The organism is Streptomyces sp. NPDC051776, from assembly GCF_040681345.1.
GTDB lineage: Bacteria > Actinomycetota > Actinomycetes > Streptomycetales > Streptomycetaceae > Streptomyces.
This window is the reverse complement of the sequence record NZ_JBFAYQ010000024.1, coordinates 1-111,760: the sequence shown is the minus strand read 5'-3', so window position 1 is coordinate 111,760 and position 111,760 is coordinate 1. Positions and strand designations below refer to the sequence as shown.

Below are 111,760 nucleotides of genomic sequence, written 5' to 3'. Positions count from 1 at the left end.
CAGCTTTCTGCACAGCTACAACCATCACCGGTGCCACACCGCACTCGGAGGCCACCCACCGATCAGCCGCGCAAACAACGCTCCAGGTCAATACACCTAGGGCGGCTCATCGACCGCAAGCCTGGCTCAGCAGAACATCGCCCAGCGCAGCAGACAGAACAACACCTGCAACAACCCCAACGAGTCGTCCATCACGGTGGAAGGCGGCCGGGTGGAGAGCCAGTGCTCGGACCGGGATTTCACCTTCAGCAAGTACACCTTCATCAAAGGCAGCGGCGCCCGAGCCGAAGGCGGCTCCAGCACAGCGAGCACCGCGCAAGAGCAGAACATTGCGCAAGAGGGACGCCAGAACAACACCTGCACAAACCTCAACAGCGCGATTCTCAATGTGACCGGGGGCGGGCGGATGGAGGGCCGGTGCAAGAACCGGGACCACTCACTCAGCAAGCACACCCTCATCAAGGGCGGGGGCGCCCGCTCCGAAGGCGGCTCCAGCACAGGCATCATCGCGCGACAGCAGTACATTGCGCAGGTGGGACGGCAGAACAACGCCTGCAACAACTTCAACAGCTCGGGCGACATCGATGTGACCGGGGGGCGGACGGAGGCCGGGTGCCAGAATCGGGACCACTCATTCAGCAAACACACCTACCTCAAGGGCGGCGGCGCTCACGCTGAAGGCGGCTCCAGCACGGGCGGCAGTGTGGAGCAGCAGAACCTTGCGCAGGAAGGCCGGCAGAACAACGCCTGCAACAACCTCAACAACGCGGCCGTCACGGTGGAAGGAAGTCGGTCGGGGGTGGGCTGCAAGACGGCGGATCACTCCGCCAACCTGCACACCGCGGACATCGGCGGCGGAGCCGAGGTCGAGGGCGGCTCGAGCACGGTGAGCCTGTTCCAGCAGAACATCGCCCAGGAGGGCCGGCTGAACAACACCTGCGCCAACCCCAACAACCTCACCCTCACCGCCACCGGCGGCTCCCGCAGCGCCACCCAATGTTCTGCCGTCGACCGCTCCACCAACATCGGATCGGTCAACCAGTAACCACACAAGCAACGAGGGCCGGGCTTTCCAGGTGGACCACCTGGGGAACGGTCCCGGAGTGGCTGAACGAAGCGATGCCGTGACCGGTTGATGTCACGAAGTGATGTCACGGGCACAAGAGGGCCCCCTCCAATGATCTTCGGAGGGGCTTTGCTCTGGTGGCCGAGATGGCCGAGATGGCCGAGGTGGCTGGCCGAGGTGGCTGGCCGAGGTGGCTGGCCGAGGTGGCAGCGGTGGCCGAGGTGGCTGGGGCCAGGGCCGAACTGGCGACCCCCGCTCTCCAGGTGGTGATGGGCCTGTCCGGCCCGGGCGGCGCGGTACGCGGCCGGGCCGGGCCGGGGCGCGGTTGGGCAGGGCCGGGGGTGGCTACTACCGGTGGACGGAGGCGATGGTCTTCGACGTGTCGACGGTCTGGCAATGGGCCCGGCTGCGGGCGCCGAAGGCGCTGACAGTTGCGTTGTTGGGGTTGCCGCAGGCGTTGTTCTGCCGACCCTCCTGGGCGGTGCTCTGCTGGAACAGGCTCGCCGTGCTCGAGCCGCCCTCCACGTCGGCGCCATCGCTGACCTCGGCGCTGCCCACGCTGCGGGAGCGGTCGTGGTGGGTGCAGTGGCTCTCCACCCGGCCGCCGTCCACACCGATGACGGAGGAGTTGGGGTTGGCGCAGGCGTTGTTCTGCCGGCCTTCCTGAGAAGTGTTCTGCTGGAACAACTCGGCGCTCGCACTGCCGCCGGTGGTGTGGGCGCCGTTGCTTTTCGTCAGGGTGTGGTGGTTGCGGGAGCGGTCGGTGCCGGCGCAGTGGCTTTCCACCCGGCCGCCTTCCGCGTCGATGTTGGAGGAGTTGAGGTTGGCGCAGGCGTTGTTCTGCCGACCCTCTTGAGCGGTGTTCTGCTGAGTCACGAAGCCGGCCGCACCGCCGCCGGCGGTATGGGCGCCGCCGCTCCTGGTCAGGGTGCGATGATTGAGGGAACGGTCGTGGGTGGTGCAGCGGCTCTCCGCGCTGCTGCCGGACGCGTTGATGCCGTTGCCGTCGAGGTGGTCGCAGGTGTTGTTCTGCCCACCCTCTTGGGCGGCGTTCTGCTGGGCCGCAACGATGCCGGCCGCACTGCCGCCGCCGGTGGCGTGGGCCCCGCTTCCTTCGGTCAGGGTGTGGTGGTTCCCGGAGCTGTCGTAAGTGCCGCAGTGGCTCTCCACCCGGCTGCCTTCCACATCGAAGACGGAGCCGTTGGAGTGGGCGCAATCGTTGTTCTGCCGGCCTTCCTGGGCGGTGTTCTGCTGAAGCAGGTCGGCGCCCGAACTGCCGCCCGCGGTGTGGGCGCCGCCGCCCTTGGCCAGCACGCGCTTGTTGACGGAGCTGTCGTGGCTGGCGCAGCGGCTTTCCGACCGGCCGCCGGCCACGTCGATGGCCGTGGCGTCGAGGTTGGCGCAGGTGTTGTTCTGCTTGCTCTCCTGGGCGGTGTTCTGCTGGAAAAACCTGCCGGCTGGGCTGGTACCGCCGGAGGCGGTGGCGCCGTGGCCGTCGGCGAAGGCGACCCCAGGCCCTGCGGATGCCAGTCCCGCCACTGCAAGGGCAACCAGCGTGGCTCTTCCGATCCGCGGCACCTGCACCGTTCCTCCTGGGGCGCTTCGGGGACGTGTGACCTCCTCAACGACGTCCCGCGCGGCTCGACATGGCCCGATCGAACGTGTCCTCCCGACGGGCGTACGGGCCTACGGGGTCCGGACCTGCACGGACAGCCGGGATCAGGGGATTCGCCGCCTGGGAGACGGGAGTTCTCCCGGCACAGCGGGCCCACCGGGCGCCCTGGCCACGAACGCGGCCGGGCGCGTATGCGAGATGGACAAGACCACGAGACCATCCGGCCCCTCTCGCGCGCATCCGGCATCGCTCGGGGATGGGCTTTCCGATCCCGTTGGCGTACGGGTTGGCACAGACACAGAAAACGGCCCTGACACGATCATGTGTCGGGGCCGTTTGCCCTGGTGAGGGCGACGGTGGCTGGGGCCGGGGTCGAACCGGCGACCTTCCGCTTTTCAGGCGGACGCTCGTACCAACTGAGCTACCCAGCCGCAGCGGTCCTGACGGGATTTGAACCCGCGGCCTCCACCTTGACAGGGTGGCGAGCACTCCAAACTGCTCCACAGGACCAAGAGCTTGTGCGAGGACCAGTCTCGCACAGGAGCTTGCGTGCCCCCAACGGGATTCGAACCCGAAATCGTTACCGTGCTGACCTGCGGAGATCCGCGAGAGCCGGGTAACGACGCCCGTTTGCGTCCCCCCTGAGTCCAGCTCGATCCTCCTCGATCCTGCCCCCGTGCTGACCTGTCAGCACGGGGCGGCATGCCGTTGTGATGGCAAATCTCAGGTCTCCGGGTGGCGCGACGCCCATGATCCCAGGATTCTGCGTCGATGTCGCGGTGTTCCGAAGCGTGATGGCGTGAAGTGATCGAGCGGCGGAGGGGAACCGGGGCGGCTGGCCTCGCCAGCAAGCAACTTGGATCTCACCATTGCCCGAGAGTGCGCCGAGCGCTGGGGCCTCAATCCGGCGACGTCCGGCAGGTGCCCCGCTCGATCCTGTCGACCGTGATCCCGTGACCGGCGCCATGCGCTACGACCGGGCGGCGGCCGACGCTTCCCGCGAGGAGCAATCCGGCCGGGGGCATCGCGCTGACCTGGCTGCGGCTATCGTTGCGCCCAGGCCTTCTTGCGCCTCACCAATGACCGCACGATTCCAGCCGAGCACCGCGCGCTGTGACACTGCTGTGGGAGGGGGCCTCCGAATCGGCAATGTTCTTGCTCTTGATGTACGCGATGTCGACCTTGACTGGCACGAAGTCAGCGTGGACTACCCCAAGTGTGACAGGGACGAGTGTCATGCTCCCGCAGAATTGAGCACGTTCTGCTCCCGCAGATTTGACCCCCTGAGGTTGGTTCAGTCGCGGTGTCTGCGGTTCTCCCTGGCGAGGAGTTCGCGGAGTTGACGGGTGCATCGGAGACGCTGGTTGGTGGGGACCTCGGCGTGGCGCACGAGGCGGTCGATCATGGCGGCTGCGACTACGTCGTCCCGTCTCACCGGTGAATCGGGCCCCGGGCGCTGCGGCCGACGGCGGACGAGAGACGGAGTAGCCGACCGCCACTGGGTACTGCTCTCGTGAAGCCTGCCGAACTGCCCGGTCCCCATGACAGACAGGCCGACGGCATGGGAGTACCGCGGGCTGATCAACCAGGAACGGGCGGCCCCTGGACAGTCGCCGGCACGTCCGGCTCGCGCCCGCCCATGTCCAGCCGGAACGGCGGGTACTCGTCGGTCATCAGGGCTGCGTAGGCGCTGACCCGCAGCACCCACCGGTCCAAGCCGACCACAAGGTCGAAGATCGACAGCGGGTAGCGACCGGTCACGGCGAGCACGATCACCGCGACCAGGGTGAGATAGCCGATGAGCCCGCCGTACCACCCCGACCAGTGGTATCCGCCGACGAAGAACCCGATGGCGATGTAGTGCGGGATGGCCAGCAGCCACCACTTCACCAGGACCAGGCCGCGGGAGAGCTGCTCCGGATAGACGATCTCCAGGTGGACCGGGTAGTCGGGCACGTCGGCAAGCGTGAAGGGCGGGTACTTGTCGGTTCCGAGCCCGGCGCGAGCGTAGTAGCTGACGCGCCAGTTCCACCGGAGGACGCCAACGTTGAAGTCGAAGACGGGTCGCGGATAGCGGCCGGTGAACAGGATGGCGAAGAACATGCCGATGGTCAGGATCACGAACGCAATCCAAAGGAAGACGAGCACGATGTAGTGCGGGACCGCGAGCAGCCACTTCACCAGCCAAAGCCATCGGGACAGCTGAGGGTCGAGCGCGGCTTCTACACGCACCGGGTAGGGGGCGGAAGTCACTTGGGATCATCTCCTTCGCCACCGCCCGGGCGAGGGGGAGACCGCCCGGGCCTGTGCCCGTTTGGATGCTGGCAAGGCAGCAATGTGGATGATGAGTCAGGACCCGGTCGGCTCCTGCGTTCGGGCGGCCGCATTTGTCCGGATGCGCCTGCGCAGATTCCGGGACTGCCGGGTCTGCATATTCCGGGACTGCCGGGTCTGCATGATGAGGTGGACCGGTTCCCAGAACACGAGGTCAACGGTCCGCATCAGAGGCTGCGGCCTGCTGCGGCCGCGCGTGCGGACTACCAGGCGGGTCGAGTCGGCTGTGGCCGGCTCGAGGTGGAATCCCCAGATCCCTTCGGAGTAGGCCCTCGCCGGGGGCCGGAGGAGCGGGTCGAACGGTCGGCCGGACGGCAGCTTCAGATCCGCCCGCAAGACCAGTGACCTTGGCGGATCCACCTTTGCCGCCGTGAACCAGGTCTCTCCGCTCGGCACGGTCTCGAGGTGCTGGCCCTCCTTCAGGTCCTGCCACTCCGGCACGATCTTCTTCGTACTCGGCCGACCGAAGTGGTCCAGCAGATCCCAGCTGTACCAGCCGGCCCGTTTGCAACCCATCTGCTGCAACCAGAGCCATACTTCCTCGGGCCGCGCAGGCAGGGTCGTGGCCATCGTCGACTGACCGTCGGCATACGGGATAAGATCGTCTCCCGGAAAGGTGCGGACCGCTTCGTCACGGGTCGCCCCCCAGCGAAGGGCCCGGGGCCGCACCACCGCGGCGTAGGCCGCTGTCGCGACTCCCAGGATCAGGGGGAGCCCTCTTCTCCAGAACGGTCCGTAGCCGCTCATAGTTCGAGCCTTCCACCAGCGAGCGCGGCCCGCCACTCATAGTTGCTCAGGGCGCGATGTCCAGCACATTCTGAACCGGGCGGCGTGGTGTACCGACCCCTTTGGGGACCGGAGTCGAGGCGTAGCACACCATCCGTAGCGTGCCGAAGATCGGGTCGCGCATTGGCGGGCGGTAGGCAAGGGATCTCTCAGTCGAGACAGATCTCGCAGCAGGTGGGGAAGCCTCCGGCTGAACCGGGGCGGCGACCGCGAGTTGAAACCGAGTGATGGACACGATCACCCTGATCAGGATGCGGCTGGACCCCTCCACGAAGACGTACGTCGCAGCCGCGTCAGCGAGGGCAAGACCCCCGTGACGCACAGGATGCCTCAAGCGCAACATCTGCCGCCAGATCTTCAAGATCCTCGAACGAAGGACCCAACCGGACCTGGAAGAGCTTCCTCACACTGTCAATTCGTCGGCGACCCCACCGCGGCCGGCTCCTCGAACTGGGTCCGGCGCAGCTCCGCGTAGCGCCCGTCCGCGGACAGGAGTTCCTCGTGTGTGCCGCGCTCCACGATGCGGCCGGACTCGACGACCAGGATGGCGTCCGCCGATCGGATCGTGCTCAGGCGGTGGGCGATGACGATGGCCGTCCGGCCCTCCAGGGCTTCGGTCAGGGCCTCCTGGACGGCCGCCTCCGACGTGTTGTCCAGGTGGGCGGTGGCTTCGTCGAGGATGACCACGCGCTGGCGGGCCAGCAGCAGTCGGGCGATGGTCATGCGCTGGCGTTCGCCTCCGGAGAGGCGGTAACCGCGTTCGCCGACCACCGTGTCCAGGCCGTCGGGGAGGGAGCGGACGACCTCGGCGAGGCGGGCCCGGGTCAGGGCGTCCCAGAGTTCGGATTCCGTCGCCCCGGGGCGGGCCAGGAGAAGGTTGGCCCGGACCGTGTCGTGGAAGAGGTGGCCGTCCTGCGTGACCATGCCCACCGTGGCGCGAACGGAGGCGGCGGTCAGGTCGCGGACGTCCGCCCCGGACAGACGGACGGCGCCCTCGTCCACGTCGTACAGGCGGGGCAGGAGAGCGGCGATCGTGGACTTCCCGGCGCCGGAGGAGCCGACGAGAGCGACCGTCTGGCCCGGTTCCACCCGGAACGAGACCCCGTGCAGGATCTCGGTGCTCTCGCGGGCGTCAAGGGTCGCCACCTCCTCCAGGGATGCCAGAGAGACCTTGTCCGCCGACGGGTAGGCGAAGCGGACGTTCTCGAACTCCACGGACACCGGGCCCTCGGGGACCGTGCGCGCCTCCGGTTCCGGCTTCTCCTCGATCAGCGGCTTCAGGTCAAGGACCTCGAACACTCGCTCAAAGCTCACCGTCGCGCTCATCACCTCCACCCGGGCTCCGGCGAGGGCCGTGAGCGGGGCGTACAGCCTGGTCAGGAGCAGGGCCAGGGAGACCACCGCGCCGGGCTCCAGGGAGCCGCGCAAGGCGAACCAGCCGCCCAGGCCGTAGACCAGGGCCAGGGCGAGGGAGGACACCAGGGCCAGGGCGGTCATGAATACCGTCTGGGAGGTGGCAGTCCGAATGCCGATGTCCCGGACCCGGGCGGCGCGGGCCGCGAACTCCGCCGACTCCTCCTCCGGGCGGCCGAACAGCTTGACCAGGGTGGCGCCGGGGGCCGAGAAGCGCTCGGTCATCCGGGTGCCCATCGCCGCGTTCAGCGCGGCCGCCTCGCGCTGCATCCGGGCCATCCGGCGGCCCATCCGCCGGGCCGGGACGACGAACACCGGAAGCAGCACCAGGGCGAGCAGGGTGATCTGCCAGGACAGGCTGAGCATGACGGCGAGCGTCAGCAGCAGTGTGACCACGTTGCTGACCACGCCCGAGAGCGTTCTGCTGAACGCCCGCTGCGCGCCGATCACGTCGTTGTTCAGGCGGCTCACCAGCGCCCCGGTGCGGGTGCGCGTGAAGAACGCCACCTGCATGCGCTGAACATGGTCGAAGACCGCTGTCCTCAGGTCGTGGATGAGCCCCTCCCCGAGCGTGGCCGACAGCCGTCGGCCGAAGATGCCGAGCCCCGCCTCGGCCACCGCGATCAGCGCGATCAGCAGGGCCAGGCGCAGCACCCTGCCCTGGTCGCCGTGCGTCACGATCGCGTCCACCACGCGGCCGGCCAGCACCGGCGTCGCGACGGCGAGGAGCGCGGTCACCACGCCGAGCAGGACGAACCAGACGATACGGCGGCGGTGCGGGCGGGCGAACGCCGCGATACGGCGCAGCGTCGCACGGGCGAAGGGACGGTGTTCCTGCTGCGCGGTCATCACGCTGTGCAGCTTCCAGGCGGTGGTCTCCATGCTCATGGAGAGCAACCTAATTCCCGCCAAAACATTCTCAATAAGATGAGGCCGGTGTTGAGCAAAGCGGCGAGCCGCTGACCCTACAGCAATGCAAAAGTGCGAAGCTTGAGATCAATCGAGGAGGTTCCATGAACAACCCTGTTATGACCATCCCCCTGGCTCTGTCCCGTCGGCGGGCAGCGGTAAGAGGATGCTTGCCCCTGCTTTGCTTGGCACCGCTTTTGGGTGTCGCTGGTGTGGGTCCCGCCTCTGCCGCACCTTTGCCACGTGCGGCGGTCACCATGCCGGTGGCAGACCTGGCCAGGCCTGCCACTCAGGTTGCTCCAGCAGGAAACCGCAAGGAGAAATGTTCAGTGGGGACCCTGCATGGCCTATACGCCGGCAACCTCTCCGGTAGCTCCGGCACCCGGGGGCCAAGCGCCGCTCAGGTACTGGTCGACTTTAATGGCGACGGCACCGGCAAGGTTGAGATGACCTACACGAATGAGGCTTCTGAGGAGGAGAGGTTCACTCACGATCTCGCCTACACCTTGGACGGTGACTGCACGGGCATGATCAGGCTACTGGAGAGCGTTGGAGAACAGCAGTGGCAGATCGCGGTCACGTCGAGTGGCGAAAAGGTGCATATCATCAGGACAAACCCCCCGGGACGAGTCTACGTCGGTCAAATCGAGAGTGTCTCACGGCCTACCGGCGGCTGCTCTGAGCAGGGGCGGGGACCAGGCCGCTGACGAGGGGCCCATAGTGCGGGTCCTTTTCCGTGCCCCCTTCAAGACCTCGACAGGCTCGGGCCAGGCAAACAAGTTTCTTGCCGCACGGGACAACGCAGCAGGGTCGACTCCCATCACCACAGTCGCCCAGCCAGTCTTTGAAGTCGGCGTGTTGTTTCTTCCGCGGGCCCTTACCGACTGCATCACCCGTTCGCCGAGATCGTCGCTCTCGACCGCATCGACAAAGCGGCCGTGCACGACCTCGATCTCGCCAGAAGGCTCATCGTGGATGCAGTCCATGGCCTCGTCGAACGGTACGTACGGGTACCTGCCGAGCATTGACGCCGCACGAGATGCGGCCCTCTGAAAGAAGGGGAATCACATTATGCCGGAAAGGCTTCTGTCTGATAGCCAGATCCGAATCGACCACGGCCGACTCCAGCGAACTGGTGTAGCCGAAGCCGTCTATGCCCCGGGGAAAACCCCCCAGCAGTGCGCGCTAGCCGTCGCCGATCTGTTCGCAGGATCCGATGAGGGCCCCGTCATCCTCTCCCGGGCGGATCCGGATCAGGCGCAGGCGGCCGCTTCTCACAACACCGGCGCAGCGGAACTGGTGCTCGACAGCGGCCCGGCAGGGCTCAGGACACTCGTATGGCGTCCGCGTCCGAGCCGGGCCGGCGCCGCCCTTGTCTTGACAGCGGGCACCGGGGACCTCGTGGTCGCCCGCGAATCGGCTGTTGTCCTGGAGGCATACGGGTACGCCCCGAACATCGTCGCGGACGTCGGCGTTGCGGGACTGCATCGTGTGCTGGCACAACAGGAAGTGATTGCTTCCGCAGACATTGTGATCGTCGTTGCAGGTATGGAAGGCGCGCTGGCCAGCGTCGTCACCGGTATGACAAGGGCTCCCGTCATCGCGGTCCCGACCAGTACGGGCTACGGCGTGAGTCTCGACGGAGTGACTGCACTGCTTGCCATGCTGGCGTCGTGCAGCCCAGGTATCACAGTCGTCGGCATTGACAACGGCTTCGGTGCCGGATGCGCAGCGGTTCGATTCCTCAGCGGAATGCGAGGACAACAATGACCTTGGAACCCGCTCTCCAGGCAAAACTTGATCGCCTTGAGATTGGACTGCAACAACTCGGCTCGGTTCTCGTCGCATTCTCCGGCGGCGCCGATTCGGCCCTGCTCCTCGCAGCCGCGGCACGGTCCCTGGGGCCTTCCCGCGTGACCGCAGCGACTGCGGTCAGTCCGTCCCTGCCGCAGACCGAACTGGCCGACGCACGCGACTTCGCCGCGTTTTTGAACGTCGCTCACCACGCTCCCCGGACGGCCGAGCTCCAGCGCATCGGCTACGTGGACAACGGCCGCGACCGGTGCTTTCACTGCAAGGCAGAGCTGCTGTCCGTCCTTGGACCACTCGCCGAAAAGCTGCAGCTGAAGCACGTCGCAACAGGCACCAATGCCGACGATCTGGCAGACAGGTTCCGGCCCGGCATCCAAGCGGCCCGCGTCGCGGGGGCCGTCACACCTCTTGCCGATGCGGGGCTGTCCAAGGCTGAGGTGCGTGCCATCTCCCGCGAGTGGAACCTGCCCACAGCAGACAAGCCCGCAGCCGCCTGTCTGTCCAGCCGCGTCGCCTACGGGATCCAAATTACGCGGCACACGCTGGAGCGGATCGAGCGTGCCGAGCACGGCCTGCGCCGCGTGATGCTCGATGCTGGACTCAACGTGAAGAACCTGCGGGTTCGCGACCTTGGCGGCCACGCCAAGGTGGAAGTCGACAGTCATCTCGTCGAAGCGCTGACTGCTCGCTCCGATCTCCTGGCCGCGGTCGCCGACTACGACACGGTCGAAGTCGATCCACGTGGCTTCCGCTCCGGCTCCATGAACGAGGTCCCGTGACTCGCGTCGGATGGCTCGACGCCAGCAGCGGGATCAGCGGCGACATGCTGCTAGGCGCGCTCATCGACGCAGGCGTGCCACTACATGTCATCCAGGACGCGATCAATTCGCTGCCGCTTCCCGAGCGCATCAGACTCTCCGTCGAGCAGGTCACGCGAAACGCACTCGCCGCGGCGCACGTGCACGTCAGAGTGCCGGAAACACACCACCACCGCAAACTACCCGACATCCTGACGCTCCTCGAAGGCGTCGACGACGACGTGCGGGACTCCGCCTCCGCGACCTTCATTCGCCTGGCTGAGGCCGAAGCGCGCGTCCACCGCAGCGTCCCGGAAGAAGTACACTTCCACGAGGTCGGGGCGCTCGACAGCATCGCTGACATCGTGGGTGCCGCAGCCGGGATACGGTGGCTCGCGCTCGACCAACTCGTCTGCTCGCCAATCGCAGTCGGCGGTGGCCGCGTTCAGGCCGCGCACGGCTCCATCCCGGTGCCAGTGCCAGCCGTCGCCGAGCTACTGGCCGTCGCGGGAGCGCCCGCTTTCGCAGGGCCAGCAAACCGCGAACTCGCCACTCCGACGGGAGTTGCCCTGGCTGTCACCTTTGCGGACAGCTTCGGTGCGATGCCGGCTCTGACATTGAAGCGGACCGGCACGGGTGCTGGCAGCTGGGATCCGTGCGGCCACGCGAACGTGCTCCGCCTCCTCATCGGCGAAGCGTCCAACGAACCTGCTAAAGACACCAGGGCCCCCACAGGGGCAATCGTCCTGGAAGTGAACCGTTCCGACTTTCCTGCCGGTGTTTTGCTGGCCGGTGATCAGTCGGCCGAGGGTTCTGTGTCAGCGTAGTGTTCTGTCTCGTACTCGGTGGGGCTGATCATGCCCAGACTGGAGTGCAGGCGGCGATTGTTGTACCACTCCTCCCAGGAGGCGTTGGCGTACTCGACGTCGGGACCGTTCTCCAGTGCCCGTCGTGGAAGACCTTGGTGCGTATGCACTCGCCTTCTAGAGGCCGTCGATCGTCTCCATCAGCGCGTTGTCGTCGCCGACGCTGCCGATCGACGGGTTGATGCCTTCGATGCGCAGGTGCTCGGTGAAGCGCACGCCGGTGTATTGCGATCCGGCGTCGCTGCGGTGGATGAACTGGTCGCGTGCGACGGGGTTGCTCCCGTGCGCGCGTCGACAGAGTGCCATCCGCAGCGGTACGTCGACCAGCTCCATGTCCCGCCTGATGGAGGCGTCCCAGCTGACGATCTTCTGGGAGAGCGCAGTCGACGATGAACGCGACGTAGGGGAAGGACTGGTGGGTGCGCACATAGGTGAAGTCGGTGATCCACTTCCGGTTCGGGGCCTCGCCGGTGAAGTCGCGGTCCAGCAGGTCCACGGCCCGCGTGTCGGCCGGGTTCGGGATCGCGCACCCGGGTCTTCGCCCGCGCACCACGCCGTTGGGGCCGAGCGAGCGCATCGCGCGGTCGACGGCCCCGAACCGGCGTCGGGCAGGAGGGTGCGGCGGATGAGAGCCAGCATTTTGCGCCGGCCGTAGAGCCCCTCGGGAGCAAGCACATGCTCGCCGGCCGCGGTAGTGGTGAAGTCCAGCCGGCGGACGGCGTCCTCGACGAGGGCGTTACTTGCGGTCTGGCCGCGGGCTGGTTGCCGGGAGGGGGGCGGGGCGCACCACGCCCCGAAGGTTCGTGCCGCGATCTTCAGTCCTGCCTGATTCAGGACGATGAGGAGCGACTCGACGGCATGCCCAGCGGCCCGCGTCTGATCGACGAAGGCGGCGATCAGGGGTTTCGGGGGTCGAGCTCCCCCACGAAGAAAATCGTCGCGGACATCAGCACCTCGTTGATCTCGCGAAGGCGCTTGTTCTCCTCCGGCAGCCTGCGCAGTTCTTCTCGCTCGTCCGTCCTCACACCCGCGACCTGGCCTGCGTCGATCTCGTGCTGCGTCCCCCAGCGCCGCACCGACTCCCGGGAGACACCGAGCGACTCCGCGACCTGGACGCGCAGTGCACGTTCCGAGCAGTACCCCGAACGGTGCTCTGTCTCCAGCCGCACGGCCTGGCTACGAAAGGCTGCGTCAATCCTCTTGGGCACGTGCCCCATCCTCTCTGCTGGCTCACAACGGAGCGGCAGAGAAGTTGGAATGGTTCACACCGGCCACCGACGGGCTCCGTTGGTTCCGTAACCTTCCATGCTCGACGTCCCGCATGAGCTGGTCGAGCGTGTCTCCTGGCTCACCTACGCCCGGAGGTGTGAATTGAACTCGCCGTGGCGGAAGCTGGGTTGCTTCGAGCAGGCTCTGCTCGTCCTGATCCACCTACGGAAGAACGAGACGCTCGCCCAGGTAGGAGCAGGATTCGGGGTGTCTCAAAAAGACGCCATGGCGGTACGTGGACGAGACCCTCGAGGTCCTGGCCACCCGGGCGCCGGGCCTCCACGAGGCCCTGATGGGTCTGGGCGAGGATGACTTCGTCATCGTCGACGGCACTTGGGCCGGTGCGAGACAGGGGCGACATCGCGGCCCCCCGCTTTCAGGCCCTCACCGAGATCCGCCCGCCGCGACAGCCTGCCCGACATTACTTGGCCGTCGACCGGAGTGTAAGAAAGAGAGTAGTCGGCTTACAAACGCGGCATAGTCATTCGGTCCGACGATGCTCCATCATCGCACTCCAGCCAAAGTTCACGCCAGATCAGGTTGCACAGCAGCCGAGGTCAGCGGCTCAATACTCAGCCCTGGAGATGTGACATGCAGAGGAAATACTCGCTCGCAAATGTAGTGGTCGCCGGCGCACTGGCGACAGTCGGGTCACTCGTTGCGCCAACATCAGCCCATGCCGCATACAACGACCTGACCCAGCTGGACAGGAACTACCTGTCGATGCCCGAATTCGCGCGCGCGAAAGAATTCTGCGAAAGGAACGGCTACAAAGGTGGCTACAATGCGTGCCACGTCTCGTCGTTCATAGAAGAAAGCCGCGAAGAGCTCCCGGTCGCGGAGCGGATGAAGCATGCAACCAAAGTCATGACGCCGGACAAGAACTGTAGCCGCGGAGGCGGAGATCAAACCTACGCCACATCCGAGGGGTATATGGTCAGCAAAACCCTCACCGAGGGTGGAAGCAGAAGCGTAACGGCGACCATCAACTACGGCATCGCGACCAAGGGTGGATTCACCGGCGGAGGATCCCTCGCCGTTTCCGTCGAGAAAAACTGGTCAACGTCGTATGGATACACATACACCAAGAACCAGACCCGCAGCATCACGGTTAAGCCTGGGTACGAGGGCTGGCTTCAGTGGGAGCCCAATGTTGCCAGGGTCCATGGAATTGTGTGGGTCACGATTGGCGTCAACCATGAAGCATTCAAGCCGGGGATGTACGCATTCCCGGTAGACTTCGAGGGAGATGTCCCATTCCTGAACAGCCCCGAAGGGAATACCGGAAACTTCGTCTACCGGGACAAGGTGGCGGATTGCGGACCGAACTTCGTCGTATGATTCAGAAGCCTGCCGCTATGTGGAAGGCCCTCGTGCAGCTGCCAGGGCGTGGGTTCAGGACCTGCTGTTCTGCCACGTCTACGGCCGAGGTCTCAGCGCCGACCAGTTCATCGCCGGCTGGCTCTACTCCTTCATCGCTGCCCTGGAGGCCGGGCGCACGCCGTGGACGGCCGTGTGGAACGCGATCCGGCTGGGCCCGGCCGACGATGCCACGGCGGTGACCGCCGCCCGGCTGCGCGATGTCGTCGTCCGACTCGTGCACGCCGGGCAGTGCGCCGGGTGATGCGGACATCCTCCTCGTGGCCGAATCGCCGTTCAAGCAGAACCTGGGCTGGATCGTCCCCAAGGTCCGCGTCCGGCGCACCGCCGACCTGTGGACCTGGCTAATCATCGCCACCCACACCCAACTCCGCCTCGCCCGCCCTTTGCGGAGGGCCTCCGCTGCTCCCGGGAGCGGCTGGCGGAAGCTCGTCGGCTCACCCCCCGCCCGGGGCCGCCGGGGGCTCCGCCACATCCGCGCGAAGGCCGATCGTCGACGCAAAGCCTTGATGGCCTCGCACACCGCCGTTCAGGTGAACTGAGGGACCTGAAGCGCCGGGCCGATCTCGCGTGGGAGAAACGCAGCTCCGCGCCGCCAGACGTGCACTGGCCAAGGCCTTTGGCTGCGCAAGTCACTGGCCGGCCGCCAGGTGGCTGCGGAGGTGCGCGGTACATGCCTCCTCATGAGTCGGCCGACGGGTGTGACTGTCGCTCCACCAGCAGTTACGGCCTGCGACAGGTGGCTTCGTAGCCTGCCCGGCGGGTGCACCCGGAGGCGGGGACGCGCGGCTCACCGCTGGGCCACCTGGTGGGTGCACACGGTGCCGTCAGCGTGGAGCGGAGTGCTGGAAGCACAGACCACAGCACTACGCCGGCGACCACCGCTTGGCCTACCCCGCACCGTGCAGACCGGGCTCTCGTGCCCCAGGCGAGCGCCCAAAGGTCTTGCCGACTCCTGGTCCCATTGCCTCTCGGGAGGGAAAGATCCTTTTGGGCACGCTGCTTGAGCTGCGGCGGGCGACATTGGGCGACCGGCGCCCCGCAGGAGGTGCAAGAGTGCGACTGAGGTGGCCTAATGAGCGTGAGGCGATGTTACGCAATGGCATGACCGCCCGGGCGTCTGCGAGGTGAAGAGGGTCCCCGCCAGCCCTACTGGCGCGGAGGGGCCTTCTGTCAGAGCACCTCTTTCACGAAGGGAATGAGTAGTGATGACGGTTACCGATGACTACCTGTCAAACAATCGGGAGTACGCTTCCTCGCACAGAGGTCCGTTGCCTTTGCCCCCATCCCGGCATGTGGCGGTGGTGGCCTGTATGGACGCCCGCTTGAATGTCTATGCCCTGCTCGGCCTCAAGGAAGGCGAGGCACATGTGATCCGCAATGCGGGGGGCGTAGTCACGGACGATGTGATTCGCTCACTGTCTATCAGCCAGCATCTGCTGGGAACAAATGAGATCGCCCTCGTGCACCATTCCGATTGCGGCATGCTCACTTTTAAGAACGACGCCTTCACGCAGCAGCTTGCCGACGAGAACGGCATGAAACCGCCATGGTCTCCGGAGGCGTTCGATGATCTCGAGCAAGATGTGCGGCAGTCCATCGGGCGTATCCGGTCAAGTCCGTTCGTTCCGCACACTGAATCGGTACGCGGTTTCGTTTTTGACGTCAGCACGGGCCTGCTCAACGAGGTCCGATAGCCGGGGGCGCATGTCAGCCATCCCTCCAAGCTGCTGCGTCGTCCGCCCAGCTCCATCGCCCTGATCTCCGGCACCCGAAGCCTGTCGCTGCAGTTCATGGACGCGGCTTGCCACATATTCTCGTGGACCCCGCGACTTGGTGGCCACAGCCTCGCCTGTCGGCAGCCCTCGGCAGCTGCTGGTATGGAAGCTCATGACGGCGTACGCCGTCGGCATCATCATGTTCACGCCCCGTGGGCAACACCGACGGCCCTGTGTCCTCCCCGTCAGCCGCGTTACCGATCAGCGGCAATGGGCACGGCGAAGATCGCAATCGCCACCTGCTCGCTCGTTTGGCGCGCCAGCCCATGAGGCCGCTCTGGCACCGCTGTACTCGTGGTGCCGTCTCGACGTGGGCACTGGATGACCATTTCCCTGCCCGACCGTTTGTCACAGGCGGTGCTTTGCCGGCATCGGACCGAAGGCCGGCTCACGTACCAAGGCCGGGTCCTGGAGGAACCAGGGCCGGCGGTTTGCTTCGTGGAATGGGCCGCTGTCAGGCCCCCCATCTTCCGCTTCCGAAGCCCGCCCCAAGCCCTCCTCGTATCCGCTGGTATTGCTCGGCGCAACCCGACTCGTCGTTACGCGGAAGCGGCTGGAAGCCAGGACGGTCACCGTTCAGAGGAGGGGCACGTCCGCCACATGGCGCCGCCCGTGCAGGGCGAGCCCCCGGTATGGGGATGTTGCCGCGGATCGATCGTTGCAAGTGCCGGGGAGGGCAGTAGGTCATGGAGGGGGCCCCTCCCCTGCGTCAGCTCCACGCTAAATAGACCGTTTTGGCATGCCTTCGTGTCCTGTCATCCACCCAGATCCGTAGCCGCTGCGGCCCACCCTCGAGTCTTTGCAATGTGGGCAACCAAGCTCCCACCTGCCTCCAGCGACTGCCGTGTGCATAAATGGATCATTTCACTGAATCTACGCCCGGTCCCACGCCACAGGGCATGGTTATGTCAGTCCTAGTGGCCAGGCGCGGCCCAGTGCGTTGCGGCAGCACCAATCGGCATTGTGGCTCACTCCGGCAGGCACCTACGTTGCTGACCGCCAGCAGCAAAACAATCATCGGACGGCCGTGCGGCTAGTGATCAAGGCTTGCCCCATCACTGACCGGATGCGAGATGCATTCGCCTGTTCGCACGTCCGGCCCCGTCCGCTTCAGGTCCTGAGGGGAGCGTGCCGAGGTGTCTGTCACCCTGCAAGACGTGCTCTTCCTCCCGGCTTTTCAGTCAGGGTCACCCGAAGTGGTGGCCGGTGCCGACCGGCTCGGGCAATTGGTGCAGTGGGTTCACTGCACTGATGCGGTCGACGCAGCGCAGGCACTGCGAGGCGGTGAGTTGCTGTTGACGACCGGTGCTGGGTTCCCTGAGAGGCTGACGGCGCTTTCGGAGTACATTCAAGGACTGGCGATTGCGGGGGCATGCGGGCTTGTGGTGCAGCTGGAGGACACTTCTTCCCCTGCCCTGCTGCAACAAATGGCACGTGCTGCACAACTGTGCCGCTTTCCGCTCATCACCCTCCACCAACGTGTGCGATGCACGGATATTGCAAAGGAAGTGAATGACCTGGTCGTGGAGGAAAGACTCGAGCTGCTGAATGCCAGCGATGCCGTGCACCGGACGTTCAATGAACTAGCGCTCGAAGGAGCTGATCCCTCGGAGGTCGTCCGGGAAATGGCCCGGATGTCACAGTCCCCCGTGGTGCTGGAGAACCTTGCCCATCAGATCCTTGCCTGCGACAGCGCCGGGGACAGCCCGCGTGAGCTCATCAGCAACTGGGAGGGCCGGTCGCGCCAGATAGAGTCGAATGCTCGTATCGCATACGACGAGCAGTCGGGTTGGGCGACGGCCGTGGTCGGCGCACGCGGCAGCGACTGGGGGCGGCTGCTGATGCTCCTGCCCGCTCAGCTCGAGGAGAACGCCGGGGGCTTCGTTGACGCCTGCCTGCTGATTCTGGAACGGGGGGCTTCCACCCTGGCGCTGAACAGGCTCACCATGCGCAACCTTGGGAGTTTGGAGCGGCAGATGCACAGCTCGATTCTGGCCGCCCTCTGTGCGCACTCGCGCACGCTTGAAGACATCTCGCTGCGGGCCGGCGCACTGGGCGTGCCCTTGGAAGGGAACGAACTTGTCGGCGTTGTCATCAGGCAGCCATGGCTCCAGCACAGAAGCGGCCCCTCACCCGCACTGACGGAGTACGTGGCAGCGGTCGTACGTGATCTCCATCTGACGGCACTCGTGGGAGACTTGGGAGACAGGACCGTCGGGCTCCTGATCGCCCTGGACCCCGGTGACTCCGATGAGCACATCCTCAACCTCCTGAGCGCAAAATTGCGCAGGCCTCCGGTGCCCAGCAGGACGTCGGCGTCAGAGGCGTTTCCGCACAAGGACAGCGAAGAACTTCTCGTAGCGGCGGGTCCGAAGGCCGACGGACTTCACGACGCCCGGCGCAGTCTTCTGGAAGCGGTCAAAGCTGCCGACACAGCTATGCATATGCAAAAGAGGGGCCGTGCCCAGCGCGTCGAGCCACCCCGGACGTATCACCGTTTGCCTGACGCTCATTTGAGAGGCCTTTTGTACCTGCTTCGGAACGACCCGCGGGTACAGGCGTATGTAGAGCACGAGATAGGACCACTGCTGGCCTACGATGCACGGCATCAGACACATTTGACTGAAGTTCTGGCCTCCTACCTGAACCACGGCTGCAACAAAACAGCCGCAGCTGAGGCATCCTGCATGTCCCGCCCCTCTTTCTACGAGCGGCTGAACAGGATCAAGCGCATTCTCGCTGCAGACCTCGGTGACCCGCAAACACGCCTGGCACTGCAGGTCGCGATCCAAGCACGCGAGACCATGGCGCGCTAACCGGTAACGCACGTACCCCACCGCAAGATCGTGCTTCACCGCGGTGTCGGGACCTCGCCCCGGCTTACGGCGCCCGCGAGGCGTTCAGCCTCGCCCGGACATGGAGAGGCTTGGCGCCCGTCCCGTACGTCAAGACAGGCCTGCATCGACGGTAACGCCCGGTCCACCTTGGAGAAGGTCCGGTCATGCGTCACCGGCTCTCGCATTCCAGCACGACGCGGTGATCCAACTTCCGTGCGCACCTTCCGTTGTCTTGCCGGTTCTGCGTCTTGTTGTGCCTGGCGAAGCAGTTGTCATCTCTGGTGTCAGGGGGTGAGACCACCTGGTGTGGGACCGTCTACTCTCGGCTGCCTGTGGAGAGGAGTGGACGGACGCAAGAGCGTGGTGCAATGGGGACAACCGCTGTTGTCCATGGGTTTTCGCAGTTCGTAGGCTTGGGCGGTATACCGAACATTCCACCCTGCCGTCCCGCCGCAGATGCCTCGCTCCCCAATGATCCACCGGCGTGCGGCGATTACGGGCTGCACATAGTGGCCACCCTGTGCCAGGACCTTCGTTGCTACCCTGACCAACTGGGCGGTAAAACGGTCCGTCCTGTCATTGCACCACAGTGCACGTAGGGAACACACATCGGATCCCTAATGACCTCTGCCTCTCGTCGCGCAGACGACGCGGCAAGCCGAAAGCACGCGTGGCGCTGCGTGGGGCGCTGCGCCTACAGCGGGTGCGGGGCCCTGGCGGAAGCGTGGACGCCACCGGGGAACGGCATGCAGCCGGTCGGTTCGGTGAAGCCGTTTTCTGGCCTATGTGAGGCGTTCGGCGGATCAACGAACGCGATCAAGGCGTACGCCGATGGCCTCAAGTAGGCCTGCCAGAAGCGGACGGCGATTACCTCCTACAAGCCTGTTTCCTTGCAGCACATACCGTCTCCGGCGAACCGGGACAGGACCGGGACGATCAAGCTCCAAGACCGGCCGCAGCGCCAGAGCGCCGCGGCGGTTCCTTGTGCTGGTGGCAGGGATTCGCGAGCTCTGCGAAATGCTGCCGGGAGAAGGTGGCAGAAGGGGGAAGCGTCATATCGAAGCTGTGATAGCCCTCGCCCAGCGCCGTGGCAGCGTCCTATGGGCCCTGCTGCGTAACGGACTGTATTACGACGTCATACAGTCCGACACTCGGGCCGCTTGACATCTAAATGGGAATCTCCAGCGGGACGTTTCCGCGACGGGACGCGGATACGGGGGTCTGGGGCGGCCCGCATACCAGCGCACAGGTCACGACGTTGGCGTGCACGTTAAAGTGGGAACCCACAGAGGGTGGTTGAGCGGGGCAGGTATCTCCCCGCGTTTTGGAAGAGACCGACGAATCGTTGTGGCCCTCCACGCGACATGGTCCATAGTGCGTCACCGCTGCCACCCGGTCCTCCAACATCCCGAGGAGTCCGCAATGTCTGCTCTTCCTCGCACCGTTTTGGTGACTGGATCAACGTCCGGCATAGGCGAGGCCATCGTCGAGGCGTTCGCCAGAGACGGCCACCGGGTTGCCGTGAATGGGCGTGACGAGGAACGGACCGGGGCGGCAACAGACCGCATCCGTGCGGCACTGGGGGTCGTTCCGGGGGAGGTCTTCCCCGCCCCGGGCGACGTGTCCACTGCTGAGGGGACAGACGCCGTGAAATCCGCTGTTCCGGATGTGGATGTTCTGGTTAACAACGTCGGCATCTACCTGGCGGCTCCCGCCTTCGAGATCAGCGATGACGAATGGCGGCGTCTCTTCGAAGTGAACCTGCTCAGCGGAGTACGACTTACCCGTTACTACACGCCGCGCATGGTTGAACACGGTTGGGGGCGGGTGGTATTCGTCAGCAGCGAGTCCTCCGTTTTCACTCCGCGGGAAATGATCCACTACGGCATGACCAAGGCTGCTCAGCTGGCCGTATCCCGTGGCTTCGCCATGGCAGTGGCCGGGACCGGTGTCACAGTCAACTGCGTGCTACCCGGCCCCACCCTCACTCCCGGGGCCAAGGAGTTCATCGCCAACACTTATGACGGGATGACCTTCGAGGAAGCCGAGCGGGAGTTCTTCGTCTCCTACCGGCCCACATCGCTCATTCAACGCTTCAGCCGGCCTGCCGAAGTGGCCAACCTGGTTCATTACGTAGGCTCCGACGCCTCCTCAGCCACTACGGGTGCTGCCCTCCGCGTGGATGGCGGGGCCATTCCCACGATCATTCCCTGAGCGCGGGAATGCGTCGCCGGCGCGTTGCGGTCGCAAGGGCCGGTCACCTGATCGCGGTCCGGGTGCGCCGTAGTGATGCGCACGGGGGCGCGGATCGAGCCGTTGCGGCCGGAACGGCCGGGAATTCCAGAGCGGATCGCAGGCGGGTCCTCGCAGGCGGTGCCAGGCGTGAGGTAAGGGGTGACGCCAGCTGGCCCTGCTCATCCACGGCAGAGACCGTTCATGCCGGGGGTGCTCAGTCCAGCGGTCAGGTCTGCACGGAGCGCGGCCCTCGAGGAGGGCACCTTCTCGTGGACCGGTCTCCTGCGGAACTCCTGGGTTGCTCGTTCCCTTTGCCCAAGGCTCAGTGCGGGTGAGAACTCTCCACGATCGGCAGGTCGGCTCCGCGGAAGGCGCCGTTCGTGTGGCACATCCGTGGGCTGACGCTCGATGCGATGTACAACACCACATAGCGTGCGCGGCCGCTCCACTCACCGAGATCGGGCACGTCCTCGGTAATGCGCAGGCATGTCATGCCGATTTCGTGCTCGGTGGGAAGGAGGTGATGCGGGCGTTGCTCCCACACGTACATGCCGTAGGTCACGGTGCCGAGAACTCCGTCCGACCGGGCGTCCGGCACCCGGACTGAACAGATCCGGGGCAGGCCGAGGCCGCTGAGGCCATAGACGCGGGGCCCGGTGTATGAAGCGGCAAAACTCTTGCCCTGGTAGCGCGACTCGGGATACAGGACGGCGTACAGCACAGGAACCCTCCTCGGGGAGGGGTGGCGCGGTGCCGCGGTGCGCTGGGTCGCTTCCGGCTCTGCGGCTGAGCGCCACAGGAATTCGTCGGCCGGCGGAGTGCTCGGCACCGCAAATCTTACGCCCCCCCCCCGCCGAGCCCTCAAGTTGTGTCGATGACAGTCAACGCTTCGGACAGGTTCCCCATGTCCTCGCGTCGCGCGAGGGCCATTCGACAGGCGTAGCGTGATGTTGAGTGTAGTGACTGAGGAGGAACGAGATGGATCTCGGTCATTGGAATATTCGCACGTCCCAGGACGTCGAGTTCGAGGTCGTGGAGACGACGGACCTCCTCGACCCTGATAACTCTCTGCTCCGGCAAATTCCGGGGGGAGGCGAGGCACACTCCGCACGGCTCGCCGTCCTGGACGAAGTCGTCGAAGATCTCTTCGGATCTCGGGTACGCGACTACTTCGCCGCGACTGATACCCCGATGAACTACATGACCATGGCTGCGGGCGATGAGCACAAGACCATCGAGAACGTGCTCCGCATCGACAGCCGCCTCAACGAGATCGGCACCGAACGAGCCGGGACGCCACCCATTGCCATGGGCGGCGGCGTCCTCCAGGACGTCGTCGGAATGGCAACCGCGCTTTACCGGAGAGGCATCCCCTATGTCCGCGTGCCCACCACACTTCTCGGCCAGATCGATGGCAGCGTCTCCGCCAAGAACGGGGTGAACTTCGAGGGCTACCGCAACCGGCTCGGCACCTTCCACCCCCCGCCGCTCACCCTCATCGACCGGGCCTTCATAGCTACCCTCCCCGAACGGCAGGTCCGCAGCGGCATGGGGGAAGTCCTGAAGATGGCGCTCGTCAAGGATCCACAACTGTTCCGACTGCTTGAGGAGTTCGGACCGGTACTGGTGCAAGAACGCTGCCAGGACACCGGTCCCCTCACCCGCGAGCGTGAACCCGGGCGTGAGGTCATGCACCGCGCCATCACGGGCATGGCGCAGGAGCTGCAGAAGAATCTCTGGGAGAAGGACCTTCGGCGTATCGTCGACTACGGTCATACCTTCTCCCCTGCTGTCGAGATGCGGTCCCTGCCGGCGCTCTTCCACGGTGAGGCCGTCGCCATGGGGTGCCTCTTCTGCGCTGCGCTCGCGGTGAATCGTGGATTGCTGGCGGAACGCGACTTTGACCGCATCGCCGGTTGCATTCGCGGCCTCGGGCTTCACTCGACCCACGAGATGTTCTTCGATGCCGGCCTGCTCGAATCGGCCTTTGCCGACACCATGCGTCACCGCGGCGGTGCCCAGCACCTGGCGCTCCTCACCGGCATCGGCAGCACCGTGTTCGTCGAGGATCTCACCGACCACGAGGTCGAAGAGGCCGCGCAGATGATGCGGAAACAGTGACGTGAACATAATCGTCGGTGCCGACGCCCGGCCCGTAGTCGCCCGAGAGCTGGCTTACCGATATCGGGCCGAGCGGACCTGGGCCGGTGGTCCCTGGGAGGAATTCTTCCTCCGCCCCAGCTCGTCGGGCAGGGACCACGGCCGAAGGGTCTCTGTGGGACCGATGACGTCCTAAGAGGACTCATCGACGCAGAAGGCGGGAGGTGATCCGCGTTGAGCGCTCCCCTTATCCACCATGTGGGGGTGCTGGTCGCAGACTTGGAGGATGCCATCGAACGATGGTCTGTGGGCACCGGTTACACCTTCAGCGAAGTGGCTCGGTACCGCACTGACTTCTACGTGGACCACTCCAGTCCCGAGCCGCACTTCCATGACGCTCGCATCTGCTTCTCGCGTGAAGGACCGCCGTTCATCGAGCTCATGGAGTTCTGCGGTGAGGGGACCCACTCGGCCGCCCAGGGCGAAGGAATCCATCACCTGGGGTTTATGGACTACCCCGACGTGGAGGGGCGCCTGCGGGAACTCGGTGAACAGGGAGTCGGCTGCGACGGGATGGCTCTGGATGGGCCGCAAGGCAAGATCCTGCTGTGGTTCACCGAGAAGCAGCACCTGCACGGCATCCGCCTGGAGTACGTCGCCGGCCTGCCCCAACCCATCGTCAAGGACGACGGCCGGCCGCCCTACCACGACGAGCGGGGCTTCCCGAGCCTCTGGCCCCCGGACGGAGCCTCCCCAGCACAGACCCGTACCCCCTGATAGGGGCCTTCCAAGGCATGGCGCACATGACGCACAGCGAGACCTCCGGTGCCGCGGTCTGGACCGGTCCGCACCGGCTCGAATGGCAACAACTCCCGCTGGAGGCACCACCGGCGGGGGGACTCCTCCTCGAGCTGGCCGCCAACGGCATATGCGGCAGCGATGTGCACTTCGTCGGCATGACACCTGCCCGCCCCCTCGTTCTGGGCCACGAGATCGTCGGCCGGATCACAGCCGGCGGCCCAGGGTTCGCAGGATGTGATGCCGCAGGAACCAAGGTGGGCGTGGGCGACACCGTCGCGCTTTTTCCCTGGGTGCCTTGCGGTCGCTGCTGGGGCTGCCGACGATTCGGCCCCGCAGCCACTACCTGCTCCCAGGCCTTCGTTTACGGCATACCACCCGAAGCGATCGGCGCTGCCCCCGGGGACACGGGCGGCCCCGCCGAAGTGAGACTGACCGGTGGTTTCGGCCACCACGTACTGGTCCGCGACGGCACGTGGTTCTGGCGTGTTCCGGACGCACTACCGCCGGCTGTCGCCTCTCTGCTGGACCCCCTCGCTGTCGCGGTGCGCTCCGTGGACGTGACGCGCACCCCGTCCGGCGCGTGGGATGAGGTCCTCACCGCGGACTCCACCGCATTCGTCCTGGGCCTGGGGACGGTCGGGCTCCTTACTGCCCTCGTCCTGCGCCGGAGCGGCGTCGGTACCGTCGTGGTGTCCGGTTCCCGGCCCCGGCGCTTGGCCGCGGGCGAGCGGGTGGGCGCCGATCTCGTGCTGGACAGGAATGAATTCGACCTGGACCAACGCCGCCGGAGGATCCTCGATCTCACCGGCGGACGAGGTGCTGACCTGGTTGTGGACGCCACGAACAGTCCCCTCTCACTGGCCGAGGCGATAGGCGCCGTGCGGCGGCTGGGCACCGTGGTGGAAGTCGGAAACGTCGTCTCCAGCGGCACCGTCATCCCTGTCGATCCTGCTCGCGATATATGCCAGGCCAGCATCAGGCTGCTCGGCGTCACCTACAACCCTCCCCGTTCTTACGCGGAGGCGATTGCCCTGCTCTCCGACCGGACCCTGCGGTTCGAAGAACTGATCACCGGCATCTACCCGATCCGGGAGGCCGGTGCCGCCCTCGACGCGTTGTCGGGCGACGTCGTCAAGCTGGTCCTTTCCGGGAAGTGAAGTCCGTGGCCAGCACACCCCCGCCGCCGAGGGCTGCTACCCCTGGGCGTCCGCCGGCAGGGACCGCTCCGGCCAGCCCCCGCGGGGACGTGGCGCCCCTTCCAACCCGTTCGGCACGCGCCGGGACATCGCCCATGAGGCCACCGTGACCGCGCCTCGACCGGTTGCCTCGCTCAGGGGGTGCCCCAGGCAGACGCCGGCGCCGCTGGACGTGCCAGACACCCGGGGATGTGGAACCGCTCGGCCTCCGGCTTCGCCAGCGACGCTACGTGCCACAACGCCTCGCCCGGCCCCGGTCATGGTCAGCCGAGCTATGGGACATGCCGGCGGGCTGCGGGGACGAGGAGGGGCACGGATCCCGCCACACTCTCTCGTGGTCCTCTCGAAGAAGTTCCCCGCGTTGCCGCACGGCGGCGGTGGCAGATCCGCAGCTGTCGTCGGCGCACGCTTCCGCGACCCTGTCGGCGAGACTCCCACGCCCGTTTGTCCTCAGGCCACGAGCCGGCCCGCAAGGTGGTGGGGGAAGGAGGTCCCGGGTCCCGCTGAGCCAGGTCCCGGACGGAGCAGCACGATGTCGGCCGACAACGCGCGAGGAGCAGAGAGGAACTCCGTGCCATGAGTGAGACCAGCCTGTCGAACTGGGCAGGGAACGTGCGGTACAAGGCAACAGGGACCGCCTCACCAGGGTCGGTGAGTGACGTGGAGGAACTCGTGCGCGCTGCCGGACCGGGCGGAGTGCGGGGGATGGGCCGGGGCCACTCGTTCTCGCCGGTGGGTGACACCCGGGGGGTGTTGGTGTCGCTGCGGGAACTGCCCTGGCTGTGCGAACCGGTCAAGGGGGACGCAGGCACCGTTGTGGGCGCCCGGATAGGCCCCGGACTGACATTCGGCGAGATCTGCCCCGTCGTGGATGCCTGGGGATGCGCTCTACCCGTTCTCGGGTCGCTCCCGCACATCTCTCTCGGGGGCGCCTGCGCCACCGGGACGCACGGGTCGGGCTGGGGAAACGCGTGCGTCGGGGCACAGGTCGACGAGGTCCTGATGATCGCGGGGAACGGCTGCCAACGACGCGTCCGGCGAGGGGATGACAGCTTCGACGGGGTCGTGGTGTCGCTCGGCGCACTCGGCCTGGTCGTGGAAATGGTGATGCGGGTGGTGGACAGCTTCGACGTCGAGCAGTACGTCTTCGAGGGGCTGCCCTTCCCGGTGCTCGTCGAGCGACTGAGCGAAGTGCTGGGTGCCGGCTACAGCGTCTCGGTGTTCTGGCCGCTCGGCCCGACAGCGGACGTATGGGTGAAACGCCGAGTGCCCGATGAGTGGTGGGACCTCTCTGGAACGGGCGCTGCCCCGGCACATGAGGAACGGCACCCCGTGGCCGGTTACCCCGCGGCGAACTGCACACCTCAACTGGGCTGGCCGGGCCGCTGGTTCGAACGACTGCCCCACTTCCGCGCCGGGTTCGCCCCGGCGACAGGGGACGAACTCCAGTCGGAATACCTGATCCCCGTCGAGGACGGAGGGCGTGCGCTGGAAGCCGTGGCGCGCATCGCCCCGGAAATCTCCCCGCTGCTGTTGACGGTGGAGGTGCGATCGGTGGCGATGGACCCGTGCTGGCTGTCACCGGCCTACGGGCGGGACAGCGTGGCCGTGCACCTCACATGGGTATCGGATCCGGTGGCAGTCAATGCGGCTGTACGTTCCGTGGAGGAAGCGCTCGGCCCCCTGGCGGCGCGGCCCCACTGGGGGAAGGTATTCGGCATGGCGCCAGGAACGGTGGCCGGCCTCTACCCCCGGTGGGACGACTTCCGCCGACTGCTCGACGACTACGACCCGGAGGGCCTGTTCCGCAACGCGATGATCGACCGGATCTTCCCCCGCGGGTGACTGCGCCGAAGCCGGGCCGCCCTCTCCTCAATTTGGCCCTCGGCCCTGGAATTCCAGCAGCGTCGGATGCGGCAACCAGGACCCGCGCCGTGCACGGGAGAAGCAACCGAGAGTCTGCGCGGAAGTCCGATCAGTGACGGATCACGTGCATGCCGGGCACAGCGTCTCGGTTCCGGCATCGCCGTGAGACCGGGCGTCACCGTGAGGGCCGTTCTTGCCACGGCAATCGTTCTCGCACCGCGGCACCGTCCGCGCGCCCCTGACGACGATCGTCGCCAGGAGCGAGTGCCACAGCGGCGCACCGTTCAATGAGCGGTGAGCCAGCATGTGCCCGCTTCCCGTGCTGAGGGTTCAGGACTGTACCGCGGCAGGACCGGCCGCTGGACCACCGAGCCGGGCGGTCCAGGGACAGGCGCCTACCCCGCGGGCCGGCGCTCAGCTTGAAGGCGAGTGAGCGGCGAGAAGGCAACGGCACTGATGAACAGGAAAGCGGCCAGCGGGATCAAGAACGACATGGGTACCGAGCCGGTCTGATCTGCAGTAAAACCCGCAACCAAGGGAAGCAGAGCGCCGCCGATGACCATGGTCAGCAGAAGCCCCGAGAGGGCATCCGTGTATTCCGGCATGGCTCTGATCGTGATGGAAAAGATCAGAGGGAAAGTGTTGGCGAACCCCAGACCCGTGAAAATCAAAGAGGTGATTGCCATCCCCGTCGAGGGTATGTACACCCCCAAGAGACCTGCGATGGAAATAATGCAGCCGATGCGCAGAACCGTATTGGAGTGGAAATTGCGAAGGAGGAATCCGCCTACGAGGCGCCCGGCTGTAAGAGCCGTAACGAACAGGGCTGTACCGAGAAGGCCGATACGCCCGGCGTCGAGACCGAACTGCTCCTGCAGTAGAAGCGGGGTTTGAGTGGCTACTGTGACCTCGGCTCCTATGTAAACGAATATGCTCAGCGCCATGGCCGCTACGAACCGTTTCCTGAGAAGCGCGACGGTGGATGCAAAGCCAGGCGGTCTCCGACCCGGCGCATCATACTCCCGTATGCGCGTACGAAGAACCGCCGCGACGGACAACAGGACGAAGACTGCATAAATCGGGAACATGATGCGCCAGCTCGCCCCCGCTAGCACAGTCGCACCCACCGGGATCAGCGAACTCGACACGGTCCCCATACCCTTGAAGAACTGCGCAAACGAAAGATTGCGGGCATATCCGCCAGGGGGCGAGGCATCCCGCATGAGCGGGTTTCCCGAAACTTGCAGAATGACGTTTCCCGCGCCAATCAGAAGTACGGTGACAAGCAGCGTGCCGATACTGAAGAGGCCGACCGTCGGTATGAGCAGCCCCAGCAGCATCACGAGCAGTCCCGCCAGCACCAACGACTTTCTTCGGTGTCTGCCCTGAAAAATTCCCATCGGCAGAGAAAGCGCCGCGAAAACCCCGTAGCCGGTGAACGGAATCAATTGAGCCGACGTATTGGACAGGTTGAACTCTTCCTTCGACAGACTCACAAGGGGCCCCACCGCGTCCCCGAAACCCATGGCCACAAAAGCCATGAAGACGGGTACCGCCCCTCTCTGCAGATGCGAGCCGGAATCGATTCGCGAGGCCATAGAGGGGAGGGTACGGCAGTCACGCCCGCCTCGCACGCGGAGTGCGGTCGCACTGGCGGCTCACGACCAGCCGATGGAGAATGGTCCCGTCAGCACGTGAGCATGCACTCTTCCCGGGGAGCACCACGATGACGGACACACAAGCAGCCCTGCCCGACGCCAATTTGCGTCGCATCCACACCGAAGTCGCCTCCCTCCTGGATGAAGGAATCGTGCCTTTCTGGAGTTCGAGGGCCGTGGACGCTGAACACGGCGGCTACCTGACGGAATTTGACGCCGACGGGAATTTGGGTGCAAACAGCAAGAAATACCTGATAACTCAGGCAAGAATGATCTGGGCATTCTCGGCTTTTGCACAGCACCGTCCAGCAGATGCTGGCTCTTTGCTCGAACAGGCTCTCCAGGGCGTCGATTTCCTGCGGAAGAATTTCTGGGACGAAGCGTACGGCGGCTTCCGCTGGAGTACCACCAGGGATGGAAAGCCGCTGGACCCTGCCAAGACTTTGTATGCCCAGAGTTTTGCCATCTACGGTTTGAGCATGTACGCATCGGTGAGTGGTGATACTCAGGCCCTCGAGCTGGCAGAGGCCACCTTTGACCTGTGCCATGTGATAGCAGCCGACATACTGAACGGCGGCTACCACGAGAACTTTTCACAGGACTGGCACCCGGAAGGACCAGGGAAGAGCCTCGACGTTCACCTGCACATGATGGAAAGCTTCTCGCAACTTGCAAAGGTCACGGGTTCCCAGAAGCATCGCCGACGCTTGCGAGAAACCGTCCGGCTGATCAGTTCGCGTTTCGTTGACAAGGACAGCGGCGCAGGCAGGAACCAGACAACCGACGATTTTCTGCCGCAGAGAACCGCTCCCGTCGCTCACACCTGGGGGGCGGAACGCGCCGGCGAACACCGAGAGACACAGGATGTGACCTCATATGGTCATAACCTTGAACTCTGCTGGCTCCTAGGGGCTGCGGCAGAAGTCCTCGGTGAACCGGTGGACGACCGAATTCGCGCTCGCCTCGGAGAGCATGCGCTCGCCTACGGACTGGACCCTATCTACGGCGGGATATTCCGCGAGGGTCCGCACCAGGGTGCTGCAACGGACCAGGACAAGGAATGGTGGCAACAAGCAGAAGCCCTCGTCGGCTTTCTCGATTGTTATGAACTCACCGGCGATACACGCTACCTTGATGCTTTCGTCAGCGTCTGGAACTTCACGCAAGAGCATCTTATCGCCCCTGACGTCGGCGAATGGAGGATGCTCGCCAGTCGCGACGGAACCATTCTGAACGATACGATCGGAAGCGTATGGAAAGGCGCCTATCACAGTGGCCGGTCAGCTCTGGAGACTATCGCGCGCCTGGACCGCATCATCACCTGAGCCCGTGCCCTGCATAGCTGTTGCCCCTTGGTAGTGCACTGGGATTACTGGGTGGGAATACCCGTTCCGGACGGGCTGTGGGAGATCGCGAAGCCCTTGCTGCCGCCGGGCCGTGTGCGGCCGCAGGGGGGCGGGGGCGAACATCAATGATCAGGCGGTCTTCGCGGCGACATCTGCGTATTCGGCGGGTGTACGGGCGGGCACGTCCTGCGCGCCGGGGGGCGAAGTCGATCGTGCATCGCCGGTTTGCCATCTCAGGTTTCTCTGGTACCGACTGCGGAAGAAGGTTCATCAGCTCCTGGACGAGGAGGAGTTGGTCGGCCTCTCCCGCACAGGTCCTCGGCTGTCCGCGCCTACGGGGGCGAACTTGGAGGGTCCGTCGCCTGGATGAGCGAGGTTCCAGGATGTATGCCATGTCCGACGCGGACAGACTGACCCCGCGCATCGGACTCTCCCCGGCCAACACCCGCGACAGCCAGGCTCTGAAGCCGTTGCGGTCCCAATGCCACAGGAGACGCGAAAATCGCTATTGGGGCAATCGCAGCCCGGATCGCCCGCAAGGGCCTCGAGTCCGTCGAACGCGTCGGCCGGGCGTCGATGGGTGTTATCCAACGAACCTGCAGACTGAGCGACTGGCTGCCGCCCGCATCGCTGGGCGGCGGCGCTCGCGCGCGGCGGCGCTCGCGCGCGGCGGCGCTCGCGCGCGGCGGCGCTCGCGCGCGGTGGCTCCCGTGCCGGCCAAGAACCGCGCGCTCCCGGCCGCGCCCGCTCCGTCAGCTGACCGCAGGACGCACGGCCCCGGCAGGCATGGCTACGAAGGCCGTCATGACCGCCATGATCGCCGCCTCATTTCCGGGCGCGGTTGCCGGTCCTTGCGGCCGTGAGCACGGTCGGGCCGCCTGGACGTCATCTCATTCGGCCCGTGACGCCGGCGCCGTGGTACGGCCGGCCGAAAGGGAGGCGGCACCTGTAACGCCCGCAGACCCTGCGACGAGGCGCTCATCCATCCCGAGCAGGAGGTCCAAGGCCGAACCGGGGCTACGATCCCGCCAGTGGCCCGGGCCGGCGGACACGCGGGTGCGGTTGTGCGGTTTCGCCGACCATGGCTCCGGTGTAGCCCAGCGCCCGGGAGAGCTGGGCGGCACAGCGCATCGTCAGGCGCCCCGCAGCGTCCAGCCGGTCCCGCATCCGGCCACGAGGTGCACCGACGTTGATGGCGGCGATGAGGCGGCCGCGGTAGTCCCGTACGGGAGCTGAGACGCCGACCAGGCCTTCCTCAAGTTCACCGTCGATCTTGGCGTAGCCGGTAATCCTGATGTGATGCAGTTCGTTGAGCAGCTCATCGACCGTGCGGAGACGCTGCTGGGCGGGGGCTTGGGCGAGCATCTCGTCGCTGAAGAAGCCCCGTACGGCAGGTTCGTCCCAGTCTGAGATCAGCACCCGTCCGGAGGAGGTCTGGGCCACAGGTGCGGACAGCCCCTCCCATCCGAGACTGCGGAAGGCATGCTCGGAGGGTTCGGTCAGCAACGTCAAGACGTCCCCACCGCGCAGCACACAGAGGTGTGCCGTTTCCCTGAGCTGGGCGACAAGGCGACGCAAATGCACGCCCGAGGTATGCACCAGCCTGCTCTCACCGGTGGATGCTGCCAGGGCGTAGAGGCGCCAGCCGCACCGGTAAGCCAGGGTGTCAGCATCCCGGTCGACCAACCCTTCCTCTCGCATTCCGGCGAGAGCACGGGAGACTTGGCTTTTCTCACGCCCCGCCAGTTCGGCGATGCGGGTCACGCTCAGGCCGGGCCCGCGAATGGCTTCTGGACTGCTCAGCACTTCCAGCAGTTCGAGGTCGCGCCGCAGCCCCGTGGCCGTGCGTCCACTCATCGCGGGCAACCCCTTTCGTTGCATATCCGGCAACTCAGGATGTCAAGAGTACCGCTCGTACCACACGGCATCCACCGGCAAGAGATTGCTCCACACACGGGCCCATGATTACGGGGCATACGCAAACAGATACTGAAGGTAACAAAGGGCGTGGTGGAATGGAGCCTCTCGCGGGGCCTGGTGTTCCTCTTGCCTCAGCACAAATCCTGATTGCAACTTGAACAACAGCAATTGTTCTACTGATTGGTCACATCTAACGTCGCCGTAACTGACATGTAGCAGACCTTTCGGACGCCAAGGCCTCAAGGAGACGTAGCGCGAGACATGATGGCGCAACGGTTCACGTCTTGAGCGCCGCTGTCCCGGCGGCTGCCCCTACGTTTTCCTGGAAGAAGGCTGTCTTATGACCGCAGGCGACCGGCGCCCTTCCCGCTCTCCCGTCAAGACGGAACCGCGCTTGGACAATCTGAATTCAATCAGCGCGGCTGCAGCGCGCCCGAGCACGCCCGCACCATTGTCACGGTCGCCGGCGCGCAGCGAACCGACGCTGCGGATATTCGGCTGATTTCAGAGATGCTCGGCCTCACGCAGGTCGACTGGCTGAGCGCGAGGCACTTGCGGGATGAGCAACAACGAACATCCGAGTCTTGATCATTTTGTGGAGGGTCTCCCGGCCGCCGCCGTGGTGCAAGCCGTCATGGCCGGTCCGGTCGTACGCGCCTCGGGAAGGTGGCGCGCGTGAAGCCTTCGGAGGTGCAAGCGATTGTGGACCGACGCCGACCGGCCGCCTGGGAGGCTGCCTATGCACGGCGGCTTCCGGCGTCCGGGCCGCACCGGACAGCCCGGCGTCCGCGTCGGCTGCTGGTGGTCGGTGGCGGGCCGGCCGGGGTGGCCGCGGCCACAGCTGGGGCACGGGTGGGATACAGCGTGATCCTCGCGGAATCCACAGACCGCCTGGGCGGCCAGCTGGTCCTTGCCGGTTCCTCCGCGGCGCGCCGCACGCTGTGGCAGCGCTGGCTCGGCTGGGCCCACACCGAACTCCAGTCACGCGCCGTCGACGTCCGCATGAACACCACCGTGAAGGCGGAAGACTGCTCAGGCTATGACCGGGTGGTGATAGCAACCGGCGCGCGCGCAGGCCATCCCGTCAGGGTGCCGGGCCGGGCTGTCACCCTCGACGCCTGGACTGCGATAGCCCGGCCCTCCCCCCTGATCGGGTCGGTGCTGGTCCTGGATCGGGAAGGGGAATGGTCAGCTCTGGATGCCGCGGAAATCCTGGCAACCCATGGCTATGCCGTCACTCTCGCGACCGCCTCGGAAACTCCCGGCCACTGGCTGCGGCGTTGCGAGCAGGACGCCTTCCGCACACGTCTGACGGCACTGGGGGTGCGGGTGCTGCCCAGACAGGAACTGGTGATCCCCTCGGCCACCTCTCCCGCGGTGATACGGCATGTCCACTCAGGACGCACCCACCCCCTCGACTCCCGGCTGGGGGCCATCGTGGTGGCCGCAGCACGAGCGCCGGAGAGTCACTTGTGGTCACGACTGCGGGGGCGGCCCGGCATCGTACGGGTCGGAGATGCGGTGGCACCCCGCACACTGGAAGACGCCATCATCGATGGCACTCGCTCGGTCACCGGCAGCATGTGCACGGTCTAGAAAGGCCCGCACCGGGGCCCACACGGAGGCAGCCGCCCGTCGCGAGCGGGCCGGTGGCCGCCGCAGCCGGTTGGTCCGAAGTGCCGGTACGGACCCGGACCGGTTCCTGGCTCTACAGTGGAAACTGATGTCCACCTCACCGAAGGTCGCGGTACCGGCAGCCGCGGACTCGCCGGGAGAGAGCGATTACGCCCACCTCCGTGAACGGGACAGTGTGCTCGCCGACCTGGTCATTGCCGAAGAAGAACGCCAGCGCGGCAGCCTTCTGATGATGGCAGGCGAAAACTACGCCTTCCCCGCCGTCCGCGACGTCATGGGCAGTCTTCTGATCAACAAGTACGCCGAAGGGTACCCGGAGCGACGCCACCACAGCGGCTGTGAAATTGTCGACAAGATCGAGGAGCTGGCAATCCAGCGGGCCACCGCACTCTTCGGAGCCGAGTACGCCAACGTCCAGCCGTACTCCGGCACCAGCGCTGTATTGGCAGCCTACGCAGCCATCCTGCATCCCGGGGATTCCGTCCTGGCGATGGCCCTGGAACACGGCGGGCACTTCACCCAGGGCCTCCCCGACAACCTTTCGGGGCACCTGTTCGACTTCCACTGGTACCAAGTCCGCCGCGACACCCACCTGATCGACTACGACCAGGTCCGCGACATGGCCCGGAAAACCCGGCCCAAGGCCATCGTGTGCGGCGGCAACTACTACCCGCGCCACATCGACTACCAGGCCTTCCGCCAGATCGCCGACGAAGTCGGAGCGTACCTGCTGGTAGACGCCGCCCCCGTGACCGGCCTGGTGGCCGGCGGCGCCGCCCCCAACCCCGTCCCCTATGCCGACATCGTCTGCGCCGTCACCTACAAAACACTCCGAGGACCCCGCGGCGGCCTCATCCTCAGCCACTCACACCTCTCCCACCGCCTCGACGCAGCGGTCTACCCCTTCGCCCAAGGCGGCCCCCACATGCACAGCATCGCCGCCAAGGCGGCAGCGCTCGGCGAAGCAGCAACACCACAATTCGCCACCTACGCGCACCAGACCGTCGCCAACGCCCGCACACTCGCCCACGCACTCACGGAACACGGCCTCCTGCTCTCAACCGGAGGAACCGACACCCACCAAGTCATCACCGACGTCACCCCCCTCGGCCTCACCGGCCCACAAGCGCGCACCCGATGCACCCGAGCAGGCATCATCATCGACTCCTGCCCCCTCCCTTACGACGCCCAACCCGCCGACAAGCCATCCGGCATCCGCATGGGGACTGCGGCACTCACCGCACAAGGCATGACAGAGAAAGACATTCTCCACATCGCCCAACTGATGACCCGCACCCTCCACGACACCAACGACGTCCACACCACCGAAACCGCAACAGCAGTAAGCACCCTCATCACCCAACACCCACCCCGCTGAGAGCTCCAGACGCATCGACGTGCTCTTCGCCATGCTTCGAGACGGCACCTTCTAGCGCAGGACAGGCGTGGCACATGCAGCCCGGACACCCCGGTGGCGCCTACTTGCGACCTCGGCCACGAGCGGGACACGCCCACACACCACGCCCCGACCCTGCTCTCCCGCAGCCGGCCGACCAGCCTCCGGGGGGACACGCGGGAATTCCGGGGCGGGTGCCTCACCTGCGACTGGGAAGGCCCCGTCCACCCCGGCAGCGGGTACGGCGACGGCTGCAATGCCCGCCGACATCGTGGACCGCAACGCCGTCCGTGATGTGTTCTGGCGGCTCCGTCTCACCCCGCCGCAGATCACGCAGGGCTGGGCTGATCGCGGCTACGCCGGCGGCCCCGTGGACTGGCGGCTGCTCACTCCGTGGGCGGGCAGGCACCGGAGCGTGGTGGACCCCGCTCAGCGCGGCTCGGAGGCCGGTTGCGGGTGCGGGGGCGCGGTGAGGCCGTTGCCTCGTCGTAGGACGGCGTATCCCACACCGATGCCGACGGCGACTGGCCAGGACAGGATGTCTGCGGCGCCGAGGGCACCCAGGCCAAGGAAGAGCGGCAGCCCTCGCTTGGCCGGCAGGACCCGGCGGGCGACTGCGACCGGCAGGAAGGCCGCATTGAGGGCGCCCGCCCCCACGCGCTCAAGCGACGGTACGGGGATGGTGATGGTGTGCCGCTGCGGCTCGCCGCGCTCCTTCTCCGCGCCCGAGGATCTGGTCTTCGCCATAGCCAGGGCCAGTCCCTCACGTGGCACTGGGGCTCCAGCACCGACGGAAGGAGGTCGAGTTCCAGGAGCCTTGGAGATCACGATGCTCACCTCGACAAATTCGAACTTCCCCTCTTTGCATCCACTGGGCGGGGTATCCCAAATGGCCCGAATTATGGGTCGCGAACAGACTGATCTTCGAATGATGGGTCGCGCGACCCGCTCTACTCGAGGAGGCTCGGTCGATGTCCCCGGTGGCCACCTCACCCCCATGGGTTCCCCCCGTTCTCACGCCCCTGGGCTCGGGTCTCGTCACGCATGCGGCCTCGGGTGTGCGGATGGTGGGGACGGCCCTGGAGAAGGTTCTGGGTGGCTCGCCTCGCGAAGTGTGGGGCCGACCGGGACGCTGCTACATCGAGGTCGCGGGTGTGCACGGGGCGGAAGGAGAGCGGGTCGCCCGCCGCATCGAGCGAAGGCTGGAGGAGCATCCCGGCGTGCTGTGGGCGCGGGTCAACGCCCCCATGAGGAGAGTCGTGGTGGGCCTGGCTTCGCCGCCTCCGCCGCAGAACAAGCTTGTGACGCTGGTCGAGCGGGCGGAGGGGGACCACAGCGCCGAGGAGGAGGCCTACGACGCATGGCGGCCCGAGCCGCCCCACCCGGCAGAGGGGGCTCCGGTCTCCTCGGCATGGGCTCTCACGGCGGATGCCCTGGGCCTGAGCCTGGCGACCGTTCGGCGTCTCGCGCCCTGGTTCGGGATCCCGCCGGAGGTCGCCGGTGTCGTCGATGCGATCCGCCTCCATCCCAGGTCGCGGCATCTGCTCGAGGACATCAGCGGCGGGGGCCGGGCGGACTCCTTGCTCCCGGTCGTGGGCGCGTTGGTGCAAGGCGTGGCGACGGGCGGAGGTGGCCTCGTCCTCGATGTGCTGCAACGTCTGGCGCTGTGGAGGGAGACCAGTGCCGAGCGCACGGCCTGGCAGAAGGCTGAAAGCCGTATGGTTCGGGACGCTGAGGAGGCGGCAGCCGGCCTCGTCGCCTCCGATCGTGCCGGTCCGTCGCCCAAGGACGGGACGGATCGGCTTGTGGGGCGATCCATGGCTGCGGGGGTCCTGACCGGGGCTGTCGCGCTTCCGTTCGCCGGACCGAGACGGGCGGCTGCCCTCGCGCTCGCATCCGTGTCGAGGACACCCGCGGCGGGCCGGGAGGGATTCGCCACGACACTGGGGCGGTCGCTTGCGTTGCGGGGCGTGGTGACGATGGACCGCAACGCACTGCGCCGCTTGGGGCAGGTGGACACCATCGTCCTCGAGGAAGCTGCTCTGCGCGGTGAAGGATACGAGCCGGTCGATCTCGAGGTACTCGACGGAGCCGATCCGCAGGACGTCGCGGAGCACCTGTTTGCCCTCTTCGACTCGGACGCGCCGTTGAAGCTCCGCCGCGGCAAACGCTGGGTCCTGGGCCCGTTGGACGACTTGGAGCTCAAGGGCCGTAGCGGACGCAAGGCCGCGGAGCGACTTCGCCGCCGGGGCAGCGAGAACGTTCTCGGCCTGGCTCGCGGTCACCGGCTCCAGGCGGTCGCCGGGCTGGCGACCCCGTCAGCTCCGGGTACCGAGGCCATCGCTGCGGCCGCACGCCGAGCAGGTGCTCGGGTGGTGCTGGCCTCGGACCGGGAAGCGCCCGCTTCCGCCTTCGCCGATGCGGTGGTGCCGGCGGGTAGCCGGCTGGTGGCCTCCGTACGTGCCCTTCAGGACGATGGCGCCGTCGTGCTCCTGATCTCGGGTGATCGGCGGGCGCTGACCGTGGCCGACTGTGCGATCGGCGTACGCCGCGATGGGGAGCACACGCCGTGGGGAGCGCATCTCCTGATCGGAATGGACCTCGAAGCGGCAGCCATCATCGTCGATGCGGTTGGAACAGCGGCGGTCGTGGACCGGGACAGCCGCTACCTCGCAGCCGGGGGCAGCGGAGTCGGCGCTGTCGCCGCCCTGCAGGCCCTGACGCACAAAGCGACCGCGCGAGTGCTGGCCATGAACAGCACTGCCGGCACAGCTGCGTTCTCGCTGGGCGCCTGGCGTGCCCGGCAACTGCTGCGCCGTCCTCTGGCACCTCCCGTCTCGAGCGTCCCGTGGCACCTCATGCCAGCCGACCGCGTCCTGGAACGGTTGCGTAGTCGTCGGGAGGGCCTCTCCGGGCCTGAGGTCTCCGCAGGCAGCAGCGACGGGGGCATGAGCGAACCGACGCGGCTGAGTCTCCCTCACGCGTTCGTTGAAGAACTCTCCAATCCTCTCACCCCCATCCTCGCCGCGGGCGCCGCCCTGGCCACCGCCATGGGTTCCCGCACCGACGCCGCTCTCGTTGTCGCGATCACCGGCACATCGGCCCTGGTGGGCGGTTTCCAGCGGGTCCGCACCGAGCGTGCCCTCTCGGAGCTGTTCGCCCGGTCTGCAATCGGGGCGAGAGTCCGCCGCAGCGGAAGGGAACGACTCGTCACGGCTGCCGATCTCGTACCCGGGGACATCGTCCTGCTAGGCCCGCAGGACGTTGTGCCCGCCGACTGCCGACTCCTGGAGGCAGAAGGCCTGGAGGTCGACGAGTCATCACTCACGGGGGAGTCGCTCTCGGTGAGCAAGGATCCGGCTCCCGTGGTGGCAGCCCAGATCACGGAACGCCGCTCCATGCTGTACGAAGGCACTACCGTCTCGGCCGGGCAGGCCGTGGCTGTGGTGGTGGCCACCGGTGCCGCCACCGAAGCAGGTCGCGGGCTCGCCGCCGCCCGTCAGGCTCCCCCCGAAACGGGTGTAGAGGCCCGGCTGTCCTCCCTGACCCGGGCAAGCATGCCCATCGCTCTCGGCTCAGCCGCAGCGGTGGCCCTCTCAGGGCTGCTGCACGGCCACCCTCTGACCGCGAACCTTGCCTCCGCGGTCAACCTCGCGATCGCCTCCGTCCCAGAAGGCCTGCCGTTTCTGGTCAATGCTGCGCAACTGGCCGCCGCCCGGCGGCTGGCCGACAGGGGCGCACTCGTCCGCAATCCGCGCACCATCGAGGCAATCGGACGAGCCGATGTGCTGTGCTTCGACAAGACCGGCACCCTCACCGAAGGCAAACTCCAGCTGGCCGACGTCAGCGACGGCGACGCCACGTCTCCACTCGACCGCCTCGGTGCCTCGCACAAGCGGATCCTCGGCGCCGCACTACGCGCCACTCCCGCCGCACGCCAAGCCGAAACCCTGGCGCACCAGACCGACCAATCCGTCCTCGAAGGAGCCCGCAGAGCAAACGTCACCGAACGCACCGGGGCCCCCCGGTGGCGCCGCACTGACACCCTCCCCTTTGAACCGGCCCGCGCCTACCACGCGACCGCCGGCATGACTTCCGACGGCCCCCTCCTCAGCGTGAAAGGCGCGCCGGAGAACGTCATCGATCTATGCACCCATCGCCAGCCGACACACGGTTCGGCCACCCCTCTTGACTCGGAGCCCAAAGCATCGCTGGCCCGAGCCGCCGAAGACCTCGCGGCGGCGGGCCGCCGCATCCTCGCAGTGGCCGAACGTCGTATGCGCCCGGACGAAGACCTCACCGACGAAACCGTGGGCGACCTGGTCTTTCTCGGCTTCCTCGCCCTTGCCGATCCCGTACGCACCAGCGCAGCGCCGGCCACGGAGGAACTGCACAAGGCGGGCTTGCAGACGGTCATGCTCACCGGGGACCACCCCGCCACCGCCGATGCCATCGCCTCGAGCATCGGCGACACCACCGAACCCAACATCTGCACCGGCGCCGAACTCGACGAACTCGACGATGACGCACTCCAGAAACTGCTGCCCACGGTGGACGTGATCGCCCGGTGCAGCCCCGCCCACAAGGTCCGCATCGTCCAGGCCTACCAACGCCTCGGTCGTGTCGTCGCCATGACCGGCGACGGAGCCAACGACGCCCCCGCCATCCGGCTGGCCGACGTCGGTATCGCGCTCGGCCGCCGCGGCACACCGGCCGCAACCGCCGCCGCGGACCTCGTCGTCACCGACGACCGCCTCGAAACGATCGTCTCGGCCCTTATGGAGGGCCGAGCCATGTGGGCCTCCGTACGGGCCGCCCTGGCCATTCTCATCGGCGGCAACCTCGGCGAGGTCACCTTCAGCGTGCTCACCTCCGCCCTCACCGGCACCACACCCCTCAATGCACGCCAGATCATGCTCGTCAACCTCCTCACCGACCTGGCGCCTTCACTCGCCATCGCCGTACGCGAACCCACCGGGCAGACCGCGGAGCGGCTCCTGGCAGAGGGCCCCCACCGCTCACTCGGGGCAGCCCTCACCCAAGAGATGATGGTGCGTGGCGCCGTGACAGCCACCGGAGCCGGCCTGGCCTGGACCGCGGCCCGCCTCACCGGCCGAGGCCGCCGCGCCGGAACCGTCGCGCTCGCAGCCGTCGTCGGCACCCAGCTCGCCCAGACGCTCACCACCGGCGGCTTGGACCGAAACGTGCTCGCCGCGGGCCTCGGCTCCGCATTCGTCCTGCTCGCCGTCATCCAGACACCGGGCATCAGCCAGTTCTTCGGCTGCGCTCCCCTGGGCCCGCTCGCATGGGGCATCACGCTCGGCGCGATCACCACCGCCGTCCTCCTCGGCCCCCTCCTTCGCCCCCTCATCGCCAGCCGACTCTCGCCCTCAACCGACGTGTAACAGATCCGAGTACCGCTTCAGAGGAGTCATTCCGAATGATCCGTGGTCGTGCGCGATCAGTGATCGTGTGAAGTCGTGCGGTGGGCGGCCGGTGCGGCGCTGGACGGTGTCGGTCGTATGGTCCTCGGCCCCCTCGGCGATGGCACGTCCATGTCGGTGAGCGTCGCGGCGAACTCCAGCGGCATCTTCGCGGCCAGGCGGTCCCGTATCTGTTCGTAAGTCAGCGGCGGTGGACCAGGGGCGGCCGCTGGCCGGTTGAGGATGTCGGCGATGTCGTCGTGACTGAGCGTCTCCGGTCCGGCGAGGACCAGGCCGGCATCGGGCGCACGCGTTCGGCGCCGCTGAGGGCGTCGGCGAAGGTGGTGGGGTCGTACCGGTCGAAGCGGACCGTTCCGCGCCCGGGAGCGGGGTGGCGCGACGGCTGGCGGCTTTGACGAGGTGGCCGGCCGCGACCAGCTGCGCGCCGGTACGGCTCCCGGTGGTGCCCGTGGCGCCGATGACCAGGATGGCGGCGGCGGTCGGGGATGAAGGTCAGCAGCTCAATGTCGCGCTGGTCGTAGAGCCGTAGCCGCCTCGGAGTGAGGGAGCTGTCCCGGTGGCTTCCCCCGTGCTACCGGGGCGGCTTCCGTAAGGCCGGCTCGGGCTCTCCCCGGTGCTGGCCAACTACAACGAGTTCCGTGGGTGTGCCCATGCTGGGCGCACTACGAAAGCGCCCCGGATGGAATCTCATCCGAGGCGCTTCCAGGGTGGTGGCTGGGGCCGGGGTCGAACCGGCGACCTATCGCTTTTCAGGCGATCGCTCGTACCAACTGAGCTACCCAGCCACGAGGCTTCCGGGGAAACCTCAGCGGTCCTGACGGGATTTGAACCCGCGGCCTCCACCTTGACAGGGTGGCGAGCACTCCAAACTGCTCCACAGGACCTTGCACATCCCGCATCCGGCCAAGGGGTACGTAATGCTGGGGATTGGCTCTGGCGCTGGCGCCCGAACCGAGTGCTGACTATACCCGACGAAGACCGGCGGGCTGAAATGGGTTTCTTGCCCGCTTCGCCTGTACCGCGCTGCCCGCCGTGAAGTTCGTCTGTGTGGAACAGTTCACCCGCCACACGGCCGTCATGCAGCCAGGCAAACGCGGGCAGCGGTGCGTTCGGGTTCATGGCCCAGTCGACTGCGGCGACGACTTCGTTGTCCAAGGCGTCGAGCAGGTGGCCATAACGGTCGACGGTCGTGGTGATGGACTCGTGTCCGAGGCGGCCCTGAATGGCTGGGAGGGGAACCTTTCGCAGCGATGAGCCGGGAAGCATGCGAGTGCCGTAGGTCGTGCACGCGCGGGGCCTTGGTGAGCCCTTCGGCGCGGGCGCCTTCAACCGCCGGGGTGCCAGCGCAGGCTACGGAAGGTCCAGGTGTCTGGGTGGGTTCCGCTCCACCGCGCTCCGGCAGATGCCGGAGAGCAGCCCGTGGACGTTGCGGATGGTCTTGGGGCTGGGTTTGCGGCGCCTGGTGCCCTCTGCGTCATGCGGAGGCAGCCGCCCAGCCTCCAAGTCGTTGACCCACGTACGTATGAGGCCTGAGGTAAGCCCGCCCTCCCCATCGCGCGTCGGATAGCGGAACCACGGGGAGAGCTTCTGGTGGACCGGCTTGCCGTATTCGGTCTTGGTGTCGCCCTGGACGCCGGTGAGTTGATCGATGATGTAGTGAAGCGCGAAAGGTGCAAAGAGTTCGCCGGGTTCGTACATCTTTGACGAAGCCGCGCCCGCGCACCCACCCCGGCGGCCACTGCTGGCCGTGGCCGTTGACCGGGTCTCGGAAGCGCTCGGCAGCCGTCGAGACCTCGAGACCTCTGACGTCTGCTTCCCGCCCCGTGCCCCACCGGCGCGCCACATCACGGTGTGGCTGGTGGTGCCGTCGCTCTTTGCCCGCTGCTTTTGATGTACGCCATGCAGCGCACCGCAAATCAGATCCGTGCCGACACGGTGCTGACGTGATAGACACAAAGAGTCCCCCTGACCGGCGTTATCGCTGATCAGGGGGACTATGAGCGTGGTGCCCCCAACGGGATTCGAACCCGTGCTACCGCCTTGAAAGGGCGGCGTCCTGGGCCACTAGACGATGAGGGCTGATGGCCCACCTGAGCGCTTATCGGCGCCGTCGGGGACGTGAGAAGCATATGGGATGGGAGGAGCTATCGCCAAAACGGTTTCCCATCCGTCGGCGGAGGTGTCACGCGCGGGGCCCGGCCTTGGGTCGTTGCGGAATCCGAGGGCGCGGGCGTCGCGTCCGGTGAGTTGCTCTCCGGGAGACGGCGGCTGACCTCGGCCGTCGACAGGCCCAGACCGCCCAGCGTGATCTCGTCCCACGCCTGGAGCGTGTGCGAGTCCCGGTCCAGATAAAGCACCGACGCCTCGACCGGATCCGGCTCGTCGCCCTCGACCGCGCGCAGTCCGCTGCCGCCCGTCGAGCCCTGCGTCATCAGCCGGGTGCCCTCGTCCAACAGCTGGTTCGTACGGCGGTGGAGGTGTCCGGCCAGGGCGAGCGGGACCGTGCCGTCCGTCTGCTCGGCGGCGACCGGGTTGTGCGCCAGCGCGATGTCGACGGGCTGTCCGACGGCCGTCTGCACGCGCAGCGCCCCGGCGAGCTCGCGCCCCACCCGTACCTCGGCCGGGTCGCCCGCCGCGACGACCGAGCGGTCCGGTGTGAACTGCGGGTCGCCGATGCCGGCCAGCCTCACCCCCGCCACCTGCACGGTCTTCCCGTGGTTCAGGACGTGGACGTTCTTCCGACTCTCCATCGACTTCTGGGTCGCGGCCGAATCGTGGTTGCCGCGCACCCAGACGTACGGGGCACCGAGCCTGGAGACGGGGTCGAGGAAGCCGTTCTCCGCGGCCGTGCCGTGGTCCATCGTGTCGCCCGTGTCCACGATCACATCGATCTCGTACTGCTCGACGAGCGACTCGATGATGTGCCAGCTCGCCGGGTTGAGGTGGATGTCGGAGACATGCAGTACGCGGACGGTGGCGGGGTCGGGCTGGTACGCGGGCAGCGTGGACGTGACGTCGTACAGCTTGGTGACGTTGGTGACCAGACGCGCCAACTCCTGCTGATAGACGTCGAAATCACTGACGATGCTGCGCGCGTTGCCCACCACGCTGGGGGCGGAGGCCAGCAGTCCGGAGAACTTGGGCTCCAGGACGGACTTCGGGTTCCACGTCGCGTAGGCGAGGCCGCCGGACGCAGCGAGCAGCGTCAGCGCGAGCCCGCCCGCGGCGAGCGCGGGGCGCGGCCTGCGGTAGACGGCGAGTCCGAGGGCGCAGGAGCCGGAGACGACGGCCACGCAGGAGCGCAGCGCCAGGTCCAAGGTGCCCGCGGCCACGTCGTGGGAGACCTCGTCCTGGAGACCGGCGATGCGCTCGGGGTGGTCGACCAGCGCGGCGGAGCGGTCCGGGTCGAGCTGATCGACGTCGACGTCGAGCCTGATGGGGCCGGTGTGGCTCTGCAACTCCAGCGAACCGAGAGGCGACACGTTGATCTTGGTGCCACCGGTGAAGGAGGGACGCAGCGTCATCCGCGTGTCCATCGGCCCGACGGGCGTCCGGACGCTGCCGACGATCAGCAGCCCCAGCCACGCGCCGAGCAGGACGACGGATATGAGGCCGACGGCGCGGGCGTACGGGCGCGGGGCCCCGTTGAGCTCGCACGTCGGCGTGCCGTCCCGGGCGCGGGGGTACGTCCGCGAGCGCCGTAGCACGGCCCTGCCCAGGGTCCCCAGAACGTGCGCACCGCGCAGCACGGGGCGCAGAGGACGGAACGACGAGAGGGACGGCTGACGGGACGACGAGGGCGATGTCGAACGGGACGACGGATGAGGCGACCGGAGAGGTTCGCGATCCATTGTGGGCGTATGCCCCCGCGCCCCCGGCACATGCGGGGCAGCCGGTGGGCAGTGGGGCGAGGGGGTTCGTACGCGCCGGTCGGCGGCAGTCTGGCGGGTGACGGGCCCGGAGCCGGGCGCGTGGCGGAGAATGAGGGGCGTGCTGGAGATGACGCGCGAGGAGTTCGAGGAACTGGTCGCGGAGGCCCTGGACCGGATCCCGCCGGAGCTGACGAGGCTGATGGACAACGTCGCCGTGTTCGTGGAGGACGAACCGCCGTCGAACGATCCCGAGCTGCTCGGGCTGTACGAGGGGACGCCGCTCACCGACCGCGGGGAGTGGTACGCGGGCGTGCTTCCCGACCGGATCACGATCTACCGGGGCCCGACGCTGCGGATGTGCGACACCCGCGAGGACGTCGTCTCCGAGACCGAGGTCACCGTGGTGCACGAGGTCGCGCACCACTTCGGCATCGACGACGAGCGGCTGCACGCCCTGGGCTACGGATGAGCGGCGGCTCGCGGGGTGACGGAGAACGGCACGGCGGCGACACCAGCGGCGGCGACACCAGCGGCGGCGACACCAGCGGCGGCGCGAAAGGGGACGGCCGGGGCGGCGGCGCCCCGGGGGGCGTTCCGCGTCGCGGCGCGAACGACGGCTCGTACGGTGGCGGTTCGCGCGGCGAGGGCTCGTACGGTGACGGGCCGCGCGGCGGCGGTTCGTGCGATGGACCCTCGGCCGACGAGCGCGGGGCGGGCGACGGGGTTCCGCCCGATGAGCGCGGGCCGGGCTACGGCATCCCGGCCGAGGGCGAGGCTCCGTCGCTCCCCGCGGGCCGGGCGGTCCACGGGGCGTCCGCCGCGAGTGCGTACCGGGGTGAACCCGTCGACCCCGATGTCGATCTCCACGTCCCCGCCGACCGTGCCGAGACCGCCGGCCACCGCATCTGGCGGGTGCTCCTGGTGATCGCGGCCGGTGGCGCGGCCGGGGCCTGTGCGCGGTACGGGGCATCGCTGGCGTGGCCCGCGAGCACGTTCCCTTGGGACGTCTTCTGGGTCAATGTCTCCGGCTGCACGCTGATCGGCGTCCTGATGGTGCTGGTGAGCGAGCGCGGCGCGGGCCATCCGCTGCTGCGGCCGTTTCTCGGCACGGGCGTGCTCGGCGGCTACACCACCTTCTCGACCTACGCCGTGGGCCTCGTGGGCCTGTTGCGGCGCGGTGAGGTGGGCATCGCGGCGGCGTACGCCGCCGGAACGCTCGCGGCCGCGTTCGGCGCCGTCTGGGCCGCGGCCGCGCTGACGCGCGCCGCGCTCCGGGGGGAGCCGCGGCCGGGCGGGGCTCCGCCGGCGCGGCAGGAGCGGAGGGAGCCGTCCCGATGAACTGGCTGCTCGTGGTGGCCGGCGCCGCGGTGGGCGCGCCGCTCCGCTACCTCGTCGACCGGGCGGTACAGGCTCGCCACGACTCGCTCTTCCCGTGGGGGACCTTCGTCGTCAACGTCGCCGGGAGCCTGGTCCTGGGCCTGATCACCGGAGCGGTCACGGCCGGCGCCGCGTCCGCACGGCTGCAGCTCTTGCTGGGGGCGGGACTGTGCGGGGCGCTGACGACCTACTCGACGTTCTCGTACGAGTCGTTGCGGCTCGCCGAACGCGGGCGGCCGCTCCTGATGGTGGCGAACGCGGTGGGCTCGCTGTGCGCGGGGCTCGGTGCGGCCTGGCTCGGAGTGATCGCCGCGGAGACCTTCCTCGGCTGAGACGACATGACCGTGGTGCGGGACTCCTCCAGCGCGGTGCGGGATCCTCCAGCGCGGGCCGGCGGTCGGGCCGCGCTACGCGGTACGGGACTCCTCGGTCGTGCCCGGGGCCGACTGCCCCACGGCGGGGCCGGGCCGTTTCGTGGCTGGGGCCCGGGCCGTGTCCTGGCCGGGGGAGGGGCAGTTGAGCACGGGCAGCCCATTCCCCCTGCCGCGCCGGAGGTGCCCGCACGTGCTCCTGTTCCCCGACCGCCGCCGCCTCCGCTCCTCCTGTCCGTCGGCTCGTCCCGTTGCGTCCCCTCCTGCCGTCGCCTCCGCTTCCTCCGGGGCGCGTCGGCACGGCACCGGCACGTCGTGCCGCCTCGGCGCCGCGGTTCTGGCGATCGCAGCGGCGACGGGCTGCATGAGCGTGAGCGACCCCGAGGACACGCAGCGGACCGGGTCGGTGGGTCACCCTGAGCGCGCGGCGACTCCGGACAGCAGTGGCGCGCAGACGAAGGGGGGTGCCGTAGGGGACGTGCGGCACGCCCGCGGGAGCGGCATGACCGATGCCAAGGGCGGCGCTCGGGACGGGGGCGCACGAGGCGGACAAGGCGGTACGAATGCTTCCGCACGCCCGTCGGGTGACCGCACGCGCCCGGGGGCCGAGCACACACGACCCCGTCCCTCGCGGCCGTCGGCGCCGCAGTCGGCCTCCCCCTCGCAGGGCGCACCGTCGGCGGAGCCCAGCGCGTCGTCCCCCCAGCCGTCGCCTTCGGGCACGGGACCGAGCGGTTCCGCCTCGCCGTCGGCCACACCGAGCGGTCAGGACCCGTCGTCGGAGGAGAGCGAGCCGGAGTCCGCGACAGGGTCCGTGGCCGGCCCGGAGCAGGGGTGGCTGGAGGACCGCGCCGGGTCCGCGTGCCGCGAACTCGTGTGTCGTTGACGCTGTTGGGCCCTGACGGCAGGTACGGCCCTGACGCGGGCGCGCCGGCGGCCGGGCTCACCTCTGCGGCCCGTCCGGCCGCCTCCCCCGCGCGAGACCTGGCCGCCCCGTCCGTGGGCGGTACCCCGGCAGGACAGGGCGTGCCCATGGAGTCCCGCACGGGGGCCGCATGCGCACGGTTCCGCTCGTACGAATCAGCGTGAATCCATGTGAATCGGTACGAGTCCGTGCGCGGCGTGGTCCGCTCGCCATCCCGTCGTGCGCGGGGACGCACCGCACGAGCGAGCGACCTCGAGGTTCCCGCACGTCACTACCGCCTCGCGGTCCCGAACTCCCTTGGCCCGGCGCTCCGGTGGCGCCGGGCCACCCTCCGCGCGCCCATCGCGGTACGGGGTGGTGAAGGTCTCCCTGATCCGGTTTGCTTCGGGAGGTACCGGGTGCGTATGGTGGTAGATCGTTTGATCCCATGTTGCCCGGCGCCGGACCGAAGCGCGCCGTGAATGGCGCGTTCCTTTTCCTTCCCGTGGCCTGACCGCATCGAGGCGGTCGTATGCGTTGCACGGAGTTTGGGCGCGTGCCGAGACTCCGGAAGGTTTCGCATTTCGCATGTCTATTTCCGCTGCTGATCACGCCGTCGTGTCCGAGAACGGCGAGGTCGCCGAGGTCGTGGAGCCTTCCGAGGCGCCCCGGACCACCTTCGCGGACCTGGGCCTCCCCGAGCCCGTCGTCCGCAAGCTGTCCCAGAACGGCGTGACCACGCCGTTCCCGATCCAGGCCGCGACCATCCCGGACGCGCTCGCCGGTCAGGACATCCTTGGCCGAGGCCGCACCGGCTCCGGCAAGACACTCTCCTTCGGCCTGCCGCTGCTGACCCAGCTCACCGGCGGCTACACCGAGAAGAAGCGCCCCCGCGGCCTGATCCTCACCCCGACCCGCGAGCTCGCCATGCAGGTCTCCGACGCGCTCCAGCCGTACGGTGACGTGCTCGGCCTCAAGCTCAAGGTCGTCTGCGGCGGTACGTCGATGGGCAACCAGATCGGCGCCCTGGAGCGCGGCGTGGACATCCTCGTCGCCACCCCGGGCCGCCTGCGCGACCTGATCGACCGCGGCGCCGCCTCGCTCGACAAGGTGCAGATCGCCGTCCTCGACGAGGCCGACCAGATGGCCGACATGGGCTTCCTGCCCGAGGTCACCGAGATCCTGGACCTGGTGCCTCCGGGCGGTCAGCGGATGCTGTTCTCCGCGACCCTGGAGAACGAGATCGACACGCTCGTGAAGCGCTATCTGTCGAACCCCGTCACGCACGAGGTCGACGCGGCGCAGGGCGCGGTCACGACGATGAGCCACCACGTGCTCGTGGTGAAGCCGAGGGACAAGGCCCCGGTCACTGCCGCGATCGCCGCCCGCAAGGGCCGCACGATCATCTTCGTCCGCACCCAGCTCGGCGCCGACCGCGTCGCCGAGCAGCTCCGGGACGCCGGGGTTCGGGCCGACGCGCTGCACGGCGGCATGACGCAGGGCGCCCGAACCCGTACGCTCGCCGACTTCAAGGACGGGTACGTCAACGTGCTCGTCGCCACCGACGTCGCCGCTCGCGGCATCCACGTCGACGGCATCGACCTGGTGCTGAACGTCGACCCGGCCGGTGACCACAAGGACTACCTGCACCGTTCCGGCCGCACGGCGCGGGCGGGCCGGAGTGGCACGGTCGTGTCGCTGGCCCTCCCGCACCAGCGGCGGCAGATCTTCCGGCTGATGGAGGACGCGGGCGTGGATGCCTCGCGCCACATCGTCGGCGGTGCCGGCGTCTTCGACGAGGACGTGGCCCGTATCACCGGTGCCCGCTCGCTGACCGAAGTGCAGGCGGAGTCCGCGGCGAACGCCGCGAAGCAGGCGGAGCGCGAGGTGCAGGACCTTCAGCGCGAACTGGAGCGGGCGCAGCGGCGTGCTGCCGAACTCCGTGACGAGGCCGACCGGTTGACGGCCAGGGTGGCGCGTGAGCGGGGCGATGAACCCGTCGCGGACGCGGCGTCATCTGCCTCTGCCTCTGCCTCTGCCTCCGCCTCCGTCTCGGCATCCGAGGCGGGTGCGGCCGGGGCCGGTGCGCGGGTCGAGGGTTCTGACGCCGCGGCCACGGCAGGCCAGGTGCCCGCGCAGGCGGATCCGACCGCGGCGGACGGTGCCGGTGCGGACGCGACCGTGACGGAGCCCGCCCCGGCCCCGACGACGCAGGAGGAGGCGCGCCGCACCTCGTACGACCGGTACGAGCGTCGCGACGACCGGCGGGACGACCGCCGTGACGCGCCCCGCACGTACGGCCGTGACCGCGACCGGGACCGGGACCGCCGCGACGACGACCGCCGGAGCGACGAGCGCCGGAGCGAGCGCCCCTTCAACCGTGACCGCCGGGACGGCGAACGCGGCGGCTTCCAGCGCCGCGAGGACCGCGGCGGCTACGGCGAGCGCCCGTACGGCCGTGACCGTCGCGACGAGCGGGGCTTCGGCGGCCGCGACCGGGACCGCGACCGTCGCGACGACCGGGACCGCCGCGACGACCGGGACCGTCGCGACGACCGGCCTTTCAGCCGGGACCGGCGGGACGACCGTGGGAGCCGTACGTTCGACCGGGACGACCGACGCTTCGGCGGCGGCCGCGACCGGCGCGGCGATCGTCCGGTCAGCCGCGACCGCCGCGACGGCGAGCGCGCGGGCTTCGGCGGCGGCCGCTCCTTCGAGCGCCGCGACCACAACCACCGGGGCGGCGACCGCCCGTTCAACCGCGACCGGCGCGACGACCGCCCGTACAACCGTGACCGCCGCGACGACCGCCCGGCGCGGCGCGACGACCACCGCGGCGGCGCCGGCGGCGGCCGCTCGTTCGACCGCCGTGCCGACAAGCCGCGCTGGAAGCGCAACGGCTGACCCGGCCGGCCGACCGCCCGTCGACCGCTGAACCACCGCCGCCCCCGGGCCACTTCGGCACCCGGGGGCGGCTCCATCTCCGCGATGGCGCGGGGCGGTTGCGGCGTGCGCGCAGTCGGCGGCGGCAGGGCTTCGGCCTCCCCCCTTGGGGACCCGCGCACGGGACGGCGTACCGTATGCGTACGGGGCAGGTACGGAGCCCCCGCCCCGTACGAACCGGGACCGGCACGGCCTCCCGGACGCGCCCGGCGGATACCCGATCGGATGCCGGGCTCGTCCCCGCTATGCTCGGGGGAGCACGATCGAGGGCCGTTAGCTCAATTGGCAGAGCAGTGGACTTTTAATCCATTGGTTGTGGGTTCGAGTCCCACACGGCCTACCTCTCAGCCCCAGGTCAGAGCACATCTGGCGTGGGGCTGAACTGCGTTTCTGGGCTCAGAGTTCATGAGCTGGGCCGCTGCTGGCCCGATAAGGCCCATCAAGACATGAAGAAGCCCCGGCCATCCGCCACGGGGGGTAGGACGACCGAGGCCGATCCAGGGGGTCAGGCTGTGGCGCGGACGATCAGGGTGCCGATGTGGCCAGGCTTGGGTGCGTCGAGGAGGCGCGCTTCTGCCGAGCCGAAGCCGGAGCGGGTCAGTAGCCGCTCCCAGACGGTCGGGCGGTAGCTGTATCGGTAGGTGAACATGGCCTTTCCCGCGAACCCGCCCTTGTACATTCCCTGTGGGCCGTAGGCGCCGGGGATGGCGGGGGCTTGGGAGAAGACGAAGACGCCGTCTGGATTGAGCCGTTCCCGAACGAGGGGGAAGAGCCGCGACGGATCGGTGAACCAGGCCGCTCCGAAGATGGAGTAGATCGCGTCGTAGGTGTCCTGGCATTCCCCCAGGTGCTCAAGGACTTCCCCGCAGTGGAACACCGCGCCTGTGCGGTCCCAGCGCTGGGCGATCTTCTTCACCATGACGGGGGACAGGTCCACACCGTGAGCCGTGATGCCCTGTTGCGCGAGGTGGGCGAGAGCGCGGCCCGTACCACAGCCGATCTCCAGAACGCTCCGGGGGCTGCCGAGGAGTTCCGGACCGGGTCCGTGCCCGACGTACTGAGTCCAGTCGAAGACCGGTTCGACGTCGTCCTTGAAGGCGGATTCGGCGTAGGTGTCCCACAGCTCGGTCTCGGCGGCGATGTCGTGGGGTACAGGCAATGGACGTCCTCCGTATCGGCGGGGAGAGGGCGGGCCCCTGCCCTACCCGAGGAGAGGAGGGCAGGGCCAGCGTATGACTCAATGACTGTCGGGCGCCTTGTTGTCGCACGGCGAGCAGTCGGACGCGTCCACCGACCACAACTCGTCATCGACGTCGAACCCGTTACTGCGGATCAGCTTGGCGGTGCGCATGACGGTGCCGTCGCGACGACGTTCGATCAGCGGCGCATGGTGCTTGTAGACGCCGTTGTTGTATTCGTCGCAGAGGGCGAAGTACAGGGGGGTGTCGAGGATGAGCTGATGGACGCCGATGTCGACGGTGTATCCGACGCCCATGTCACGCCGGGCTTCTCCATGGCGGTGATCAGGTACGCGATGCCCTGGCCGAGGATGCGTTCGGCGAGGCTGCGTACCGCGACACTGTCGCGGAGAAGAAGCTGGACTTCGCGCTCCCACAGGTCTGTGACGCCGACGTCGCTGAGGAGGTGCGGCACTCGCCCCCTGAGGGTGTTGAGGATGATCCGCGGATCACGGGTCCGCGTCAGTACTGCGGTGCTCATCGTGAACTCCTTTGGTTGTACGGACCGTTCTTTGTGCACCCGCCCAGGGCGCTCGACCTGTACCAGGGCTACCGGACGTCCGGGACGGGGGGTCATGGGGTGGGATTTGCCGCGATCGACAGTCCGATCACGAGCCCGCAACTGGCGCTGACCATGACGATGAAGAGCACACCGGCGAATTGGCCAATGCGATGAAGCTGTGAGGTCACTTGCCCCACCTATGTGCGGCATTGCGCCACGCCAGGCGCACGCTCAATTCCTCGCGGGCTGTGAGCCTGCGGACGTCATCAGGCTTCGCATCCCACGGCTTTCCACCAGCGATCGGCTGAAGCTGCACATAGCGGCTTGTGCTCAGCACTACGATCGCGGACCGGTCGCGCAGAGTGTCCTTCACGTAGTCCCCGGGCTCAGGCACCGGGGGCCCCGGCTCCATGGCGGTCATCATGGTCGGCTCCATGTACGGAGGGTGTGCTGACCATCACACAGTGCCCATGCGAAAGGGCGGTGTGTTTCACAAGCTGTGAAACCCGCCGCCCTTGACAAGCGCAACTACAGGCCGAGCCACCGCGCATAGTGCAACAGGGACTCGCCACTCTCCCTATCCGCCCTGCGTAGAGCCGCCATCGTCTCCCGGACATGCGGATGAAACTTGGTCTGTTGCGGAGCGGCAGCACGAGCCTTCAGGAGCGAAGCGAATGCCCCCTGCCGATCGCCCGTCCACAGCTGCGCGCGGCTGAGATCGATGAAGTAGTGGCTGACGCGATCGGGGTAGGCGAGGCCGAACTCCTCAGGCAGGTGGATGTCTTCCGCGTCCTTCACCGCCCTCCCGTAGTTGCCGAGCTCCACCTCGAGCGCCACCTTGTGGATCAGAGTGTTGGACGGCCCGAACGACATCACGTAGTTCTGGGTGTCTCCACCCAGCTGGCTGGCGGTATCCCAGGCTTCCCGCCACTGGGCGCGGGCCGTTTCCGCCTGCTCCTTGTCCCCCGGTCGCTGGCGGGCCGCCAGCATCGTGGCCCGCAGCCGCAGGTTGCCTTGCACGCACAACGCGGACGTGTCCCCGCGGCGCGCGTTCTCTTCGACCTCGGCCAGGGAGCGCTCCATGAGTCGCAACCCGACGTCGTGCCGACCGGTGTTGAAGCAAGACTGTGCTCGGAGATACGAGTTGAGGATGACCATGTACGGGTCGCCGGACCGATCCGCGCTGTAGGACATGCGCACCAGGACACTGCTGCCCAGATCGATGTGCCCGAGCTTGTACGCCACGTCGTGGACACATCGGTAGGTGTAGGCCAGAAGACGGTGAGCGCGTTCCTGCCTGGTCCCCTCGTGACGGTGGGCGGCTTCCACCAGTTCGTCGATGAGGGCCGGCGCTTTGGCGGCGGTCTTCAAGTAGTCCGCCCGCCGCCGGTCCTCGCCGAGTCCCTGGACGTCTTTGACGATTTCCTCCAGCGGCCGGGGCGGAGTGAGGGAGTCGAGGGGGACGTCCCAGTTCTCAAGGCTGGCGCGGATGGCGGCCATCGGGGCGTCGAATCGGTCGGCGCGCTGTTCGGCCGCGTAGGGCTGGCCTACCAGGACGCTGCTCTCAATGCCCAGCGCGCGGGCGCAAGCGGCCACAATTGCAGGGGAGGCGGGCCTGTGTCCGCTCTCGACCTTGCTCAAGAGGCTGAAGGAGACGTGCGCTTTCTGGGCGAGCCCGCGTTGCGTCAGGTGTGCCAGTTTCCGCTGTTCCGCGATGCGCGCCCCGATGTGGTCGTCGGTAGCGTCGGGCATACTGAACTCCGTTCTGCTTCGACACCAGAACGGTACCCCCGGCGTGTGCTGGCGAGTACAGCGATCGGCCCCCGCTCCTGTGGGGCCGCCGTGCTGTCCGGGCTTGGACGCACGAAGGCGTCCGCGCCCTCCGGTGAGGAGAGCGGGGCGTAGCGGTGCCTGGGATCAGGCGATGCGGTGGAGGCGGAGCCAGGACTCGGTGCGGAGCGTCGTGGTGCCCGCGGGTCCGGTGGCCGGGCCCTCAGGGAGCGTGAGGGTCCCCGCCGTGCCGACGGTGGTGATACGGCTGGTCGGGGTGCACATGGCGCCGGTCGGCAGGAGGCACCAGCAGGCGGGGCACAGTCGACCCTCTTCCCCTGCTGCGCTGATCCGTCCGCCGGTCCGCGGCCGTCAGCTCGTGGGCCAGTCGCCGCCGCCGAGGCGGCTCAGTCGAGCCGCGGCCTGCTTCGTGGCGTCGATGGTCTTCCGGGGGACCCGCGGCATCAAGTGGGCCGGGCGCAGGAGGAGGACCGCGCCCATGATCGAGGAGTCCCACATGATGGGAGCGGCGCATGAGTTCCAGCCGGCCATGCACTCCTGGTAGCCCACGGCGTACCCCTGGTCCCGGATGTCCGCGAGGGAATCACGCAGCTCGTCGTTGTCCTGGTAGACCCCGGGGCCCGCTTCCTCGGGAACCGGCTCGTCGAAGACCCGTTGCTGGAGGACCTGTGGCAAGTACGCGAGTATCGTCCGGCCCGAGGCCCCCGTGCGCAGAGAGCGGGTGACCGACAGGACGTCCCGCGGCGTCATCCCCAGCTCGACGAGGTCCGAGTCGCCGACGGCCATGTCGATGCACTGCCGGTTGACGCCCCCGAACGGGGCCTTCATGTAGAGGAAGACCATTCCGCCGTCAGTGGCCAGCCGGAGCTGCTGCAGCACGGCGTGGGCCTCGTCCCCGGAGAGGCCGTCATGCGAAAGCGCCTGGAACGCAAGCTCGCTGACGCCCCGAGCGAGCTGGTACCGCCCGCGGCGCGGACGGGCGAACGTCCCGCTGTAGATGCCGCTCTGCAGGATCCGGCTGACGGTCGAGTCATCCAGTCCCGTCGTTGCCGCCAGCTCGCTCAGGCTGTGGTCAGGTCCTCCGAGGTCGACGAATGCGCGCTGCACCCGGAAGACTCTTTCGGCGTGGCTCGTCCCGGCGCCCATCTGGTCACTCCTCCGCTGGGCTTCAGTGCCGTGCCTCCTCCTGCAGAGGCACGGCCCCGTTGCGGGGACGAGCCGGTCCAACTCGTATGTCCGCGTGGGATCCACGATCCTACTGAGCGGTGTCCAGCAGAAGCTTCCCCATGTGCGAACGGCTGGTCAGGTCACGGTGGGCCTGCGCCGCCTCACCGAGTCCGTAGGCCTTTCCGATGACCGGCCGCAGGTCCCCGGACCGTACCGCCGCGAACAGCGCCCGCATCGACGTCGGCAGCGCCGCACGGTCGCTGTAGAGGTGAGGCAGCCAGAATCCCGACAGCGTGATGGACCGCTCCATCAACTCCCGTGTGGGAACGGCCGCGAGCTCATTGCCTGCGTAGCCGTACACGACCACACGGCCGCGGGGAGCAACCGCGCCCAGCACCTGGTGGAAGGTCTTGCCGCCGGTCATCTCCAGAGCTGCCTGGACCGGGCCTCCGGCGGCCTCCAGGATGCGCTCCGTGAGGTCGTCCGCCGTGGAGTCCACCACCGCGTCAGCGCCGAGGTCCTGCGCCAGGCGGCGCTTCTCCTCTGTGCTCGCGAGAGCGACGACCTTTGCTCCGGCGCCCTTGGCCAGCTGGACGGCCAGCGAGCCGACACCGCCGGCCGCAGCCGGGATGAGGACACTCTGGCCGCGGGTCACCTGTGCCGCGGTGAACAGCAGGTGCCAGGCCGAATTGCCCTGCAGTGTCAGGGAAACGGCCTGCTCGTCGGTCACGTCATCCGGGATGTCCCAGATGACGCGCCGGTGGACGAGGGCCTTTTCTGCGTAACCGCCGCCTGCCGTCAGGGCCGCGATACGCCGTCCGCCGTCCAGCGTTCCGACGATTTCGTTTCCGGGGGTGTACGGCAGCTCGACCGGGCTCAGATAAGTGTTACCCCGTACATGAACGTCCGCGTAGTTGACGCCCGCGTGGTTCACGGTCGCCAGCAAATACCCGGCGCGAGGCTCGGGCTCCGGGACATCGGCAAGCTCCAGCACCTCGGGGCCGCCGAATTCCCGCATCGTGATCGCTCGCACTGCACTCCCTCACAGTTATCGGTGGTCACGGACAGGCTATGGCATGCGGTGTGAGCCGGTGGAGCCGCCTTGTGAACACCCATTTCTCATGTGGTGAGAACCGGGCACGCCGTTTCTCGCACCCCGAGAAACGGCCGCTCGTTTCTCGTGTGGTGAGAACCGGAGAATGACTGGCTTGCGGCGCGCAAAGGCGCGTTGGCATAGTTGCCGCATCGCATTCCTGGGGCCTGTGTGCATTTCCCCTCCACTGCTCCGCGGGGGAGACCAGTGGAAACGGCGCGGGCATCTTGGGGTCGGGAACGCAAGTGTGGGCAACGGATTCACGTCGTTCACACGTGGAGTTCTCGGCTTTCCTCGGTCGGTGTCCTGTGCACATGGGCCCCGGGTCATGCGGGCGGAAGCTCCTCCGTTCCCGGTGTCCTGACCGCCATCTGCCTTCGGTGCCGGGCGGTTTGGCGTCGCCCCCGCCCCGGGGCGTGCTCCGAGGCGCCGTCGTGCCACGACGGCATCACGGCTCCGAGGCGCCGTCGTGCCCCGGGGCAGAGCCGGATCGAGGTCCCGCCGGTCCGGCTGAAGCGGTTCCGGTTCCGGCCCGCTCCCAATGCCCGTCCCCGCCCCGGACGGTGTGAAGGCCCGTGCGTTTCTCCCGCCCCTTCCGTGACCGTTGTGGTGAGTTCCCGTATCCCGTGAAGAATCATTGGCTCGGTGGATGAGTCACTGCACAAGTATTGCCACCCCGTCGGCTCGCCCCCATTCTCTGATTGGTCTTCGCCGCGGGTCCCCCGACGCGGAGCCGTCCAGGTTCGACCCCTGCTCGTTCCCCGGAGATTCCATGGTCCGTCCCGCATCCGGTCCCCGTACCCGCCACCGCGCCCGCACGCGCGCCCGGTTCCGTAACGCCGCGCTGGGTCTCGCTCTCGGCGCGGTCGTCGCGGCCTTCGTTCCCGGTGCGTCCGCCTCGGCCGCGCAGTCCTCCGGGGCGTCCGGGGCGTCGAAGGCGGCCTCGGCCACGTTCGGCCCCTTCTCGGAGCCGTCGTTCACCTCCGAGTGCGTGTGGCACCACTTCGGCGAGGGCGAGCAGCCCCCGCTGTGGATGTGGGTGTACGACCCGTTGTGCGTGGCGTACGAGAAGCGCGACGTCACCATCGACAACGGCGGCGCGCTCCGCTTCCTGCTCGCCGAGCCCTCCCGCTTCGCGATCGCCGGTCTCTCCTGCCGCTACTACCAGCGGGACCACTGGAGCGTGCAGATGTCGAGCGGCGATGTGCCGTACGTGACCTGGGACGGCCAGTACTGGTGGGACAAGGGGGCACGGCGCGCCGGGCTCCGCGTCACGCATTTCCGTATCGACGGGCAGCCGGCCGGGATCGGCGACGCCGTGACCGCCCTCCGGCCCCACTTCCCCGAACTGGCCGACGCGCTGGCGAAGTTCGGCGAGGAGTCCGGGGAGAGCGGTGTCAGCGTCACACTTCCGTTCAGCCTGCCCTGCAGCCTGGCGGGGTGAGCGATGGGTGCGCCACTCGACCGCCGGGCGGTGTTGAAGGGACTGGCCGCGGCCGCCGCCGCGCTGACCGCCGGGGGAGTGACCACGGGTGCGCTGGCGGGCGGAGCCGGGGCCGCCCCGGCGGCGGTGGACCCCGTCACCGCACAGACACTGGAGGCGTTCGCCGACACGATCATCCCGGGGGAGCGCAGATACGCGGGTGACCGGGCCGTGGCCGGGGCCGTCAGCGGCCCCGGGGCGGTCCAGGCGGGGGCGCTCGACGTCCTCGCCTCGCCCGAACTGCCCCTCCGGCCGCTGCTTCCGGGTATTGCCGCGCTGCTCACCACCCGGGCCACGGCCTACGCGGCGACGCATCTCATCGTGCTCCCTCCGCTGCTGCCGCCGTTCGTCGGGTTGTCCTTCGCCCACCGCACCGCGCTGGTGGGCAGGTTGTACGGTCCGGAGGACGCCGACCGGGCCATCTGGCAGGTGCTCGCCCTGGTGGTGTCGCTCGCTTTCGACACCGCCGCGAACCACGACACGGCCGAGGCCGTGCGCACCGGCCACCCGGGGTTGACCTGGCTCGGGTTCCCGGCCGCCGGCGCTGACGGTGTATGGCGCTTCGACGCGTATTCCTACGGCCGTTCCCTGGCTCCCCTGCACCCGTCCACCACCCCCTCGGGGAGCCCGGCATGACAGCACAGACCACCGACGTCCTCGTCATCGGCAGCGGATTCGGCGGGTCGATCCCCGCGTACCACCTGGCGGCGGGCGGCGCCCGCGTCACGGTTCTGGAGCGCGGTCCGCGGCTGGAGAGCGAGGACTTCGCGCAGTCCACCCAACTCGGCACGTACAACCGGATCGTGGACGTCATCCGCGGCGAGGGCATGTCCGTCGTGGCGGGCAATTGCGTCGGCGGCGGCAGCGTCGTGTATTTCGCGGCCTCGCTCCGCGCACCCTCCTTCGCGTTCGAACGTCACGGCAGCGTCGGAAGGCGGCTGTGGCCGGGGCGCATCACCCGGGCGGGTCTCGACCCCTGGTACGACCGGGTCGAGGAGTCCATTCCGGTCGCACGTACGGGCTGGTCCGATGTCTCCTACGCCGGGGGCGTGTTCGCTGCGGCGTGCGCCCGCGCGGGCCGCACCTGCAACCCGGTGCCGGTGGCCGTCGACACGCAGCGGTGCACCAACTGCAACTGGATGCTGTCCGGTTGTGTCTTCGACGCCAAGCGCTCGATGCTGACGAACTACCTCCCGGCCGCCGAGGCGCACGGCGCGACCGTGCAGCCGCTGCACGAGGTGCAGATCATCCGGCCCTCGCTGCAGTCCGGATACCGGTACGCCGTCACGTACACCGTCCTCGACCCCGACGACTACACCGTCCCGCAGGGCACGGGCACCATCCACGCCAAGGTGGTGGTCCTCGCGGCGGGCGCCGTGGGCACCCCCGTGATCCTGCAGCGCTCCGCCGCGGCGCTCGGCGGCATGCCGAAAGCGGTGGGCCGCCACTTCTCCGGGAACGGCGACCGGGTGAGCGTGGCCGAGGTGAACGAGGACAAGGTCCGCTCGCTCCTCGGCCTGGACCGTCCTGGAGGCGAGGCGTACGCGGCCCTGCACATCGGCCGTCCGATCACGGCCGCGAGCTACGACCGGCTGCGGGCGGAGGACGAGGAGTTCACACGGTTCACGCTGCAGCAGATCTACTTCCCCACGATCACCAACGTCCTGGCGCGGACGGCGGACGACGGGCCCGGCTGGTACGGCGTGGCCAAGCGGCGGATGCGCAAGAACTGGCGTTCCTGGCTGACGCTGCTGGCGATGACGGAGGACGACAACGAGGGCACGTTCGGACCCGTACCGGTCACCGGGAGCTTCACCCGCCTCGCCCAGGGGTTGGGCCTCGGCAGCCTCTTCTTCCGCGCGACCGACCGTACGCGCAGGGGCTGGCGGGAATCCGACGCCGAACTGCGCTCCATCCTGGAGAAGGACGGGCTCGCGCGGGTGCAGCCGTGGACGGAGGACGTGGCGGGCGCGGTGACGGCCCACCCGCTCGGCTCCGCCCGCATCGGTGACGACCCGGCCATATCGGCACTGGACGACCTGCATGAACTCCGAGGCCACCGCGGGCTGTTCGTCACGGACGGCTCCTCGGTGCCCGCCTCCCTGACGGTCAACCCGTCGCTGACCATCGCCGCCCTGGCGGAACGAGCGGTCCCGGGCATCGTGGCCCGCGCCGCCGACTCCGGCGTGGACGTCCGCTACGGCGCGCCTGCCCCGGACGGCTCGACGGCGGGCCGCAAGGAGACGGCCGCGCAGGCAAGGAGGCTGGCGGCGAGGGCGCAGCGGGCGGGGACGAAGGGATGACGAAGGGTGACGAAGGGATGAAGAAGGGACAGGGAGCCTCAGGCGTACGGCACGGCCGTCCCGTGGGCGCCGTCAGGCTCATTGGCACGGCCGGTCCCGTCCGGTCCTGCGGAGTGCCCGGCTCCTCGCGCCCGCCCGGACTCATTCCCGCCCGGACTCATTCCCGCCCCGACTCATTCCCGCCCCGACTCATTCCCGCGCGGGCTCATTCCGTCCGGCCGGTGCCCGGCCCTTCCCCAGCGTGCTCTCGCGTTCCATCAGGCGGTACTCCGGGCGGAGTTGGCCCCTGCGGGGCGGCTGCGCCGCGCGGTCGGGATTCTCGAGGCGGGTGAGGATCGACTCGATCGCGAGGCGGGCGATGGCGCGTTTGTCGGGGGCGATCGTCGTGAGCGTCACCGGTCCGAAACGGCCCTCCGCCATGTCGTCGAACCCCATCACCGCCGTGTCCTCAGGTACGCGTACGCCCCGCTCGGAGAGCACACGCATCGCGCCGATCGCGATCAGGTCGTTGTACGCGAGGACGGCGTCGGGAGGTTCGCCCGCGTCGAGCAGGCGGGTCATCGCCGCGGCACCGTCCGAGCGGCCGGATCCGTGCGTGGGGACGATCAGGCTGTCGGGGGCGTCGAAGCCTTGCGTGGCGAGGACTTCGCGCCAGCCCCGGAGACGCAGGTGCGCGGGGTGGCCGGCGTCGTCCGTGTGGCCGCCGAGGAAGGCCACGCGGCGGCGGCCCAGGCCGGTGAGATGGCGTACGGCGGTGCGCGCCGCGGCGACGTTGTCGATGGCGACCGCGTCGTACGGCAGGTCGTCGCGGCGCTCGGCGAGCAGCACCAGCGGCGCGTCGTCGTCGCGGTTGCGCAGGTCCTCGGGGCGCAGCTCGACCGGGCTGAGGATGACGCCGTCGGTCACCCGGGCGCGGAAGCCCTGGCCGACCTGGGCCTCCTGCCTGCGGCGGCCGCCGGTGAGGTCGAGCAGCACGGTGTAGTCGTGCTCGGCCGCGGCGTCGACGACGGCGCCGGCCAGCTCGGCGTAGTACGGGTCGGCCAGTTCGGGGAGGGCGAGGCCGATGATGCCGGTGCGGCCTTTGCGCAGGTGGCGGGCGGTCGGGTTGGGCCGGTAGCCGAGCTCGTCGATGGCGTGCTGGACGCGGGAGCGCAGGGCGGGGGTGATGTGCTGGTAGTTGTTCACCACGTTCGAGACGGTCTTGATGGAGACGCCCGCGCGCTCCGCGACGTCCTTCAGGCTCACCCTCATGACCGACCCCCTCCGGCATCGCGTCCGTGGGCAGGGTGCGGTTTTCAACGTTATGCAGTGACGGCCCGGGCTGTCTTGTCATGCCCGGAGCAGGACTTCGTCACCACGCAGGTCCACTCCCGTTCGGCCCGTACAGGTCGAGCAGGCGCGTACGCGAGGCCATCAGGCGCTGGGCGATGGCGTCCGCGACCTCGATCGCCAGGGCCATGCCCAGTACCGGTTCCTTCTGGCACAGCGCGCGTACCGCGCCGCCGTCGAACTCATAGACCCAGACGAGGCTTTGGGCCTCGGCGCCCAGGTGCCAGTGGCGCGGCGGCAACAGCCAGGACCAGCCGAGCAGTTCGCCCGCGCCGATCTCCTCCACCATCGCCGCGCGGCGGCCGGGCACGTGGATGTCGAGCGCGACGCTCCCGGAGCGGATGACCCAGAAGCGATCCGCTCTGCTGCCTTCCTCGATGATGCGGGTGCCGGCCGGGAACGAGACGTCCCGCGCGAGCGCCATGAACTCGTCCACGTGCTCTGCCGGCAGTGCGGCGAGCACCCCGCCCCTGGTGATCACGCCGGTCATGTCGCGCTCCCTTCCCGTGCCGGGGCGCCCTGGGGCGGCCCATTGCCCCTGCCCGGTCCGGGTGCACTCTTCGCGCCCGGCCCGGCCCGGCCGTACGGACCGGGCCCGCCCCGGGCTCACGGTCCACGACCCGCCGTCCGTGCCCTGCCGGACGGCCCACTGCTCGTACGACACCAGCGTCCCCATGTCCGATCGGGTCGGCACCAGGGCTGACCGGGCCCTCTGCGGAGGGCCGAAGGTCCCTCCGTGCCCGGATCCCGGCCCGGCGCGCGAGTGGGGCCGGTCGGTCCCGGAGAGGGCCGGGCGCCCCCTGCCCGGGACGCTGCGGCGAGGTGAGTCTTGATGTTGCAAGGGCTGAAAGGAGGACGGACGTGCAGGACGGAACCATCGCCGTTGGTGTGGACGGCTCCTTGGAGAGCCTCGCCGCTGCGGACTGGGCCGCCCAGGAAGCGCTGCTGCGCGGCACGCCCCTTCGCCTTGTGCAGGCGTGGGAGTGGAAGGTCCGCGCCGGTGCCCTCGCCCCGTCCAACGACACGCAGCGGGACTGGGCGACGCGCCTCCTGCACGAGGCGGAGGAGCGGCTCAAGAGCCTCGACCCCGATCTGGCCATCACCACCGAGCTGGCGTCCGGTACACCGGTCGCCGCTCTGCTCGCCGCCTCGGCCGACGCCGCACTGCTCGTGCTCGGCTCCCGTGGCCTCGGCGGCGTCGTCGGGTTCCTGCTCGGCTCCACCGGTCTCGAGACGCTCGCCGAGGCGAAGCGCCCCGTGGTCCTCGTACGCCCGGGCGAGCAGGGCCAGAGCGACCCTGAACGGTCTCCCACGTCGGGCTGGGAAGTCGTCCTCGGGCTGGACCTGGACCGGCCCTGCGACGACGTGATCGCCTTCGCCTTCGAGGCGGCCGACCGGCGGCAGGCGCCCCTGCGGGTCGTCTACGCATGGGAGGTCCCGCCCGTGCACCGCTACACGGCGGGCCGTCCCGGCCGCGTCACCGGGCCCCGGCAGGAGGACGAGGAGAGCCAGGCGCTCACCGAGGCCCTCAGGCCGTGGCGCAGCAAGTTCCCCGACATCGAGGTCGAGGAGGCCGCGGTCTCCGGGCGGCCCGGTCATCTCCTGGTCGAGGCGGGGACCCGCGCGGGCCTGGTCGTCATCGGCCGCCGGGCGCAGCGCCCGGGTCACGGAACCCACCTCGGGCCGGTCGCCCACGCGGTGATCCACCACGCGCGGTGCCCTGTGGCGGTGGTACCGCACAAGTGAGAGATCACGCCCGGCACATCAAGAGATCACACCTGAGAGATCGAAGGACTGAGCACCAAATGAATGCGGTGATGGCCATGCTTGAGGACAGACGCCTGGACAGGCATGGGGAGTTCGTGGGGCAGCGGGTCGTCGGCGGCGAGTCCGTGGTGGAGCTGCGTGGTGAGCTCGACATCCTCAACACCCCCGGAATATCGGACTACCTCGACGTCCTGACAGCAGGCCACCAGCCGCACATCGTGCTGGACATGCGCGAGGTGAGTTTCATCGACGCGAGCGGACTGTCGATGCTGGTCCGTGTCAGGCGCCGGACGGCGGAGCGCCGCGGGCACCTGTCGATCGTGCTCCGTGACCCCGCCGTGTCCAGGGTGCTGCGCCTGGCGCAACTGACCGGCTACTTCAATCTGCACGACAGCGTCGAGGAGGCCATCGCCGCTGTCACCTAGTGCCGTCCCCGACAAGTGGTGCCGCCCCAGCCAAGGTCCTTGGAGGGGGCGGCAGCAGGATCCCGGCTCCCCATCATGGCGAGCGGCTCAGAGCGGCTCGCGGGGGTCACGCGTCGAGCGATGCCGGCCGTACGGGCTGTGGTCAGTCGTGTCCTCGCTCATGGAGCTCCCGGTCCTGCGAGTCCCGGCGGTCATGCGCCTGCGTCGCGATGACCGCTGCCTGGATGCGCCGCTCCACTCCCAGCTTGGCCAGCAGCCGTGAGACATGGTTCTTCACGGTCTTCTCCGCGAGGTGGAGCCGCAGACCGATCTCCCGGTTCGTCAGCCCGTCACCGATCAGTTCGAGGATCTCCCGCTCGCGTTCGGTCAGCCGCGGGATCGCGCTCTCGTCGGACTCCTCCTCGGCGTCCTCCCCGCGCAGCCGCGCCATGACGCGCGTCGTCGTGCTCGGGTCGAGCATGGACTGGCCGGAGGCGACCGTTCGGACCGCGGTGACCAGATCCGACCCCTGGATCTGCTTGAGCACGTAGCCCGAGGCGCCGGCCATGATCGCGTCCAGCAGCGCCTCCTCGTCGTCGAACGAGGTCAGCATCAGACAGGACAGCTGCGGCATCCGCGACCGCAGCTCGCGGCAGACGGCGACCCCGTCCCCGTCCGGCAGCCGTACGTCCAGGATCGCGACATCCGGGCGCAGCGCGGGGATACGGACCAGTGCCTGCTCGGCGGTTCCTGCTTCGCCGATCACCGAGATGTCCTGCTCGTAGTCGAGCAGATCGCGCACCCCGCGGCGTACGACCTCGTGGTCGTCGAGCAGGAAGACCTTCGTGCTCACGTGAACAGGGTGCGCCAAGCGGTGCCGGTTGGCCAGGCGGGTCCGGTACGGCGGGGGCGCGGGCCCACGGGGCCGCACGACGCGGCCCGGGCCGGAGGGGGCCCCGGGTGAGGCAGCCTGGGCGATGCGGCGCCGGACGAGCCGGCGCGGCGAGGCGGCCTGGGCGAGGTGTGGCCCCCGGTGACCGCTCCGGCGCTTTCCAGCCCGGGTCCGGTCCCGTCCCTCCGCTCCGGCGCCTTCCCGTCCGTGTCCTTGGCCCCGTCGCTCCGGGGCTCCTCCGTCCGGGCCCGGCCCCGTCGCTCCGGGGCTCCTCCGTCCGGGCCCCGGCCCTGCTCCAGAGGCCGTGTGCCGCCGGGCGCGTGAGAATGGCGGGGGAGGTTGCTCGGTCCGCGTCCGGAGGGCGTTCTCATCCGGAGGAGACATCTCAGTGGCCAGTGCTGGACGTGGTGCCCACGGAGGGCACGAGGGGGATGAGCGCGGCAGGGAGCCGCACGCAGGGGACGCGCGTTCGGGCGCGGACGGCCCCGTGCGGCCCGGCCCGTCCCCTGGCGCCGGCGCGTCCCGGGGCTCCCCCCGCGAGTCCTCGGATGCCGGCGGGGACCGCGAGAAGCTGCCCCAGCTCAGGCTCGACGAACTGCTCGACGAGGTGCAGACCCGCCTGGAGATGGCCCGGGGCACGCGCGACCGGGTGCACCGGTTGCTGGAGGCCGTGCTGTCCGTCGGCCGCGAGTTGGACCTGGAGCAGGCGCTGCGCCGGATCGCCGAGGCGGCGGCGGTGCTGGTCGACGCCAAGTACGGCGCGCTCGGCGTGATCGGCCCCGACGGACGGAAACTGTCGAAGTTCCTGACGGTCGGGGTGACGGACGAAGGCATCTCCGCCATCGGCCCCTTCCCCTCGGGTCACGGCATCCTCGGCGAGCTGATCAACCATCCCGAGCCGCTGCGCCTGCCCAACATCGCCGACCACCCCTCCTCCTACGGCTTCCCGGAGAACCACCCGCCGATGAAGACCTTCCTCGGGGTCCCCATCCGCGTACGCGACCACGTATTCGGCAATATCTATCTGACCGAGAAGCGCGGCGGTGCGGAGTTCGACGCCGAGGATGAGGCCGTGCTCTCCACCCTTGCCGTAGCTGCGGGCGTGGCCATCGACAACGCCCGGCTGTACGAGGAGGCCACCCGCCGCGAGCGCTGGGTGCGGGCCAGCGGGAAGATCACCAGCAGTCTGCTGTCCGGCCGGGCGCGCGACGAGGTGATCGGTCTGATCGCCGAGCAGGCGAAGGAGATCACGGGCGCGGCGCTCGCTGTGGTCGCCGTCCCTGTGGCGGACACCGGAACCATGGCCGTGGAGCTGGCGACCGGCGACCACGCGGAGGCGCACCGCGGTCTCGTACTGCCCATAGAGGGCACGCTCCGGGGCGAGGCGCTCTCCACCGGCAAGCCGGTGACCAGTGCGGACGTGCTGAGCGACCCCCGTATTCAGCACGCGCTGGAGCGTTTTCCCGAACTCGGCCCTGCGGTCGCCGTCCCCATCGGTACGGGCGACGAGATGCGGGGTGTGGTGATGCTCGTACGCGTCGCGGACGGGCCCGAGTTCCAGGAGGAGGAGATCGAGCCGCTGCTCGGCTTCGCGGGCCAGGCCGCCGTGGCCATGGAGCTGGCCGACCGCAGGACCGACGCCGAGCAGATCGCGATCCTGGAGGACCGCGACCGCATCGCGCGCGACCTGCACGACCTGGCCATCCAGAGGCTGTTCTCCACGGGCATGACGCTGCAGAGCGCGGAGCGCATCATCCGGCACCCGGAGGCGTCGGAGCGGGTGCTGCGCGCGGTGGGCGACCTGGACGAGACGATCAAGATCATCCGTACGACCATCTTCGGTCTGCGCTCCCGCGAGACCGGCTCCGGTCAGAACCTCCGGGCCCGCGCCGTTCGCGCCGTCGGCGAGGTCGTCCCCGTCCTTGGGTTCGCGCCCAGCCTGCGCATGGAGGGCCTGCTGGACACCCAGGTGCCGCGCGAGGTCGCCGACCATGTGATCGCGGTGCTCTGGGAGGCGCTCACCAACACGGCCCGGCACGCGAACGCCCGCCACGTGGAAGTGACCATCGAGGCCGGCGCCTCGCACCTCACGCTCACCGTCTCCGACGACGGCGTGGGCATCCCTGCTGACGCGCCCCGCAGCGGGCTGCGCAATCTGACGGAGCGGGCGCAGCAACTCGGCGGAAAGCTGGAGCTGGCGGAACGGCCCCGCGGTGGCACGACCCTGGTCTGGCAGGTTCCGACGGCGTAATGTCGATTACATGATTACGGCAGAGCAGAGAGACGCGCTGCGCGGCTGGTTCGCGGGGCGGCTGCCGGACGGACTCTTCCTCGAACTGCTGGATGTGACAGCGGACCGCGAGGAGATCACCGTCATCGGCCGCATCCCGGAACCGGACCTGCCCGCGGACGCGCCGGAAGCAGAGCGCGAGGCGGCGCTCGACGGGCGGATCGCGGAATTCCGCGAGCGCACCCGCGAGGACCGCATGGCCGTGGCCCGGGAAGCGGAACACCGCTACGGCCGCAAGGTGTCGTGGGGTGTGGAGTGCGACGGCCGCCGGGCGCTGTACACCAACGTCGCGGCACCCGTCATGACCCGGCTCCGGCAGCCGGAGCGGCAGGTACTCGACACGCTGATCGCGGGCGGTGCGGCCCGCAGCCGCAGTGACGCGCTGGCGTGGTGCGTGCGGCTCGTCCAGCGCAATGCGGACACCTGGCTGAAGGACCTGCGGGACTCGCTCGACCACGTCCACCGGGTACGCGCACAGGGACCGGACCGGGAGTCGGGACAGAAGCCGGGAGGGGAGCGCGGCCGGGAACCGGGCGGGGAGTCTCAGGAACCGGGCGGGGAGTCTCAGGAACCGGGCGGGGAGTCTCAGGAACCGGGCGGGGAGTCTCCGGAACCGGGCGGGGAGTCTCCGGAACCGGGCGGGGAGTCTCAGGAACCCGACGGCGGGCCCGGCCAGGAACCGGACGCGCCGGAGCGGTAGGCGCAGGAAGGCAAAGGGCCGAGGTCTCAGAACGTACGGCACCGGGTTCGCGGGTGGGAGGGGTCGGCGCGCCCGGGGCCCGCGGGCGCCGTGCCGCAGGGGGTTTCGACCCGCCCTGCGCGGTCACGCTCCGCATGAGAACGTCGGCAACAGCGACCGCCTCCCGCCTGTGAGGAGACCCCGTGAAGATCAGCGAGCCTGTGCTCGGCGCTCCCTGCTGGGCCGAGCTGGCCACTTCCGACCCCGAAGGGGCCGCCGGCTTCTACGGCAGTCTCCTCGGCTGGCGCGCCGAGCAGGACCCGCGCCCCGAGGCCGGTGGTTACACGATGCTGCTCCTCGATGACGATCCCGTGGCCGGGCTGACCCCGGCCCAGGAGGAGGGCCAACCGGTCGGCTGGACCATGGCGATCGCGGTGGCCGACTCCGACGAGACGGCCGGAGACATCCGGAAGGCGGGCGGCTCGGTCCTGGTGGAGCCGGGCGATGTGTTCGACATGGGGCGGTTCGCGCTCGCCGCCGACCCCACGGGGGCCGTCTTCTCGCTGTGGCAGGCCCGTACGTTCCGGGGAGCGGCACGGCTGAACGAGCCGGGGACGCTGTGCTGGGTGGAGCTGGCCACCCGGGACCCGGCCGCCGCGACGGCGTTCTACCCGTACGTCTTCGGCTGGAGTACCGAGGGCGAGGAATACGTCCACTGGGGCGCCGGCGGCATCAACTTCGGCGGCATGGTGGAGATGGACGAGCACCACCCGCGTCGTCTGCCCCCGCACTGGACGCTCTACTTCGCGGTGCTCAATGTCGACGCGGCGGTCAACACCGCCACACAGCTGGGCGGTCGCGTCGGCTACCCGGCCATGGACATCCCCGGGACGGGCCGGGTCGCCGGTCTCTTCGATCCGCAGGGCGGCATGTTCGCCGTCTACACCCCCGAGTCCGAACAGGGCTGAGAGACCGTCACCTCGTGAACTCCTAGGCGGGGGACAGCGCTGGCGGTGCGTCGTGGCCCACTGGTCGAGGGCCATGCACAGCCAGGCCATGCCGCAGATGTGCCACGACCAGAACCCGCCCCCCGGGCGTCGGCGGCACCGGACTCCGGCCGGAGCGGGGCGTCGCGCGCGTGCAGGGCGCCCGTGGCGATCGCGGGGACGGGGCGGGCGATTCCCACTGCGCTTCGGCAGGGCACCGGGCGGACCACGGTGGAGCTTTCCGTGATGGGCCCGAGTCCGACGCCGGGGCGGCCCACCGGTGACAAGCCGGGCCCCGCGGACGCACTCCGGGCCCGTTGTCGTACCCCGGTGCGAGACTCCCCCCATGCGGTGTGCCGTGGCGGTGACGGAGGACGGCGGCGGCCGGCTCGCGGCCCTCGACGCCGAGGGGCGGCCGGACGGGCCGGTCACCGACGTGCCCGCGTCCGGGCTCGCCGACGCCGTACGGTCCCGCCTGCCCGATGTCGAGCGGTGGGTTTGGCGTTCGACCGCCGATCTCCATCCCGAGCTGCTGGCCGCCGGAGTCCGGGTCGAGCGGTGCTACGACGTGGAGGTCGCCGAGGCGCTGCTGACGGGGCACGAGGGCCACTGGGGGGAGCCGCGTTCCCTCGCCGCCGCCTGGGCCCGGCTGCACCGGCTCCCCGTACCCGACGACCCGCCGCCCCGGGCCGCGCAGGCCCAGCCCTCGCTCTTCGAACCGGGCCCCGTACCGCTGCCGCCGGGCACGGACCCGCTGACCGCCCTCCTGGAGGTGTACGCCGACCAGCAGCGACGCCACGAGGCGGCCGAACACCCGGGGCGGATGCGGCTGCTGACCGCGGCGGAGTCGGCCGGAGCACTCGTCGCCGCCGAGATGACCCGCGCCGGTGTCCCCTGGCGGGCCGATGTTCACCGCGCGCTGCTCGCCGAGATGCTCGGGGAGCGGTACCCGGGCGTTCAGGAGCCGCGGCGGCTGGCCGAGTTGGCCGACGAGGTGTCCCGCGCCTTCGGTGGTGTGCGCGTCCGGCCCGACCTGCCCGCGGACATCGTCCGCGCCTTCGCCCGCGAGGGCATCAAGCTCTCCTCCACGCGCGCTTGGGAGCTGAAGGCGATCGACCACCCCGCCGTGCCGCATCTGCTCGCGTACAAAAAGCTCTACCGGCTGCACACCGCGCACGGCTGGGCGTGGCTGACATCCTGGGTCAGGGACGGCAGGTTCCGCCCCGAGTACGTGCCGGGCGGTACGGTCTCCGGCCGCTGGACGTCCAACGGCGGCGGGGCACTTCAGATCCCCAAGGTCGTACGCCGGGCCGTGGTCGCCGACCCGGGCTGGCGCCTCGTGGTCGCGGACGCGGACCAGATGGAGCCGCGCGTTCTCGCCGCGGTCTCCCGGGACCGTGGCCTCATGGAGGTGGCCGGTCACCGGGGCGACCTCTACACCGCGCTGTCCGACCAAGCCTTCGCGGGCAACCGCGAACAGGCCAAACTCGCCCTGCTCAGCGCGGTGTACGGGCAGACGTCCGGCGATGCGCTCACGTTCCTCGCCGACCTCCGTCGGCGATTCCCGGCGGCCGTCGCCTACGTCGACGATGCCGCCCGCGCGGGCGAGGAGGGCCGCCTTGTGCGCACGTGGCTCGGACGGACCTGCCCGCCGTCCGCCGCCGCGGCGGACGCGGAGCAGGGGGAGGCGGGGCTGCCGCAGGAGGAGGCACCGCCGGAGGCCGGGCCCGCCGGGCCCGCCGGGCCCGCCGGGCAGGCCCAGGCCCAGGGCCAACTGCAGGGGCACGGCTACGCGTCGCGCGACGCCCGGGCCCGGGGCCGCTTCACGCGGAACTTCGTCGTCCAGGGCAGCGCGGCCGACTGGGCGCTGCTGGTCCTCGCCGCGCTGCGCCAGTCCCTCGCCGGCCTCCGGGCCGAGCTTGTGTTCTTCCAGCACGATGAAGTGATCGTCCACTGCCCGGAGGAGGAGGCGGGGGCGGTGACGGAGGCGATCCGCGCGGCGGGCGAGCGGGCGGGGAGGGCGGCCTTCGGCGACTCCCCGGTCTCGTTCCCCTTCACCACGGCGGTGGTCGAGTGCTACGCGGACGCGAAGTGAGGAGGAGGCGGCTGATGCATGGACGCGAAGAGGGTCCTGTGGACCCCTCGCCGCGAGGTGAGGCGGGCCCGCGGCCGCGAGGTGAGGCGGGCCCGGTGTCGCGAGGTGAGGCGGGCCCGGTGCCGCGAGGTGAGGCGGGCCCGATGCCGGGTCATCATGGGCTCATGCTGCTCGCCGACATCGCGGGGACGTCGCGCGACGTCGCCGCGACCTCAGCCCGTACGGAAAAGGTCGCGCTGCTGGCCGAGCTGTTCCGCAAGGCGGAGCCCGCAGAGGTGCCCGTCGTCATCACCTACCTCGCGGGCCGCCTTCCGCAGCGCAGGATCGGAGTGGGCTGGAGCACCCTGCGCGACCCCGTCCCGCCTGCGGACGAGCCCCGCCTGACCGTGCTGGACGTGCACGACGCACTCGGCCGTATCGCCGTCGTCTCCGGCAAGGGCGCGCAGGCCGAGCGCAAGCGTCTGATGCGGGAGCTGCTGTCCGCCGCCACCGGGCCGGAACAGCGCTTCCTCTTCGGCCTGATCAGCGGCGAGCTGCGGCAGGGCGCGCTGGACGCGTTCGCCGTCGAAGGCCTGTCGGCCGCGGCCGGCGCCGCCCCCGCGGACGTACGGCGCGCGGTGATGCTCGGTGGATCACTCGGCGCGGTCGCCGAGGCCCTGCTCGCGCGCGGGCCCGGCGCGCTCGCCGACTTCCGCCTCGAAGTGGGCCGCCCCGTCCAGCCGATGCTCGCGCAGACCGCCAAGGACGTGGACGAGGCGCTGGACCGGCTCGGGCCCTGCGCGATCGAGGAGAAGCTCGACGGGATCCGGGTGCAGGTGCACCGGGACGGCGAGAGCGTACGGGTCTTCACCCGCACCCTGGACGAGATCACCGACCGCCTCCCCGAAGTCGTCACCGCGGCGCGGGAGCTCACGGCGGAGCGTGCGGTGCTCGACGGGGAGGTCATCGCGCTGGGCGAGGAGGGGCGGCCGCGGCCGTTCCAGGAGACCGCGGGCCGCGTCGGTTCGCGGCTGGACGTGACCGGTGCGCGGGCGACGCTGCCACTCTCGCCGGTCTTCTTCGACCTGCTGTCGGTCGACGGCCGTGACCTGCTGTCGCTGCCGGCCGCCGAGCGGAACGCCGAGCTGGCCCGGGTCGCACCTGAGCCGCGGCGCGTACGGCGGCTCGTGGTCGGAGATCCGGCCGACGCGGAGACGCGGGCCCGGGCGCGGGCCTTCGCCGAGGAGGTGCTGGCCCGCGGTCATGAGGGTGTGGTGGTCAAGGGGCTGGACTCCGCGTACAGCGCGGGGCGGCGCGGCGCCTCCTGGCTCAAGGTCAAGCCGGTCCACACGCTCGACCTGGTGGTGCTTGCGGCCGAGTGGGGCCACGGGCGGCGTACGGGCAAGCTGTCCAACCTCCACCTCGGCGCGCGCCGCCCCGACGGCTCCTTCGCCATGCTCGGCAAGACCTTCAAGGGGCTCACGGACGCGCTGCTGGAGTGGCAGACCGAGCGGCTGCGGGAACTGGCCGTTCAGGACGACGGGTGGGTGGTGACCGTACGGCCCGAGCTGGTGGTGGAGATCGCCTTCGACGGTGTGCAGCGGTCCACCCGCTACCCGGAGGGCGTGACGCTCCGCTTCGCGCGGGTGCTCCGCTACCGCGACGACAAGACGGCGGCGGAGGCGGACACGGTGGAGACGGTCCTGGCCTTCCGCGACGGCCGGTAGGACCGCCCCCGTACCGCCACGTACCGCCCTGGACCGTCCCGTCGGAGGCCGGAATCTCCTGGTCGGCCGGAGTGGTGGTCTGCGCCGACGGGGGGAACATGGAGAGCAGGAGCTTCGCCGGAAGCTCCGCAGCACAGCCGCGGAGGACCCCATGGAGATCTCCGGCATCATCACCGCGATCGTCATCGGCATCATCATCGGAGGGCTGGGCCGCCTCGTCATCCCGGGCCGCCAGCACATCGGCATCCTGTGGACGATGCTGATCGGCATCGCCGCCGCCCTCGTCGGAACCGCCATCGCCTACGGGCTCGACGTGGCCGAAACGGATGGCATCGACTGGATCGAACTGCTCTTCCAGGTCGCCCTCGCGGCACTCGGAGTGGCAGCCGTCGACCGTGCGAAGGCGCGCCGCTGACAGCCGTCCCGAGCAGTCCCTGGCGGGTCCACCCTGCTCGACGGGCGCCCGCCCAATGACGGTTGTGCCCTGTGACGGTCGTGCCGGAGCGGGCGCCGACGTCTGCGGCCGCCTTCCGGCCCCCCCTCCGGCCCCCCGGCCGCCCGCCGCCGTGCGCCGCCCCTGTGCCCCGCGGCGCGCGAATCACGCATCCTGCCGCGCACGTACCCCCGCGCCTGCTGTGACGAGTCCCTACGGATCCGTCGCATCCGCTGTGGCGAGTCCTTACGGACCGGTGACCGCGCGGCACACTCCGGTACACCCGCGCCCGACCGGCCGTGGCGTTCGGGCGGCGGCCGCTTCGATCGGTTGCTGATGTGACCGTGCACGCCTGAATCCGTACCGCAGCAGTCTCGTCCTGACAGGCACGGGCGGCCACGCTTGGCCGAGAATGGAGGGGGAGTCCGACCGTCCCCCCGGGCAGCCGAGGAGGGGAGCAGGACATGCGGGTGGCGCTGGCGCAGAAGGACAGTGTGCTCGGCGATGTCGAGGCGAACTTCGAGGCTGCCCATGAGCAGATCGGGCAGGCCGTCGCCCAGGGCGCCGACCTGGTGGTCTTCCCCGAGCTGAGTCTCAACGGCTACCACCTCGGCGCGCTGAAGCGGGACACCTCGATCGAGACGCGTGATCCGCGGCTGGCCGAGCTGAGCACGCACGGCGCCGACGTCGTCGTCGGCTTCCACGAGTACACCGGCCTGCGCACGTACAACACCGCCTCCTACTACTCCGCGGGCACCCTGGTCCACGCCCACCGCAAGCTCTACCTGCCCACGTACCTGGCGTGGGAGGAGCGCAAGCACGTGAGTCCCGGCCAGTCGCTGCGCGCCTTCGACCTGCCGGGTGAGCATGGGCGTGCGGCCACGCTGGTGTGCAACGACGCGTGGCAGCCGGTCGTGCCGTGGCTCGCAGTGCAGGACGGCGCGGAGGTCGTGTTCGTACCGACCAACAGCGCGGCGAGCCTGGACCCCGAGGCCATGGACACCGGCCTCTACTGGGACACGCTCCTCTCGTACACCGCGCGGATGCTGCAGTGCTGGGTCGTGTTCGTGAACCGGGTGGGGAACGAGCACGGGGCCTCGTTCTGGGGCGGGTCGCGGGTGGTCGACCCGCGGGGCATGGTCGTGGCGCAGGCCCCGAAGTGGGAGCCGGGGCTGGTCACCGTCGATATCGACCCGCACGAGGCGCGGCGGCAACGGCGGGGAGTGCCGATGGTCGCCGAGGCCAGGCTGGGATTGATAGATCGCGAGGTGCGCCGCCTCATCGAGGAGGGCGGCGACCACTGACCGCGTCCGTCCGCGCGCGACGAGCCGAGTCCGGGCGTACGGCCGGGTGTACGGCGAGCGGGCGCGTACGGACGTGCCGCGGGGGCTGTCGGGTGCGGGGCGGCGGGAACCTCGACGGACGGGAAGACCTGATGGCCGGGAGGTTTTGAGGGCCGAGACGTCTTGGCGGGGGCGGGGATCGCTACGGGCTCGGGGAGCCGGGGCCGCCGAGACCGGTCGGCAGGTCCTTCGGCAACTTGCCGCCTCCCACCTTGGTGTACGTCTCCGAGGTGCCGGACGCCCACTGGACGGTGAGTGTCCTGCCGCCCGGCGAAGGGGCGGCAGCGCCAGTGGTCCGCTTCGTGTCCCCGTCCCGGCACGTGAGTTCCAGCCCGGGCTTCCCCTTCCCCGGTGCGACGGTGCCCGCGCACGCGTGCTCGCCGGCCAGAACGGCCTTCCGTCCGGAGACCGACAGGTAGTACTCCCCGTCCATGCCGGTCGTCCGCCAGACGCCGGCGACCGCCTCGGGCCCGACCTCGCGGTCGTCCTGTGCGTCGCCGTCCCCGCCGTCATCCTTCGCCGACGGCGCGACGCTCTCCGCCCCGGCGTCGTCCGTGCCGGTGACGGTGGCGCCGCAGCCGCCCAGCAGCAGGGCGGCCGCGGCAACGGCCGCCGCCGCACCGGCTGTTCGTACAGTTGCGAGCACTGCTGTCTCCTGTCGTCGTGCCTGTCCGGCGCGGACGGGCCGCGAACCCCCACGGCCCCGGTCGGGCCGCATTTCGCCACGGCCCCGGTCGGGCCGCGCACCGTCACGGCCCCGGTCGGGCCGCATCTCGCCACGACTCCGTGTGGGCCGATTCGACCCGCGGCCCGACCAACGGCCCTACCAGCTCGACTTGCGCACGCCCGGCAGGTACCCGGCGTGTGCCTGCTCGCGCAGCCGGATCCGGGACAGGCCGAAGGCACGGACGTAACCGCGAGGACGTCCGTCCACCGCGTCCCGGTTGCGCACCCGCGTCGCGCTGGCGTCGCGAGGCTGCCGGCCGAGTTCGCGCACTGCCGCGCTCCGTTCCTCCGGCGGTGTCCGCGGGTCGCGGATGATGGCCTTCAGCACCGCTCGCCGGGCGGCGTAGCGCGCGACGACCAGCCGCCGCCGTTCGTTCTTCGCCATCTTGCTCTTCTTGGCCATCAGACGCGCGCCCCCCGTGCCCGGATCCGTGCGACGGCCTTCTCGATACCGATCGCGTCCACGGTCTTCAGACCCTTGGCGCTGAGGGTGAGCCGGACGTACCGGCGTTCGCCCGGCAGCCAGTAGCGCTTGGTCTGGATGTTGGGGCCGAAGCGCCGCTTGGTGCGGCGGTGCGAGTGGGAGACGTGGTGGCCGAAGCCGGGCTTGCGGCCGGTCAGCATGCAGTGGGCGGACAGGACCGAGCACCTCCTAATGAAAATGGAAACCATTCCTGTTAGTGTAGCGGTCATGGCACGCAACGACCTACGCCCCCTGATCAAACTCCGGTCCACCGCCGGAACCGGCCACACGTACGTGACCCGCAAGAACCGGCGCAACGACCCCGGCCGGCTCCAGCTCCGCAAGTACGACCCGGTCGCCCGGCGCCACGTCACCTTCCGCGAAGAGCGCTGACGAAGAACCGCGCCGAGCCCTCGGCGAACCGAGAGGAAACACAGCCATGAAGCCCGGAATCCATCCCCCGTACCACCCGGTCGTCTTCCGTGACAGCGCGTCCGACACCGCCTTCCTCACGGGCTCGACCGCGACGAGCGGCAGGACCGTGGAGTGGGAGGACGGCAGCACCTACCCGGTGATCGACGTCGAGATCTCCTCGACGAGCCACCCCTTCTACACGGGCAGGACCCACGTCATGGACACCGCCGGACGCGTCGAACGCTTCGAGCGCCGTTACGGCGCGCACGGAGCCCGCTGATGGAGGCCCGGGACCCCGGTGAACGCATCCCCGGTCGGCGCGACCGTCTTCCGGTGGCGCTGGTCGCGGGACTGCACGCCGACGCCCGCAGGGCCGCCGTCGAGGGACTGCTGCGTACGGTCCCCGGCAGCGTGGCGCTCCACCACGACCTCTCGACGGCCGTTACGGGGACGGTACGGCGGACCGTACGCGACAGCGGCGGCCTCCTCGACAGTGGCGATGCCCCGCTCGTCAACGACTGCGCCTGCTGCGCGCTGCGCGAGGATCTCGTGCCCGAGCTCCAGCGGCTCGCCGACGATGGGCTCTGCCGTCTGGCGGTGGTGGAGCTGTGGGACTCCGTCGAGCCCAAGGCCATGGCCGAGGTGGTGGCCGCCCTCAGCGGCGAGACGCTCGAACTGACCGGTGTGGTCACCGTCGTCGACCCCTCGCTACTCGTCCCGTACCTGAGCTGTGGTGACGATCTCGCCGAAACCGGTCTCGCGGCCGCCGCGACCGATCAGCGCACCGTCGCCGACACCTGGGCACGGCAGGTGGAGTACCCGCCCGTGCTGGCGCTCGCGCCTCCCGAGGGCGGCGAGGAGGCGGACCCGGGCGACCTCGCCCTGCTGCGCCAACTCCATCCGACGGCCCGTCATGTGCGTGTCGGCTCGGGGGCCCTGGCGGGGGCCGCACTCGCCGGCTTCGATGTCGAAGCCGCGGCGGCACGGCAGCACCCCGCCTGTGCGCTGCTGCCCCAGGACGCCGAGGGGCACGGGGTCACCACGGCCGTATGGCACCGTACGCGGCCGTTCCACCCCGAGCGGCTGTACGCGGCGCTGGAGGACCTGACCTGTGCCGCCGCCCGCAGCCGTGGCCGCTTCTGGCTGGCCGACCGGCCCGACACGCTCCTCTCCTGGGACGCGGCGGGCGGTGCCCTGTGCGTGGAGAACGCCGGGCCCTGGCTGGCGGCTCTGCCGGAGGCGGCCTGGGAGATGGTCCCGCCGATACGCCGGGCGGCCGCGGCCCTGGATTGGGACGCCGAACACGGCGACCGAGCCCAGCACCTCGTCTTCACCTCGCCGGGACTGGACCGGGACGCCCTCTTCGAGCTCCTCGAGTCCTGCCTGCTCACGGACGCCGAATATGCGGCGGGGCGCGAGGCGTGGAAGGGGCTGTCGCCCGCCTTCGACGCGCTTCTCGACCCCGTTTCCTAAATACCCGCCGATACCCCAACCTCCTTGAGAAAGGCTGGAGTCCATGCCGCGACGCAGCGATGCCACAAGGAATTCCCGGTCCCGGGCCAACCCATTGGACGCCGCGGGCGTCACTTGTATCGACTACAAGGACACCGATCTGCTGAGAAGGTTCATCTCGGACCGGGGCAAGATCCGAAGCCGCAGGGTGACGCGAGTCACGACTCAGCAGCAGCGGCAGCTCGCCCGTGCCATCAAGAACGCACGGGAAATGGCGTTGCTGCCCTACGGAGCAAAGGGCAAGTAGCGGAACGGTCAACCGTACGAAGCTCTTCGGGCACCGTCCGTGCACGTGCATTCGCCCATGCATCCGCATGTGAACGCAGCTATGATCCCAGGCCAGTTGATATACGCAACTACCTCGGGAGAGTCCTGTGCATCACCCGTACCGGAATGGCATGGCGGCTGCTGCTCTCGATGGTGTCGTCTGGACGAAAAGCCGTCGCAGCAACTCGCAGGGCGCTTGCGTTGAGTTGGCGAAGCTACCGGACGGCGGTGTGGCGATGCGCAATTCGCGGTTCCCCGACGGTCCGACGCTCATCTGCACCAACGCCGAGGTGGAGGCGCTGCTGCTCGGGGTCAAGAACGGGGAGTTCGACCATCTGGTCGACTAGGCGCGCCTCGACCGGGGCAAGGCCGAGGACGGCCGAGACCCTCGGCGGTGGCACGGGCCCGGCCGTTCCCGGACGGCGAATCCTGGTCGTACGGGGGCTTCCTGACATCGTCCTAGACGGGGAACCGTGTCGGCGGAAGCCGGAACAGGGCCCATACGACCTTCCCTCGCAGGGTCCCGGCGAGAGGGTGCCAGCCCCATCCGTCGCTGACCCCCTCCACGAGATGCAGACCGCGCCCCGACTCCGCGGCGAAGTCCGGTTCCCCGTCGGGCTGAGCGGTGACGGGGGTGGCCTCGCTCGAATCTCGTACGGCACAGACCAGGCGTGAGGTCCAGTGCATCACGTGGAGGCGGACCGGAGGGTCCGGTGTCCCGGCGGGGCTGTCGGGGACCGCGTGCCGGAGAGCGTTGGTGACGAGTTCGGAGACGACGAGTGCGACGTCGTCGAACCGCTCGGTCAACTCCCAGCGGGCGAGCGCGGACTTGGTGAACGCGCGGGCCTCTCTGACCGATTCGTATGCCGCGGCGAGTGAGCACGAGACCGAACTCGACACGCTTGCCGGGTCGATGGGAGGGAGGCCCTGCCGTAACGGCTCGAGCATGGTCGATCCTTCGGTCCCCATGCGTGGCACTCCTGGCCCTATAAGGAATCGGTCAAGGTGCGTGCTGTGCTCGCGGACCATCGTTCCCAATGCGCAGGGCAGATGCAAGGGCAGATGCACGTGCACTGCGCCCGACTTATCGCTGAGCGAGTGGATTGCAGCCCAATTCTTCCCGCGGCCTGATTCAAGGCCTTGCCGACGACTTCTCATCTGTGTAACCGCGCGGGCACGCAACGGAGCCCGGAGATGGCAGACTTAAGCATTGACGGTCGCAGTGCATCACCAATCGAGACAGGCAGTCGGGAAATGAGCACAGTGCAACCGGGAAGGGCGGCGGACGAAGCAGGCGGGGCGAGCGGCTCGGTGGTGCGCCGCATCCTGCTCGGCTCACACCTCAGGCGCCTCCGCGAAGCCCGTGGCGTGACGCGGGAGGCCGCCGGCTACTCCATCCGCGCCTCCGAATCGAAGATCAGCCGTATGGAGTTGGGCCGTGTGAGCTTCAAGGCACGGGACGTCGAAGATCTGCTGACGCTCTACGGGGTCACCGACGAGGACGAGCGCGACGCGCTGCTGAGCCTCGTCCGGGAGGCCAATGTTGCGGGGTGGTGGCACAGTTACGGCGATGTGCTGCCCGGCTGGTTCCAGACCTACGTCGGCCTGGAGGGCGCCGCCTGCCTCATCCGAGGCTACGAAGTCCAGTTCGTGCCCGGGCTGCTGCAGACGGAGGACTACGTCCACGCCGTCGTCGTCCGCGGTCAGCCCGATGCCCCCCGCAGCGAGGTCGACCGACGTGTCGCCCTGCGCGTGGAGCGGCAGAAGCTGCTGGTCGCCGAGCGCGCGCCGGACTTCCATCTGGTCCTGGACGAGGCAGCGTTCCACCGCCCGTACGGGGACGCCGAGGTGATGCGCGGTCAGCTCCGCCACCTCATCGAGTTCTCGGAGCGGCCCAATGTGCGGCTGCAGATCATGCCGTTCGGATTCGGGGGGCACGCGGGCGAGAGCGGCGCCTTCACGATCCTGCGGTTCCCCGAGTCCGACCTGCCCGACGTCGTCTATCTGGAGCAGCTCACCAGCGCCCTCTACCTGGACAAGGCCGAGGACGTCGCCCAGTACGAGCGGGTGATGCAGCGGCTTCAGGAGGACAGCCTGAGTCCGTCCGGCAGCCGGGACCTGCTCGCCGGCGCACTCCAGCGCCTTTAGGGACACGGTCCGGCGGGTGGGGGCGGGGTTCGCCGGACCGCGCCGGCGGCGGCGTCTTCGAGTCATGCACCGTCCGTGGGCTTCGGCTTGTTCGGTCCATGAACGGTCCGGGACCGACACGACGGGACGGTCCCGGACCTGGGTGAATACGGCGGGCGCCCGCCAACTCCACTGGCACGTCATTACGATGAGGGGCCATCAGGAGCGGCACGCGTTCCGCGAGCACCACCGGCGCCCCGGCCTCCAGACAGGCAACGCATGTCCTACTTCGCAGAGTTGGCCCATCAGTATATCGACGGCGAGTGGCGAACGGGCAGCGGTTCCTGGGACATCGTCGATGTCAATCCGTACAACGGCGAGAAGCTGGCCTCGATCACCATCGCCACGACGGACGAGGTGGACCTGGCCTACCGGGCGGCCGAGCGGGCGCAGCGGTCCTGGGCCGGCACCAACCCCTACGCCCCGCCTCGTCTGCGAACGCGCGCTGCGGATCATCGAGGAGCGCGAGATCACCGAGGCCCTCGTCGCCGAACTGGGCGGAACGCGCCTCTACGCCGCCTTCGAGCTCAGCCTCGCCAAGGAGTTCCTGCGCGAGGCCGTCGCCCTGGCCCTGCGGCCGGAGGGCAGGATCATCGCTTCGCCCTCCGAGGGCAAGGAGAACCGTCTCTACCGCGTGCCGGTGGGCGTCGTCGGTGCCATCAGCCCGTTCAACTTCCCGTTCCTGTTGTCCCTGAAGTCCGTCGCTGCGGCGCTGGTCCTCGGAAACGCGGTCGTCCTCAAACCGCATCAGGACACACCGGTGTGCGGCGGCACCCCTTGTGGCCAAGGTCTTGGTCAGACGCGGGCCTGCCGCCCGGACTGCTCAACGTCGTCGTCACCGACATCGCCGAGATCGGGGACGCGCTCATCGAACACCCCGTGCCGAAGGTCATCTCCTTCACCGGTCCGGACGAGGCAGGACGCCACGTCGCCACCGTCTGCGCCGCCCACTTCAAGTACGCCGTCCTCGAACTGGGCGGCAACAGCGCCCTCATCGTGACGGAGGACGCGGACGTCGACCACGCGGTGGACGCGGCGGTCTTCAGCCGGTTCGTGCACCAGGGCCAGGTCTGCATGGCGGCCAACCGCGTGCTGGTGGACCGCGCAGTGGAGCGCGAGTTCACGGACAGGTTCATCCGCAGGGTGAGGGCCCTCAAGGTCGGTGTCCCCGCCGACCCGGAGACCCACATCGGTCCACTCATCAACTCCCTGCAGGCGGAGGCGGTTTCGGCGTTCGTTGCGACGACGGTCGAGGCGGGCGCGACAGCACTGCTGCGGGGACGCACGCAGGGAAACGTCGTGCACCCGACCGTGCTCACCGGGCTCCCGGCCGACTCGCCCGCACTCGCGCAGGAGATCATCGGCCCGGTCGCGCTCGTGGTGCCCTTCGACGGGGAGGACGAGGCCGTACGCATCGCCAACGCCACCCCGTACGGCCTGAGCGGGGCCGTGCACACGGGGGACCTGGGGCGCGGGGTCCGGATCGCCCAGCGGATCCACACGGGCATGATCCACATCAACGGCAGCACGGTGCACGACGAGCCGATCGTGCCGTCCGGGGGCGAGAAGCACTCGGGGGTGGGGCGGCTGAACGGCGACTCCATGGTGGAGGCGTTCACGACGCAGAAGTGGATCTCGATCCAGCACGGGCGCAGCACGTTTCCGTTCTGAGGCGGGAACGGGGTCGGGGGCGAATTTCGCGGGGCGGGAAGAATTGCGGACCGTACCTGACCGCAAGGGCCCGTAGCTTCAGTGGTGTCGGGAGGGCGGACGGGACGGACGGGGCTGACGGGACGGACGGGACGGACCACTCCGGATCGCTCCGCACCCCCCGGATCGCTCCGCACCACTCGACGCACCGCACCGCGTGACACGACCGATCGCTCCGGGTCACGCGACCGTGCGCCCGGTGCCCCGTCGGCACCGGGACATCACGAGTTCCGTTAGGACGACGTGCCCTGCGCGACGTGCCCTGCGCGCCGTGCCTACGAAAGGCGGACCCCATGCCCACACACGTACTCCCCGAGTCCGACGGCGACGAGCGCGGCGCCCTCCTCGCCTTCCTCGAGGCACAGCGCGGCGGCGTGCGCCGAGCTGTCCTCGGCTTGACGGAGGAGCAGGCGGCGCAGAAGCCGAGCGCGAGTGAACTCTCCCTGTCCGGGCTGCTCAAGCACGTCGCGGAGACGGAGCTGAGCTGGCTCCGCAAGGCGCAGCAACGACCCGTCGAGATCGTGCGGACCGAGGAGACCTGGGCCGACAGCTTCCGGCTCCTGGAGGGTGAGTCCATCCACGGGACACTCGCCGTCTGGGAGAAGACTGCACGGGAGACGGAGGAGTGGATCCGGGCGCTGCCGAGCCTCGACGACACCTTTCCGCTGCCCTCGGCGCCCTGGTATCCGCCGGCCTCGCGGGTCTCGCAGCGCTGGCTGCTGCTGCACCTGATCGAGGAGACCGCGCGGCACGCGGGTCACGCCGACATCATCCGCGAGTCCCTGGACGGGAAGACGGCCTTCGAGCTGGTGGCGGAGGCGGGGGACTCCTGAGGTCGCACCGCGGGGGATTGCCGGGGACCGTTGTTGGGCCCCGGCGCCCCGGCGCCCCGGCCCCGGCGCCCAGCCCCCCGGCCCCTGGCCCCGGCGCCCGGCCCTGGCCCCTGGCCCCGGCCCCCCCCCCGCCCGAGCCTGCGGTGGGCGCCGCGGCGAGAAGGGTCGAGGTCGGGACGGGCGAGGTCGGGACGGGCGGGACGGACGAATTGGGACGGACGAATTGGGAGGGACGCCGATGTGCGCCTGGTCATTGCGCGGGTGACAGACCGGGTGGCGGCGCTGCACGAGACCGTACGAGCGCGCTGGACGCGGTGCGTGTCGAGGCGGAGGAGATCGCCCTGCGCAGGCGGTCGCTCGACGAGGTGTTCCTCCACTGACCGGCGGTGACGCAGGTGGGGGGGAGCTGGACGTGGCCCCGGGCGCGGGGGCGGTGCCGGGCTTCTCCGCGGGTCGGGAACCTGACGGAGGTCCGCGGTGTACAGATAGTGAACGGCGCCCGGGAGGGGCGCCCGCGGAGAGGGGGCATCGTGGCCGGTCGGGTGAGTGCGACGCAGCTCTTCGGGCTAATGGTGGAAGGCGGTCGCCTCGGAGACGGGGCGGCCCAAGGGGGCGCGCTGCTCGCGCAGTTCGGGCAGAAGTCGGCCCAGGTCCTCGACGAACAGGTCAGCGAGGTCGGCGGAGAAGCCGTTGCGGCACACCACGCGCAGGACCGAAAGGTCCTCGCGATGCGGAGGGAAGGAGTAGGCGGGCACGAGCCAGCCCTTCTCGCGGAGCCGCCGGGAGACGTCGAAGACGTCGTAGGACGTGGTGTCCGGCGCTGTGGTGAAGGCGAAGACGGGGAGTTGGTCGCCGTAGGTCAGCATCCGGAAGTCGCCCATGGATTCGATGCGTTCGGCCAGCGAGCGGGCCACGTCCCGCGAGGTCTGCTGGACCGCACGGAAGCCCTCCCGGCCCAGCCGGAGAAAGGTGTAGTACTGGGCTGCGACCTGGGCGCCCGGGCGGGAGAAGTTGAGCGCGAAGGTGGGCATGTCACCGCCCAGGTAATTCACGCGGAAGACGAGTTCTTCCGGGAGGGCGTCTCCATCGCGCCACAGCGCCCAACCGACACCCGGGTAGACGAGCCCGTACTTATGGCCCGAGGTGTTGATCGACGCGACGCGCGGCAACCGGAAGTCCCAGACCAGGTCCTCGTCCAGGAACGGCGCGATCATCGCTCCGGACGCGCCGTCCACGTGCACGGGGATGTCGACTCCGGTGCGTTCCTGGAGTGCGTCCAGGGCGGCGCACACCTCACCCACCGGCTCGTACGACCCGTCGAAGGTCGAGCCCAGCACCGCCACGACGCCGATGGTGTTCTCGTCGCAGAGGTCGGCCGCGGCCTGGGGGTCGATGTGGAAGCGGTCGCCCTCCATGGGGACTTGGCGCGCTTCGACCTCCCAGAAGTTGCAGAACTTGTCCCAGCACACTTGGACGTTCGCGCCCATCACGAGATTGGGCCGTGCATTCCCGGGATAGCGCCTGTCCTCGCTTCGCCGGGCCGCGTCCCGCATCCAGCGTCGTTTGAGGGCCATTCCGGCGAGCATGCACGCCTCGCTCGACCCGGTCGTGGAGCACCCCCTGGCCGTGGAGGGGTCGGGCGCATTCCACAGGTCGGCGAGGATCGCCACGCACCGGCGCTCGAGTTCGGCGGTGCGCGGGTACTCGTCCTTGTCGATCATGTTCTTGTCCCGGCAGACGCTCATGAGCGTCCCGGCCTGGGGCTCCATCCAGGTGGTGACGAAAGTGGCCAGATTCAGCCGCGAGTTGCCGTCGAGCATCAGTTCGTCGTGGACGAGCTGGAAAGCCGTTCCCGGCGGCATCGGGCCGTCCGCGAGCCGGTGCCTGGGTGGAGCCGTCGTCATGTCCCCGAGCGGATCGGCCGGTCCGAAGAAGGGATTGACCGAGAGGCGGCCCTCCCCTGCCGCTCCGGCGGGGCCTGGTCCTCTGTGCAGCGACATGGTGCTCACGCCTCCCTTCGCAGCGACCATACGGGCATATCGCTCAAAGGGCCCGCCCGGTTGCTGCGCCTGGCGGCGCCACGTCACCGCACGGACGTGCCGTCCTCGCGCAGTTGCATCAGCGGACGCCCCGTCACCAGCAGCCAGGCGGGGAGTGCGCCCAGGATCAGCAGCGGAAGGACGGTGATGCCGGGAGCCAGGACGGCCGCCGTGAAGAGGCTCAGCCATCCGTGCCTGGTCACCGCCAGGAGGATACCGAGCACCGCGCACACCACCGCGACGGCGGTGTGCACCTCGGGTACGAGCGCATGGGCGAACAGCCCCAGCGCGACACCCGCGAAGACCGAGGGGAAGATGCGCCCGCCCCGGAAGCCGCAGGTGGAGGCGATGACCACGGCCACCAGCTTGACCCCGGCCATCAGCGCGAGCTTGCCGGACGACCACGCCCCCGGGTCCTCCGTCAGGTCCGACATCTGGTCGAGTCCCTTGAAGAGGGTGAGGTGCCCGCCGAGCGCCGCGAGCAGTCCCAGCACCACGCCTCCGGCGGTGACCATCGCCACCGGATGCTTCAACAAGCGGAAGGCCCGGTGGGCGTACGGGAACGCGTGGACGGCCGCCATGCCCAGCAGGGCTCCGGCCGCGGCGATCACCAGCGCGGCCGCGACATCGCCGAATCTCGGGCCCGAGTACGGAGGCAGTTTCACGGCGAAGGACGGCTCCGAGATCAGTACCGTCGTGATGGAGCCGGCCCCGGCGGCCACCAGTGGAGCGAAGAGCCGGTCCCACAGGGACCTCATACGTGGTGTCCGCACAGCGCCGCCGGCCAGAGTCTCGGTGAGGACGAGCGCCGCGGCGACCGGTGTGCCGAAGAGCGCCCCGATCGTGCCGGCCGCCGCGAGCGCGAGCCAGAGTTCTGCCGGGCTCCCCGGGGAGATCCTGCGCCCGAACCAGTAGGCCAGGGCGATGTTGGACGCCGTGATCGGGTTCTCGGGGCCGAGACTGACCCCGCCCGCGAGCGCCAGAATGCTGGTGAGCAGGACACCTGGCACGGTGGCTGCAGCCATGGGCGAGTCCACCAGCCCGGTGGTGGCCGGATCGGGGCCTGCGTGCCCCGGAACCTTCCAGACCACCAGACCGACGGCGAGACCGGTGACCGTGAGGACGGCGAGCATCCAGCCGGTCGACCAGCGGCCGACGTCCAGGGTGTCTGGCAGCGTCGTCCACAGAAGATGCTCCAGCTCCTCGGCCATCTCTTCCACCCCGATGAGCAGCAGGCTCGATCCGACCCCGATCACCAGCGCGGGGAGGGACAGCCGGAGCAGAAGTCGCGGGCCCTCCGGGGGTGCCTGAGAGGCGGATTCCGTGACCACGGCCACACCATAAGGGGGCTAATAGAGCAAACCGTCCACAAAACTCGGGGGTTGCACCTCACGTGGCGTGAGGACTCAGGCTGAAGAGCGCACAAGAAAGGAGCGCGGAGACAATGAGCTACTCCGTGGGACAGGTCGCGCGTTTTGCCGGCGTCACGGTGCGCACCCTGCACCACTACGACGCGATCGGGCTGCTCGCCCCGAGCACCCGCAGTGACGCAGGCCACCGGCGCTACGACGACGGTGACCTCGACCGGCTGCAGCAGATCCTGTTCTACCGGAAGCTCGGCTTTCCGCTTGAAGAGGTCGCGGCCCTGCTCGACGACCCGGACGCGGACCCGCAGGAGCTCCTGAGGCGCCAGCACGGTCTGCTCACCGCCAGGATCGAGGAGCTGCAGAAGATGGCCGCCGCCGTCGAACACGCCATGGAGGCACGGAAGATGGGCATCAACCTCACGCCCGAGGAGAGGTTCGAGGTCTTCGGTGACCACGACCCGGACCAGTACGCCGCCGAGGTCGAGGAGCGGTGGGGCGGCACCGACACGTACGCCGAGTCGCAGCGCCGGGTCGCCACCTACACCAAGGAGGACTGGCAGCGGATCAGGGCCGAGCAGGAGGACTGGGGCAACCGCCTCGCCGCGGTCATGGATTCCGGCGTGGAGCCCGGGTCGGAGGCCGCCATGGACCTCGCCGAGGAGCACCGGCAGCAGATCTGCCGCTTCTACTACGAGTGCACCTACGAGATACAGACCTGCCTGGCGGAGACGTATGTGACCGACGAACGGTTCACCGCCACCTACGAATCCATCAAGCCCGGCATGGCGCAGTTCCTGCGCGACGCGATCCTCGCCAACGCCGCCCGCCACGCCTAGCGATGGGTGCGGCGAGGAGCGCGTCACCGTACGGAGTCCGGCCCCGCGTCCGCCTCAGGACTGCGGGGCCAGCACCACGGCCGTGCCGTACGCGCAGACCTCGGTGCCCACGTCCGCGGCTTCGGTCACATCGAAGCGCATCGTGAGCACGGCGTTGCCGCCGCGGGCCCTGGCCTGCTCCACTAGGCGCTCCATGGCCTGGTTCCGCGTCTCGACCAGCGTCTTGGTCAAGCCCCTCAGCTCGCCGCCGACCATCGACTTGAGCCCGGCACCGATCTGACTGCCCAAGTGACGCGAGCGCACGGTCAGACCGAAGACCTCGCCGATGACCTGCTGGACGTGGTAGCCCGGCACATCGTTCGTCGTCACCACCAGGACGTCCCACCCGGTGCCCTGCCCGCCGCCGTACTCGTCGATGCTCATCGCATCCACCTCCTTGCCGAGAAGCGTCGCGTGCCGGGTGGGCGGGCGCACGTCGAGGGCGTCCGGACCGACCAACGGGACCGGGGGCGCCGGACCGGGCAACCGGAACGGGGGCGCCGGACCGGCCAACCGGAACCGGGGGCGCTTCTCCCGCGTTGATAGCTTTGGGCAGCACCCAGCCCCGACCTGTGCCCGGGCCCCGCTTGTGCCTGCGCCCTCGACCCAGGAGCCTGTCAACCGTGACCACCCTTGCGCTCGGCCCCAGCTGGCTGGACCCGGACTACTTGATCAACACCTTCGGGATCATCGGAATCCTGACGATCGTGTTCGCCGAGTCGGGTCTCCTCATCGGGTTCTTCCTGCCGGGCGACTCCCTGCTGTTCACCACCGGCCTGCTGGTGGTCACGGACAAGCTGGACACCCCGCTCTTGCTCATCTGCACCCTGATCGCCCTCGCCGCGGTCGGCGGTGACCAGGTCGGCTATCTCTTCGGCCGCAAGGTGGGACCGGCGCTGTTCAAACGCCCCGACTCCCGGTTCTTCAAGCAGGAGAACGTGGAGAAGGCCCATGATTTCTTCGAGAAGTACGGTCCGAAGTCCCTGGTTCTGGCCCGTTTCGTGCCGATCGTGCGGACGTTCACGCCGATCATCGCCGGTGTGAGCCGGATGAACTACCGCTCCTTCATCACGTTCAACATCATCGGCGGTGTGTTGTGGGGAGTCGGGGTCACGCTCCTCGGCGCGGCCCTGGGCCAGGTCGACTTCGTCCACAAGCACATCGAAGCGATCCTCGTCGGGATCGTGCTCCTGTCGGTACTCCCGATCGCGATCGAGTTTCTCCGCGCCCGCTCCAAGTCGAACAAGGGCGCCGGAGCGTCGTCGGCCCCCACGGACTCCGACGACGCCCCGGCGCACGCCCCGCGAGGACGTCATGCCAAGCGCTGAAGAGAGCTGAAGACGGCTGAGGAGTGCTGAAGCCGGGTGAAGACAGCGGGAGGGCCGCCCGGTTCCGGGCGGCCCTCCCGCCTTTGCCGCCACCGCGCCGCTGACCCCGGTTGCGGTTCTGCAGACCGGCCGCCCCGCCCCGCCGCTGGCTAGAAGCCGCGGGTGCGCTTGGCACCGCGGCGGGCCTTGGCCTCGGCGGCGCCCGGCGCCTGGATGAACAGGCGGGCCATCTCGCCGCCCAGGTTCACGCCGATCGCGATGGCCAGCGCAAGAGCGGCCGCCTGGGTCAGCGAGGCGATACCGGCGTTCAGGTTGCCCTGCGCCAGCCCCAGCAGCCCGAAGTACGTGGCACTACCCGGCAGCAGCGGACCGATCGCCGCCGTGACGTACGGGAGTGCCGACGCGTACCGGTAGCGGGACAGCAGTTGTCCGAAGAGGCCGACCAGACCGGCCGCGACCGCCGTCGACGCCACCGGGTTCATCTCGACGGTGTAGTGCAGCGCCCCGAAGACCACCCATGCGACACCGCCGTTGAGCGTGGCCACCAGCACCGTGTGCCGTTCCTGCTGGAGGAGCACCGCGAACGCCACCGTCAGCAGCATCGCCGCCAGGATCTGCAGCACGGGACGCTCGGTCATGCCCAGCGACTCCCCGGGCTGCAGCTTCGCGTCCAGTTGCAGGCCGCCGTACAGCACGATCAGCACGCCGCAGACGATGCCGACGATCAGGTAGCAGACCTCGAGCAGGCGGGCGGACGCGGTGATGTAGTAGCCCGTCAGCCCGTCCTGAACGGCCGCGACGAGCGCCCGTCCCGGGATCAGGGCGAACAGACCACCGGTGATGACTGCCGATGCCTTCACGTCCACATGCGCCAGGCTCAGCGCGACCCCCAGCGCGGCCGGCGGCATCGCCGCGACCACGAAGTGGTAGAACTCCGGCAGTCCGCGGCCCGACGCCCCCCACGCCAGGCGGTCGCCCAGCATCGCGCCGACCGCGGCCACGATGAACACCAGCCACGTACCGCCGACGAGGATGCTCGCCGCACCGGCCAGCGCACCGCTGGCCAGCGTCAGCGCCCATTTCGAGTACGGGTGCCGGTTCCGCCGCATCTCCACCAGCCGCCGGTAGGCCTCCTCCAGCGAGACCTCGACATCGTCCGAGCAGATGTCGTCGACCAGGCGGAAGACCGCCGACAGCCGGGTGTAGTCCGTCCCGCGCCGCCGTACGGTCCTGCTCGCCGTGACAGGGTCGTCGACCAGCGACGGCTGGTACGACACCGACAGCAGCGTGAAGGTGACGGTCGGCTCGACCCGGTCCAGCCCGTACGCGTGCGCCACGCCGAACATGGCCGCCTCGACGTCCTCGGCGCCCTCGCCGCCCGCCAGCAGCAGTTCGCCGATACGGAGGGTCAGGTCGAGGATGCGCGGTACGGCGGGGCCGGTGTCGCCCTCCGGCCGCTCGGTCCTCTCCGGGACCGGCCGCTCGGCGATCGGCATGCGCAGCATCGTGCGCATCCGGTCCTGCCAGGGCGTTTCCTTGGTCAGCCGGATGACGGGCACACCATGCGGAGGTGTGAAGGCCGGGTAGGCGGAGACCTGCTGCCGGGACTGCGTCTGCGTGCCCGCTCCCGAGGCGGAGTACCCGCCGGGCGGGGCGAAGGCCGAACCTCCCGGCTCCGGTGCCTGCTCGGTCGCCAGCCCGCTGGGCACGGCGAACTCCGACGTCGGGTGCTCGTCCTCGGGCGGAGGGGGCACGGGGAGGCCGGACGGAGGAGTGAAGGCGCTGCGCGCCTCGTCCGAGTGCGGTTTGCGGTCCTCGAGGAGTTCTGTCTCGGGACCGGTCCGCTTCTGGGCCGCGACCACTTCGGTCGGATCCTCCTTTCCTGTCCTTGGCTGTCGGCTCATCGGCCGAGGGTCGGTGGCTCGTGCCGACCCGGTCCGTGGGACCGGGCCCGGCTGTGCTGTTCGGGTGTTTTCCGTGTGCCGTTTTTCCGTGTGCTGTTTTCCGGGCCGGTGTCCGCCGCCGGGTTCCTGCGTCCGCCTGCCCGTACATCCCTGCGCGTGCGCTCGTGCGCCCGTACGTCCCTGCGCGTGCGCTCGTGCGCCTGTGCGCCCGTACGTCCGTGCCGGATTTCGTACCCCGTCCCCACATCCGGGTTGTCGGCCTCTGGGCCACCATGCCGCATGCCCGCCCGGCGCCGCCATCAGGCCTCTCATCCGGGGGGACGCGCAGCAGTCGGGCGGCGCAACCCCTGATGGGTGCGCCGCCCGACCGTTGGAGCAAGAGCGGTTGTCAGCCTCTCAGTGCTGACCACCCTGGGCTTCGAGGCGCTTGATCGAGGCTTCGATCTCGGCCTCCGCATCGGTCCGGCCCACCCACGTGGCGCCCTCGACGGACTTGCCGGGCTCCAGATCCTTGTAGACCTCGAAGAAGTGCTGGATCTCCAGGCGGTCGAACTCCGACACATGGTGGATGTCGCGCAGGTGCTCGACGCGCGGGTCGGACGCCGGTACGCACAGCACCTTGTCGTCGCCACCGGCCTCGTCGGTCATCCGGAACATGCCGATCGCCCGGCACTTGATGAGGCACCCCGGAAACGTGGGCTCGTCGAGGATCACCAGTGCGTCCAGCGGGTCGCCGTCCTCGCCGAGGGTGTTCTCCACGAAGCCGTAGTCGGCCGGGTAGCTGGTCGAAGTGAAGAGTCGACGGTCCAGGCGGATGCGGCCGGTCTCGTGATCCACCTCGTACTTGTTCCGCGAACCCTTCGGAATCTCGATGGTGACGTCGAACTCCACGGGTGGCTCCTCCATGATCAGCACATACTTCGGGTGATTAAGTGTCCCTCACGCAGGTGTGTGGTCGCGAAAGGGGCTGGTCCGAGGTGCCCGAGGCCAGATCGTGGCAGTTCAAGTGGGCCGTCGAACGGTGGCGGGCGGTACCGGCATGGCATCTGCCCGTCGTATCCGCCCTGGTCGGACTGGCTGTCGCGGCCGGTGCCGTAACAGCGGCAGGACCCTGGGACTCCGGACAGCGTACGGCCGAGAGGGACCGCGCAGAGGCCGCGAGCGCCACGGGTGGCGAGGATCACGGAGAGGGAACGGGCGGGCGCTCGGGCCGTACGGCCGGTGGCGCCACACCCTCGGCGGCCGCCGTCCTCGCCGCGCTCGGCGCCACGGGCCCGACCCAGTCCCCGGACCCCGTGCCGCCGCCCACCCGGTCGGGCCTGGCTGACGCCCTGTCACCGCTGCTGAAGGACCCGGCACTCGGCCCGTTGCGCACGGCCTCCGTCGTCGACGCCACGACCGGCAAGCAGCTCTACGGATCGCGTGCGGGCACCGCCGCCGTACCGGCCTCAACGATCAAGATCGCCACGGCTGTCGCCGCCCTCGACGCGCTCGGACCGGACCATCGCATTTCGACGACCGTCGTGGAGGGGGCCGGGGACGACGAGATCGTTCTCGTCGGTGGCGGGGATCCGACCCTCACAGCACGGGAGGCCGGCGGCGCGGACGCTCCCGCGAGCCTGCGCGACCTCGCCGACAGGACCGCACACGCCCTGAAGGACCGCGGTACGAAGAAGCTCACGGTCGCGTACGACACCTCGCGCTACGGCGGACCCGAACAGCACTCCATCGGCCCCAACCCCAACCTCGCGCCGGTCAGCGCCCTCATGGTCGACGAGGGTCGCCTCGACGACAGCGGCAGCGGCCCGGCCCCGCGATCGGTCGACCCCGCGGCGGACGCGGCCAAGACGTTCGCCGGTCTGCTCCGCGACCGGGGTGTGGACACCGAGGGCGACCCGCGCGGCACGACCGCGGGTGCGAAGGCCGGGAAGCTCGCCACCGTCCGCTCCCAGCCCCTCTCGGCGCTCGTCGAGCGCATGCTCACGGTCAGCGACAACGACATCGCCGAGGCGCTCGCCCGCCAGACGGCCATCGCCGCGGGCGGACCGGCGACGTTCGACGGCGCGGGGAAGGCCGTTGCCGCCCGGCTGGAGAAACTCGGCCTGCCGCTCGCCGGCGCCCGCTTCGCGGACGGCAGCGGCCTCAGCCGCGACGACAAGGTGTCCGCCGGCCTGCTGTCCCAGCTCCTCGTACGGGCCGCGGACTCCGGCCGGCCCGGCCTGCGCCCGGTCCTCACCGGACTCCCGGTGGCGGGCTTCAGCGGCACCCTGCGCAGCCGGTACGCGGACGCGCCGGCAGGCACGGGCATGGTGCGCGCCAAGACCGGCACGCTCACGGGCGTGAACACGCTCGCGGGCACGGTCGTGGACGCGGACGGCCGTCTGCTCGCCTTCGCGTTCATGACGTCGGATGCCGCCGACGGGAAGGCGGCCCAGTCGGTCCTGGACCACCTGGCGTCCGCGGTCGCCAACTGCGGCTGCCGCTGACGGCCGGGCCCGGGGGCACCCTGCCAGTGACGGCCCGCCGCGGGGCTGCCCTGCCGCAGACGGCCCGGCCCGGGGGCTGCCCTGCCGCTGAGGGCGGGACGCGGAAGTGCGGATTCCGGCTCACACCGGCCCCCGTGGACCGCCGCCGGGAGGCTTGGCCGTTGCGGTCCCCGCCCCTGCGCCCGTACCGCACCTGCGCCCGTACCGCCCCTGCGCCGGTACGGCCTCTGCGCCCGTACCGCCCTGCGCCCGTACCGCCCCTGCGCCCGTACCGCTCCTGCGCCGGTACGGCCTCTGCGCCCGTACGGCCCCTGCGCTGGTGCGACGACGACTGCGCCCGTACGGCCCCGTCAGGCCGCGACGGCGGTCGACAGCGGTCCGAAGGGGTCCGCAGCGGGCCGCCGGGACCGGGAGGCCTCACCGGAAGCGCGTCCCAGCACGTACCGTGAATCCATGACGAGCATCGGTGGTGCCGAGATGGTCGACTGGAATCTCGCGGTCGCGACCGCGACCCGGCTCGTGCGGCCGGGTCCGGAGGTGAGCCGGGACGAAGCACGGGCCGTGGTGTCCGAGCTGCGTCGGCACGCAAAGGCGTCCGAGGAACACGTCCGGTCGTTCACGCACATGGCGGAGCACGGAGCCGTGGGCGGACACGACACACCGGTCCTGGTCGTCGACCGCCCGGGCTGGGTCAGGGCCAACGTCGCCGGGTTCCGCCAGATCCTCAAGCCGCTGCTGGAGAAGATGCAGGAGCGCCGCAGCGGCCCTGCCGGAGGGGGCGTCCTCGGCGCCGTCGGCGGCAAGGTCACCGGGGTGGAGCTGGGGATGCTCCTGTCCTTCCTCGCCTCCCGGGTCCTCGGCCAGTACGAGACGTTCGCCCCGCCCGGCCGCGACCTCCCGGCGTCGGAGAACGGCGGCGGCCGGCTCCTCCTCGTAGCCCCCAACATCGTTCACGTCGAGCGCGAACTCGACGTCCAGCCGCACGACTTCAGGCTCTGGGTGTGCCTGCACGAGGAGACCCACCGCACCCAGTTCAGCGCCGTCCCTTGGCTGCGCGACCACATCGAGAGCGAGATCCAGGCGTTCCTCGCCGAGACCGAGATCGACCCGTCCACGCTCCTGGAACGGCTGCGCGAGGCGGTCCAGTCGCTCACCGGGAACCGGCCCGACAGCCCGGCCGACGGCGGCCGCAGCATCGTCGAGCTGGTCCAGACGCCCGCACAGCGCGAGATCCTCGCCCGCCTCACGGCCGTGATGTCGCTGCTCGAGGGCCACGCCGACTACGTGATGGACGGGGTGGGCCCCCAGGTCGTGCCCTCCGTCGCCGAGATCCGCGAGAAGTTCCAGAAGCGCCGGGCCAGCGGCGCGGGCCGGCTCGATCAGGCGCTGCGGAAGCTGCTCGGTCTGGACGCGAAGCTGCGTCAGTACCGGGACGGCGAGCGGTTCGTACGGTCCGTGGTCGACGAGGTCGGCATGGAAGGCTTCAACCGCGTCTGGACGTCCCCCAACACCCTCCCGACCAAGGCCGAGATCGCCAGGCCGGCGGAGTGGATTGCCCGGGTTCACCGCAAATCGGATGGGGCATAGGACAGCGTCATGCAGGGGGTGCATACGGCGGTTGGAGAACTTCCCTCCAATCACCCTTCCGAGGGACCGTGGGGCAGGGATAGGCGTGCGATGCTCAGGGAACGGCTCGCCTCTGTCACCATCTACCTACTCAGTGTGATGAAAGCCGTGACTGACAAGTCGTCACCGACAAGCCGTGACTGAGCCCTTGCGGCCCGGCACCGGCCCCGAGGAAGTGAACCGGACATGGGTCCCCATCCAGCGGTCGCAGCGATACGCCTGGCAGTGCGCCGCGTCCTGCACGACGTGCTCAACGACGTCCTGAGCGGCGTCGACTCCCCCCGAACCGCGCCTCCCACCTCAGCCGCCTCCGCGCGCCCGCTGGTCCTCGTCGCCTGCAGCGGCGGCGCCGACTCCATGGCGCTCGCCTCCGCTCTCGCCTTCGAGGCGCCCAAGCTGGACATCCGCGCCGGCGGAATCACCATCGACCACGGCCTCCAGCCCGGCTCCGACGGGCGCGCGGCCGAGGTCGCCGCCCGGCTGCGCGCGCTGCACCTCGACCCGGTCGAGAACGTCGCCGTCAGTGTCGGACGTCAGGGCGGCCCCGAGGCCGCGGCGCGCGACGCCCGCTACGCGGCACTCGACGAAGCCGCGGAGCGGCTCGGTGCCGCCGCAGTGCTCCTCGGTCACACCCGCGACGACCAGGCCGAGACCGTCCTGCTGGGACTTGCCCGCGGCTCAGGCATTCGCTCCCTGTCCGGCATGGCCGCCGTCTCCGGTACCGGCGGCCGCTACCGGCGCCCCTTCCTCCACCTCGACCGCCAGACCGCGCGCAAGGCCTGTCTCGTCCAGTCCCTGCCGGTTTGGGACGACCCGCACAACGCCGACCCCGCTTACCTGCGCTCCCGCCTCCGCCACGAAGGGCTGCCCGCCCTGGAGAAATCGCTGGGCAAGGGCGTCATCGAAGCCCTCGCCCGTACCGCTCAGCTCTCGCGCGACGACGCCGACGCCCTCGACGCCTGGGCCGCGGACGCCGAGCGGACCGTCCGCGCCGACTCCCCCGCGGACGGCGGGGCGACGCCCGCCCTGGACACCGCCAAGCTCTACGCCCTCCCGTCCGCCGTCCGCCGCCGCGTGCTGCGCCGGGCCGCCATCGCCGCGGGCTCCCCGCCCGGATCCCTCTTCGCCAAGCACATCGAGGAAGTCGACCGGCTGATCACCGGCTGGCGCGGTCAGGGGGTCATCAACCTGCCCGGCCGGGTCGAGGCCCACCGGCGGTGTGGCAGTCTGGTGATTCGGCGACGCGACGAGGCCGCCGCCGAGCACTGAGCCGAAACCTTCGGCCACGCCGGGACCTGCGGACGAATGGCGCCGTACGGCCCCCGGTTCACCGGAACGACCGAGAGTGACGCGGGTGGACGACAAGGACATGGGCACCGACCTCCAGTCGGTGCTCATCACCAAAGAAGAGATCGACGCGAAGCTGGCCGAGCTGGCCGCGAAGATCGACGCGGAGTACGCGGGCAAGGACCTGCTCATCGTCGGTGTCCTCAAGGGCGCGGTGATGGTCATGGCGGACCTGGCCCGGGCGCTGTCCATCCCGGTGACGATGGACTGGATGGCGGTCTCCTCGTATGGGGCGGGCACCAAGTCCTCCGGCGTCGTGCGGATCCTCAAGGATCTGGACACCGACATCGCCGGCCGGGACGTGCTGATCGTCGAGGACATCATCGACTCCGGTCTGACGCTCTCCTGGCTGCTGTCGAACCTCAGCTCGCGCGGTCCTGCGTCGCTGAACGTGTGCACGCTGCTGCGCAAGCCGGAGGCCGCCAAGGTCGCCATCGACGTGAAGTACGTGGGTTTCGACATCCCGAACGAGTTCGTCGTCGGCTACGGCCTCGACTACGCCGAGAAGTACCGCAATCTGCCGTTCGTGGGCACGCTCGCGCCGCACGTCTACGGCGGCTGACGGTCCCCCGCCCCACCGCGCCGGCGGCGGAATCCCTCCGGGAACGTCTCCCGGTTTTCCGCCGTTGGAGCAGGGGAAGGCGGTTTTGTTAACCGTCCGGGGCGGCGCGGGGTGACAATGCTGGGGTACGGTCCGAACGTCGGACTCGCAATAGGTCGGGTAATACACCGTACGCACTGACGGTTCCAGCCGGAGCTGTCGTGCCTCACTGTGGCAGGAGGGACGGGGTGCAGAGCGCCCCGTATGGATGGACGTGAAGCGCTACTTCCGTGGGCCGGTCATGTGGATCGTGCTGGCCGTCCTCGCCGTGGTCGTGTTGATGCAGGTCGTCGGGTCGTCCGGCGGCTACAAGACGGTGGACACCGGCCAGGTTGTTCAGGCCATCGCCGAGAACAAGGTCAAGTCCGCCGAGCTCACGACCGGCGACGAAAACAAGATCAAGGTCGAACTCAAGGACGGCCAGAAGGTCGAAGGCAGCAACAAGCTGCAGGCCAGCTACATCGGTGACCAGGGTGCCCAGCTCGCCCAGGACCTCCAGGCCAAGACGAACGACAACGACAAGAACACCCTGCCCGACGGCTACACGGTCTCGCCGTCGAAGCAGAACCCGTTCGTCGGCGTCCTGCTGTCGCTGCTGCCGTTCGTCCTCATCGTCGTCGTCTTCCTGTTCCTGATGAACCAGATGCAGGGCGGTGGCTCCCGGGTGATGAACTTCGGGAAGTCCAAGGCCAAGCTGATCACCAAGGACACCCCGAAGACGACGTTCTCCGACGTGGCCGGTTCCGACGAGGCCGTCGAGGAGCTTCAGGAGATCAAGGAGTTCCTCCAGGAGCCCGCGAAGTTCCAGGCCGTCGGTGCCAAGATCCCCAAGGGCGTCCTGCTCTACGGCCCGCCCGGAACCGGTAAGACGCTGCTCGCGCGCGCCGTCGCGGGCGAGGCCGGGGTGCCGTTCTACTCGATCTCCGGCTCCGACTTCGTCGAGATGTTCGTCGGTGTCGGTGCCTCCCGGGTCCGCGACCTCTTCGAACAGGCCAAGGCAAACGCCCCGGCGATCGTCTTCGTCGACGAGATCGACGCCGTCGGCCGGCACCGCGGTGCCGGCCTCGGCGGCGGCCACGACGAGCGCGAGCAGACCCTGAACCAGTTGCTCGTCGAGATGGACGGCTTCGACGTGAAGGGCGGCGTCATCCTGATCGCCGCCACCAACCGGCCCGACATCCTGGACCCCGCCCTGCTGCGCCCAGGCCGCTTCGACCGGCAGATCGCCGTCGACCGCCCCGACATGCAGGGCCGCCTCGAGATCCTCAAGGTCCACCAGAAGGGCAAGCCGGTCGCGCCGGACGTCGACCTCGGCGCCGTCGCCCGCCGTACGCCGGGCTTCACCGGTGCCGATCTGTCCAACGTCCTGAACGAGGCCGCGCTGCTCACGGCCCGCAGCGACAGGAAGCTGATCGACAACCACTTCCTGGACGAGGCGATCGACCGCGTCGTGGCCGGCCCGCAGAAGCGGACCCGGATCATGAGCGACAAGGAGAAGAAGATCACCGCGTATCACGAGGGCGGACACGCCCTGGTCGCGGCGGCATCTCCCAACAGCGACCCCGTCCACAAGATCACGATCCTGTCGCGCGGCAGAGCCCTCGGTTACACGATGGTCCTGCCGGACGAGGACAAGTACTCCACCACGCGCAACGAGATGCTCGACCAGCTCGCGTACATGCTGGGCGGCCGCGCGGCGGAGGAGCTCGTCTTCCACGACCCCACCACAGGCGCGGCGAACGACATCGAGAAGGCGACGGCGACCGCCCGCGCGATGGTCACGCAGTACGGCATGACCGAGCGGCTGGGCGCGATCAAGTTCGGCTCCGACCAGTCCGAGCCCTTCCTCGGCCGCGAGATGGCTCATCAGCGCGACTACTCCGAAGAGGTCGCCGCGCTGGTCGACGAGGAGGTCAAGAAGCTCATCGAGGCGGCGCACAACGAGGCCTGGGAGATCCTCGTCGAGAACCGCGACATCCTCGACAACCTGGTCCTCGCGCTGCTCGAGAAGGAGACCCTCGGCAAGGAGGAGATCGCGGAGATCTTCTCGACCGTGGTGAAGCGTCCGTCGCGCCCGGCCTGGACCGGCTCCTCGCGTCGCACGCCCTCCACCCGGCCGCCGGTGCTCTCCCCGAAGGAACTGACCATGGCCAACGGTGCACAGCCGGGCGCCGGCGCGACCTCCGCAGCCGTGCCGACGGAGAAGGCCGACCGCCCGGAGGAGACCGGCTCCGAGAGCTGACCCCCGGCCACCAGGCCCCACGGGGTCCGGGATGAAAGCCGCGCCCCCTCGGGTTCTAACCTGAGGGGGCGCGGCTTTGGCCATACGCACGCACGCGCCTGCACGAACGCAAGAGGATCGAGGCACAGATGACCGACCCGGTGACGCTGTACGGCGACATCCCCATCGGCGACTTCGACGAGAAGCGGGCCGAGAACGCCATCCGGGAGCTGCTTCTCGCGGTGGGCGAGGACCCGGACCGGGACGGACTGCTCGAGACCCCGGCCCGAGTGGCGCGCGCGTACAAGGAGATGTTCGCCGGCCTGCGGCAGTCGGCGGAGGAGGTCCTGACGACGACCTTCGACCTCGGCCATGACGAAATGGTGCTGGTCAAGGACATCGAGGTCTACAGCACCTGCGAGCACCACCTCGTGCCGTTCCACGGCGTCGCCCACGTGGGCTACATCCCGTCCACCGACGGCAAGATCACCGGCTTGTCGAAGCTCGCCCGGCTCGTCGACGTCTACGCCCGCCGGCCGCAGGTCCAGGAGCGGATGACCACGCAGATCGCCGACTCCCTGATGCAGATCCTCGAACCGCGCGGTGTCATCGTCGTGGTCGAGTGCGAGCACATGTGCATGTCGATGCGCGGCATACGGAAGCCGGGGGCGAAGACCACCACCTCGGCAGTACGGGGTCAGCTCCGTGACTTCGCCACCCGGTCCGAGGCGATGAGCCTCATCATGGCGCGCTGAGCTCATCACGGGGCGCGCTGAGCCTCATCACGGCGCGCTGAGGCGGTTCGACAGCCAGTCCAGCGCCGGCGGTACCTCACGGTTCCAGGTGTTGGTGTTGTGGCCGCCGCTGTTGAGAATCATCGACGACACCTTCATCGGTTCCTTCGCCTTGGAGATGAACGTCAGGGTGTCCTTGTAGTTGTGCTCGCCCTTCCGGCTGCTGGCCAGGAGCACGGACACCGGAGGCATGGGCCGGTGGTCGAGACGCCAGAGCATGTCGTTCTCGCGCTCGAGTTGCTTGCTGCCGCCGAAGAGGTCACCCGTGGTCGGGTCCAGGGGCGCCTTGTACGTACCGGAGAGGGCGGCCGCGGCCGAGAACGCCTGCGGGTGGCGCATGGCCATCTTGACCGCGCAGTATCCGCCCGTGGAGTTGCCGATGACGCCCCAGCTGCGGGCCTTTGCGCCCACCCGGTAGTGGGAGCCGATCGCCGCGCGCACGTCCTGGGTGAAGAAGCTCTCCGTCTGCGGGCCGTTCGGGACGTCCACGCACTCGGTGTCGCGCGGCGGAGCGACGGTCGGCCGCATCAGGACGAGGATCGTCGGCTTCATGGCGCCCGCCTCGATGTGCTCGGTCGCGGTCTGCGGGTACCGCAGCCGCGTGATGAGGTTCTCGGCCGTACCGGGGAAGCCGGTGAGAACGACGGCCGCCGGGAACTCCCGGGCGGCGTAACGCTTTTGGAAGTACTGCGGCGGCAGATAGACGTACGCGGGTGACGCCAGGCCGGTGCTCTCGCCGTGGATCTGCACCTTGTCGATCCGGCCCGCCTGCCTCGGGTTGCCACCGCCCGGTACGCCAACGCCCTGCGAGCCGACGACGTGGAGCCGTTTCGCGGTGCCGTTGCCGTGGTCCACGACGATGCCCATGTCCGTATTGGTGCCGAACAGGTCGGCCCACGAGCTGTAGAAGCCGAAGTAGTTGTTGGCCGTGAGACCGCCGACGGCGAGGATCGAGAGCTGTGTCGCCAGCAGGACGCCTATTCGGGCCAGTACGGTGCGGGCGCCGCGACGGCCGAGACGTGGCCAGAACCAGACGGTGAGCGTGAACAGGGCGATCGACGCAACAATGGCGAGCAGCAGCACCTTTTTGCTGGTGAGACCCATGAATCGCTTCCTGTGCGGGCGACCCGGCTTCGTCCGTGTCGCGGTGGAAAGAGCTCCACCGCTTCCGAACCCGCCGAAAAAGCCGATGGAACCCGGGCCCCCGAAGCGGCGTCCTACAGGGCGCAAATCCTCCGGACGGCGTGACCGGCCGCCGGAGAAATGTCACGACGGAGCCACGGGAAGCGATGTCTGTCACGATAGATGGCGAAAAGTCCGATGCGGTTCCGGTGCCGCACAGGGGGCTGCACCGGCTGCTGCGCGGGCCGCGACCCGAGAAGGTGCCCGGACTCGTCGGCACGGCGTGCGCGGTCATCGGCTTCCTCGATGTGGCCGCCGGGGTCTTCCCCCGGTTCCGGCACAGCCGGATGCACGCCGTCGCCGAGGTGCTGCCCGGCGCCCTCGGCCCCTTCGCCGCGGCCCTCGCGATCAGCGCGGGCGTCCTGCTGCTGCTTCTGGCCCACGGCCTGAAGCGCCGCAAGCGGCGGGCGTGGGTGGCGGCCGTCGTGCTGCTGCCGGCGGGGGCGGTGGCGCAGTTCGTCTACCGCCACTCCGTCGTCGGCACCCTGCTCTCCCTGGCGCTGCTGGCTCTTCTGCTGCGCCACCAGCGCGAGTTCGCCGCCCTCCCCGACCCGCGCAGCCGCTGGAAGGCGTTGGCCAACTTCGTACTCCTCGGCGTCGGAAGCGTCGGCCTGGGCCTGATCATCGTCAGCTCCCATCCGCACCGGGTCGTCGGCGACCCCGGCTTCCTGGATCGCCTGGAGCATGTGCTGTACGGGCTGGTGGGCCTCGAAGGCCCGGTCGACTACACGGGACAGGTGTCCTGGACCGTCGGCTACTCGCTCGGCGCGCTCGGCCTGCTGATCGCCGTGACCACCCTCTACCTCGCGCTCCGCCCCGAGTCCCCCGCCGCCCGGCTCACCGACCACGACGAGGCGCGGCTGCGGGAGTTGCTGGAGCAGCACGGAGGCCGCGACTCGCTCGGCCACTTCGCGCTGCGCCGCGACAAGGGCGTCGTCTTCTCGCCGTCCGGCAAGGCCGCCGTCTGCTATCGCGTCGTCTGCGGCGTGATGCTGGCGAGCGGCGACCCGATAGGTGATGTCGAAGCGTGGCCGGGCGCCATCGAGCGGTTCATGGAGCAGGCGCGGCTGCACTCCTGGACGCCCGCGGTCATGGGCTGCAGCGAGACCGGCGGCCACGTCTGGACCCGGGAGACCGGCCTGGACGCGCTGGAGCTGGGTGACGAAGCCGTCGTGCACGTACGGGACTTCACGCTCTCCGGGCGCGCCATGCGCAATGTCCGGCAGATGGTGAAGCGGATCGAGCGGGGCGGTTACGAGACGCGGGTGCGCCGGGTGGCCGACCTCGGCCCCGAGGAGCTGGAACGCATCCGGCGGGCCGCGTCGGAGTGGCGCGGGACCGACACCGAGCGCGGCTTCTCGATGGCGCTCGGGCGGATCGGCGACCCGGCGGACGGCGACTGTGTGATCGCCACCGCCCACAAGGCCGATGAGGACGGAAACCCGGGCCCGTACGGCGACTTGAAGGCCGTCCTCCACTTCGTGCCCTGGGGCCGGGACGGAATGTCGCTCGATCTGATGCGCCGCGACCGGTCGGCGGACCCGGGCATGAACGAACTGCTGATCGTGGCCGCGCTGCAGGCCGCGCCCGGGCTGGGCGTGCAGCGGGTGTCGCTGAACTTCGCGATGTTCCGCTCCGCGCTGGCGCGCGGGGAGCGGCTGGGCGCCGGGCCGGTGCTCCGCGGGTGGCGCGGGCTGCTGGTGTTCCTCTCCCGCTGGTTCCAGATCGAGTCGCTCTACAAGTTCAATGCCAAGTTCCGGCCCGTCTGGGAGCCGCGGTTCCTGGTCTTCCGCAACACCCGCGACCTGCCCCGGATCGGCTTCGCGGCGATGCAGGCCGAGGGCTTCGTCACGCTCGGGCTGCCGCGTCCCTTCAACCGCGGCGGCGCGACCCGGCAGGCACGCCCGTGCGCGCACGTGTCCGTCGTGACACCGGCCCGGACGGCCGAAAGGGAGCCGCAGGCGGCGTAGCCCCGCCCCTCGTCGCAGGTCGTACGGCCGCTCGTGCGGTACGTCGGACGACTGCCCGGCCCGCCCCGCCCGCGGCCCCCCGGGAAGGTCAGGCCTAGTCTGGGGGCATGAGTACGTTGCGCGGCCGGGTGGCCGGCCTCCCCTGGTGGGACCGCTGTGCCGTGATGGGCGTGGTCAACGTCACGCCCGACTCCTTCTCGGACGGAGGGCGCTGGTTCGACACAGAGGCGGCGGTCAAGCGCGGCCTCGACCTCGCCGACACGGGGGCCGACCTGGTGGACGTGGGCGGGGAGTCGACCCGCCCGGGCGCCTCGCGGGTGGACGAGGCCGAGGAGCTGCGCCGGGTCATCCCGGTCGTACGCGGCTTGGCGGACGAAGGTGTCGTGGTGTCCGTGGACACCATGCGCGCCTCGGTCGCCGAGCGGGCGGTCGCCGCGGGCGCGGTGCTGGTCAACGATGTGAGCGGCGGGCTCGCGGACCCGGCGATGGTGCCGGTGGTGGCCGCGGCACGGGTGCCCTTCGTCGTCATGCACTGGCGCGGTTTCAGCCAGGACATGAACAGCCGCGCGGTCTACGGGGACGTGGTCGCGGAGGTCGTTTCCGAACTACGCGCCCGTATGGACGCGGTGGTCGCGGGAGGCATCGATCCCGAGCGGATCGTGGTGGACCCCGGTCTCGGCTTCGCGAAGGAGGCCGACCACGACCTGGCTCTGGTCGCGCATCTGCAGGAGCTCCGCACGCTGGGCCGCCCGCTGCTGGTGGCCGCCTCGCGCAAGCGGTTCCTCGGACGCGTGCTGGCTGCCGAGGACGGCAGCCCGCCGCCGGCCCGCGAGCGGGACGCCGCCACCGCCGCCGTCTCGGCCATAGCGGCCCGCGAGGGCGCCTGGGCGGTACGGGTGCACGAGGTACGGGCGACGGCGGACGCGGTGCGTGTGGCGCGTGCGGTCGAGGGGGCACAGTGAGCGGCGAGGGGACAGTGTGAACGACGCACACGTCGCGGCGGAGGGCGGCCGGACGGGCCAGGGGGTGCGGTGAGCGCGGCCCGTACGGACCGCGAGCTGGTCGAGCAGGCCAACACGGCCCTCTACGAGGCCATGGAACAGGGCGACTTCGAGGTCCTGTCCGGGATGTGGCTGGACGGCGACGTGAGCTGCGTGCATCCGGGCTGGCCCGTGCTGCGCGGCCACAACGAGGTGCTCCGCTCGTACGCCCTGATCATGGCCAACACCGACTACATCCAGTTCTTCCTGACCGATGTGGAAGTCGCGGTGGAGGACGACACCGCGCTGGTGACGTGCACGGAGAACATCCTCAGCGGCGGGCCCGCCGAGGAGTCGGGCGAGCTGGGGCCGCTCGTCGGCCAGCTCGTGGTGGCCACGAATGTGTTCCGTCGCACAGCGGATGGCTGGAAGCTGTGGTCTCATCACGGATCACCCGTGCTGGCCGACACCCAGAACGAGGAGGACGGCGAGAGCTGATCGCCGTACCGCCCGGTGCCCCGCTCGCGCCGTACCGCCCGGTGACCCGCTCCCACTCGTTCGAGCCAAGCAGGCGCCGGGTAGGGGTGGGGTACGGGGGTGTGGGTAGGCACGGCCCGAGCGGCAGGACCCGCCGGGCACGACCGGCCCGGTGGGTGGGCGCGGCCCGTGGGGAGGCCCTGTCCGTGCTCGCAGGTAGATTCGTGTGCGCGTGGCACGCGGCCTGCGGGTCGTGCGCGCCCGATACAGACGATCAGCAGGAGTGATTCGCGTGGACCGTGTCGCGCTGCGCGGCCTGAGGGCTCGTGGGCACCACGGGGTGTTCCCGCAGGAGCGCGCCGAGGGCCAGACCTTCGTCGTGGACCTGGTGCTGGGCCTGGACACCCGCCCGGCGGCGGCAGGGGACGACCTCGCGAAGACCGTGCACTACGGGGTGGTGGCCGAGGAGGTCGTGGGCATCGTCCAGGGCGAGCCGGTCGACCTGATCGAGACGCTGGCCGAGCGGATCGCTCAGCAGTGCCTGAAGCACGAGGCCGTGCAGGAGGTCGAGGTCGTCGTGCACAAACCGGACGCCCCGATCACCGTGCCGTTCGACGACGTGACCATCACGATCACCCGGAGCCGAGTATGAGCACCAGCAGCGACCCGACCGTGCAGCCCGTGCCCGCTGCGGTGGTCCAGCAGGTCGACGCGGCCGACGTGACGTTGAGCAATCCCAAACGCGCGGTCATCGCCCTCGGCAGCAACCTCGGCAACCGCCTGGAGACGCTCCAGGGCGCGGTCGACGCACTGGAGGACACCCCCGGGCTCCGGGTCAAGGCGGTCTCCCCGGTCTACGAGACGCAGCCGTGGGGCGTGGAGCCGCAGTCGCAGCCGACGTATTTCAACGCCGTGGTGCTGGTCAAGACGACCCTGCCGCCGTCCTCGCTGCTGGAGCGCTCACACGCGATCGAGGAGGCCTTCCAGCGCGTGCGCGACGAGCGCTTCGGGCCGCGGACGCTGGACGTGGACATCCTGGCGTATCAGGACGTGCGGTCGGACGACCCGCGGCTGACGCTGCCCCACCCGCGCGCCCATGAGCGCGCCTTCGTCCTGGTGCCGTGGCACGACGTCGAGCCGGGCGCCGAGGTGCCCGGCCACGGTGCCGTCGCCGAGTTGCTGGCCGCCGTCGGGCGCTCCGGCGTCGTACCCCGTACGGACCTGGAACTCCGCCTGCCCGAGTAGTCGTTAGGCTCCCCGGTACGGGCAGTGGACCGCGGGCCGCGTCCCGGCCGCGTGGACACGGGTGGCGTCGCGAGGAGAGAGAACACGTGAAGGAGCTGCGGGTCAGGGTCCTGTTCGGGCTGTTCGTCGTCGCCGCGGTGCTGTCCTGGGCCGGCGCACGGCTGTGGGACACCTTCGGCACGCTGCCCCGGGTCCCGGTGGCCGCGCCGATCGTGCTCGGGGTGATCGCCGCCGTCCTCGGCGCGACCGCGCTGGCGTTGCGCGCGCGCCTGAAGGCTCAGCGGGAGCGGCGCCCGGGCGCGAAGGGAGTGGATCCGCTGGTCGCCGCTCGCGCCGTGGTGTTCGGGCAGGCGAGCGCTCTGGTGGCATCGCTGGTCGCCGGGATGTACGGGGGCACATTCATTTTCCTGCTGCTGGACGGGCTGGACGCGGGTCCGCGCCGTGACCAGGCGATCTACGCGGGACTCTCGGTGGTGACGGGCATCGCGGTCGTGGTCGCGGCGCTGTTCCTCGAGCGGGTCTGCAAGCTCCCGGAGGACGAGGACAACGACAAGCCGCAGGGCGCCGCGGCGTAGGACCTGCCGGCAACGCCCGCCGGGCCCGCGACGCCTTGTGCCCGCACATCGCCGTCCACCGCTGGCCGGGGGCGCGCCGCAACGGTATTCCGGGGGAGGCGCCCACGCTGCGCCGACGGGCACGCCACGGCGTAGGTCGCCTGGCGGGGCGGCGTACGGCCTATGCCCCGGCCACCGTCTCCAGGTCCACGTCCTCGCGAGCGATCGCGTTCGCGTCCGCGTCGATCGAGCGCCGGAGTGCCTCGTGGAGGCGGGCCGGGGTGAGGACGCCGAGGAAGCGGTCGCCGTCGACGACCGCGATCCAGCCCGCGTCGTGCTGGAGCATCGTGCTGAACGCCTGCTTCAGGGTGGAGCCCAGTGGAAGCCAGGCCTCCATACGGCGGGCATGCTCCCGGACCGTACCCCTGGGCGCGCTCCCGGCCGAGGAGCCGGCGGTCACCGAGTCCAGCGAGATCCAGCCGTGCAGGTTGTCGGAGTCGTCCAGGACCACGGCCCAGCGCGCGTCCTCAGAGGCCAGCCGGGCGGCGGCCTTCGGGAGCGGGTCGTCGAGATGGACGACCGGCGGCTGTACGAGGTCGCCCGCCTCTGTCGCGGTCACCGACAGCCGCTTGAGGCCCCGGTCGGCGCCCACGAAGTCGGCGACGTACGAGGTGGCGGGGGCGCCGAGGACGGCGGCGGGCGGGTCGAACTGCTCGATGCGCCCTTCTCCGTAGACGGCGATGCGGTCGCCGAGGCGCACCGCCTCCTCGATGTCGTGGGTGACGAAGAGGACGGTCTTCCGCACCTGGGACTGCAGGCGCAGGAACTCGTTCTGCAGATGTTCGCGCACGACCGGGTCGACGGCGCCGAACGGCTCGTCCATCAGCAGGACGGGCGGGTCGGCGGCGAGCGCGCGTGCCACGCCGACGCGCTGGCGCTGGCCGCCGGAGAGCTGGTCGGGGTAGCGGTTGCCGTGGACGGACGGGTCGAGGCCGACCAGATCGAGGAGTTCGGCCGCCCGCGCGCGGGCCTTCTTGCGCTGCCAGCCGAGGAGGTGGGGGACGGTCGCGGTGTTGTCGAGGACGGTCCGGTGCGGGAACAGGCCGACCTGCTGGATGACGTAGCCGACGCGGCGGCGCAGCTTCACCGGGTCGATGGTCGAAATGTCCTGGTTATCCAGGAAGATGGAGCCGGAGGTGGGTTCGATGAGGCGGTTGACCATCTTCATCGTCGTGGTCTTGCCGCAGCCCGAAGGTCCGACGAGCGTGACCAGCTCGCCCTCCGCGACCTCGAAGGACAAGTCGTCGACGGCGGTGGTGCCGTCGGCGTAGCGCTTGGTGACGTGCTCGAAGCGGATCATGACACCTCATTGTGGCCGGTCATGGGCCGGAAACGTATGAAGAAACGATTGCGGCAGTGTGGCAGTCTTCACCGATTGTCAGTCCTTGGGGATAGGGTCGCCAGGCATTGATTTCGCGAAGTCCGGGGGAGGTGGACGCGCGTGGCGGACTGCCTGGAGACGAACGACTGGATCTGCGGCAAGTACCTCAGCTCCCGCAGCCAGGAGTTGATCGACGCCACGGTCCAGCACATCGGCATCACTGCCGCCTCCGTCTCGATCGGCCTGCTGGTCGCCTTCCCGCTGGCCCTGCTCGCCCGCAGGCGGGGCGGGTTCGCCGGGCCCGTGCTGGGCCTGACCTCCGTGCTCTACACCGTGCCGTCGCTCGCGATGTTCTCGCTGCTGATGCCGCTGTTCGGGGTCTCGGTCTCCGTGGTCGTCACGGGGCTCGTGCTCTACTCGCTGACCGTTCTCGTACGGAACGTCCTGGCGGGCCTCGACGCGGTGCCCGCGGAGGCCCGCGAGGCCGCCCGCGGGATGGGATACGGGCCGGTGCGGCTGCTGTTCGAGGTCGAGCTGCCGCTCGCGCTGCCCGCGCTGATCGGCGGTGTGCGCATCGCCGCGGTCTCGACGATCGCGCTCACCACGGTCGGCGCCATCGTCGGGTACGGCGGTCTGGGCACGCTCATCCTGGAGGGCCTCGACACCTACTTCAAAGCCCAAGTGCTCACCGCCTCCGTCATCTGCGTCGTGCTGGCCGTCACCGCCGACGTGGCGCTGCTCGGTGTGCAGCGGCTGCTCACACCGTGGACGCGCGTCCGGGCGCGCGCGGGAAAGGTGGCCTGACGGATGGGTGCGATCGCCGATTCGTGGACCTGGCTGACCACGGGCGCCAACTGGGCGGGGGAGAACGGGGTTTGGCACCGGCTCGGTGAGCACCTGTACTTCAGCTCGGTGTGCCTCCTGCTGGCCTGCCTGATCTCGCTGCCGGTCGCCTTGTATCTGGGGCATATCGGCAAAGGCGGTGCGCTCGCCGTCAATCTGTCCAATGTCGGGCGGGCCGTTCCCACGCTGGCCGTGCTCGTGCTGCTCACGCTGACTCCGCTCGGCAGGCAGGGCGACCTGCCGACGATCATCGCGCTGGTGCTCTTCGCCGTACCGCCCTTGCTGACCAACGCCTACATCGGCATGCGTGAGGTTGACGCCGCCGTGGTGGAGGCCGCCCGGGGCATGGGCATGTCCGGCGGCCAGCTCTTCCTGAGGGTCGAACTCCCCCTCGCCCACCCACTGATCATGACCGGACTGCGGTCCGCGGCGGTCCAGGTCATCGCCACGGCGACCCTTGCCGCGATGGCCGGCGAGGGCGGCCTCGGCCGGATCATCACAAACGGTTTCAACACGTACAACACCCCGCAGGTGGTGGCCGGGGCGGTGCTCGTGGCCGCGCTGGCCATGGTCGTCGAGGCCCTGCTCGTCGCCGCGGGGCGGCTTCTCGACCCCATGCGGCGGCGTCCTGTCGCAGCCGCCCCGGCCACGGCCGTGGCCAAGGCACTCTGAACAACGATCGGTTGGATGGTGATTCGCATGAGCAGGACGGCGCGTACGAGACGAGCGGTGCGGGTGGCGGGTGCCGCCGTGGCCGCGGCCGCCCTGGCCGCCACCGCTGCCGGATGCGGCGGCGAAAGCCTGGAGAGCAAGGAGGGGGGCTCGGGCACCGGCGGGGGCAAGAAGAGTTCGCTGGTGATCGGTTCCGCCGGGTTCACCGAGTCCGCCCTCATGGCCGAGCTCTACAAGCAGGTGCTGGAGGACGCCGGGTACGGTGCGTCCGTCAAGACGCTGAAGAACCGCGAGCTGTACGAACCGGCCCTGGAGAAGGGCCAGATCGACATCGTGCCGGAGTACGCCGCGACGCTCGCCGAGTTCCTCAACGGCAAGAAGAACGGGTCGAAGGCCGAGCCCGTCGCCTCCAGCGATGTGGACAAGACCGTGGCGGAGCTCAAGAAGCTCGCCGAGCCCAAGGGCCTCAAAGTCCTCCCCGCCGGTGAGGCCGTCGACCAGAACGCCTTCGCCGTCACCAAGGAGTACGCCGCGAAGCACAAGCTGAAGTCGCTCTCCGATTTGGGCGAGTCCAAGCAGAAGATCAAACTCGCGGCGGGCGACGAGTGCGAGATCCGGCCATTCTGCGAGCCGGGCCTGGAGAAGACCTACGGCATCGACATCTCGGGAATCGACCCCAAGGGCGTGGGCACGCCGCAGGCCAAGCAGGCCGTCAAGGACGGCTCCGACCAGCTCGTCCTGACCACCACGACCGATGCCACGCTCGAGGACTTCGGACTCGTGCTGCTCGAGGACGACAAGCACCTGCAGAACGCGGACAACGTGCTGCCGGTGGTCAATGAGAAGGATACGGGCGACAAGGAGATCGAAACGGCCCTCAACAAGCTCACCGAGGTGCTCACGACGGACGACTTGATCCAGCTCAACCGCAAGATCGACGCACAGCGGCAGAAGCCCGCGGATGTCGCGAAGGAGTACTTGGAGTCCAAGGGCTTGCTGAAGGGGTAGCCCAGGCGTAACCGGCGGAAAACAGATTGGCGGGCGGCTCCCCACGCGTACCGCACGCACGGTAAGTTTCTGGCCATGTCACGTGGACGTCACCGTCATTCGCCGCCCCTGCACAGGCTTCTTCCCCCCTCGGCGGTCGCCGGCGCGTCGGTCGCCTGCGCCTCGGGTGCCTTGCTGCTCGGCGATCCCGTGGTGCTCCGCGTACTGGTGGCGGCCGCGGCCGCGGCCGCAGTGACCGGCGCGGTCCTGATGCGTTCCTGGGACCGCGCCGCGGGGAAGCGCGTCGCCGAGCTCACCCGGGCGCGCACCAGCGACGAATGGCGTCACGAGGAGCGGGTCGCCGAACTCGAGGCGGACGTCGAGGAGTCACGCGAGCTGCGGGCCGCGCTCGAGGCCAAGCTGCGCAGGAAGCGCGCCGAACTCTCCCGGCTGCGCAACGAACATGCCGAGCTTCTGCGCCGGTACGCCACCGCGGAGACCGAGCGGGCCAGCGCGCTCGAAGGCCGCAGGCTGCTCGAACTGGAGACGGTGGCGCCCACCAAGGCGCTGCCCGCCACGCCCGGCGACGGTCTCCTCGACGCCAACGGTGCCCCGACACCCGGCGCGTACGCCAAGGCCGACACGGCCCTCACCGAACTCGTGCGCAACGGCGCCCGTCAGAACGCGAAGCGGGCCGCCGAAGCCGCTCGCCGCCGTGAACTCGCCGAGCAGGAGCGGCAGGAAACGGAGGCGGAGCAGGAGTCCTCGGTGAACCTCGGCGCTGTTGCGGAGAACGCCCCGGCCGCGGCTCAGGCCGTGGACGCCCGCCCTGACGGGGAGACCGCCCGCCCTGACGGGGACACCGCCGGCGACGAAGCCTCCGCCGCGTCCGACGCGGCGGCGGCATCGGGCGACGACCACCGCGCGGTCGCTGCCGCCGTCGCGGTCGTGCCCTACGAGCCTCCGCGCCGCCCGACTCCCCGGGTCGAGGGCGGCTTCGACTTCTTCGGCACCAGTGCGGGCACCCGCAAGGAGGCCTTCGCTCCCTCGACCCAGCGGCTCCAGCTCGCCTCTGCCATTGCCCACCCCGAAGAGGCCTTCACCTCCGAGGAGCCGGTGGACGGGCATGCGTCCGCCGCCGAGCCGTCGAACGGTCACGGTCCCGCCGACGGTCATGTCTCGACCGAGGAGACCCCCAGCGGGCATGTGCCGGAAGCGGACCCGGAGACGGACGAGGCCGCGGCCGGGAGGGCCACGAAGAACGTGGGCGGAGTCGAGGACGGAACCTCGGACGGGCCCTCGTACGGGGCCGGGGACACGGACGAGGACGGGGACACGGACGAGGACGGGGTTGCGGACACGGACGTGCCCTCGGAGGCGGCCGGACACGCGGACGTGGGCGCGGACGCGGACAGGGCCGGGCCTTCGTACGCGGCCGGGGACACGGACGAGGACGGGGTTGCGGACACGGACGTGCCCTCGGAGGCGGCCGGACACGCGGACGTGGGCGCGGACTTGGGCGCGGAGGACGAGGACGCGGACAGGGCTGCGGACACGGACAGGGCGCCGGACACGGACAGTGCGCCGGACACGGACGGGGAGGCCCGCTCCAGGACGACCGATGAGCGGGTGAATGACGACCTCGAGGGCGAGGACCTCGCGGATGTCGTGGGGGCAGAGGTCCTGGCCGCCGCCGGTCAGGACGACCGTGGCGCGGGCGATGTCGTCGACCTCACCGAGCACGACGAGACCGAACAGCTCGACGTACGGCAGCTGCGCGCCCACTCGTCGTAGGCCGTACCGCCGTCGTGGCTCGGTCCCCCGGCCCCCGCCTCCGTGGCTGCCCCGATGACGCGGCCGGGCCGGAGGCCATCGCTGCGCCTACCCGCGGTGCGCAACACCTGTGCGCCGCGGGTCACTTGTCGATGTCGCCCACGACGAAGAACATCGAGCCGAGGATCGCGACCATGTCCGCGACCAGCGTGTCCGGCAGAAGCACCGTCAGCGCCTGGATGTTGTTGAAGGAGGCCGAGCGCAGCTTCAGCCGGTACGGCGTCTTCTCCCCCTTGGACACCAGGTAGTAGCCATTGAGGCCGAGCGGGTTCTCCGTCCACGTGTACGTGTGGCCCTCCGGCGCCTTCAGCACCTTCGGCAGCCGCTGGTTGACCGGCCCCTGTCCCATCTCGTCGAGCCGGTCCAGACAGGCGTCCGCCAGCTCCAGTGCGTTGTGCGTCTGCTCCAGCAGGCACTCGAAGCGGGCGAGGCAGTCGCCCTCTGCCCTGGTGACCACCTTCAGGACGTCCTGCAGCTCCCCGTAGGCGAGGTACGGCTCGTCGCGCCGCAGGTCGAAGTCCACCCCGGACGCGCGGGCGATCGGCCCGCTCACGCCGTACGCGTGCACGTCCTCCGGGGACAGGACCCCGACGCCGCGGGTCCGGCCGCGGAAGATCTCGTTGCCGAGGACCAGCCGGTCGTACACGTCCATGCGGGAGCGCACCTCGGCGACGGCCGCGCGCGCCCGGCCGAGCCATCCCGCGGGGATGTCCTCCTTGAGCCCGCCGACACGGTTGAACATGTAGTGCATCCGGCCGCCGGAGATCTCCTCCATGACGTGCTGGAGGTCCTCGCGCTCGCGGAACGCATGGAAGATGGGGGTGATTCCACCCAGTTCGAGGGGGTACGAGCCCAGGAACATCAGGTGGTTGAGGACGCGGTTCAGCTCGGCCAGCAGTGTCCGCAGCCAGACGGCGCGCTCCGGCACCTCCATGCCGAGCATCCGCTCCACGCCGAGCACGACGCCGAGCTCGCCCGAGAAGGCCGACAGCCAGTCGTGGCGGTTGGCGAGCACGATGATCTGGCGGTAGTCGCGCGCCTCGAAGAGCTTCTCGGCGCCGCGGTGCATATAGCCGATCACCGGTTCCGCGCGTTGGATCCGCTCGCCGTCCAGCACGATCCGCAGCCGCAGCACGCCGTGCGTGGAGGGGTGCTGCGGTCCGATGTTGAGCACCATGTCCGTGCTCTCCGCTGCACCGCCGATCCCGACCGTCGTCTCCGTCATGAGGACAGTCTCGCAGCTCGCTCCGGCACCCAGTGCCGCCCCCGCCAAGGTCTGCCCTGCTCGCCGCCCTGGCACGGCCGTCTGCTGCGTTGCCGGATCGGCCGAGCAGGCCCACGACGAGGCCGATCCGGCGCCTTGCATCCGACCGCACCAGGACGTCTCGCCACCGGGCCGACCTCGGCGAGGGCGGCACTAGGGAGCGTATTTGGTCGTGATCAAGGGGTGGCTCGCGTGAGGTCCTTGATCCAGATCATCGAGGCGCGGAGGTGTAGGCCGGCAAGGTA

91 protein-coding genes, 6 tRNA genes and 7 pseudogenes are annotated in these 111,760 nt (G+C 69.4%); 64 read left to right on the top strand and 40 right to left on the bottom strand.

The features are described 5' to 3' along the window. Positions 1-211 precede the first annotated feature (211 nt). Positions 212-1,045, top strand: coding sequence for a hypothetical protein (locus tag AB0M26_RS19765; RefSeq protein WP_365262669.1), 834 nt, complete (start codon positions 212-214; stop codon positions 1,043-1,045). Positions 1,046-1,414: 369 nt separating this feature from the next. Here the strand turns inward: AB0M26_RS19765 and AB0M26_RS19760 are convergent, their stop codons facing one another. From AB0M26_RS19760 to AB0M26_RS19730, 7 genes are all read right to left on the bottom strand, one after another. Next, positions 1,415-2,644, bottom strand: a complete 1,230-nt coding sequence (locus tag AB0M26_RS19760; protein WP_365262667.1) for a hypothetical protein — start codon at positions 2,642-2,644, stop codon at positions 1,415-1,417. A 394-nt stretch (positions 2,645-3,038) separates the two neighbouring features. Further along, positions 3,039-3,112 (bottom strand) — tRNA-Phe (locus tag AB0M26_RS19755). Positions 3,113-3,116: 4 nt separating this feature from the next. After that, positions 3,117-3,191 (bottom strand) — tRNA-Asp (locus AB0M26_RS19750). A 784-nt stretch (positions 3,192-3,975) separates the two neighbouring features. Continuing rightward, positions 3,976-4,116, bottom strand: coding sequence for a hypothetical protein (locus AB0M26_RS19745; RefSeq protein ID WP_365262664.1), 141 nt, complete (start codon positions 4,114-4,116; stop codon positions 3,976-3,978). A gap of 146 nt (positions 4,117-4,262) precedes the next feature. Continuing rightward, a complete protein-coding gene (locus AB0M26_RS19740; protein WP_365262661.1) occupies positions 4,263-4,934 on the bottom strand; it encodes a DUF4389 domain-containing protein in 672 nt (223 codons plus the stop codon). 96 nt (positions 4,935-5,030) lie between these two features. After that, entirely contained in the window at positions 5,031-5,762 is a 732-nt protein-coding gene (locus AB0M26_RS19735; protein ID WP_365262658.1) for a hypothetical protein, read from the bottom strand. Positions 5,763-6,212: 450 nt separating this feature from the next. Beyond that, on the bottom strand, positions 6,213-8,096 hold the full coding sequence (locus tag AB0M26_RS19730; protein ID WP_365262687.1) for an ABC transporter ATP-binding protein: 1,884 nt from the start codon (positions 8,094-8,096) through the stop codon (positions 6,213-6,215). A gap of 356 nt (positions 8,097-8,452) precedes the next feature. Between AB0M26_RS19730 and AB0M26_RS19725 the strand changes: the two genes are divergently transcribed. The 4 genes from AB0M26_RS19725 to AB0M26_RS19710 all read left to right on the top strand — a co-directional run bounded on the left by AB0M26_RS19725 (position 8,453) and on the right by AB0M26_RS19710 (position 11,559). Then, positions 8,453-8,830, top strand: coding sequence for a hypothetical protein (locus AB0M26_RS19725; protein WP_365262655.1), 378 nt, complete (start codon positions 8,453-8,455; stop codon positions 8,828-8,830). A 364-nt stretch (positions 8,831-9,194) separates the two neighbouring features. After that, positions 9,195-9,893, top strand: a complete 699-nt coding sequence (larB, locus tag AB0M26_RS19720; RefSeq protein ID WP_365262652.1) for a nickel pincer cofactor biosynthesis protein LarB — start codon at positions 9,195-9,197, stop codon at positions 9,891-9,893. Then, positions 9,890-10,714, top strand: coding sequence for an ATP-dependent sacrificial sulfur transferase LarE (larE, locus tag AB0M26_RS19715; RefSeq protein ID WP_365262649.1), 825 nt, complete (start codon positions 9,890-9,892; stop codon positions 10,712-10,714). The genes larB and larE overlap by 4 nt, the downstream gene beginning before the upstream one ends. Continuing rightward, positions 10,711-11,559: a LarC family nickel insertion protein gene (locus AB0M26_RS19710; RefSeq protein ID WP_365262647.1), complete on the top strand. Its 849-nt coding sequence runs from the start codon at positions 10,711-10,713 to the stop codon at positions 11,557-11,559. The genes larE and AB0M26_RS19710 overlap by 4 nt, the downstream gene beginning before the upstream one ends. Here the strand turns inward: AB0M26_RS19710 and AB0M26_RS19705 are convergent. After that, positions 11,529-12,806, bottom strand: a pseudogene (locus tag AB0M26_RS19705) (IS3 family transposase). The gene AB0M26_RS19710 and the pseudogene AB0M26_RS19705 overlap by 31 nt on opposite strands. 97 nt (positions 12,807-12,903) lie before the next feature. On the opposite strand from AB0M26_RS19705, the pseudogene AB0M26_RS19700 reads away from it, so the two are divergent. From AB0M26_RS19700 to AB0M26_RS19670, 7 genes and pseudogenes are all read left to right on the top strand, one after another. After that, positions 12,904-13,201 (top strand): annotated as a pseudogene (locus tag AB0M26_RS19700) (transposase family protein); the annotation flags it as partial. A 257-nt stretch (positions 13,202-13,458) separates the two neighbouring features. After that, complete coding sequence (locus AB0M26_RS19695) at positions 13,459-14,208, top strand: hypothetical protein (protein WP_365262644.1); 750 nt, start codon at positions 13,459-13,461, stop codon at positions 14,206-14,208. A gap of 58 nt (positions 14,209-14,266) precedes the next feature. After that, positions 14,267-14,479: pseudogene (locus AB0M26_RS19690) on the top strand (transposase); the annotation flags it as partial. 28 nt (positions 14,480-14,507) lie between these two features. Further along, on the top strand, positions 14,508-14,789 hold the full coding sequence (locus AB0M26_RS19685) for a hypothetical protein (protein WP_365262641.1): 282 nt from the start codon (positions 14,508-14,510) through the stop codon (positions 14,787-14,789). A 666-nt stretch (positions 14,790-15,455) separates the two neighbouring features. Then, positions 15,456-15,944 carry a carbonic anhydrase gene (locus AB0M26_RS19680; RefSeq protein ID WP_365262638.1) on the top strand — a complete coding sequence of 163 codons (489 nt, stop codon included), beginning with the start codon at positions 15,456-15,458 and terminating at the stop codon, positions 15,942-15,944. Positions 15,945-17,161: 1,217 nt separating this feature from the next. Then, complete coding sequence (locus AB0M26_RS19675; protein ID WP_365262635.1) at positions 17,162-18,841, top strand: PucR family transcriptional regulator ligand-binding domain-containing protein; 1,680 nt, start codon at positions 17,162-17,164, stop codon at positions 18,839-18,841. Positions 18,842-20,284: 1,443 nt separating this feature from the next. Continuing rightward, on the top strand, positions 20,285-21,076 hold the full coding sequence (locus AB0M26_RS19670; protein WP_365262632.1) for an SDR family oxidoreductase: 792 nt from the start codon (positions 20,285-20,287) through the stop codon (positions 21,074-21,076). A 343-nt stretch (positions 21,077-21,419) separates the two neighbouring features. On the opposite strand, the gene AB0M26_RS19665 is transcribed toward AB0M26_RS19670, so the two are convergent. Continuing rightward, positions 21,420-21,818, bottom strand: a complete 399-nt coding sequence (locus tag AB0M26_RS19665; protein ID WP_365262630.1) for a hypothetical protein — start codon at positions 21,816-21,818, stop codon at positions 21,420-21,422. A gap of 257 nt (positions 21,819-22,075) precedes the next feature. Here AB0M26_RS19665 and AB0M26_RS19660 point away from each other — a divergent pair, with 257 nt between their 5' ends. The 4 genes from AB0M26_RS19660 to AB0M26_RS19645 all read left to right on the top strand — a co-directional run bounded on the left by AB0M26_RS19660 (position 22,076) and on the right by AB0M26_RS19645 (position 27,039). Next, a complete protein-coding gene (locus AB0M26_RS19660; RefSeq protein ID WP_365262627.1) occupies positions 22,076-23,218 on the top strand; it encodes a sedoheptulose 7-phosphate cyclase in 1,143 nt (380 codons plus the stop codon). A 213-nt stretch (positions 23,219-23,431) separates the two neighbouring features. Then, positions 23,432-23,974 carry a VOC family protein gene (locus tag AB0M26_RS19655; protein ID WP_365262625.1) on the top strand — a complete coding sequence of 181 codons (543 nt, stop codon included), beginning with the start codon at positions 23,432-23,434 and terminating at the stop codon, positions 23,972-23,974. Between the two features lie 26 nt (positions 23,975-24,000). Continuing rightward, the gene (locus AB0M26_RS19650; protein WP_365262622.1) at positions 24,001-25,155 is read left to right on the top strand and encodes a zinc-binding dehydrogenase; all 1,155 of its coding nucleotides are present in this window, start codon (positions 24,001-24,003) and stop codon (positions 25,153-25,155) included. Positions 25,156-25,770: 615 nt separating this feature from the next. Further along, positions 25,771-27,039, top strand: coding sequence for a D-arabinono-1,4-lactone oxidase (locus tag AB0M26_RS19645; RefSeq protein ID WP_365262619.1), 1,269 nt, complete (start codon positions 25,771-25,773; stop codon positions 27,037-27,039). A 416-nt stretch (positions 27,040-27,455) separates the two neighbouring features. Here AB0M26_RS19645 and AB0M26_RS19640 read toward each other — a convergent pair whose 3' ends face one another. Continuing rightward, positions 27,456-28,658 (bottom strand): MFS transporter, encoded by a 1,203-nt coding sequence (locus AB0M26_RS19640; RefSeq protein ID WP_365262616.1) that lies wholly within the window; start codon positions 28,656-28,658, stop codon positions 27,456-27,458. 128 nt (positions 28,659-28,786) lie between these two features. On the opposite strand from AB0M26_RS19640, the gene AB0M26_RS19635 reads away from it, so the two are divergent. Continuing rightward, positions 28,787-30,043 carry an AGE family epimerase/isomerase gene (locus AB0M26_RS19635; protein ID WP_365262613.1) on the top strand — a complete coding sequence of 419 codons (1,257 nt, stop codon included), beginning with the start codon at positions 28,787-28,789 and terminating at the stop codon, positions 30,041-30,043. Positions 30,044-31,081: 1,038 nt separating this feature from the next. Here AB0M26_RS19635 and AB0M26_RS19630 read toward each other — a convergent pair. Further along, positions 31,082-31,921 (bottom strand): IclR family transcriptional regulator, encoded by an 840-nt coding sequence (locus AB0M26_RS19630; protein ID WP_365262610.1) that lies wholly within the window; start codon positions 31,919-31,921, stop codon positions 31,082-31,084. Positions 31,922-32,650: 729 nt separating this feature from the next. Between AB0M26_RS19630 and AB0M26_RS19625 the strand changes: the two genes are divergently transcribed. From AB0M26_RS19625 to AB0M26_RS19615, 3 genes are all read left to right on the top strand, one after another. Beyond that, entirely contained in the window at positions 32,651-33,580 is a 930-nt protein-coding gene (locus AB0M26_RS19625) for an FAD-dependent oxidoreductase (RefSeq protein WP_365262607.1), read from the top strand. A 127-nt stretch (positions 33,581-33,707) separates the two neighbouring features. Further along, on the top strand, positions 33,708-34,997 hold the full coding sequence (gene glyA, locus AB0M26_RS19620; RefSeq protein ID WP_365262604.1) for a serine hydroxymethyltransferase: 1,290 nt from the start codon (positions 33,708-33,710) through the stop codon (positions 34,995-34,997). Between the two features lie 93 nt (positions 34,998-35,090). Further along, the gene (locus tag AB0M26_RS19615; protein WP_365262601.1) at positions 35,091-35,309 is read left to right on the top strand and encodes a DUF6349 family protein; all 219 of its coding nucleotides are present in this window, start codon (positions 35,091-35,093) and stop codon (positions 35,307-35,309) included. Positions 35,310-35,444: 135 nt separating this feature from the next. Here AB0M26_RS19615 and AB0M26_RS19610 read toward each other — a convergent pair whose 3' ends face one another. After that, positions 35,445-35,762 carry a hypothetical protein gene (locus AB0M26_RS19610; RefSeq protein WP_365262598.1) on the bottom strand — a complete coding sequence of 106 codons (318 nt, stop codon included), beginning with the start codon at positions 35,760-35,762 and terminating at the stop codon, positions 35,445-35,447. Between the two features lie 224 nt (positions 35,763-35,986). On the opposite strand from AB0M26_RS19610, the gene AB0M26_RS19605 reads away from it, so the two are divergent. Continuing rightward, entirely contained in the window at positions 35,987-40,420 is a 4,434-nt protein-coding gene (locus AB0M26_RS19605; RefSeq protein ID WP_365262595.1) for a cation-translocating P-type ATPase, read from the top strand. Here AB0M26_RS19605 and AB0M26_RS19600 read toward each other — a convergent pair. The 6 genes and pseudogenes from AB0M26_RS19600 to AB0M26_RS19575 form a co-directional block, all read right to left on the bottom strand. Further along, a pseudogene (locus tag AB0M26_RS19600) lies at positions 40,406-40,927 on the bottom strand (hypothetical protein). The gene AB0M26_RS19605 and the pseudogene AB0M26_RS19600 sit on opposite strands and share 15 nt — an antisense overlap. Before the next feature lie 240 nt (positions 40,928-41,167). Next, positions 41,168-41,244, bottom strand: a tRNA-Phe gene (locus AB0M26_RS19595). 24 nt (positions 41,245-41,268) lie between these two features. Further along, positions 41,269-41,343 (bottom strand) — tRNA-Asp (locus AB0M26_RS19590). Positions 41,344-41,809: 466 nt separating this feature from the next. Then, positions 41,810-42,157: a hypothetical protein gene (locus tag AB0M26_RS19585; RefSeq protein ID WP_365262592.1), complete on the bottom strand. Its 348-nt coding sequence runs from the start codon at positions 42,155-42,157 to the stop codon at positions 41,810-41,812. 305 nt (positions 42,158-42,462) lie between these two features. Then, positions 42,463-42,538, bottom strand: a tRNA-Glu gene (locus tag AB0M26_RS19580). A gap of 65 nt (positions 42,539-42,603) precedes the next feature. Then, complete coding sequence (locus AB0M26_RS19575; protein WP_365262589.1) at positions 42,604-44,310, bottom strand: metallophosphoesterase; 1,707 nt, start codon at positions 44,308-44,310, stop codon at positions 42,604-42,606. A gap of 139 nt (positions 44,311-44,449) precedes the next feature. Here AB0M26_RS19575 and AB0M26_RS19570 point away from each other — a divergent pair, with 139 nt between their 5' ends. The 5 genes from AB0M26_RS19570 to AB0M26_RS19550 all read left to right on the top strand — a co-directional run bounded on the left by AB0M26_RS19570 (position 44,450) and on the right by AB0M26_RS19550 (position 50,266). Further along, a complete protein-coding gene (locus AB0M26_RS19570; RefSeq protein ID WP_365262586.1) occupies positions 44,450-44,800 on the top strand; it encodes a metallopeptidase family protein in 351 nt (116 codons plus the stop codon). Between the two features lie 287 nt (positions 44,801-45,087). Then, complete coding sequence (locus tag AB0M26_RS19565) at positions 45,088-45,669, top strand: CrcB family protein (RefSeq protein WP_365262685.1); 582 nt, start codon at positions 45,088-45,090, stop codon at positions 45,667-45,669. After that, positions 45,666-46,040: a fluoride efflux transporter CrcB gene (crcB, locus tag AB0M26_RS19560; protein ID WP_365262583.1), complete on the top strand. Its 375-nt coding sequence runs from the start codon at positions 45,666-45,668 to the stop codon at positions 46,038-46,040. Before AB0M26_RS19565 ends, crcB begins: the two co-directional genes overlap by 4 nt. 1,531 nt (positions 46,041-47,571) lie before the next feature. Then, on the top strand, positions 47,572-49,887 hold the full coding sequence (locus tag AB0M26_RS19555; protein ID WP_365262580.1) for a DEAD/DEAH box helicase: 2,316 nt from the start codon (positions 47,572-47,574) through the stop codon (positions 49,885-49,887). Between the two features lie 306 nt (positions 49,888-50,193). After that, positions 50,194-50,266, top strand: a tRNA-Lys gene (locus tag AB0M26_RS19550). A 165-nt stretch (positions 50,267-50,431) separates the two neighbouring features. Here AB0M26_RS19550 and AB0M26_RS19545 read toward each other — a convergent pair. From AB0M26_RS19545 to AB0M26_RS19515, 7 genes and pseudogenes are all read right to left on the bottom strand, one after another. After that, the gene (locus AB0M26_RS19545; RefSeq protein WP_365262577.1) at positions 50,432-51,085 is read right to left on the bottom strand and encodes a methyltransferase domain-containing protein; all 654 of its coding nucleotides are present in this window, start codon (positions 51,083-51,085) and stop codon (positions 50,432-50,434) included. A gap of 78 nt (positions 51,086-51,163) precedes the next feature. After that, positions 51,164-51,645 (bottom strand): annotated as a pseudogene (locus AB0M26_RS19540) (hypothetical protein). Positions 51,646-51,850: 205 nt separating this feature from the next. Then, positions 51,851-52,102, bottom strand: a complete 252-nt coding sequence (locus AB0M26_RS19535; RefSeq protein ID WP_365262574.1) for a hypothetical protein — start codon at positions 52,100-52,102, stop codon at positions 51,851-51,853. Between the two features lie 92 nt (positions 52,103-52,194). Then, complete coding sequence (locus tag AB0M26_RS19530; protein ID WP_365262571.1) at positions 52,195-53,418, bottom strand: helix-turn-helix transcriptional regulator; 1,224 nt, start codon at positions 53,416-53,418, stop codon at positions 52,195-52,197. 165 nt (positions 53,419-53,583) lie between these two features. Further along, positions 53,584-53,721 carry a hypothetical protein gene (locus tag AB0M26_RS19525; protein ID WP_365262568.1) on the bottom strand — a complete coding sequence of 46 codons (138 nt, stop codon included), beginning with the start codon at positions 53,719-53,721 and terminating at the stop codon, positions 53,584-53,586. A gap of 87 nt (positions 53,722-53,808) precedes the next feature. Continuing rightward, a complete protein-coding gene (locus AB0M26_RS19520; RefSeq protein WP_365262565.1) occupies positions 53,809-54,603 on the bottom strand; it encodes an IclR family transcriptional regulator C-terminal domain-containing protein in 795 nt (264 codons plus the stop codon). Between the two features lie 109 nt (positions 54,604-54,712). Next, positions 54,713-55,657 (bottom strand): zinc-binding dehydrogenase, encoded by a 945-nt coding sequence (locus AB0M26_RS19515; RefSeq protein WP_365262562.1) that lies wholly within the window; start codon positions 55,655-55,657, stop codon positions 54,713-54,715. Between the two features lie 832 nt (positions 55,658-56,489). Between AB0M26_RS19515 and AB0M26_RS19510 the strand changes: the two genes are divergently transcribed. The 3 genes from AB0M26_RS19510 to AB0M26_RS19500 are packed head-to-tail and all read left to right on the top strand — an operon-like array spanning position 56,490 to position 59,503. After that, positions 56,490-57,161 (top strand): hypothetical protein, encoded by a 672-nt coding sequence (locus tag AB0M26_RS19510; RefSeq protein WP_365262559.1) that lies wholly within the window; start codon positions 56,490-56,492, stop codon positions 57,159-57,161. Positions 57,162-57,164: 3 nt separating this feature from the next. Further along, a complete protein-coding gene (locus AB0M26_RS19505; protein WP_365262556.1) occupies positions 57,165-57,836 on the top strand; it encodes a DUF5987 family protein in 672 nt (223 codons plus the stop codon). Further along, the gene (locus AB0M26_RS19500) at positions 57,833-59,503 is read left to right on the top strand and encodes a GMC family oxidoreductase (RefSeq protein WP_365262553.1); all 1,671 of its coding nucleotides are present in this window, start codon (positions 57,833-57,835) and stop codon (positions 59,501-59,503) included. The genes AB0M26_RS19505 and AB0M26_RS19500 overlap by 4 nt, the downstream gene beginning before the upstream one ends. Before the next feature lie 189 nt (positions 59,504-59,692). Here AB0M26_RS19500 and AB0M26_RS19495 read toward each other — a convergent pair whose 3' ends face one another. Next, complete coding sequence (locus tag AB0M26_RS19495; protein WP_365262550.1) at positions 59,693-60,754, bottom strand: LacI family DNA-binding transcriptional regulator; 1,062 nt, start codon at positions 60,752-60,754, stop codon at positions 59,693-59,695. Positions 60,755-60,854: 100 nt separating this feature from the next. Further along, positions 60,855-61,322, bottom strand: a complete 468-nt coding sequence (locus AB0M26_RS19490) for a cyclic nucleotide-binding domain-containing protein (protein WP_365262547.1) — start codon at positions 61,320-61,322, stop codon at positions 60,855-60,857. A gap of 371 nt (positions 61,323-61,693) precedes the next feature. On the opposite strand from AB0M26_RS19490, the gene AB0M26_RS19485 reads away from it, so the two are divergent. Continuing rightward, positions 61,694-62,578, top strand: a complete 885-nt coding sequence (locus tag AB0M26_RS19485) for a universal stress protein (RefSeq protein ID WP_365262545.1) — start codon at positions 61,694-61,696, stop codon at positions 62,576-62,578. A gap of 77 nt (positions 62,579-62,655) precedes the next feature. Next, complete coding sequence (locus AB0M26_RS19480) at positions 62,656-63,024, top strand: STAS domain-containing protein (protein ID WP_365262542.1); 369 nt, start codon at positions 62,656-62,658, stop codon at positions 63,022-63,024. A 142-nt stretch (positions 63,025-63,166) separates the two neighbouring features. On the opposite strand, the gene AB0M26_RS19475 is transcribed toward AB0M26_RS19480, so the two are convergent. Beyond that, entirely contained in the window at positions 63,167-63,856 is a 690-nt protein-coding gene (locus AB0M26_RS19475) for a response regulator transcription factor (protein WP_365262539.1), read from the bottom strand. 610 nt (positions 63,857-64,466) lie between these two features. On the opposite strand from AB0M26_RS19475, the gene AB0M26_RS19470 reads away from it, so the two are divergent. The 7 genes and pseudogenes from AB0M26_RS19470 to AB0M26_RS19440 all read left to right on the top strand — a co-directional run bounded on the left by AB0M26_RS19470 (position 64,467) and on the right by AB0M26_RS19440 (position 73,388). Continuing rightward, positions 64,467-66,146: a GAF domain-containing protein gene (locus AB0M26_RS19470; protein ID WP_365262682.1), complete on the top strand. Its 1,680-nt coding sequence runs from the start codon at positions 64,467-64,469 to the stop codon at positions 66,144-66,146. 10 nt (positions 66,147-66,156) lie between these two features. Next, positions 66,157-66,672, top strand: a pseudogene (locus AB0M26_RS19465) (hypothetical protein); the annotation flags it as partial. A gap of 395 nt (positions 66,673-67,067) precedes the next feature. Beyond that, positions 67,068-67,832 (top strand): VOC family protein, encoded by a 765-nt coding sequence (locus AB0M26_RS19460; protein WP_365262536.1) that lies wholly within the window; start codon positions 67,068-67,070, stop codon positions 67,830-67,832. Between the two features lie 364 nt (positions 67,833-68,196). Then, complete coding sequence (locus AB0M26_RS19455) at positions 68,197-69,945, top strand: bifunctional 3'-5' exonuclease/DNA polymerase (protein WP_365262533.1); 1,749 nt, start codon at positions 68,197-68,199, stop codon at positions 69,943-69,945. Between the two features lie 164 nt (positions 69,946-70,109). After that, positions 70,110-71,651, top strand: a complete 1,542-nt coding sequence (locus AB0M26_RS19450) for an ATP-dependent DNA ligase (RefSeq protein WP_365262530.1) — start codon at positions 70,110-70,112, stop codon at positions 71,649-71,651. 151 nt (positions 71,652-71,802) lie between these two features. After that, positions 71,803-72,066: a GlsB/YeaQ/YmgE family stress response membrane protein gene (locus tag AB0M26_RS19445; protein ID WP_365262527.1), complete on the top strand. Its 264-nt coding sequence runs from the start codon at positions 71,803-71,805 to the stop codon at positions 72,064-72,066. Positions 72,067-72,548: 482 nt separating this feature from the next. Next, positions 72,549-73,388 (top strand): nitrilase-related carbon-nitrogen hydrolase, encoded by an 840-nt coding sequence (locus AB0M26_RS19440; protein ID WP_365262524.1) that lies wholly within the window; start codon positions 72,549-72,551, stop codon positions 73,386-73,388. Positions 73,389-73,569: 181 nt separating this feature from the next. Here AB0M26_RS19440 and AB0M26_RS19435 read toward each other — a convergent pair whose 3' ends face one another. The 3 genes from AB0M26_RS19435 to rpmB all read right to left on the bottom strand — a co-directional run bounded on the left by AB0M26_RS19435 (position 73,570) and on the right by rpmB (position 74,792). Then, positions 73,570-74,073, bottom strand: a complete 504-nt coding sequence (locus AB0M26_RS19435) for a hypothetical protein (RefSeq protein WP_365262522.1) — start codon at positions 74,071-74,073, stop codon at positions 73,570-73,572. Positions 74,074-74,250: 177 nt separating this feature from the next. Then, positions 74,251-74,556, bottom strand: coding sequence for a 30S ribosomal protein S14 (gene rpsN, locus AB0M26_RS19430; RefSeq protein ID WP_365262519.1), 306 nt, complete (start codon positions 74,554-74,556; stop codon positions 74,251-74,253). Then, positions 74,556-74,792, bottom strand: a complete 237-nt coding sequence (gene rpmB / locus AB0M26_RS19425) for a 50S ribosomal protein L28 (protein ID WP_365262680.1) — start codon at positions 74,790-74,792, stop codon at positions 74,556-74,558. Before rpmB ends, rpsN begins: the two co-directional genes overlap by 1 nt. A gap of 52 nt (positions 74,793-74,844) precedes the next feature. Here rpmB and rpmG point away from each other — a divergent pair, with 52 nt between their 5' ends. The 5 genes from rpmG to AB0M26_RS19400 all read left to right on the top strand — a co-directional run bounded on the left by rpmG (position 74,845) and on the right by AB0M26_RS19400 (position 77,156). After that, positions 74,845-75,009, top strand: coding sequence for a 50S ribosomal protein L33 (gene rpmG, locus AB0M26_RS19420; protein WP_365262516.1), 165 nt, complete (start codon positions 74,845-74,847; stop codon positions 75,007-75,009). Positions 75,010-75,055: 46 nt separating this feature from the next. Beyond that, positions 75,056-75,310 (top strand): type B 50S ribosomal protein L31, encoded by a 255-nt coding sequence (locus AB0M26_RS19415; RefSeq protein ID WP_365262513.1) that lies wholly within the window; start codon positions 75,056-75,058, stop codon positions 75,308-75,310. Next, complete coding sequence (locus AB0M26_RS19410) at positions 75,310-76,503, top strand: GTP-binding protein (RefSeq protein WP_365262510.1); 1,194 nt, start codon at positions 75,310-75,312, stop codon at positions 76,501-76,503. The genes AB0M26_RS19415 and AB0M26_RS19410 overlap by 1 nt, the downstream gene beginning before the upstream one ends. 43 nt (positions 76,504-76,546) lie before the next feature. Then, positions 76,547-76,789: a 30S ribosomal protein S18 gene (gene rpsR / locus AB0M26_RS19405; RefSeq protein ID WP_365262507.1), complete on the top strand. Its 243-nt coding sequence runs from the start codon at positions 76,547-76,549 to the stop codon at positions 76,787-76,789. Positions 76,790-76,916: 127 nt separating this feature from the next. After that, positions 76,917-77,156, top strand: a complete 240-nt coding sequence (locus AB0M26_RS19400) for a DUF397 domain-containing protein (RefSeq protein WP_365262504.1) — start codon at positions 76,917-76,919, stop codon at positions 77,154-77,156. Between the two features lie 112 nt (positions 77,157-77,268). Here the strand turns inward: AB0M26_RS19400 and AB0M26_RS19395 are convergent, their stop codons facing one another. Beyond that, positions 77,269-77,757, bottom strand: a complete 489-nt coding sequence (locus AB0M26_RS19395) for an ATP-binding protein (RefSeq protein ID WP_365262502.1) — start codon at positions 77,755-77,757, stop codon at positions 77,269-77,271. Positions 77,758-78,063: 306 nt separating this feature from the next. Here AB0M26_RS19395 and AB0M26_RS19390 point away from each other — a divergent pair, with 306 nt between their 5' ends. The 3 genes and pseudogenes from AB0M26_RS19390 to AB0M26_RS19380 all read left to right on the top strand — a co-directional run bounded on the left by AB0M26_RS19390 (position 78,064) and on the right by AB0M26_RS19380 (position 81,539). Further along, positions 78,064-78,957: a helix-turn-helix transcriptional regulator gene (locus AB0M26_RS19390; protein WP_365262499.1), complete on the top strand. Its 894-nt coding sequence runs from the start codon at positions 78,064-78,066 to the stop codon at positions 78,955-78,957. A 258-nt stretch (positions 78,958-79,215) separates the two neighbouring features. Beyond that, a pseudogene (locus AB0M26_RS19385) lies at positions 79,216-80,667 on the top strand (aldehyde dehydrogenase family protein). A 332-nt stretch (positions 80,668-80,999) separates the two neighbouring features. Then, entirely contained in the window at positions 81,000-81,539 is a 540-nt protein-coding gene (locus AB0M26_RS19380) for a DinB family protein (protein ID WP_365262496.1), read from the top strand. A gap of 566 nt (positions 81,540-82,105) precedes the next feature. On the opposite strand, the gene AB0M26_RS19375 is transcribed toward AB0M26_RS19380, so the two are convergent. Together AB0M26_RS19375 and AB0M26_RS19370 are read right to left on the bottom strand one after the other, a co-directional pair. Further along, positions 82,106-83,539 (bottom strand): glutamate decarboxylase, encoded by a 1,434-nt coding sequence (locus tag AB0M26_RS19375; protein ID WP_365262493.1) that lies wholly within the window; start codon positions 83,537-83,539, stop codon positions 82,106-82,108. Positions 83,540-83,622: 83 nt separating this feature from the next. Continuing rightward, positions 83,623-84,909, bottom strand: coding sequence for an ion channel protein (locus AB0M26_RS19370; protein ID WP_365262490.1), 1,287 nt, complete (start codon positions 84,907-84,909; stop codon positions 83,623-83,625). A 113-nt stretch (positions 84,910-85,022) separates the two neighbouring features. Between AB0M26_RS19370 and AB0M26_RS19365 the strand changes: the two genes are divergently transcribed. Beyond that, positions 85,023-85,781, top strand: a complete 759-nt coding sequence (locus AB0M26_RS19365; protein ID WP_365262487.1) for a MerR family transcriptional regulator — start codon at positions 85,023-85,025, stop codon at positions 85,779-85,781. A 54-nt stretch (positions 85,782-85,835) separates the two neighbouring features. Here AB0M26_RS19365 and AB0M26_RS19360 read toward each other — a convergent pair whose 3' ends face one another. Next, entirely contained in the window at positions 85,836-86,204 is a 369-nt protein-coding gene (locus tag AB0M26_RS19360) for a YbjQ family protein (protein ID WP_365262484.1), read from the bottom strand. Positions 86,205-86,443: 239 nt separating this feature from the next. Here AB0M26_RS19360 and AB0M26_RS19355 point away from each other — a divergent pair, with 239 nt between their 5' ends. Next, positions 86,444-87,148: a VTT domain-containing protein gene (locus tag AB0M26_RS19355; protein WP_365262481.1), complete on the top strand. Its 705-nt coding sequence runs from the start codon at positions 86,444-86,446 to the stop codon at positions 87,146-87,148. Between the two features lie 149 nt (positions 87,149-87,297). On the opposite strand, the gene AB0M26_RS19350 is transcribed toward AB0M26_RS19355, so the two are convergent. Continuing rightward, on the bottom strand, positions 87,298-89,052 hold the full coding sequence (locus tag AB0M26_RS19350) for a threonine/serine exporter family protein (protein ID WP_365262478.1): 1,755 nt from the start codon (positions 89,050-89,052) through the stop codon (positions 87,298-87,300). 396 nt (positions 89,053-89,448) lie between these two features. Continuing rightward, the gene (locus AB0M26_RS19345) at positions 89,449-89,943 is read right to left on the bottom strand and encodes an inorganic diphosphatase (RefSeq protein WP_365262677.1); all 495 of its coding nucleotides are present in this window, start codon (positions 89,941-89,943) and stop codon (positions 89,449-89,451) included. Positions 89,944-90,098: 155 nt separating this feature from the next. Here AB0M26_RS19345 and dacB point away from each other — a divergent pair, with 155 nt between their 5' ends. From dacB to folE, 6 genes are all read left to right on the top strand, one after another. Continuing rightward, positions 90,099-91,538: a D-alanyl-D-alanine carboxypeptidase/D-alanyl-D-alanine-endopeptidase gene (gene dacB, locus AB0M26_RS19340; RefSeq protein WP_365262675.1), complete on the top strand. Its 1,440-nt coding sequence runs from the start codon at positions 90,099-90,101 to the stop codon at positions 91,536-91,538. Between the two features lie 453 nt (positions 91,539-91,991). Continuing rightward, positions 91,992-93,125 (top strand): zinc-dependent metalloprotease, encoded by a 1,134-nt coding sequence (locus AB0M26_RS19335; RefSeq protein ID WP_365262475.1) that lies wholly within the window; start codon positions 91,992-91,994, stop codon positions 93,123-93,125. A gap of 225 nt (positions 93,126-93,350) precedes the next feature. Further along, positions 93,351-94,433: a tRNA lysidine(34) synthetase TilS gene (gene tilS / locus AB0M26_RS19330; protein ID WP_365262473.1), complete on the top strand. Its 1,083-nt coding sequence runs from the start codon at positions 93,351-93,353 to the stop codon at positions 94,431-94,433. Between the two features lie 100 nt (positions 94,434-94,533). Beyond that, positions 94,534-95,073, top strand: coding sequence for a hypoxanthine phosphoribosyltransferase (gene hpt, locus AB0M26_RS19325; protein ID WP_365262672.1), 540 nt, complete (start codon positions 94,534-94,536; stop codon positions 95,071-95,073). Positions 95,074-95,320: 247 nt separating this feature from the next. Beyond that, positions 95,321-97,354, top strand: a complete 2,034-nt coding sequence (gene ftsH / locus AB0M26_RS19320) for an ATP-dependent zinc metalloprotease FtsH (protein WP_365262471.1) — start codon at positions 95,321-95,323, stop codon at positions 97,352-97,354. Positions 97,355-97,482: 128 nt separating this feature from the next. Then, complete coding sequence (gene folE, locus AB0M26_RS19315; RefSeq protein WP_365262468.1) at positions 97,483-98,088, top strand: GTP cyclohydrolase I FolE; 606 nt, start codon at positions 97,483-97,485, stop codon at positions 98,086-98,088. A 27-nt stretch (positions 98,089-98,115) separates the two neighbouring features. On the opposite strand, the gene AB0M26_RS19310 is transcribed toward folE, so the two are convergent. Continuing rightward, positions 98,116-99,231 carry an alpha/beta hydrolase-fold protein gene (locus AB0M26_RS19310; RefSeq protein WP_365262465.1) on the bottom strand — a complete coding sequence of 372 codons (1,116 nt, stop codon included), beginning with the start codon at positions 99,229-99,231 and terminating at the stop codon, positions 98,116-98,118. 185 nt (positions 99,232-99,416) lie between these two features. Here AB0M26_RS19310 and AB0M26_RS19305 point away from each other — a divergent pair, with 185 nt between their 5' ends. The 6 genes from AB0M26_RS19305 (at position 99,417) to AB0M26_RS19280 (ending at position 104,556) form a co-directional block, all read left to right on the top strand. Then, positions 99,417-101,279, top strand: coding sequence for a phosphatidylglycerol lysyltransferase domain-containing protein (locus tag AB0M26_RS19305; protein ID WP_365262462.1), 1,863 nt, complete (start codon positions 99,417-99,419; stop codon positions 101,277-101,279). A gap of 107 nt (positions 101,280-101,386) precedes the next feature. Next, positions 101,387-102,241, top strand: a complete 855-nt coding sequence (gene folP / locus AB0M26_RS19300) for a dihydropteroate synthase (RefSeq protein ID WP_365262459.1) — start codon at positions 101,387-101,389, stop codon at positions 102,239-102,241. A 69-nt stretch (positions 102,242-102,310) separates the two neighbouring features. Then, complete coding sequence (locus AB0M26_RS19295) at positions 102,311-102,757, top strand: nuclear transport factor 2 family protein (RefSeq protein ID WP_365262456.1); 447 nt, start codon at positions 102,311-102,313, stop codon at positions 102,755-102,757. A gap of 271 nt (positions 102,758-103,028) precedes the next feature. Then, positions 103,029-103,388: a dihydroneopterin aldolase gene (folB, locus tag AB0M26_RS19290; protein WP_365262453.1), complete on the top strand. Its 360-nt coding sequence runs from the start codon at positions 103,029-103,031 to the stop codon at positions 103,386-103,388. Continuing rightward, positions 103,385-103,981, top strand: a complete 597-nt coding sequence (gene folK, locus AB0M26_RS19285; RefSeq protein WP_365262451.1) for a 2-amino-4-hydroxy-6-hydroxymethyldihydropteridine diphosphokinase — start codon at positions 103,385-103,387, stop codon at positions 103,979-103,981. Before folB ends, folK begins: the two co-directional genes overlap by 4 nt. Before the next feature lie 86 nt (positions 103,982-104,067). Beyond that, a complete protein-coding gene (locus AB0M26_RS19280; RefSeq protein WP_365262448.1) occupies positions 104,068-104,556 on the top strand; it encodes a DUF3180 domain-containing protein in 489 nt (162 codons plus the stop codon). Positions 104,557-104,716: 160 nt separating this feature from the next. Here AB0M26_RS19280 and AB0M26_RS19275 read toward each other — a convergent pair whose 3' ends face one another. Further along, positions 104,717-105,895 (bottom strand): betaine/proline/choline family ABC transporter ATP-binding protein, encoded by a 1,179-nt coding sequence (locus AB0M26_RS19275; protein ID WP_365262445.1) that lies wholly within the window; start codon positions 105,893-105,895, stop codon positions 104,717-104,719. A gap of 141 nt (positions 105,896-106,036) precedes the next feature. Between AB0M26_RS19275 and AB0M26_RS19270 the strand changes: the two genes are divergently transcribed. The 4 genes from AB0M26_RS19270 (at position 106,037) to AB0M26_RS19255 (ending at position 110,212) form a co-directional block, all read left to right on the top strand. After that, complete coding sequence (locus AB0M26_RS19270) at positions 106,037-106,720, top strand: ABC transporter permease (RefSeq protein ID WP_365262442.1); 684 nt, start codon at positions 106,037-106,039, stop codon at positions 106,718-106,720. 3 nt (positions 106,721-106,723) lie between these two features. Beyond that, a complete protein-coding gene (locus AB0M26_RS19265) occupies positions 106,724-107,431 on the top strand; it encodes an ABC transporter permease (protein ID WP_365262439.1) in 708 nt (235 codons plus the stop codon). A 27-nt stretch (positions 107,432-107,458) separates the two neighbouring features. After that, on the top strand, positions 107,459-108,439 hold the full coding sequence (locus tag AB0M26_RS19260) for an ABC transporter substrate-binding protein (protein WP_365262436.1): 981 nt from the start codon (positions 107,459-107,461) through the stop codon (positions 108,437-108,439). A gap of 75 nt (positions 108,440-108,514) precedes the next feature. Then, complete coding sequence (locus AB0M26_RS19255; RefSeq protein WP_365262433.1) at positions 108,515-110,212, top strand: hypothetical protein; 1,698 nt, start codon at positions 108,515-108,517, stop codon at positions 110,210-110,212. 121 nt (positions 110,213-110,333) lie between these two features. Here the strand turns inward: AB0M26_RS19255 and AB0M26_RS19250 are convergent, their stop codons facing one another. Beyond that, the gene (locus tag AB0M26_RS19250; RefSeq protein WP_365262430.1) at positions 110,334-111,476 is read right to left on the bottom strand and encodes an NADH-quinone oxidoreductase subunit D; all 1,143 of its coding nucleotides are present in this window, start codon (positions 111,474-111,476) and stop codon (positions 110,334-110,336) included. Between the last annotated feature and the right edge of the window lie 284 nt (positions 111,477-111,760).

What these genes read in the sequence shown, in the direction of transcription:
- AB0M26_RS19735 (WP_365262658.1), bottom strand. Translation starts at nt 5,762, where the DNA reads ATGAGCGGCTACGGACCGTTCTGGAGAAGAGGGCTCCCCCTGATCCTG.
- AB0M26_RS19730 (WP_365262687.1), bottom strand. Translation starts at nt 8,096, where the DNA reads ATGGAGACCACCGCCTGGAAGCTGCACAGCGTGATGACCGCGCAGCAG.
- larB (WP_365262652.1), top strand. Translation starts at nt 9,195, where the DNA reads ATGCCGGAAAGGCTTCTGTCTGATAGCCAGATCCGAATCGACCACGGC.
- larE (WP_365262649.1), top strand. Translation starts at nt 9,890, where the DNA reads ATGACCTTGGAACCCGCTCTCCAGGCAAAACTTGATCGCCTTGAGATT.
- AB0M26_RS19695 (WP_365262644.1), top strand. Translation starts at nt 13,459, where the DNA reads ATGCAGAGGAAATACTCGCTCGCAAATGTAGTGGTCGCCGGCGCACTG.
- AB0M26_RS19680 (WP_365262638.1), top strand. Translation starts at nt 15,456, where the DNA reads ATGACGGTTACCGATGACTACCTGTCAAACAATCGGGAGTACGCTTCC.
- AB0M26_RS19670 (WP_365262632.1), top strand. Translation starts at nt 20,285, where the DNA reads ATGTCTGCTCTTCCTCGCACCGTTTTGGTGACTGGATCAACGTCCGGC.
- AB0M26_RS19660 (WP_365262627.1), top strand. Translation starts at nt 22,076, where the DNA reads ATGGATCTCGGTCATTGGAATATTCGCACGTCCCAGGACGTCGAGTTC.
- AB0M26_RS19650 (WP_365262622.1), top strand. Translation starts at nt 24,001, where the DNA reads ATGACGCACAGCGAGACCTCCGGTGCCGCGGTCTGGACCGGTCCGCAC.
- AB0M26_RS19645 (WP_365262619.1), top strand. Translation starts at nt 25,771, where the DNA reads ATGAGTGAGACCAGCCTGTCGAACTGGGCAGGGAACGTGCGGTACAAG.
- AB0M26_RS19640 (WP_365262616.1), bottom strand. Translation starts at nt 28,658, where the DNA reads ATGGCCTCGCGAATCGATTCCGGCTCGCATCTGCAGAGAGGGGCGGTA.
- AB0M26_RS19635 (WP_365262613.1), top strand. Translation starts at nt 28,787, where the DNA reads ATGACGGACACACAAGCAGCCCTGCCCGACGCCAATTTGCGTCGCATC.
- AB0M26_RS19630 (WP_365262610.1), bottom strand. Translation starts at nt 31,921, where the DNA reads ATGAGTGGACGCACGGCCACGGGGCTGCGGCGCGACCTCGAACTGCTG.
- glyA (WP_365262604.1), top strand. Translation starts at nt 33,708, where the DNA reads ATGTCCACCTCACCGAAGGTCGCGGTACCGGCAGCCGCGGACTCGCCG.
- AB0M26_RS19610 (WP_365262598.1), bottom strand. Translation starts at nt 35,762, where the DNA reads ATGGCGAAGACCAGATCCTCGGGCGCGGAGAAGGAGCGCGGCGAGCCG.
- AB0M26_RS19605 (WP_365262595.1), top strand. Translation starts at nt 35,987, where the DNA reads ATGTCCCCGGTGGCCACCTCACCCCCATGGGTTCCCCCCGTTCTCACG.
- AB0M26_RS19585 (WP_365262592.1), bottom strand. Translation starts at nt 42,157, where the DNA reads ATGTACGAACCCGGCGAACTCTTTGCACCTTTCGCGCTTCACTACATC.
- AB0M26_RS19575 (WP_365262589.1), bottom strand. Translation starts at nt 44,310, where the DNA reads ATGGATCGCGAACCTCTCCGGTCGCCTCATCCGTCGTCCCGTTCGACA.
- crcB (WP_365262583.1), top strand. Translation starts at nt 45,666, where the DNA reads ATGAACTGGCTGCTCGTGGTGGCCGGCGCCGCGGTGGGCGCGCCGCTC.
- AB0M26_RS19555 (WP_365262580.1), top strand. Translation starts at nt 47,572, where the DNA reads ATGTCTATTTCCGCTGCTGATCACGCCGTCGTGTCCGAGAACGGCGAG.
- AB0M26_RS19535 (WP_365262574.1), bottom strand. Translation starts at nt 52,102, where the DNA reads ATGGAGCCGACCATGATGACCGCCATGGAGCCGGGGCCCCCGGTGCCT.
- AB0M26_RS19530 (WP_365262571.1), bottom strand. Translation starts at nt 53,418, where the DNA reads ATGCCCGACGCTACCGACGACCACATCGGGGCGCGCATCGCGGAACAG.
- AB0M26_RS19525 (WP_365262568.1), bottom strand. Translation starts at nt 53,721, where the DNA reads ATGTGCACCCCGACCAGCCGTATCACCACCGTCGGCACGGCGGGGACC.
- AB0M26_RS19520 (WP_365262565.1), bottom strand. Translation starts at nt 54,603, where the DNA reads ATGGGCGCCGGGACGAGCCACGCCGAAAGAGTCTTCCGGGTGCAGCGC.
- AB0M26_RS19510 (WP_365262559.1), top strand. Translation starts at nt 56,490, where the DNA reads ATGGTCCGTCCCGCATCCGGTCCCCGTACCCGCCACCGCGCCCGCACG.
- AB0M26_RS19505 (WP_365262556.1), top strand. Translation starts at nt 57,165, where the DNA reads ATGGGTGCGCCACTCGACCGCCGGGCGGTGTTGAAGGGACTGGCCGCG.
- AB0M26_RS19500 (WP_365262553.1), top strand. Translation starts at nt 57,833, where the DNA reads ATGACAGCACAGACCACCGACGTCCTCGTCATCGGCAGCGGATTCGGC.
- AB0M26_RS19495 (WP_365262550.1), bottom strand. Translation starts at nt 60,754, where the DNA reads ATGAGGGTGAGCCTGAAGGACGTCGCGGAGCGCGCGGGCGTCTCCATC.
- AB0M26_RS19490 (WP_365262547.1), bottom strand. Translation starts at nt 61,322, where the DNA reads ATGACCGGCGTGATCACCAGGGGCGGGGTGCTCGCCGCACTGCCGGCA.
- AB0M26_RS19480 (WP_365262542.1), top strand. Translation starts at nt 62,656, where the DNA reads ATGCTTGAGGACAGACGCCTGGACAGGCATGGGGAGTTCGTGGGGCAG.
- AB0M26_RS19455 (WP_365262533.1), top strand. Translation starts at nt 68,197, where the DNA reads ATGCGGTGTGCCGTGGCGGTGACGGAGGACGGCGGCGGCCGGCTCGCG.
- AB0M26_RS19450 (WP_365262530.1), top strand. Translation starts at nt 70,110, where the DNA reads ATGCTGCTCGCCGACATCGCGGGGACGTCGCGCGACGTCGCCGCGACC.
- AB0M26_RS19445 (WP_365262527.1), top strand. Translation starts at nt 71,803, where the DNA reads ATGGAGATCTCCGGCATCATCACCGCGATCGTCATCGGCATCATCATC.
- AB0M26_RS19440 (WP_365262524.1), top strand. Translation starts at nt 72,549, where the DNA reads ATGCGGGTGGCGCTGGCGCAGAAGGACAGTGTGCTCGGCGATGTCGAG.
- rpsN (WP_365262519.1), bottom strand. Translation starts at nt 74,556, where the DNA reads ATGGCCAAGAAGAGCAAGATGGCGAAGAACGAACGGCGGCGGCTGGTC.
- rpmG (WP_365262516.1), top strand. Translation starts at nt 74,845, where the DNA reads ATGGCACGCAACGACCTACGCCCCCTGATCAAACTCCGGTCCACCGCC.
- AB0M26_RS19415 (WP_365262513.1), top strand. Translation starts at nt 75,056, where the DNA reads ATGAAGCCCGGAATCCATCCCCCGTACCACCCGGTCGTCTTCCGTGAC.
- AB0M26_RS19410 (WP_365262510.1), top strand. Translation starts at nt 75,310, where the DNA reads ATGGAGGCCCGGGACCCCGGTGAACGCATCCCCGGTCGGCGCGACCGT.
- rpsR (WP_365262507.1), top strand. Translation starts at nt 76,547, where the DNA reads ATGCCGCGACGCAGCGATGCCACAAGGAATTCCCGGTCCCGGGCCAAC.
- AB0M26_RS19395 (WP_365262502.1), bottom strand. Translation starts at nt 77,757, where the DNA reads ATGCTCGAGCCGTTACGGCAGGGCCTCCCTCCCATCGACCCGGCAAGC.
- AB0M26_RS19390 (WP_365262499.1), top strand. Translation starts at nt 78,064, where the DNA reads ATGAGCACAGTGCAACCGGGAAGGGCGGCGGACGAAGCAGGCGGGGCG.
- AB0M26_RS19380 (WP_365262496.1), top strand. Translation starts at nt 81,000, where the DNA reads ATGCCCACACACGTACTCCCCGAGTCCGACGGCGACGAGCGCGGCGCC.
- AB0M26_RS19375 (WP_365262493.1), bottom strand. Translation starts at nt 83,539, where the DNA reads ATGTCGCTGCACAGAGGACCAGGCCCCGCCGGAGCGGCAGGGGAGGGC.
- AB0M26_RS19365 (WP_365262487.1), top strand. Translation starts at nt 85,023, where the DNA reads ATGAGCTACTCCGTGGGACAGGTCGCGCGTTTTGCCGGCGTCACGGTG.
- AB0M26_RS19360 (WP_365262484.1), bottom strand. Translation starts at nt 86,204, where the DNA reads ATGAGCATCGACGAGTACGGCGGCGGGCAGGGCACCGGGTGGGACGTC.
- AB0M26_RS19350 (WP_365262478.1), bottom strand. Translation starts at nt 89,052, where the DNA reads ATGAGCCGACAGCCAAGGACAGGAAAGGAGGATCCGACCGAAGTGGTC.
- AB0M26_RS19335 (WP_365262475.1), top strand. Translation starts at nt 91,992, where the DNA reads ATGACGAGCATCGGTGGTGCCGAGATGGTCGACTGGAATCTCGCGGTC.
- tilS (WP_365262473.1), top strand. Translation starts at nt 93,351, where the DNA reads ATGGGTCCCCATCCAGCGGTCGCAGCGATACGCCTGGCAGTGCGCCGC.
- hpt (WP_365262672.1), top strand. Translation starts at nt 94,534, where the DNA reads ATGGGCACCGACCTCCAGTCGGTGCTCATCACCAAAGAAGAGATCGAC.
- ftsH (WP_365262471.1), top strand. Translation starts at nt 95,321, where the DNA reads ATGGACGTGAAGCGCTACTTCCGTGGGCCGGTCATGTGGATCGTGCTG.
- folE (WP_365262468.1), top strand. Translation starts at nt 97,483, where the DNA reads ATGACCGACCCGGTGACGCTGTACGGCGACATCCCCATCGGCGACTTC.
- AB0M26_RS19310 (WP_365262465.1), bottom strand. Translation starts at nt 99,231, where the DNA reads ATGGGTCTCACCAGCAAAAAGGTGCTGCTGCTCGCCATTGTTGCGTCG.
- AB0M26_RS19305 (WP_365262462.1), top strand. Translation starts at nt 99,417, where the DNA reads ATGTCTGTCACGATAGATGGCGAAAAGTCCGATGCGGTTCCGGTGCCG.
- folP (WP_365262459.1), top strand. Translation starts at nt 101,387, where the DNA reads ATGAGTACGTTGCGCGGCCGGGTGGCCGGCCTCCCCTGGTGGGACCGC.
- folK (WP_365262451.1), top strand. Translation starts at nt 103,385, where the DNA reads ATGAGCACCAGCAGCGACCCGACCGTGCAGCCCGTGCCCGCTGCGGTG.
- AB0M26_RS19275 (WP_365262445.1), bottom strand. Translation starts at nt 105,895, where the DNA reads ATGATCCGCTTCGAGCACGTCACCAAGCGCTACGCCGACGGCACCACC.
- AB0M26_RS19265 (WP_365262439.1), top strand. Translation starts at nt 106,724, where the DNA reads ATGGGTGCGATCGCCGATTCGTGGACCTGGCTGACCACGGGCGCCAAC.
- AB0M26_RS19260 (WP_365262436.1), top strand. Translation starts at nt 107,459, where the DNA reads ATGAGCAGGACGGCGCGTACGAGACGAGCGGTGCGGGTGGCGGGTGCC.
- AB0M26_RS19255 (WP_365262433.1), top strand. Translation starts at nt 108,515, where the DNA reads ATGTCACGTGGACGTCACCGTCATTCGCCGCCCCTGCACAGGCTTCTT.
- AB0M26_RS19250 (WP_365262430.1), bottom strand. Translation starts at nt 111,476, where the DNA reads ATGACGGAGACGACGGTCGGGATCGGCGGTGCAGCGGAGAGCACGGAC.